We start from the raw sequence: 115343 nt of genomic DNA, 5'->3' as shown, positions 1-115343 counted from the left end.
TTTTTAGCAGTCCCAATGTGTGTTTTAATTGAGATAAATTTTTTGCCATATTTGAAATGACAGGAAAAGCAAAGGTAACTCCTATTCCAATAATAGCTGCCAATACATGAATTAAGACTAAAATAGAATAAAACAAATGAACAACACCTCCTATTGTAAACACATTAATGTATGCTCTAAGCGAAATAGATATGATATTTTAAATATACATAAATTTAAATAAATGGATTCCTATACTAAAGTAAACCAAAAGCAGCAACTAAGTTCTTATTTCCTTATTAACGGTAACCAGGATTGGTTTACAAGGAAAGGCTGTGCGAGTCTAAATGATTATATGAGGATAGAAGAACAGAGATAATAGGAATGATAGAATAAAAAATAGCTGATTTAAGTGAATAGTAATTTTCAAAAAGGAGTTTACTATGGAATTAGAGTTAAAAGGGAAAGTCGCAATCATTACAGGTTCAAGCAGGGGGATTGGCTTAGAAACAGCACTATATATAGTAAAAGAAGGGGCAGAGGTAACTATATTGTGCAAGAAATAAAAAGCATTTAGAAGAAGCGGCTGCTTATATTCTTGAACAAACAGGGAAAGACGTATTATATGTAGAAACAGATGTGACAAAAGAAGAAGAGTGTCAAAGGATAGTTTCTGCTACAGTCGAAAAATATGGGCGGTTAGATATATTAGTTAATAACGCTGGAACGTCCCAACCTTTTGCGTTTGAAGAGGTGGGAACAGAGGTTTTGCAGCAAGATCTTGATTTGGTTGGATTCGAAGTGAGCAGATTGAAAAAATGTGGAAAGACGTGTACCCAGAACAATCATGGGAAGAATTTTCTCAACAGGATTGCCAAATTCCACTAGGACGGATTGGAAATACCGATGAAGCAGCTAAAGTGATTACCTTCCTTGTTTCAGATGCTGCTTCATATGTTTCAGGCACAGCGGTTAATATTAATGGCGGTTTAGCGGGAACATTATAACAAAAAGCGCTTGGGAGCTTCAATTAAATAGTTCCGATAACGTGGAGAAAATCTAAAATTGCAGCACAAATAACATAAGATTTCGTTGCATGAATAACAGATAAATAACAATATAACTAGCGCATAAAAAAGCTTGAGACTTTTCCTAAACTTTTGTCTTTAATATGTTTTTCTTGTTTAATTAAAGGAGAAGTTGTACAAGTTTATTAGACGCTTAAGCGAGTTTGATAGGTAAGCGGAGAAATTTCTCTTAATTAGAAAATAGCACTGAAAATAGCTTAAATAGACGGAAGGATTCCGACTATTGACTCGAAAAACGTAAAAATGGGTCATCTTGCTTTGCTTAATCGGAAAACCTTCGCTTATATCCCCCGAATCGAGCTCTATTATGCAGTCTAACCGACAAATCTCCGCTTATTTTAATTACCTTTGGATACCTACTTAAGTAAAAAAACAACATAGCAAATTGCAGACGAATTAACATACTAATTAGCACATTGACAACAACTATTGTCAATATGTTTTTTAGGTTCGATTTTTCTCTCTAATTAAAGTGGAAATATCACATATTTGTTGATATATAAGAGGAAAATAAGAGACCAAATCATATGTGATTTGGTCTGATAATTAACATACTATTTGGTATGTTTCTCCACCGAAGCGGAACTTTCTTAAGCTTCAATCCCAAGCGTTTTAGTTTTATATTAGACATTTGCATTTTCCGCTTTGTTAGCCTGCCTTGCGTGGAGTTTTTTCATTGCCTGTGAAATTTCGCAAAAAATTTCTTCATTGAAATGAATGTGGAGAATCATTGTCATTCCGATGATAGATTAGTTGCACAACGCCAGAGGAGAAGGTCCTTGTCTGAACTAATTTCAAATTTATCCGTTGTTTTATATCAATAAAAAGCGGTTTTCCTTCTCCTAAAATAACAGGGTGAACGGATAATCGAAATTCATCAACAAGTCCTAAATTCATAAAAGTAGTAATAAGACTTGCCCCGCCATATAGCCAGATATCCTTGCCAGGCTTATTCTTTAATTTCATCATTTCTTCATATATGTGATTATTGATAAATATGGCATGAGAATCACTCTCTTTTTGCGTTTTAGAAAACACATATTTCTCTTTACTATGAATTAATTCAAACATTTCTTTTTCAGCTGTATCAGTAGGTCCTGGTTTAAACTGCCCCCATAAATCGTAGCTTTTTCTCCCATATAAAATCGTATCAATTTGATTTAAGAATTGAATAAAATCCATCTCAGCATCCATGATACACCAATCAATTTCTCCATTTTTCCCTTCAATAAAACTATCTAAACTAACGGCTAAATCTAAAAGGATTCTTCTTTGTTTTCCGTTTATTGACACAGTTTTTCCTCCCTCCATCACGCTTTTGCCCCGTTGAATAAGGACTATACACGGGATTTTTGATAATCGTAAGCTATTATAAGTCTCTGTCATGTTAAATACAAATGATGTTCGTAGGAGTTTGAACCGAAAAAAGAGATATTTAATGGGACACCATGCTCATTATTATATTAGGGATGAAACCATTGCAGAAGCTATGAATAAAAGAGGACGGGGTGATTTTTTTATTACAGATAAATATGATTTATTCAGCAACCATGACAAAAAAACGAATCGTTGATTAAGTAGTTCAGTTTTGTGGAGAAACATCGTATATAGATTACTAATTAGGAGACTTAATCACAGATTAACACAATCTGTTCTAATTACCATTGTTTCAACATTTATTCGCTTTTGACATACAAAATAACATAGCAAATATTACACCAAATAATAGTGCGCAAATAACTATTGTTACCTTGCTATTTAGGTTGTTAATTTAAGGGTTAATTGACTTTTAACTTGAAAGAATAAAAGGAAAATGGCAAGGATATGTTGAAATAGGTATATAGATTGTGAAAAAGAAGAAACGGAGCAGTTTAGCATGAATTTGATTTAAGAGGAGATTTAATAATGAAAAGAACTTGTAATCAATGCCAAACTGAAATGATAACAGATTGTAAAGTAACTGTTGAAGGTGATTTGTCTGGAATTAAGATTAGTCAAAAGGGTACAGGACTTTTCAATAGTGTTTCTGCAAAGGCTAAAGGATCTGTATGTCCAAATTGTGGTTTTGTCGCTCTCTATATTGATGAGTACGAAAAATTTAATAAATAATTACATCTTCAGCGAATAGGAGTTTTAATAGAATAGGTGAAACAAATAAATACGCTCAGGACTCTGAGCGTATTTATTGTTAATTGATGTGCGATTTCCACTGTCAATTAGGGAGTTATTTGTTATGGTTTTTCAGTTTTTCTCCGCATTAATGGAACTATATAGTCGTTGATTTGGTTCCGTATTGTCATGAGCTTGCAAAGCTTGTTAGGGCACAGCGATCTTTTCGTATTTATACTTGTTAGACCGTTTTTCCTTTAATCGCCCATGTTTTTTTCCATGAGTACTGTGCAACCAGTAAGATAATAAGAGCGGCCACTCCAACAAGCGCATAAACCATGAATCCGGATGCATAGGTTCCTGTCGTTTGTTTTAAGGTACCAAGTAAGTTAGGAACGAAAAACCCTCCAACCCCTCCAGCGGCCCCAACGATTCCTGTCATTACGCCAATTTCATGTTGGAATCGTTGAGGAACTAATTGAAATACCGCTCCATTTCCCATTCCAAGACACATCATGCCCAGAAATAAGAGAATGGTTACATATGTTAGGGAAGGCAGTGTACTGACGCCAAGCATAAAGATAGCTAGAAAAATAAATAAAAAGGTTAACATTCTTGCTCCGCCTATTTTATCAGATATATATCCTCCAATTGGACGGACGCAGCTTCCTGCAATGACACATAATGTGACAAAATCACCTGCTTGAACATTACTTAATCCGTACTGATCGACAAAGAAAATACTTAAATAGCTTGTTAATCCGATAAATCCCCCAAAGGTTACACCATAAAGAAGGCAGAAGTACCAAGTGTCTTTTTGCTTAAAAACCTTAAAATAATTAATAATGGGCGATGGTTTAGGCTGTCTAGGCGGGTTTTTGGCTAGTAGGATATAAGTAATGAAAACCATTGCTAGTGGAATAAGCGCTACCCCCATAACCCCATGCCAGCCGATATGTTCGGCGATACGAGGACCAAATAAGGTTGCTAGTACGGTTCCACTATTACCTGCCCCTGCAATTCCCATTGCGACTCCTTGTAAGTGCAGTGGATACCATCTGCTTGCCATAGGAAGGGCTACAGAAAAACTAGCACCAGCTACTCCAAGTAATATCCCAATAAAATAAAGCTCTGACATCGTATGGCCAAACAACCATCCCCAGACTAGCGGAACCATGGTAACAAGCATTCCGCCAATAGCTGTTTGACGAGGACCAATTCGGTCAGTTAGTAATCCCATGATTAAACGGAAGAAAGAACCAGCAAGAGTGGGAATAGCCACAACCATCCCTTTTTCAGCAGGAGATAGATTAAAATCCTGTGTAATATATACTCCAAGTGCCCCTAGCAACACCCAAATCATAAAGCTTACATCGAAGTATAAAAACGAAGCCAATAACGAGGGTGCATGACCATTTTGCCGTAAATTAGTAAATACATTCATTTTCTTCTCTCCTTTACATAAATCCATTTAATTAATAAACGAAGTATATAATGCAAAGGATATGATTTCTATAATCATGTTAGGAAACCTTACAGTGTTTCTATGTAAAACGGAGAAAATCAATTGACTTTCTTTTTTTGTTTCATTATCGTGTTAAGTAACATAACATCAAATAAAAAAACCAAATCATTAATTAAGATTAAGAACTTACTAGGATTCGTTCTTTATTTACCAATTGAAAACTAGAAGGGCAGGAATGTTTGATGGGTAAGAGGAGATTAGTTGTGGTTGGCAATGGAATGGCAGGAGTGCGGTGTGTGGAGGAAATCTTAAAGATTAATCGGGATGCTTTTCAAATCACGATTTTTGGAAAAGAGCCTTACCCGAATTATAACCGGATTATGTTATCAAAGGTCCTTCAAGGAGGTACAACCGTTGAAAGTATCATGTTAAATGATTGGAAGTGGTACGAAGAAAATTGCATAACTTTATATACGGATGAATCTGTTATTGAATTAAATACGAAAGAAAAATGGGTGATGTCATCAAAGAGGAGAAAGGTCAACTATGATGAATTAATCTTAGCTACAGGATCTAATCCTTTCATGCTTCCGCTTCCGGGTGCAGATAAGTTAGGGGTAATGGCCTTTCGAACTATTCAAGATTGTGAAAAGATGGTTAGAATCGCAAAAAAGCATAAGAAAGCGATTGTTATTGGCGGTGGATTGTTGGGACTTGAAGCAGCGAGGGGACTGTTAAATCTTGGAATGAAGGTAGATGTTGTCCATATTGGTGATTATATTATGAATCGTCAATTAGATGTTACCGCCGCCAACATGCTTCAAAAAGAGCTAGAGAAGCAAGGCATGAACTTTCTTCTAAAAAAATATTCCGTCGAAATTACAGGTCATCAGCGAGTAAAAGGTCTCCGGTTTTCAGACGGCACGTGGCGGGAAGCAGATTTAGTTGTCATGGCAGTAGGTGTGACCCCAAATATAAAACTAGCGGAAAGAACGTCGATTAACATCAACCGTGCGATTGTGGTGGATGATTTTATGCGCACAAATGTGGCAAACGTCTATGCCGTTGGAGAATGCGCGGAACATCGGGGGATTGTATATGGACTTGTTGCTCCACTGTATGAACAAGGGAAAGTACTGGCTGCCTATGTATGTGGCACCAACCCAGTTGGTTATCAAGGAACTATTTTATCGACACAATTAAAAATCTCAGGTGTGGATGTTTTTTCTACAGGAGAAATGATGGAAACGAATGAGAATACCTCCCTCAAATGGTACGACGGAATAAAAAACACATATAAAAAACTGGTATTTCATCAGAATAAACTGGTTGGGGCTGTCTTATTTGGCGATATTCAAGAAGGCGGCAGATTCTTGCGATTGATTGAAAAGCAAACAGACTATAGAGAGTTAGTAAATGAGACGAATGGCAGGGAAGAACAGAATACCTATGTGGCGAAAATGGCAGATTATGAGAAGGTTTGTGAGTGTAATGGGGTTTCAAAAGGGGAGATTGTGGAGGCAATTGTTGGTCACAGTTTAAAAAGTGTAGAGGAAATTAAAGTCTGCACAAAAGCATCAAGCTCCTGCGGCGGTTGCCGTTCAACTGTTGCTAGTCTTTTGGATTATGTGCAACAAAACGGCGCATCCCAAAGGAAAGAAAAAGAATCTATTTGCGCTTGTACCCAAGCGAATCATCAGGAGGTAATTGAGTCTATTAGGAAATTTCCTCACGATTCAAAGGAGCAAATCATGCAGCATCTTGATTGGGAAAATCCGTCAGGTTGTGCCTATTGTCAGTCAGCTCTTCGTTATTATTTAGGTGTTCATAGTCAAGGGAATATGGAGATGACAGAATCAAAACAAGCGGATGGAACCTTTGTGATAGCCCCGAGAATGTACGGGGGTGTTACAGGAGCAGAGCAATTAAGATTAATAGCCGATGTGGTGGAGGAATTTAAGATTCCGTTAGTCAAACTCGCCAAAGGTCCAAGAATGGAGTTATATGGCGTTCAAGAAAAGGATGTCAAAATGATACGCAAGATGCTACAAACACCTGTACCAGTATATGGAGGATCACTTAGAGCGGTTGCGACATGTGCGGGCATTGGTTATGCAAAGGATGCTATGCAGGATTCTATACAGCTTGGAATAAATCTCGAACAACTTCTAGAATCTGTTCAATTACCGACAGATGTCACTTTGGCTGTATCAGCCAGCCCTCGTGATGAGATTAACGTCATACAAGAGGATGTGGGTTTAATTGGAGCGCCAGGAGGCTGGGAACTGTTTGTTAAACAGGAGCGGATCTTCTCTGGACTTATGGAATACGAAGCCGTTATGATGACATCGGCACTTTTACACATGTATCGGGAGCAGGCTTACTTTTTAGAACCCCTTCCGGAGTGGGTAAGGAGAATAGGGGTGATCGCGGTAAGGGAAGAAATATTTCAAAGGAAAATGAGGGTTTTTGAAGAAAAGCAGTTGGAACTTTTCGCAGGGCAGGTGAATGGATGATGGAAACCGCAACAATAAAAGTAATGGATACACAATGTCCGTTCTGTAGTGTTCAATGCAAAATGAGAATGGTAGAAAAAGAGGAAGATGGAAAAACAACTTATTCGGTTGAGCCGAAACAAAATGCAGCCTCTGAAGGCAGACTTTGTGTAAAAGGGATGAATGCGTATCAGCATGCTTTGAGTAAAGAACGAGTGACTGAACCATTGATGAAAAAGAATGGAATATTTACACCTGTCTCATGGGAAGAAGCATATGAGTTTATCGCAAGAAAGTTTTGCGATTTACAGGGACGATATGGGAAAGATGTCATTGGCGTTTATGGCGGAGGCTCGTTAACAAATGAAACTTCTTATCTGCTTGGGAAATTTGCCCGAATTGGTTTGCAAACAAAATACATTGATTACAATGGGCGGTTTTGTATGTCTGCTGCTGCAACAGCAGGCAATCAGGCATTTGGGATCGACAGAGGGTTAACAAATCCTCTATCAGAGGTGCGAAATACAAAGTGTCTTATTCTAGCAGGAACGAATATAGCGGAATGCCAACCAACGCTTATGCCTTACTTAGTTGATGCTAAGGAAAATGGAGCCTATTTAATTGTGATTGATCCGCGTGATACGGCGACAGCGGACTTGGCTGACTTACATTTGAAAGTGAAGCCGGGGGAGGATGTTGCATTAAGCAGCGCCATGATAAAGATTTTAATAGAGGAGGGTTACGTAGATAACGCCTTTGTACAACAACGGACAACGGGTTTTCATGAGGTAAAAAAGTATATCGAATCACTTGATCTTGATGTACTCGCAAACGAAGCGGGTGTTTCGGCAGATGATATAAAAGAGGCGGCTAGACATTTTGGAAGGGCCCCATCAGGAATGATTATGACAGCAAGAGGCGTTGAACAGCAAACAGATGGATATTTGGCTGTTCGTCATTTTATTAATATGCTTCTTGTTACAGGTAAAATAGGTAAACCCGGCAGCGGTTATGGTGCTATTACCGGCCAGGCCAATGGTCAGGGCGGCCGTGAACATGGGCAAAAAGCTGACCAGCTTCCTGGCTACCGCTCAATTGAGAACGAAACAGACCGAGCTTATATAGCGGGCGTATGGGGAGTTCATCCCTCGGAGATTCCTCGTAAAGGAGTATCCGCCTATGAAATGATGGAAAAAGTGCATGCACAAGAAATTCGCGCCTTGTTTCTAATGGGGTCCAATCCGATTTTATCCAACCCCAATGCCAATTTTGTAGAGGAAGGAATTCGAAAGTTAGATTTTCTTGTTGCAGCAGATTTATTTATTTCTGAAACCGCCCAGCTGGCTGATGTGATATTACCTGCCGCATCCTTTCTTGAAAATGAAGGGACGATAACAAATCTGGAGGGGCGGGTACTCCTAAGAGAGGCCTCTCGTCCGGCAACCGGTATGGCAAAACAAGATTGGGAGATTCTGAGTGATATAGCCAAAAGGATGGGGAAGGGATTTTACTTTCCATACAGGAGTGCTGAAGAGATTTTTGAAGAGTTACGAGTCGCAAGCAAAGGAGGAGTGGCGGATTATTACGGGATTACGTACGATCGTCTGCGGAAGGAGGAAGGAATCTACTGGCCTTGTCCTTCACTTGAGCACCCAGGAGAACAGCGTCTCTTTGATGTGTCTTTTGCTCATCCAGATGGAAAGGCAAAGTTTATTTCTGTTGATCATCATTATCCGAAAGAACGAACGGATGAAAAGTATCCTCTTATTCTCACAACAGGCCGTGTTTTAGGGCATTATTTAACAGGAGTACAAACAAGAAAGAGTTATACGTTGGCCTCTCGACAAATTGAGTCTTTTGTTGAAATCCACCCGGAGACAGCGCAAAAGTGGAACATAAAGGATGATACCTTAGTAAAAGTAACCTCAAGGAGAGGACAAATAGTTGTACGCAGTAAACTGACCAATTCCATTCGAGAAGATACGGTGTTTGTTCCGATGCACTGGGGAGGTATTCAAAACATTAATAAGCTAACCTGCGAAGAGTTAGACCCTGTATGTAAAATGCCTGGTTTTAAAGTGTGTGCGGTATTAGTAGAACCCCTATTAACTTAATAAAAGGAGGTTTTCTCTAAGGTAAATTAGACATCAAGAGAGCGGCGAATGTCTAAGTCCTTTGAGAAGCCTCCTTTTACACTGTATTTCAATAAAAGAATAACGGTAAGGATCATTATTTGACTGTTTGATTGACTGGTGAAGAGACTAATTTTTCCTAATACCAAACCGGGCATTTAATTGACCTTGAATCATTTTCTTGCGCAATTCCTCTTGTTCTACTTTCTTCTGTTCCTTCAACTTTTCGCGTCGGATTTCAAGTGTTTGAAAACCATCTTCAATTTTATTAGCGATATCCATTAGTGCTTCTACATCGGAAAATGAATATTTACGATTTCTTCCTTTTGAACGGTCTGGAAAAATCAACTTTCGTTCTTCATAATAACGAATTTGTCTTTCTGACAGTCCTGTTAATTCACTCACAACTCCTATGGAAATGACTTTTTTCTCTTTATAAGAAGGATTTTGACGAACGATGATTATTCACCTCGCTAAGTAATAAAGTAATGAATATTTTCATTATATCTCACTTATCTGAAAATTTGAATTCATTTTTCAATAATATGTAAATAAAAGTTACAAAAACATGTAAGGAAATATTACATAAATGTTGTAGGTATACGAGAAGGATACTATAATCAATACATACTACTCTTCGAAAAAGGATGGAAAACAAACAAACGAAGAACGTTTAGGGAAAAAACAAGAGCTATAGAACGTATAACTTAAGGTTTTCATCATGCAGAAAAGCTAGGCTCACTTTTTCACAAAGAGTGACGGGAGGACATATGACATGGAGAGAAAAAAACTAGTGCTAGTTGGAAATGGGATGGCAGGTATTCGGTGTATTGAGGAGATTTTAACGCTTCAACCAGATCGTTTTGATATTACTGTTTTCGGAAGTGAACCACATCCAAACTATAATCGCATTCAACTTTCGAACGTATTACAGGGAGATACAACGATTGAAGATATAACTATAAATGATTGGAACTGGTACAGTGAAAATCGAATCACATTATATACGGGTGAAACCGTCACAAAGATTGATACCGAGGAGAAAGTCGTTTATTCAGATCAACATCGAGCAATTAAATTTGACCAATTAATATTAGCAACAGGTTCCATTCCGTTTATAATCCCAATTCCTGGGTCGGATAAGAAAGGGGTTACCGCGTTTAGAAACATTGAAGATTGTGAAAAAATGATTGAATATTCAAAATTATATAAAAAGGCAGCCGTTATCGGCGGTGGATTATTGGGTCTTGAGGCGGCAAGGGGCTTGTTGAATTTAGGAATGAAAGTCCATGTCGTTCACATTGCAGACTATGTTATGGAGAAGCAATTAGATTCAACGGCTGGTCATATGCTCATAAAGGAACTAAAAGAGCAGGGAATGAATTTTTTGCTTGGAAAACAAACAACTGAAATCTTTGGTGAGCAGGATGTGGAAGGACTCATGTTTAGTGACGGCGAGGCCATTCAGGCTGACTTAGTAGTGATGGCTGCTGGAATAAGGCCGAATGTGCAGCTGGCTCGAGAAAGCGGCATTACTGTTAACCGGGGAATTGTTGTTAATGATTATTTAGAAACGAATATCCCTCATATTTATGCCGTTGGAGAATGTGCGGAGCATCGTGAAATTGTGTATGGCCTAGTGGCGCCGCTATATGACCAAGGGAAGGTTTTAGCTAAGCGAATTTGCGGTTTAGAGGGTCATGCTTATGAAGGATCTATTGTATCTACAAAATTAAAAGTCTCTGGTGTAGATGTATTTTCAGCAGGTGAAATTTTTGAAGATGACAAGGCGAAGTCCATTAAAGAATATAATGAATGGGAAAATACGTATAAAAAAGTACTTATTCGTGATGGGAAAATCTCAGGTGCTGTCTTATTTGGTGATACATCTGAAGGAAATCGGTTGTTAAGTATGATTAACAAGGGAGCAGAAGTCACAGAGTATTTTAAAAAGGAGAAAGAAGAATCATCAAGTGTAAGTTTTGTTGGCATGATGTCGGATGAAGAAATGGTTTGTGGCTGTAATGGAGTCACAAAAGGAGAAATTGTTTCTGCTATTCAAACACAAGGCTTAACAACTATTGATGAAGTGAAAGCCTGTACAAATGCTTCCCGTTCGTGTGGAGGCTGTAAGGGATTAGTTGGAGACCTTTTACAGTTGACGCTAGGAGACAAATTTAGCCAAGCAAATCAAAAGGAACCCATTTGCAGTTGTACTACCTTATCGAGAGATGAAGTGATTGCTGAAATCCGAGACAAAAACTTGACTTACACGAGAGAAGTTATGAATGTTCTTGGCTGGAAAACCGATGGCGGCTGCTCGAAGTGTAGACCTGCATTGAACTACTATTTAGGCATGATTGATCCGGTTCAATATAAAGATGAAAAGGAATCCCGTTTTGTAAATGAACGTCTTCACGCAAATATCCAGAAGGATGGTACATTCTCTGTCGTGCCAAGAATGTATGGCGGAGTTACAAGTCCAGAGCAATTAAGGAAAATTGCAGATGTAGCCGAAAAATATCATGCGAAGCTTGTAAAGGTAACAGGAGGGCAACGGATTGACCTATTCGGAATTGAGAAGGAACATCTTCCGAGTGTATGGGCGGAGTTGGATATGCCATCAGGGTATGCTTATGGAAAAACACTTCGAACGGTTAAAACCTGTGTGGGTGAGAGCTTTTGTCGTTTTGGGACACAAGATTCAATGGGCCTGGGTATTGCTTTGGAAAAGAAACTAGAGCGTGTAAGCACCCCGCATAAAGTGAAAATGGCCGTGTCCGCTTGTCCTCGTAACTGTGCTGAGTCTGGAATTAAAGACGTTGGTATTGTTGGTGTTGACGGGGGATGGGAGATTTATGTAGGTGGTAACGGAGGTACTCACTTGAGGGCTGCTGATTTACTTTGCAAAGTAAAAACGAGTGAAGAAGTAATGGAGATAACAGGCGCTTATTTTCAATATTATCGGGAAACAGCACATTATCTAGAAAGAACCTCAGTCTGGGTGGAAAGAATGGGATTAGAAGCCATAAAATCCGTACTCAAGGATAAAGAGAAAGTAAGTGAGTTGAATAATCGTTTAGATGAGGCATTAGCGGTATTAAGTGATCCATGGAAAGAGGTCATTAACGATGAAACGATTCAAAAGGAATACTACAACAAAGTGAATATTCCTGTCACGATAAATTAACTATGAATAGGAGGAATCCAAATGGGAACAACTCTTCAAAGGGTTAAGGTGGCAAAAGTGAGTGAAATGCCTAAAAACATTGGGAAAACGATAAAAATAGGTGTAAATGAAATAGCTCTCTTTCATTTAGAGAGCGGAGAATTTCGTGCAATAGAAAATCGCTGTCCGCACAAAGGCGGCGTTTTAGTAGAAGGGATTGTTAGTGGTGACTATGTTTTTTGTCCCATGCATGACTGGAAAATTAGTGTCGTGGATGGCTTGGTGCAGAAACCTGATAATGGTTGTGTGAAAACCTTCCAAGTTGAAGTAGATCATGAAGATGTGTACATTTTATTATCTTAGCGAATGAAATAAAACAGAGGGTCAGGAACATCAACCCATTAGATCTCATGGGGTTTACGTTTCCTGACCCTCCGTACTGCATTTATTTAAAAATCACTTTCCATTAGTTTCCTTCCATAGGCAAATTCATAGGTATTATCAAGTGAATGATCGCTCATCTTTTCTAATTGAAAACGATTCCCTCCAAAATAATTTACTAAAAATTGGATTATGTTATCACGTTCTTGATTTGAAAGCATTTTCATCATCCTCCTTTTAATACATAACACATATGATTAACTTAAATCTATTATATAACAGATAATCGATAAAGAATACATTTTTATTTTAAAATTTTCCGACTATTTATGCGGTTGTTATTCGACAAATATTGATTTTCGGAGGCATAAAGAAAAACAAGGAGATATAAGAGAAGGAGGGAGGATGAGATAACATCATTTCTATTTAGATAACAAACAAGGTAAAAAGGAGCAAGGTTGATTATAAACTCTTGTTCCTTTTTTTGACAGATTATTCATTCTTTGAAATGATTTTTATAAAAAGCTCCCTAAATTTTTCCTTATCTTCTGATGTAAATGGTTTTGGTCCTTTTGTGCGTTTTCCACCTTTTCTAGCCATTGCACTTAAATAACGTGTTTGTAATAATTGGTCAATGTTTTCGCTTGTATAGATAAACCCTTTATGGTGAAGAACGGTACAGCCTTTTGCTAATCCGAGGGAAGCAAGTCCATAATCTTGCGTAACAATTAGGTCTCCTCTTTGTGCTAACTTCATAATTCGATAATCCGCAGCATCTGCTCCAGAATCAACATAAATCGTTTCCACTCCAGATGGTTGTTCTGCATTCGAAAAATGAGAAAAGCTAGTAACCATGACAACGGGGATTTCTGCTTTTGTACCTTCTGAAATAATAATATCTTTTACCGGACAAGCATCTGCATCAATATAAATTTTCATCATTCTCTCTCCTAAAAATACAATTAAATGGATGATAAAGCCAGGTTTTAAATGTTTGCTTGTACTTGTCTAGACTTGGACAAATTTCAATCCTCAATCAATGACACACGGTTGATGAATATTCGGCCATTTTTCTTGCTATTGTAAACGAAAATAGACTAACACCTTACATATTTTCGTTTGAAGCCAAGCCTTCCTTTATCCATTTCCTTTTGAATATTTTCAGATGCATGCAAGATAGTACTTTTTTTCTTGTCTCGCTTAATTTCGATTGGACCTATTTTTTGGGCTATTTCAACAGCCTTTTCATGGAGCGGTACATAGGAGATTCCTACAGTATAGACAAAATTATTCATCGCTGACTTTGTTCGATCTGGAGCGTGATGAATCGTATCTTTAACCTGATCAAGCATGTTGACAAGCTTACTAGAGCTAAATTCACTATCTTTTCGGTTTCCCAATAGCCAGCAGTAACAACTCCAGCCTGCCGACATTTTCAAATCTTCACCGCTAGTCATCCATTTATCAGCAACATCTTGAGCGATTGAAGTTTCCGCTAAAGTGACGGCAACCACATAATCGGACAACATATAAAAATACGCAGCATCTATCCAACGCTCAAAATCAGCCTCATTCATTAACGTGGGGTCTGCAATAATGCCAGCAAAATACATGGCATCATAGTTCCCGGTAGCGTACAGCCGCTCGGCTAAAGGTTGGTTTTTCTTGATTTTCTTTGCAAGTGGCTTCATTGCTCCGGTAGCCACACCAAAAAGCGGCTCGTGTGCACCATTGCTTATGTACGTTTTTTTCGTACGTTCTTTACCGAGCGCTTCTAGTTCCTGCATGAGCATTTCAAAATCCATCGTTTTGCACTTCCTTTCCCTGTAAATGATTTCTTTCTATTGTAACATCTAATATATAGACGGGACATGATACTACATAATTAGATTCTTAGTATAATGGAACACAGAGTATCGCTTTCGATTACTCCTTCACATAGACAGTCCTGCGCAAGGACAAGTAATTATTTCCATAATAATACTAGATTTACTTTTTTATGAAACTAATAATATATTTGAACGTATAGATATATTGATTAATTGTCAGTCCATTACATATACGAACGGGGCGATTGGTATGATTACTAAGGAGACCGAAGTATTGATAAAAAGAGATTTAGATCACGCTAAGAAAGCAAGTATCGTTGCTGGAGCAGTAACAAAAAATGAGAAATGGATAAAGGGAAATATTTATGATGGTCACGGGAATGCAGAATTAGGGAATTGTGTATTTGAAATAGGTTCCACAACCAAAACCTTTACGAGTTTACTATTATCAAAGTTAATTTTAAATCAAACGATATCTTTAGATGAACCAATATCCTCATACAAACCAGAGTATAAACAAGCATTGTCTGCTAATGGAAAGGAAGTAACCTTTCGACATCTATCCACCCATCGTTCCGGTCTGCCAAGAGAAGATATGAAGAAAATCCGCCAACGTATGAAGGAGCATAAAGACGAAAAAGATAATCCATATAAATATTTTTCACATGATGATGTCCACCAATTTTTTGTTGATTTTGACTTAAAAAAAGAGATTGATAAAAAATGGGGCTATTCTAATATAGGTGTAGGGTTATTAGGGAACGTATTAGCGGAAATCATAGGATCCACTTATGAAGAAGCGGTCATAACAGAAATTTTGGATCCATTAGGGATGAAGGATACTTTTATCAACGGGACTCCGGAACAATATCAACGTTATGTAAAAGCCTATAATAAAAAAGGGGTTCGAATCCCTCCAATTGAATTGCCATCGATAAATGCAGCTGGTGCATTGAAAAGCACCATGAATGATATGCTTCTATATTTAGAGCATCAAATGGGACTGAAGGAAAGTCCGTTGAAAGATGAAATAGAACTTTGCCACCAAATCCATGGGAAAACAGGATCGAAAAAAATGAATATGGGACTTGGATGGTTTATTGAGAAAAAAGATTGGAGTGACAATCCTATTATTCATCATGGCGGGACAACGATGGGATTTCATACGTATTGCGGATTTATTAAGGAAGAACAAGTGGGTGTTGTCATTTATTCAACGATTCAATTAAAACCGCTGAGAATCATTAAAATGCTATTGAATCTTACAGGAATGATTAATGAAGATATCGCAGAATCTATTTTTAAAAGTACGATTCATAGCAGAGCTGAGGACCGACCTATTCAAGAAATTTGATTACACTACAGAATGATGAAGAGCGGTTCTTGCGTTACTTATTCTGAAGAAAATAGTGGTTGAAACGCAAGAACTTCTCCCGGATTACAGTTTACCACAATGAATCACAAATAGTAGGATAGGGTACTTGTTCCATTCTAAATGGATGATTTAATATCTTTTTCATCCGTCCTAAAGGTTTTTGGCATGACCACAGCTACGACTTCACCCGTAACTACAAGTTTGTCTCCGGCAAATACTTCTGTGTAGACTTTATATTTCTTGGGATGGATTTCTTCGACTGTTCCAAGGGCTTTCAGTGTTTCTCCATCCGGAGTGGGATGTTTATAATCAACTTTTAGAGAAGCGGTGACAAATCTTGGCGGTGTCACACCATCACCTATTTCATTTCCATTTTTACGGTGAAGAAACAATGCTGCTGACCCGGTCCCATGACAATCCATTAACGATGCTAACAAACCGCCATAAACAAAACCCGGAATACTTTTATGCTCGGGTCGTGGTTTATAATAAGTTACCGTTTTTTCACCAGACCAGCCTGTTCGCAGCTGATAGCCTTTTTCGTTTAATCGGCCGCATCCATAACACCAAGCATAATCATCAGGATAGATGTCTTGGATGGCATTCAATATTTTTTCCTCCATCTAAATACCTCCTAAATTCAACTGTCTAAACATCATCATTTATTATTTTTATTAACAGAATAGCAAGAAAATAATGAAAGACCCGCATATTTTTTTCTTACTCATATGTATTATCTCAAGAGAGGAGAGCAATGTTTAACAGGCAACTAAATAGTTGCTTATTCTTGACATGCAACTATTTAGTTGCCTATAATCATATAGTATGAATTGGGATAAAGACGCAATATTCAAGGCACTTAGCGACTCGACACGAAGGCTTATATTAGATGAATTATCCGAACGCAGCGAGATGACGTTGTTTGAACTTACGGCACGTCTCATTATGAAGCACGAACTTTCCATTTCGAGACAGGCGATTGCTAAGCATCTTACTATATTAGAAGATGCCGGGCTTGTACTATCAAAACGAAAGGGAAAATACCGAGTACTTATGTTTAACAATGAACCACTTAAAGACTTGCTGAAAGGATGGGTAGAGTAATACGTTAAAATTGTAACAGGACAATCTAACGAAAAAGCAGGTTGTCTTGCATACAACAGGATGATTGGCACAGCATCATACAAAATAAAGAATAATGGAGGAATCACAGGATGAAAATCATCGTTACCAGTATATTTGTAGAAGATCAAGACAAGGCATTGAAGTTTTATTCGGAAACGCTAGGCTTTATAAAAAAGCATGACGTTCCCGCAGGAGAATTTAGGTGGATAACGCTTGTCTCTCCTGAGGATCAGAAAGGGACTGAGCTTTTGCTCGAACCCAATAATCATCCAGCCGCTAAGGAGTATCAAAAGAAACTATTTGCCGACGGTATCCCAGTAACCATGTTTGGGGTTGAGGATGTTCTAAAAGAATATGAACGTTTACTGAATCTTGGCGTGAGGTTTACAATGAAGCCGACAGAAATGGGGCCGGTTACACTAGCTGTTTTCGATGATACATGCGGGAACCTTATTCAGATTGCTCAGAATAACTCTATCACGGAATAAGCGTAAATTTTCTAAACCACTTAGTTCATTCATATTTTTAAGCTCGAGGAGATGTTTTTTTTCAATAATTAATCAACTTAGAATAACCAAGTCCTAAATACAGGACTTGGTTATTCTTGCAGAGGATTGAAAATTCACTTTTAAAAAACTCTCAATCTAACCCAGATGCCATACTTCAGAGGGAAGTGTGGTTTTTTTATTAAATAAGGAACGAGTAATAAGCCAAAATCTTTGAGAGAGTATTAATTAAGAAAGGAGTAAAAGTTATGCGTGTAAAAAAGAGTTTTATTTTTCTACTAATGATTAATCTTCTCCTAACATTATGCTCTGTCCCATTATCAGCCCATTCTGCTGAAGCATTCGATACAGAAGATGTTGATGAGTATGTAATGAATTATCTCGAAAAAAACGGATTGCCTGGTGCAGCAATTGTCATTGTTAAGGACGGGAACGTACTCTATGAAAAAGGATTTGGTCATGATTCTGACGGAAAACCACTTACGGCAAAGTCTAAAATTGGTATTGCTTCTGGTTCAAAGCCATTTACTGCATTTGCTGTTTTACAATTGGTGGATGAGGGAAAAGTTCAACTAGATGACCCCGTTATTTATTATCTTTCGGAACTAACACTTGATGATGAAAGGTGGAAACAGGTGACAGTGCGCCAACTGTTAAGCCACACGTCCGGACTGCCGAATCCTACGATTGTGGCCCCAGCGAATACGTTAAAAAAAGGTGTAGAACGTCTTCAGGATTGGGAACTGCAATCTGAACCTGGAGAAAAATATTTGTATAGTAATGCAAACTACTGGACTCTTGCCTATTTGGTCGAGCAAATGAGCGGGATGTCGTTTAATGACTATCTAACACAAAAGGTATTTTTACCGCTCGGAATGACCGACTCCATCTCTTTGGTTAACTCGGGGGAGATTGAAAAAGAGAAAGGAATCTCTCGCGGATATGTCACATTATATGGTACAGCAGTGCCTTGGACAGAGCTTGAAAAAATGTTCAGTGGTTCAGGTAGTATCTTTACTACAGCTAGTGATATGGGAAAATGGCTGTCTTTACATACGAACGAGGGGAAAAATGACAAAGGAAAATCATTATTGTCTCAGGAGCTGCTTACAGAATCATATTCACCACAACCTGGAAGTGATAAATATGGACTTGGATGGTCGTTTAGCTCTCCGAATATCCAACCTCCACGTATTTCACATAGCGGGTCAATATCCACTTTCCAATCCCAACAAGACATTGTTCCAACGAGCGGCTATGCTGTTGCTGTATTACTAAATAGCTTCACTGCTACACTCGAACATCCATACGAAATGAGTTCAGGAATCATACAATTGACTGAGGGACATGATCCTGAATGGAAAGCATCAACACCTAAAATCATTGATTTATCACTTGGTGCTCTCACATTGGTTTACTTTATTTTAGGAATCAGAGGCATACGAAGGAGTAAAACGTGGTCGGATAAACGTAAACAACATCCCGTTTGGAGATTCTCTCTGCGTTTAATCCCGCAATTAATACCTGTTATGGGAATCGGCTGGTTATTATTCATTGTTCCTACTCTAAAGGATAATAGTTCAACGATGATGGATGCGTTTGGCCTTTATCCAGCGGCAATGATCTTTTTAGCAATCGTATTTATCTTTGGATTGGTTCTTACATTTTTAAGAGTTTATTATCGAATAAGCTTAAGCAGGGATTCATTATTATGAAAGACTTCACTTAAAGGGGAAATGGTCATAGATAATACTCTAGATGGGAGTTCTATTTTGATAAATGGAGATAAAGAATCTAATTAGGCACATCATTTATGTGAGTACAAGTTGATAGGCTAATAGCATCTGAATAGGATGATATTGACATATGAAAGGATGTGCCCATGATGTATCCAAATGATCAATCATTTTATTATGATCCATATAATCAATTAGATTATGACCAATCAACACCGTTTTCAACTGAAGATTTTTATTATGATGAGAGACTATTTGGTCCTTTGTTTCCTTCACCAGGAGGACGCGTCGGACCGCCGCCAGGACCTCCTGGATTTCAAGGCCCTGGTCAAGGCCCTCAATCCGCACCACCTAGCGCACCGCCTCCATCCTTCGTTCCAGCTCAAACACAAGTTGGAGCTTTTGCAGTGGATCCAGGAAGCATTAGAGGCTGTTTATTCAGATATACGTATGTATGGCTAAATAATCGACAGCAATTTTGGTTTTATCCCACATTTGTTGGTCGAACATCTGTCTCTGGATGGCGTTGGACTGGTTTTAATTGGATGTTCTTTGGAATCAGTCTGAGACAAATTCAATCGTTTACTTGTGTGTAATAGCAATACAAGGAGGTGTTGGGACGAATCATCTGTTTTATACTTGTAATATATTAGGAGTGAGAATGATGTGCTATCCATACATGTATCCCAATTACTATGTGAATGCACCAATGCCTTATATTCGACAGCATCCTGTATATTGGGGATATCCGCAAGCAATAGAAAATCGAAACCAGTATCCCTTCATACAAATGGAAGCTGGAGAAGAAGATAGGGTGTTTAAAGATCAAGGAAAACAGCCATATGTAATAAATATAGAAGAGGCTGCCAAGCGAAACCGTACCTTTCGCAATGCTATATGGACTGGAAATCACTTACAAGTTACATTGATGAGTATTGGCGTTGGGGAAGATATTGGTTTAGAAGTTCATCCACATGTTGATCAATTTCTACGTATTGAAAGAGGTCAGGGACTTGTTCAAATGGGTGACACAAAAAATAATCTGAATTATGAAAAAAGAGTTTCTGATAATTATGCCATAATGGTTCCCGCTGGAAAATGGCATAATTTGATTAATACTGGAAGTGCTCCATTAAAGTTATATACGATTTATGCTCCTCCAGAACATCCATTTGGCACTGTTCATGAAACAAAAGCGGATGCAATGAAGGCGGAAGAAGGCCACCGTTAAGGTAATTGGGCTATTTTGGGATAATATCAGATTAAAATATGCCTATTCACATTATAAGAAAGCCAAGACTACTCACGGTTCAATCATGAGTAGTCTTGGCTTTCTTTCCATTAAACTCATGTTTATTTAAATGTAATCCTTCACAATTGAACTGTATTCATGCGAAAAAACAACATGATTAACAGATTGTCTATTAAATTTTGACAAAACAATGAATAAACGCCAGATTGTGACAATTGTGTCATAGTAAATTTTGTATACTCAAGTAAATCGAATGGAAAGGTGAATGATAGAAATGGAAAGTGTATACCGCGTGTTTGTGTACGGCACATTACGGAAACATGAGTCAAATCATTATTTAATAGAAAAGGCTAAGTGTGTGAGCAGTCAATGCTGGACAAATGGAATTCTGTATGACACAGGCAATGGATACCCAGGAATGGCCGCAAGTACAAGTAAAAGAGTGTATGGTGAAGTGTACGAAGTAACTGCCAAACAGCTTAAGCAGCTTGATGTGCTGGAAGGATATGAAGGAGAAGGTATGGACAATCTATATGATCGAATCACACAAGTGGTACATACGGATTTTGGCACAATCGAAGCATATGTATATGTCTATACCTCTGAAACCATTTATGAATTAGATGAAATAAGGTTCGGTGATTGGAAGTGCCATCGTTATTTACAGCAGGACGAGCTTCTATATTTTGCCTATGGGTCATGTATGGATGATGAGCGGTTTAAGAGAGATAACGTGAAACACCAGTTTGAAAGAGTGCTAGGTTGTGGGATTGTGAAGAATTATTCCGTCGCCTATACCCGAAAAGCTCGTGATGGCGGACGAGCGGACCTTATCGAATCAGCTGAGCATGCAGAAGGGAAAGTGTATCATATTTCTCATGAAACTTTAGATTACTTATATCGAAGAGAGGGAGTGGCAGCTCAGATTTATCGTCCGGCTTTTATCACTGTAATAATTGATGGAATAATATATAAGAATGTTTTAACGTTTTTAGTCGTTGATAAAGAGGAGGAAGTTGCCCCGCCTCTACACTATGTAACAGAAATTCTACGAGGGGCAAAAGGCTTCGTCAGTGATAACTACTATCAAATGCTCGTAGATGATATGCATCATAAATTTGGAATGAATCTACAATGACAGCTTAGGTGATTGTTGGTATGGTGGAGGAAAAGAGGAGTTTTTTCTTTTCAACTATAGTACCTGTAGATAATTAAACATGCTGTTTATGGCAGTATATTTTTTAATAGGAACAAGCCGAAAATAATCAAGGAAATAACTATAACTTGTTTATTTTCGGCTTGTTATTATTTTACATATTAAACAAGCATCTATTCGTTTAGATGGATCTTCATATATCTTTTCCATTATTTCTACACATAGAGTTTATATTGTACATGCAGTTAAAGTGAAAAAAATTATTAGCCAAGGTTTTCGTTCATTTTTTTCTTTACGGGCATCCAAATTTCACTATATACATTTTCTGACGGACCATTGTACTTTGTAAAAGAAATTCCAGGTAAATCTGCTGCTTCATATTCTGAAGAAGGCAGCCATTCAGAATAAATTTTTGCGTGAGTTTCTTGAAGCGTAGCAGGAAATGGTCCTTGATTAGGGAAAACGGCCCATAAACTTTCATCGATTGAAATTTGCTCTAAATCGTCGAATGGATTTTCTTTTGTTGTTGTAAAACCAATCATATGTGTTAAATATCCTTTTTCTTCCAAGTAACCATCATCAAAATCATAAGATACATTCAGGACTTGGTGAGGATATAAATCAGCTAATTGATGCATTTCATTTCTTTGTTGTTCGGTAATTGTCTGGGCTAGTTCTACGATAGCATTGTTTTCACCTTCAAATTGAATGGGCACTCTTTTAGATACACCAACTATATTGAACTTATCTTTTTTTTCTATTTTGAATTCCATAGATTTTCCTCCTCTTATATCTATAAAAAATGTAAATTTGGGAAATGATTTTTGAATTTTGTTTTTCGTTACTTCTGAAGGTAAAAAGCCGCTCCAATCGCGAAAGGCTCTTGAAAATCCTTCTACCGATTGATAGCCATATTTATAGGCAATTTCTGTCACTTTTGCTCCGTTTATTAATTCAACATTTGCTAAGGATAATCTCCTATTTTTGATATACTCATTCAATGACATTCCAGCCATATACGAAAACATTCTTTTAAAGTGATAATCAGATAGTCCTACAATTCTTGATATATCTTTTCCAGTGATTTCTTCCGTTAAATGTGTTTCAATGTAATCCATTAAATGATTCAATTCTTGTAACATTTATTCCCTCCTCACATCTGCATAGTATCATCAAAAATAATCTTTCACTCGATATTTTTTATACGGAAATAATCGGTACCTTTTCTAACATAGTTGAGACACGTGAATAAAGCTACTTTTGATCGAAATGTATATGTGATAAGTTGGCTCTTCATTATGGTGCCTTAATCATGGTAAGCCATGACCGATATGTATTAATTCAGATTGTGACGAAAATTTGGAAAGTGAAGGATGGGAAGGTAACTGAATATATATGAAGGAACGGTTATTCTTATATCACATGATCGGACCTTTATAGACCGTGTTGCTGATTGTGAATACGTTATAGAACAACAGAAACTAAAACTCAGAAGAGATTAAATAGAATTAATTTAGAAAAGGACCCTGCTGATTTATCTAGGGTCATTTTCTGATGTTTCACTTTATGTGAAGGTATGGAACTCTTCCTAGTTTAATTATAGCATGGAGAAAATGGTGATTATAGACTTTTTATTCACATGGACTCCTGCTAAAATCAGTAGAACATGAATGGTTAGGAGAGATGTGGAATGAGTTCTTTCGTTCTCGGTTTTCAAAAAATAGAAAAAACACAGCTTTTGCTTGTTGGTGGAAAAGGGTTACATTTAGGGGAATTATCAAAAATGGAAGGCATACAAGTACCAGAAGGATTTTGTGTGACAACAGCGGGATTTCAAAAAGCCATCGAACAAAACGAAATGTATCATACTTTGTTAGATCAATTAACAAGACTAAAGGTAGAAGATCGAGATTTAATTGGTAAAATCAGCAGGAAAATTCGGGAAATTCTTATGGAAGGAGAAATTTCTTCTGATGTTGTCAAAGCAGTTACTCACTATCTCTCCAAGCTTGGTGATGAGCATGCTTATGCCGTGCGTTCTAGTGCGACAGCCGAAGATTTGCCAAATGCCTCTTTTGCTGGTCAACAGGACACCTATTTAAATATCATAGGTAAAGAAGCCATCCTGCAGCATATCAAAAAATGTTGGGCTTCCCTATTTACAGATCGCGCAGTCATCTACCGTATGCAAAATGGATTTGAACACAGACAAGTTTATTTATCTGTTATCGTTCAAAGAATGGTGTTCCCACAGGCTTCAGGGATTTTATTTACGGCTGATCCGATATCCTCTAACCGCAAGCTGCTATCCATCGATGCCAGCTTCGGGCTTGGTGAGGCACTGGTTTCTGGTTTGGTATCTGCTGATTGCTACAAAGTAAAGGAGGATAAAATTGTTGATCAGATGATAGCAACTAAAAAATTGGCTATCTATGGACGAAAAGAAGGCGGGACAGAGACACGCGAGATCTCTCCTAATCAGCAAAAGACGCAAACACTTACTGCCCCGCAAATTTTACAATTGGCACGTATCGGAAGAAGGATTGAAGCTTATTTTGGCTGTCCTCAAGATATCGAATGGTGTTTGGTTGATGACACCTTTTATATTGTCCAAAGCCGTCCAATCACGACTCTTTTCCCGATCCCTGAAGTGAATGATCAAGAAAACCATGTCTATGTATCTGTCGGTCATCAACAAATGATGACGGACCCCATGAAACCTTTGGGATTGTCTTTTCACCTGTTAATTACTCCTGCACCTATGCGTAAAGCTGGCGGAAGGTTGTTTGTAGATGTCACACCTATGCTAGCTTCACCTGACCGCAGAAACATGTTATTAAATACCATGGGACAACACGATCCGCTCATGAAAGACGCGCTTATGACGGTTGTAGAGCGAGGCGATTTTATAAAATCGTTACCAAATAATCAAAACTCACCGAGTCCGGGCAGAAATAATGCAGATATACTGGCAGAAATCGAAACCAATCCAACCATTGTTCATGAGTTGATTAAGCGCAGTCAAACGTCGATAGATGAGTTAAAACAAAACATTCAAACGAAATCAGGATTGGATTTATTTGATTTTATTTTGGAAGATATCAAAGAGTTAAAGAGGCTTTTATTTGACCCGCAAAGTTCAGCTGTCTTTATGGCTGCTATAAATGCTTCATCATGGGTCAATGAAAAAATGAACGAGTGGTTAGGTGAAAAAAACGCAGCAGACACGCTTTCTCAATCTGTACCAAACAATATTACATCGGAAATGGGTCTAGCGCTATTGGATGTCGCAGATGTAATCCGTCCATATCCAGAAGTAATTAAATATTTACAACATGCAAAAGATGATAACTTTTTGGATGAACTAGTTCAGTTTGATGGTGGACAGGAAGCCCGGGACGCTATCTATGATTATCTCAACAAATATGGAATGCGGTGCAGCGGAGAAATCGACATTACGAAAACTCGTTGGCGCGAAAAACCACTTACACTTGTCCCCATGATTCTCAGTAATATCAAAAACTTTGAGCCTGATGCCGGCAAGTGGAAATTTGAGCAAGGGAAACAGGAGGCTTTGGAAAAAGAACAAGAGTTATTAGTTCGATTGAAGCAATTACCTGATGGTGAACAAAAGGTAAAAGAAACAAAACGAATGATTGATTGTATTCGGAATTTCATCGGCTATCGTGAGTATCCAAAATACGGCATGATTAATCGCTATTTTGTTTATAAGAAGGCTTTACTGAAAGAAGCCGAACAACTCGTACAAGCGGGCGTTATTCGTGAAAAAGAAGATATATACTACCTCACTTTTGATGAACTTCGCGAAGCTGTACGTACAAATAAACTGAATTACGAGATTATCAACAAGCGAAAAGACGAGTACAGATTTTATGAAAAACTAACTCCGCCGCGTGTGATCACGTCCGACGGTGAAATCATTGCAGGTAAGTACAAACGAGAAAATTTACTAGACGAAGTGATTGTAGGTTTGCCTGTTTCCTCCGGAGTGATTGAGGGACGCGCACGTGTCATTTTAAACATGGAAGGGGCAGATTTAGAAGATGGAGATATATTAGTCACCGCTTTTACTGATCCTAGTTGGACACCACTGTTTGTATCTATAAAAGGCCTAGTCACCGAAGTTGGTGGATTGATGACCCATGGAGCTGTTATCGCACGTGAATATGGCTTACCGGCAGTGGTCGGAGTAGAAAACGCTACCAAACAGATAAAAGATGGGCAACGAATTCGTGTCAACGGAACAGAAGGATATATTGAAATCTTATAATGTCTGAATAGGTCTAGATTTTTCGTGCTTTATCGAATGAAGCAAAATTCAAAAACATGGTTCAATTGATTCAAAGCTTACCGAAGCGATTAAGCGGAAAATAGTTTTTCGGGAATCTTTCTTTCGTTCATTGGAATTTTATTATTTTGTATATGGCACACTATTTAATTAAGAAAGGATGCAAGAGAACCTAGCCGCTCTGCTTCCTTTCTTAATTTAGCTTGGTTTATTAACATGATTCGTTAACATAGCCTTTTATTTAAAGATACACAGTACAGTATATTTAAGGTGCATTTAATATTTTCATTTATCTTATTGACGATATACCTATTGGGGTATATAATTAAGCCTGTAAATAATATTTCTTCCGTTGAAGGAGGATGAAGAGAAATTTAAAGAAGGTTTATTTTTTTAATCAAACATATACCCGCATAGGTATAAAATAAGATTGAATTTGGGAGGTTGCCAAATGGAATATGTAAATGTTCTCGTTATTGCCTTTTTTTTCTACTTTATGCTTAAGAGATTCTTACCAACAAAGGGTGTTAACCTTATTTCAACAACAGAATTAAAAGCCGAATTACATGACAAAAACAAACAATTCGTTGATGTCCGCACACCCGGAGAATTTCAGGGAAATCATATTAGAGGTTTTAAAAATATTCCTCTTCATCAACTAGCCCAAAAAGCAGAGAAAGAACTGTCGAAAGAAAAAGAGGTCATTGTGATTTGTCAAAGTGGAATGAGAAGTGGGCAGGCTAGTAAGACTTTAAAGAAATTAGGATTTTCAAAGGTAACAAATGTCAAAGGAGGTATGAGTGCTTGGTCGTAAATAGATAGCAGGAGGAATTTTAAAATGAAACAAATCACAGCAACACAAGTTAATAGGTTATTAAACGAAGGAAAGCTATTAACTATTATTGATGTTCGTGAAGTTAATGAAGTGGCAGCCGGGAAAATTCCAGGTGCTGTAAACATTCCATTACGATTAATCGAGTTTCGAATGCATGAGCTAGATAAATCAAAAGAGTATATCCTCGTTTGCCATTCAGGCGGCAGGAGCGGTCGAGCCATGCCATTCCTTGAAAGCCATGGATTTAACGTGATGAACTTAACAGGCGGAATGCTTGCTTGGGAAGGAATGGTTGAATAATTTTTTTTACAATCATAATACCCCAATAGGTAATTTGAGGGATATAGTGATACATTTAGTTAGAATCATAGTCTTTTATTTTATATGTAAACAGGAGGAATAATAATGAGTGAAAAAGTAGCAATTATTGCAAGCAATGGTGGATTATTCGATGCATACAAGGTTTTTAATATTGCAACAGCAGCGGCTTCAATGGATCAAGAGGTGGCTATTTTCTTTACCTTTGAAGGATTAAACTTAATTCATAAAGAAGCCAATCATCAGCTGCCAATGCCAGAAGGTAAAGAACATTTTGCCGAAGGTTTTGCAAAGGCCAATGTACCTTCTATTCCCGATATGGTTACCATGGCAATTGAACTCGGAGTTAAATTAATTGGCTGTCAAATGACAATGGATGTCATGGGACTGGAGAAAGAAGTATTTGTTGATGGGATTGAAGTCGGCGGTGCTGTAACCTTCCTGCAATTTGCGAAAGATGCGGATGTCACACTGACTTTCTAATTTATATGTAAGAGTATGACGCTTGCAAGCCGAATTCAGCATAATCTGTTTTACTTGCAAGCGTTTGAACAAAATCTGTTATATATTTCTTTAATTTCATTAATACCATACAGGGTATAATAAGTGATTGGTATAAAAAATTACGCATAAAAATTAGGAGGATTTTCCATGACACAAAAAGTAATTATCGTAGGCGGAGTTGCAGGCGGAGCCACAGCAGCAGCAAAGTTAAGAAGACTAAGTGAAGAAGTAGAGATTATTCTTGTAGAACGCGGAGAATATATTTCCTTTGCTAACTGTGGTTTACCCTATTATATTGGTGAAACCATCACAGACAGAAGTAAATTATTAGTCCAAACAGTTGAAGGTATGTCGGAACGATTCCAAATGGATATTCGAAACTTAAGTGAAGTAGTGAGCATTGATCCGGAACATCATATGGTAACCATTAAAAATTTACGAACCGATGAAGAATACACAGAAACCTATGACAAATTACTGTTATCGCCTGGGGCAAGCCCGATTGTACCTCCAATCCCTGGTCTAAAAGAAAGTGAAGCATTATTTACTTTACGAAATATTCCCGATACGGATAAAATCAAAAATTATGTCGATCAACAAAAACCGAAAAAAGCAGTTGTTGTCGGCGGTGGATTTATCGGGATTGAAATGGCAGAAAACCTAGTTGATCGCGGGATTGAAGTAACAATTATTGAAATGTCAAACCAAGTCATGGCACCTATTGATTATGAAATGGCAAGTATTTTACATGCACATATTAAAGAAAAAGGTGCTCGATTAATAGTAGAAAATGGTGTGCAATCTTTTGCAGATAATGGCAAGAAAATCATTTTATCTGATGGAACAGAAGTAGAAACAGATATGACGATTCTTTCAATAGGAGTAAGACCGGAAAATGAATTAGCGAAAAAAGCCGGACTTGAATTAGGGGCAAGAGGCCACATTATAGTCAATGAATATCTTCAGACATCTAATAAGGATATATATGCTGTAGGAGACGCAATTGAAGTAGTAGATTATATTAATGGCAGTCAAACCGCGATTCCTCTTGCTGGTCCGGCAAATAGACAAGGTCGTATTGCAGCGAAAAATATGATCGGACAAAAAGAGAAATATCAAGGAACACTGGGTACATCAGTGGTCAAAGTATTCGATTTAACGGTGGCTTCAACTGGAAACAATGAAAAAACATTAAAACGGATGGGAATTCCTTATGAGGTCCTTCATATCCATCCGAGTTCACATGCCGGCTATTATCCGGGTGCTGCGCAAATTTCATTAAAACTTATTTTTGATAAAGAAACAGGTAAAATATATGGTGCACAAGCTGTAGGAGCAGATGGAGTTGAAAAACGTATTGATGTTATTGCAACAGCGATTAAAGGCAGATTAACAGTAGAAGATTTAACCAATCTGGAACTATCTTATGCACCGCCATATTCTTCCGCAAAAGATCCAGTGAACATGGCTGGTTATGTAGCAACGAACTTACTCGAAGGAGAGTTAGAACATGTTCAGTGGCATGAAGTAGATCAAATAATCGAAGATGGCGGACTGTTAATTGATGTCCGTGAACCGATGGAACGAGAATTTGGTTATATTAAAGGGTCTATCAATATTCCATTAAACGACCTTAGAAAGAGATTACATGAAATTCCAAAGGATCAAACAGTTTATGTCAGCTGTCAAGTTGGTTTAAGGGGGTATTTAGCGGCCCGTATTTTGAAAAATAACGGATATCATGTGAAAAATGTGGATGGCGGCTGGAAAACCTATTCCTCTGTCTATGGCAGTAATATTCCTGTTGAGGTGGAGACAACAACGAATGATTTAGGTGAAACCATGATTCCAGATGAAAAGGATATAAAAGTGCACGAAGTGGTTGATGTAACGGGATTAACTTGTCCTATGCCGATTGTTAAATTAAAAAAAGGGATAGAGACCATTGAAAGCAATCAAATTTTAGAACTTCATGCAACAGACCGAGGAACATTAAGCGACTTACCTGCATGGTCGAAAAATGCTGGACACAGCATCTTAAAAACAGAACAAGAAGGCCCAGTCATTAAATTTTGGATTAAAAAGAAATAGAAACATAAGAAACGAGTATTCAGAAGAGAGTAAGATCTTAAGCTTTGAATACTAACATAGAAAAAGCATGAAAGCAGCGCCTTTAGAATAAAGGTTAGCTGCTTTTTTTAAACAACAAAAGAAGCCCTAAAAAAAGGCTTCACACTTGTTCTTTTTTACATATTAAGTTTTTTGGCCCCTAAATAACGGGCTTTCCAGTAGGGATTATTAATATCAGTAATGGTTACACCGGTAGATGATCCAGCATGAATGAATTGGTTGTCACCCATATAGATGCCCGCATGGGATGGACCTGGTTGATAAGTTGTAAAAAATACAAAATCACCCTTTTGTGGAGCTGAAACAGGGGTTGTGCCATTCCAAAGAGTTTCAACCGTACGAGGGATGGAGACTCCTTGATTATTGTAAACATAGTTTAAGAAACCAGAGCAATCAAAGCCAGAGGGCGTGTTTCCTCCCCATACATAGGGAACACCCATGTACTTCTTCGCTTCTTCGATGATCGCATCCACATGGAGTGTTTTTTCTGCTGCAGGAGCAGGTTCCGATGTACTATCTGATGTTAATTTCAACACTTGTCCAACATAGATGGTATCACTTGTTAGATTATTATATGACTTCAATTGTGACAAGGTTAATCCATAAGATTTAGAGATAAGAGATAAAGAATCACCAGACTTTACTGTATAAGTTTTACCATTCTGTTCGACAACGGGAGACTGCTCGACTGGAGTACCCGAAACCTTTAACACCTGACCAACTGTAATCATGTCTGAGGTAAGAGCATTTAAAGTTTTTAAGGATGTCACTGTTGTGCCATATTTTTTTGCGATTAAGGAGAGACTATCCCCTGATACAACCGTATACGTTCCAGTTTCCTGAGGAGCAGGCGGTGTAGATTCTGCTGCACCAACCTTCGGCACATTCAATATTTGTCCGATATTGATCATGTCAGAAGTTAAGTGATTAATAGATTTTAATTCAGATATTGTTATATTGTGATTTTTTGCAACGAGAAACAGAGTATCACCTGACTTGACTATGTAAGTGCCATAGATAGTGGGTGATGGTGGAGCAATTAATACCAGTTCTTGACCAACATAGATGGTATTTGAAGTGAGTTGATTCCAATAGAGTAAATCCTGAATCGAAATATTATTGGTTGAAGCGATTTTCCAAAGGGTATCACCTGATTGGACTTTATAAATCAATTCATCTGCAGATACTTGAGGAGAATACGCCGTAACCAATATTCCAACAGAAGTAGCTGCCATAAATAGTTGTTTTTTCAAACCATTGCCTCCGTTAATTATCAAAGTTGTTTTGTTGTGAAAACTGTAACAAGAGAATTGTAACTTGATAACTAGGGAACTTATACCCTAAAAATATTGGAAACAATAAAGTCAACACAACTGCTTGATGAAATACCATTTGGATGGACTATTTCATCAAGCTGAGTCTTTTTACTTTCCAATTTCAGAGGACGTCAATCTACTATAATTGAACGCGTGAATCGTTCCCGCGTTTCTGTTTCCTGTATTTCCAATTTCGAATGGGATAATCTATACAAGATGAGAAATGGGCCAAAGAGGTTTTAGAAAGAATGTACGCTGTTAGATACTTTTCTTACGTAGTTATTATAGGCGATTCTATACAAGGAGGGATGGTACATATGAAATCTGCACAACCATATCGGATGGAGAATGATCCATTAGGTGAAGTGAAGGTTCCTGTATCCGCATATTATGGGGCTCAAACCCAGAGGGCTGTTGATAATTTTCAAATTAGCGGAACAAAACTACCGAGATCATTTATAAAAGCACAAGGAATCATTAAAGCATCAGCGGCAATAGCAAACATCGAAACAGGAAAACTTTCCAATGAGATGGGGAGGGCGATTCTGCAAGTCTCCGAGGAAGTCATCATAGGTAAATGGGACGAATATTTTGTTGTTGATGTGTATCAAGCAGGTGCTGGTACCTCTCAAAATATGAATGCAAATGAAGTGATTGCGAACCGTGCTTCCGAATTATTAGGGGGGACATTGGAATCAAAGCTAGTACATGCGAACGATCATGTGAATATGTCGCAATCGACAAACGACACGTTCCATGCTGCAATCAATGTGGCAGCGGCAGATAACGTTGTTCACAAGCTGATTCCTGCTATTTCACAATTAATAGAAGATCTTCAAAAGAAATCAGTAGAGTTCATGCCCATTAATAAGTCTGGTCGAACCCATTTACATGACGCTGTACCAATAAGATTAGGCCAAGAATTTTCTGGATATGCAGGAACCATTCAAGCGGTTTTAAATCAAATAGAGAACAGTCTTGATCGATTGTATGAAATTGGGCTTGGCGGCAATGCCATTGGGACAAAAATTCATTTGCACGAACAATATATTCCGATTGTAATGAAAGAAGTGTGCAATCGAACCAAATTACCTTTTAGAGAACCAAGTGATATGTTCCAGTTTATGCAAAATCCTAGCAGTGCCATTGGGATGATGCTAAGTCTCAAAGAATTATCGATACATCTAATTAAAATAACAAGTGATTTAAGACTGCTAAGTTCAGGTCCTAGAACAGGTCTAGCAGAAATTACACTTCCATCCGTTCAACCAGGTTCGAGCATTATGCCAGGAAAAGTGAATCCTGCGATTTTAGAGATGGTCCATATGGTATGTTGCCAAGTGATTGGCTATGAAGCGGCCATTGCTGCAGCTGGAATGGCCGGTCAGCTAGAAATCAATGTCATGATGCCTCTCATTGCATATACTTTACTTCAATCGATTGAAATCATGTCAAATGCGATACAAACTCTTGCGACAAAATGTATCCAAGGAATTCAAGCAGATAAGGATAAATGTAAACAATGGATGGAATCCAGTCTGGCGTTAGTTACCGGTTTAAATCCTTCCCTGGGATTTGATTTAGCCTCACAAATTGGTTTGCAAGCGGACGAAGATAATAAAACAATCGAACAGGTTCTTAGTGAGAAGGGGTTGCTAACAGATGAAACAAAAGCAGCCATTGATCCCAATGGAATGTTGTGACTGAAAGGTAAAGAATGTTGGTGTCTGACCCCATGACTGTCTGCGGGTCAGGCATTATTTATTTAGAGTGGTTCTGGGGAGGATTGTGGCACATGTCATCATGTCGTCGGTTCGTCTAATAAATTCGTTATTCTTATCATAACTTTATTTTTGCTACCTTTTTATCCAAGTGATATTCTTTAAAAAAAGGAAAAGGAGACGATTTTGTGGCAGAAGAAATCATATTAAATAATACTAAAATCAATGTACATAGGTTTGAACATCGAAAAGTAGATCATTTACATGAAATCTCAGTTGGTTTTGAAGTGACAAGTGAGCAGTATCATGATATAGCAACGCTATTATACGAAGGGACATTTGATGTGCAGGTACCTGAGGAAGCCTTAACGTTTAGAGGTACCATTAGGCAATATTCTACTTCCATTTCAAATTTGTATGAAGAAGGGCAGGTTGGTGATTATTCATTAACTTTGCTTGAAGTGAAGCATTAAGAAAGTAGGGCAGATGTGATGAAATTAAGTATTTTGGACCAGGCGCCGATTTCTTCTAATCAAACAGCCAAAGAGGCATTAGGGGAATCTATGAAACTGGCACAAGCTGGTGAAACATTAGGATACATTCGCTATTGGATTGCCGAACATCATGATTTACCGGGACTTGCATGCTCAGCCCCCGAAGTGATGTTAAGTTATATTGGAGCGAACACAAATAACATACGGATCGGTTCAGGAGCAGTATTATTGCCGTATTATAAACCGTATAAAGTGGCAGAAGTTTATCATATGCTGGCAACCTTGTTCCCTAACCGGATTGACGTTGGGATAGGACGAGCTCCTGGCGGGTCAGCTGAAGCGACCAATGCATTATCTGATAACTTTTTGCAGCAAGTGTGGAGCATGCCGGATTTAGTGAAAGATTTGCTTCATTTTTTAGATAACTCTCTCCCTGAAAATCACAAGTACTCGAAAGTGACAGCTTCTCCGCTCCCAGAAGTTTCACCAGTACCTTGGATTTTAGGCACAAGTAAAAAAAGTGCGATATTAGCAGCACAAAATGGTTTGCCTTATGCTTTTGGACAGTTCATGAGTGATAAGGACGGGGCATCAATTATTCAAACATATAAGGATTCTTTTACACCGAGAAAACAAGGCGACCGTCCGAAGGTCATCCTGACGGTTTCAGCTATATGTGCAGAAACGAATGACAGAGCAGAAGAAATAGCTCTAAGTCCTCTTATTTGGTCCTTGTTAAAAGAAAAGGGAGAAGGCCATCATGGCATTCCATCTATTCAAGAAGCAAAGGAATATGTACTAAATGAAACAGAAAAAAATACATTGCAAAAGATGAAACAGAACATGATTATTGGGAACCCTCATGTAGTGAAAGAGAGACTGAATGAGCTGCAAATTCTCTATCAAGCAGATGAAATAATGATTGTGACGATTACCCATTCCCCGGAGGATCGGATACATTCTTATCAATTGATTGCAAAAGAATCGCTATAAAAGAGCTATCGTATTTACTTAAGTTATCAGATGATGGCTCTTAAACATGGGGATGTGTGCTTAAGAATAGAGCTGTGATATTTTTTATAAGCGCACTAGATGATTATTTTGATAGGAGGCAGCATGAATCGCACATCGATTATTTACAGTATCCTAATTGCAGCACTTCTTATGACCATTGGTTTCTCTTTTTATTTTTATCAACAAGTACAGATAAATGATAAGAAAGTAGCAGATTCAATCACTTCTGAAACATCCCTGCCGGCCTATCATTTTGCTTTAATCGGTGAGGAAATGAACCATGATTATTGGCGTTTAGTTGGAGAAGGCGCCAAGAAGTCTGAATCGGAGTTTGATGTCATGGTTGAATATGAGGGACCAAAGCGTTCCAATCCCGAAGAGCAGCTTAAGCTGTTTGATATGGCGATTAAGTCAAAAGTTGACGGAATTATTGTGCAAGCCCTTAACGAAAGTTTTACGCCATTGATTAATCAAGCTGTAAATGAAGGGATTCCGGTCATCACGATTGATACGGATTCGTCCGGGAGCTTGCGTGATACCTATATCGGGACTGATAATTATTTAGCCGGTCAATTAGCGGGAAAGGCGCTAGCGGAAGATACTGGAGGGAAGGCTGCCGTTGGAATCATCACCGGCAGTTTTGATAATGCCCATCATATGCAGCGCGTTCAAGGATTTAAAGATGTTGTAGAGCCGTTTGAGGGAATCGAGATTGTAGCTATTGAAGAATCAAACATCACAAGAGTGGATACAGAGGAAAAAGCTTATGAAATGTTAGCAAAGTATGAAAACATTACCGCCTTTTATGGAACAAGTTCATATAACGGGATGGGGATTGCAGCTGCAGCAAAATCTCTAAAAAGAAAGGATGATATGTATGTGATTACCTTTGATCGGATTGATGAAAATCTTCAATTGCTGGAAAAAGGAGAAATTGATGCAATTGTAGAACAACAGCCGTTTGAAATGGGCTATAGAAGTGTGAAGACCATGATAGACCTTCTTGAAAACAGACCGGTCCAGGATGTTTATCATACAGATTTATCCATTCTTCGAAGCTCAGACCTCACTGTTGAAAAGAGCCAAAGAGGCAGAGCCTCATGATGAAAATACGCACAAAGCTGCTCATTTATTTTGCTGTAATTCTATTGTTAATTGTTATTCTATTTTTTGTTCATGAACAAGGTAACCAAAAAGTCATGGAGCTGCATGATGAGAATGTGGAACATTTATTTCTTTTAAATGAAATGACTCAAAAGACAAATGAAGCCTTTCAATCACTGCAAATATACGTTTATGAACCTTTACCTGGAAATTTAGCTTCCTACCAACAGAATAAGCAGCAGCTTCTCCAGCTGCAGCAAATGTTTGAGGAGAGTGAAGAACAAGGGATCCCGAAAAATAACTTCTTAAATATGATGACTAGTTTCCTTGAACAAGCAGATCAGACAGTCGAAGATGTTAGGAAACAGGATATTCAGAAATATTCCTTATCTTTGCATGAAGCGGAGAAAATATCAGGTTATATTCATGAGAAAACACTTAGTTTAATTAATAAGGAACTGACAAACTATCAAGCATTATCACTCCTCGTAGACGAAAAGATACAAAATACGAAAAAGATGGGGACTGCCATCCTTATTGCGATGATTATCTTAAGCATCCTATTTGCGCTTTGGTTTTCGAATGGAATCACAAGAACCATTCGACGTCTAACTTTTGCGGCAGAAGAAATTTCAACTGGATGCTATACCGGGGAGGATATCGTTGTATCGAGAAAGGATGAGCTTTGGTTTTTAACGAAGACTTTTAATGAAATGAAAAGGAATATTTTAGAATCGGTTAGTGAAATTGAGGAAAAGGCAAGGATGGCTCAGCTATTAAAAGAAATGGAATTAAAAAGCTTACAAAATCAAATTAATCCTCATTTTCTTTTTAATACGTTAAATACGATTTCAAAAATATCCTATATCGAAGGAGCAGAACGTACGAGTGACTTGATTTCTTCTGTTTCGGCTTTGCTTCGTTATAATATCGGCAATCTTAATCGTGAGACCCTGTTAAAGGATGAAGTGAACATCGTAAAGGAATATTTTTTTATCCAAAAAACGCGTTTCGGTGATCGAGTCGAGTTTATCCAAAACGTTGATCCAACATGCCTTTCAACTCCGCTCCCTTGCCTGACACTTCAGCCTATTATTGAAAATGCCTTTATACATGGGATTGAAGGGATGACTGAAGGGGCGAAAATTGAATTGCATATTTATGAAGAACATGAAAGGGTCTGTATTGATGTGAAGGACAATGGGGTTGGAATGGATCCGCAAACGATTGATCGATTACTTGGTGCAGGGAGTAAGGAAGAAATATCTTTATCCAAAAAAGGGTCAGGCCATTCCACGGGAATCGGCATGAGAAATGTGATGGATCGGCTTAAATTATTTAATAAGGATTGTAAAATTAATATCTCTTCAACCGTTGGAAAGGGTACAACAGTGAGTATTCAATTAACAAAATAGAGGAAAGGGGGATTCTTGTGATTAAAGTCATGTTGGTGGACGACGAATCCATTGAAAGAGAAGGACTCAAGCTTATGCTTGCGAGAAATCGTTCCGATTTTGAGGTCATTGCGGAGGCTCGAAATGGCAAACAAGCAGTGGAATTAGCGTTAAACCATCAGCCGGATTTAATTTTCATGGATATCAAAATGCCGGAAATAGATGGTCTTGAAGCGATACGGCAAATACTTCCGAAGCTTCCGAACACAAAAGTGATTATGGTGTCGGCTTTTGATACGTTTGAATATGCCCGTGAAGCAATGAAATATGGAATTAAAGAGTATTTGTTAAAACCGAGTAAAGTGTCTGAAGTCCTGGAAGCCTTTGATCGAATGATTAATGAAATCGAAGGTGAAAAACGAGCATTAATGGATAAAAAGCAAATGAATCACAGGCTGGAAAGAGCTAGTTCCGTCATCGAAATGGAATTCATTGTTTCTCTCATCATGGACCATATTCATGAATTTAATCAAGAGGACTGGGAGGAATGGGTGGACCTTGAACATAAGAAAGGGTTTATGACAGTCTTTTCGTTTGAATCAGATCATCTGCAGCCTGACCGGGAGGAAAAAAACGGTTGGTATAGAAACCTAAAACAGGCGCTGCATGAACAACCTCTTCATTGTCTGATAGGACCGTTAACAGGGTTTCAAGTTCCAGTACTGGTGTTATTGGGTGATAATGAAAAAAATGATGAGATTAGACATGACTTTGCACGCACCATCATTCATCATGTTCAAAGTCATTCGACCCATTCCCGTCTATTTGCAGGAGTTGGGATGGTTGTATCAGACGTCAAACAGTATGCTGATTCCTATATGGAGGCGGTCTATGCGCTAGAGTTAGTCCACAGTCATCCAAGTGCCGTCTATTTGGTTTATAATGAACGGCTAAAGCAAAAGCGTAATGAGATCATTCCTTTTGAAGTGGAGAAAGAGTTAGTTGAAGCCATTAAGAAAGGCGATATACAAAAAACGCTGCAAATGTTTGAATCCTATTATCAATCCATTCAACAGGCTTCAGACTATCAGGTCAGGCTTGTTCAGAAGGCGTTAGAGGATTTCTTTATCGTCTTAAATCGGTCAATGAAAGAGCTTGGATTTGATGGAGATCCTCAGGTAAGCTTAGGCCAATTGGAAACAGTGATGCAAATCAAAGAAGCAGCCAAAGCACATCTGATACATGTGACGGAGCGTATTGGAGAGTGGCGCATGAACGGGATGCGCGCGTTACTTCTGCAAGCAAAGGAATATGTTGATACGAATTATCATAAATCCATTTCTCTTGAAGAGGTTGCTGAGCTGATTGGAATTAGCAGCTATTATTTAAGTAAGTTATTTAAAGATCGGTTTCATGTGACGTTTTCCGACTATTTGAAGAATCTTCGAATAGAAAAGGCAAAAGAGTATTTACAAGATGGTACAATGGCGTTTAAAGAAATCGCACTAAATATTGGGTATAAGGATCCCAATTATTTTAGCAGGGCTTTTAAAAAAGAAACAGGAATGAGCCCGCGGGAATATCGAAATCATTTTCAAAAGTAATACAGGGTGTTGCTGGAAAATTCATATAAAAAAGGATTAGGGTATAGGCCCTAATCCTTTTTTATGTGGATTCTTTCATAGATATAAAGGTAATTAGCAAGAAAGTCTAGATAATAACAAGAAAGTGAAGATGAAAGCGCTATTAGGAATGCGCTTTCATGATAATCTAAATGTGTGTTAAGAGAGCTTTCAAATGAAGAATAAAATGAATATAAATCGAATCTATTAAAAATGGTGTTGGAGTTGAGGAGGTAAGAGCTGCGTTTATCAATCAATTATGCTTTTTAGAAATGAAGACGAGGTTAGCCAATTTTGAAGGGTAAATAAGATTGTATAGATAGAAGGGAGGAAAAGAGAGAATTGCTCTCTCTTGACAAAAATGAAAAATCATCGTATGTACATTGTTTTAATTACCTTGGTCGCGACTCTTGGCGGGCTGTTATTTGGATATGATACGGCCGTTATTTCTGGTGCGGAGGCGTCGCTTCAAACCTATTTTACCGATAGTCTTGGTCTTAGTCCTCTGATTCACGGGATTACTGTATCCAGTGCATTGATTGGATGTATTATCGGGGGAATCATTTCTGGTTATCTTTCAAGCACATTAGGAAGAAAATATTCACTAGTTGTAGCAGCGGTATTATTTTTAGTATCAGCACTAGGTTCTGCGTATCCTGAGTTTTTATTTTTCACAAAAGGAGAGCCTTCGATTGCTCTATTAATTGTATTTAATATTTACCGTGTGATCGGGGGAATCGGTGTTGGTTTAGCATCAGCGGTTTCACCAATGTATATTGGAGAAATTGCTCCTTCACGCATTAGAGGTACATTAGTTTCTCTTAACCAATTTGCGATCATCTTTGGTATGTTAGTTGTTTACTTTGTTAACTTTGGAATTGCGAGAGGACAATCAATCGAATGGATTAATGATATTGGTTGGCGATATATGTTTGCATCAGAAGCCATCCCTGCATTACTATTTCTAGTTCTATTGTTTACAGTTCCGGAAACACCTAGATATTTAATTTCGAAGAATCAGGATCAGAAGGCGATGGCTGTGCTTTCAAGATTATATGATCAAGCCGTGGCAAAAGCAACGATGCTTGAAATAAAGAAATCCTTTCATGATGTTAATAAAGCAAAGCTATTTGCCTATGGTAAAGCAATTATTGTAATCGGTATTTTACTTTCTGTATTCCAGCAATTTGTTGGTATTAATGTGGCCCTTTATTATGCACCACGTATATTCGAAAGCATGGGTGCTGGAAGAGATGCTTCCATGTTTCAAACGATTGTCATGGGCCTTGTGAATGTAGTCTTTACCTTGATTGCTATTTTTACAGTTGATAAATTTGGCAGAAAACCATTATTAATCATTGGTTCAATTGGTATGACCATTGGTATGTTTGGAGTAGCCGGTATGGCCTTTTCAAATGTGATTGGAATCGGTACACTCATTTTTATCATTATCTATACAGCATCCTTTATGATGTCATGGGGACCAGTGGTTTGGGTACTTATTTCAGAAATTTTCCCTAATAAAATTAGAGGACAAGCTGTGGCGATTGCTGTTGCCGCACAATGGGCAGCAAACTATTTCATCTCCTCCACATACCCAGCGATGATGGAATTTAGCGGCGGCTTAACTTATTCCTTCTATGGTATTATGAGTTTACTTTCGGCTATATTTATTTGGAAATTTATCCCTGAAACAAAAGGCAGATCATTAGAGGAATTAGAGGATATTTTAACCAACAAAAAAGGTGCGTAAGAAGAAGGATAGAATCATCCTTAAAATGCTTGTAGAATAAGTGTATAACAATAAGGATGCCTGATAGATTCTAATAAGAAAAGTGCTAGGAACCATCCAGTAAATGGATAGATCCTGGCACTTTTCTTTTGGAAAAAGTATGATAAGACATAGAGAAGTAATTTGGGAGAGTGGGATAAGAATGCCATTAGAGATTGTACGCAATGATATTACAAAAATGAAGGCAGATGCCATTGTGAATGCAGCAAATCCTGCACTGCAAATGGGCGGTGGTGTATGCGGAGCGATTTTCCGCGCAGCAGGAAAGAGTGAGCTGCAAGAAGCCTGCAATAAAATCGGAGGCTGTAAGACAGGGGAAGCGGTTATTACCCCGGGGTTTAATCTCGCTGCCAAATGGGTAATTCATACACCAGGGCCTGTTTGGCAGGGCGGTTCCAAACAAGAAGATGTTCTGCTAAAAGCTTCTTATCAGAATTCTTTAGAGCTTGCGAAGGATTATCAATGCCAGTCCATCGCGTTTCCATTGATTTCAACAGGCATTTACGGTTATCCAAAAGAGGAAGCCTTACAAATTGCTGTTGCTGCTATTAGCTCCTTTTTAATTCACCATGAAATGAATGTGTATCTAGTGGTTTTTGATAAAAATTCATTCGGATTAAGCGAAAAGTTATTTTCTTCGATCCATCAATATATAGATGAGCATTATGTAGAGGAAACGGAGAGCAAGTTTCAACGCAATCGATTGGAGGATTTTGATATTCTAGACACCTGCCAGGAAGTCGAAATGAACCTGCAGGAAATGCAAGCAGAGGAGGACGCATCATTAGCCGCCTTGCTCAACCAACTGGAGGAACCCTTTTCCAATCAGCTGCTTCGGGTAATTGATGAAAAAGGACTGACGGACGTAGAAGTGTATAAACGAGCAAATATGGACCGGCGGTTATTTTCGAAAATCCGAAATGGAGTCAATTCACCCAAAAAGAAAACAGTTCTCGCTTTAGTCATTGCTTTACAACTAAATTTGGAAGAAACGATTGAATTATTAGAGACCGCTGGATATGCCTTGTCACATAGCCATAAATTTGATGTCATTATTGAATTTTTTATCAAACAAGAGAATTATGATATTCATGAAATCAATGAAGCTCTATTTGCCTTTGATCAACCGCTGCTCGGTTCTTAAAATGTCGCTTTCTAGGCGACCTTTTCTTTTTTGAATCTTGTTATCCTAAATGTAACAAAGAAACGGAGGATGATAAGAATGAAAAGAAGCCGAACGGAAATAGTGTTTATTTTAGATAAAAGCGGTTCAATGGCAGGATTGGAAGAGGATACAATCGGCGGTTTCAATGCGATGTTAAAGAAACAGAAAAAGGCAGAGGGAGAAGCTTTTGTAACGACGGTATTATTTGATCACCGTTATGAATTATTGCACGACCGCATTCATGTGAAAAAAGTATCTCCGCTCACCGAAAAGGAATACGAGGCAGGGGGAACAACTGCGCTATTAGATGCAATAGGATTTTCGATTCAAAAGATGATTCTTGTGCAAAAAAGAGCGTGTGTGCAGGAACGAGCAGAAAAGGTTCTCTTTGTAATCACAACAGATGGAATGGAAAATGCCAGTAAGGAATATACAGCAGACAAAATCAAAAAAATGGTTCAGTATCAAAAACAGGAATATGGCTGGGAGTTCTTGTTCCTCGGGGCCAATATTGATGCCATCTCAACAGCTGAAACCTATGGAATTAACGAGGAGTTCGCTGTTAATTATCATGCTGATGAAGAAGGAACTCAGCTAAATTTTGAAGCGGTCAATGAAGCCGTCATGGATCTTCGAAGTGGAAAAGGCATTGATCGAAAATGGAAGGATGTAATTGAAAAGGACTATAGGAATCGTTCAAGCCATTAATTACATGCGACATCGACAAGTATCTAGTTATTAAAAGACCCAATGAACGAATTGATTGCTCATTGGGTCTTTTTGTGTTCTGCCACAGGGTATGCAAGTTTTTTTGTTTGTCCTCTAGAAGAAGCACCGTATGTTATTCGTCTATTTCTAGAATTTCTTCAGTTATGGCGTCAATTTTGATTTCTATGTCAGAGTTATTTTTATCGTATTCAATCGTATACTTTTGTTTTCCATCGTCTGCTTCAAGTGACCATCCTGTTGGAGAAAGACCTTCTACTTCGGCTTTTGCAGAAGCGATTTCAATAGCTTTTGCTGGGTCAATGATGGATGAAAAATCTAATGATTCATCCTTATCTCTTTCGGTTTCCACTTCATTTTCCTTTATTTCTTTTGTCGTTGCATCAATTTCTGTTTCATATTCTTTTGATGAATCAAAACCATCAAAATCATAATGCAATCGACCAGAGTCCGTATCTAAGTCAACAGATTCGATTTTTGCGTCTGGATGAGCTTCTTTAAAGACATTCACAGCCTCTGTCAAAGAGACAGCTGGATTTGTGATGTCAACAGTAGTAAACGTATTTTGTGTGCCAGCATTGCTAGAATCTTTAACAGCGTTTGATTCGTTAGTTGCCGTTGTACTGTTTGTTGTGTTGGATTCGCTCGTCGTATTTGGCTGATTGGTCGAACCCTCATTTTCATTTGTTGTATCTGTACCACATGCTGTTAACAAAAGTAGGGTGCATCCTGTTACGATTAATTTTTTGAACATACTCATTCTCTCTCCTCATCTATTTTATGAAATGTTGATTGCTTGTCCTTTATTAAGGCTACACTTTAATCTTAAAGAATAAACATTAGAAAACGATGAGAAACAGATTAAATTTACATAAGATTAATAATAGATAGGAGTGAGTAGTTGTAGAAGAAATGCTTATGATTAAAGTGATTATGGTTGACTTTAAACGGGTGGTTTTCTTGTATAAAACAGGGGAGATACATACGATATTTGAGGGGTATTTTTATCGGATTGTTTTAGGATCCTTTATCCGTACAAAACTTCTACTTGTCTTCTCGAAGAAGCGTCACTGTGTTTTATTGTCATTAAGCAGAGAGAAACCCCCAATGTGATAATGGTTTCTCTGCCATTCTATTATCACATTGGGGGTTTTCTTTTATGATTAAATGAAATGATTACCCATTCATTCGAAACGTTTTTTCGGTTGTCTCTACTGTTCTCGTGTCCCAGAGTACAGTTGTTCCTTATATAATTAAAAAAATAACATACTGAAAGAAGGCTAGGATGATTAAAAACGCGATATTATACATACTAAATGTAAGCAGGTATTTCTTTGATTCCAGCGGTTTTGCCTGAATAAATATCTTATAAGAAATGACACTAGCAAGCGACGCGATGATGGTTCCAAGTCCGCCAATATTTACGCCTAGCAATAGCGGCTGCCAGTCGGCTGTAAAGTTTGCCAGAAGAATAGCAGCCGGAACATTGCTGACGAATTGGCTAAGAATAATCGAACTAAAAAAGACAGACGTGCTATCCTGAAATCCTGTGTTCGCTATCGTTTGGATTGCTTCTGTATTCGAAATATTTCCGATAAAAACAAAAAAGCTAATAAACGTAATCAGCAGCAAATAATCAATTTTTACCAATAAATTTCGATTTAAAATCACTGCAGCCATAACGGTTATCAAAAATGAGATGGTTTGACTAATGAAGCCAAAGATCGAAGCAATAATCACCGCTAATACCATGCCCCATATCCATGCTTCATATCGATTAGCAATAGGAATAGAAGGCAGTTCTACCTTTAATTGTTTTTTTGGCAGTCTCATTGTAAAAATAAATAACAAACCGATGCCAACAGCCGCAACGACAAGAACGGCCGCAAAAAAGTCAAAAGGCTTAATGTCATAATGGGAAAAGAGAAACAGATTTTGCGGGTTTCCCATAGGTGTTAAGCTGCTGCCAATATTGGCAGCAATTGTCTGAAGAACAATGGTCTCGCTCACAGGCATGCCCGTCTTTTGACTAATAATGACCGTCAGAGGCACAAAGGTAAGTAAGGCCACATCGTTTGTCACGAACATGGAGCTAACAAAGCAAAGGGCGATGAGAATGGATGACACGGTTCGGCTGTTATGGCTTTTATTTAAGATCGTAATGGCGAATTTATCCAGCACCTTCAGTTCTTCAAGCGCCTTAATGGCAATCATCAGGTTAAATAAACTAACCATCACATGGAAATTAATGTACTCCAACTTTGGCATTTGCACAAAACAACTCGCGACAGCCAAGATAAAGGAGAAGGTGAACACTAAGTCCTTTTTCAAAAAGCCAAGGGGAATATTTATTCTTTGTTTTCTTCGGATGTCTACATTTTGTTCCACTCTATATCACCAGCAATCTCATATTTATCATGTAAATAAAATCAATGAATACATTAAATTCAAAGATTGCGATTGTCAATGGAAATTTGGTGGGAATGTAGCATGTGTCACAAGGACCATATGAATAATCAAGAATTTTGGTATCTAGACTTTTGTCTCCGTAATTTTTCCCACTCTTCACAAGCAGTAAAACCCCTACTTCAAGATTATGTGTATACAATAGAAGATAGGTGAGGTTCAACCGATTCGTGAGAGAAGGATTTTCTTCAAGATTCATTCAGCTATTAGAAAATCCAATCAGACTCTGAGTGACTAACCATTAGTGTGGATGAAGAAATCCCCCACTGATGGACGTTTCACTTTAGGATTATAGGTTTAATTGAAAATAGCGTTGAACGGCTTCATTCATTTCATGTTCTGCTAATTTCACTTTTGTTTTTTCTCTGCCTTTGACAATAATTAAGGTGTCTCCTAACAAGGTGATCCGTCCTTCTTCTGTTACTCTGGACAAGAAATACATCTTATTAAACTTAGATTCAGGAGATGTTTCAGTCAGCACGCATAAAGGATAGATATTGTCTAAATTCCAGATATTTGAAGGGGTTTCAAATCGATATTGTGTTTCCCACTCGCTGTCGGTCTTTTTTTGCAAATAGAACAGTGATAACGTTTCGTCTTTTTTTACTCGGTACATTCCATCACTATCTCTAACTTCCTCCCCGTTTAATGGAACAGGCAGTCTCGGGCAATTCCCTCCAAATCCAACATCTACCAAATATTCTTTATTTTCAATTGGTACGATGATAAACAAATGGCCATTCTCAAGCGCCCAAATTCCATTTCCCGCATATACAGTACCGGCCATTAACGAAGGATTAAAACCAAGCTCTTTTAACAGATGATAAAATAAACCGTTTAACTCATAACACACACCGCCGTGTTGATTGAGTATTATTTTTTTATAAAGACTATCTTTACTCAATGAAAGAGGCTTTTTATTCAAAATATCCAAATTCTCAAAGTGTATATTGAGAACATGCTGTTTTTGAAGATGTGACAAATAATCGAGATTCCTTTCAGCTTGCTTTACCGCTTGAATACGATCTAAATAGTTTCTTATATTCATGTTTTATCTCCTAACTTTGTTAAGAATACATTCGGTCAACCAAAGACTGCATTTTTACTAAAGCATATAACGATAGTGATAAAAATGAAAGATTAAAGGGTATTGGTGTACGATACACGGAATGGTACATCTTTTTTTAGTATGTTTAATTTTCAATGAGGTTTCACTTCATGCAATTAACTCAATCGAATTAAAGAACCGTCCCTCATGTATCCTGGCTCCTACGTTAGCAATTTTATTACCTTTTTATAAGTTTGAATCAAAAATAGCCAATTGCGCCAGAATGGATATCCATTCTGGCGCAATTAATATCAATTGTCCCGGAATTTGACCATTTTGCGGACCAATTTGAGTTTTTCAACATTGTACAAGCTTTTTTTATTTTTATACATTGGGCTAGAGGGAAAATGAAGCACCTTCCATGGGAGGGGTTTTTTAGCAAAACAGCATGAAATTCAAGAGGAATGGACAGATGGCTAAGCTGAACTATAACACAATCAAAAACTATCAATCTTTTGCGGCAATCGAGGACATGGATGGCAGTGCGCGGGTTTTTATATAAATGTAAATCCTCTCTATCAGATGGGGCGGTGAAGGTTTTACTGCCCATTACGAGTGGGATAAATCAAATCATACACAATTTAAACAACTTGGTACCTTCCATAGGTTAAAATGAGGCGAAGAATGAGTCAAATTGACCTGTGGAAAAGGACATCCTGAACTAAGCAATACCAGAGAGTACTTCATAGATTACAACAGAGAATAAAAATAGATTAGTTTTATATAATTTCTCCCACTAATTTGGTAATCTAGCATTAAGAGGTGAGAGGAATGCGAGAAGCTTTTCATGTCATTGATAGAGTGATAGAAAGGTTACCTACACATTTAACAAAAGATGAAGTGGAGTCTTATAGACAACTTGCACGAAAAGGCATTTTCCAATGTCCCTTTTGCCATGCGGAAGTAGTGATTAAGTATGGAGAAGTAAAAGAAATCCATTTCTCACATAAGCACTCAGAGGCTTGTGCGGAATCAATCGCTGCAGATAAAGCAGAAAAAAAGTATAAGAAACAAATTGAAAGAGAAACATCTCAGCATAAGACACTCATAGATATTTTTATGGATGAATTGAAAATGACTTCAAAAATGAATTCTAGTATGTCTGTGGATTACGGTTACAAGGCAAAAACGGATTTAAAATATTATCCAGACATTTGGTTGAAACTGGATAAAAATGAAGTCGCTCTATCGATTGTTACAAATGTTAACCCTGCATCAGATCAAACACTTGCAAAAGAAATGAAAAAACGGCACATCTATTTTCTTGAACAAGGCATGCATCCTGTTTGGTTTATAGAAAATAAAGAAATAGCGATTGAAAAAGAAAAACATGCGATTGTTTTATGGGAGGCAGAGGATTCAATTGCCCTTTATACTACGGAAGATAGAAAATGGGAAAATATGCTAAATTTAACAGCTAAAGATTTATCATTCTTTCACCTTTATGATTATTTACCATCAATGACTGAATTGAATATTGAGGTTAGAAGTTTATATTATATACGTTCAAATGACAATGGAATTTCTGTGCTCATCCATCGCTTTGTGAAGGATCGGGATACGAAGCCATGTAGAGCCTTTATTTTGGGAGAAGGTTATGATATCCCTTTTTCCAAAGCGCTGGCTCTAAATAATGGCAGGTTAAATCTAAGTGATAGCTATATTGAAGCGCATAATCGAGAACAATTTATAGAGAAGCATCAAAATCTGATAAGCCAAAAAGCAGAAGAAGAGAAAGTAAGGCAAGAATATGAGGAACAGTTAAGAAAAGAACGGGAAAAGCAAAAGGATTTATTACGTGAGCAGATGGTAGAAGAAAGAAAAAAGCAGCATGAAGCAAATAATCGAAAAAAAGAAATGAACTATAATGACTTGAAAATTTTACTGAAGCAGAGAATACATCTTACCCAACAGGAACAGATAGAGCTCTGGTCAACATACATGCTCCCAAAAATAGGAGCGAAAAATGCTCAAAAGGTTTGGGATATTGTTGAAAAGAATAATATTCATTCGTTTGCTGAATTAAGAAAATTTTTGTAGTTTGATGTATTCCACAGATTCAGTGGGATGCTTGTATACTTACTAGAAGCACTACATAGCTTTATTTTAATTAGAAGGAAGTCTTTGTTTAATCTTCTGTTTTAGGAGTCTTTATCCATACAAAACTTCTAATTGTTTTTTAAAGAATCGTCACTGCGTTTCATTGTCTTTAAGTATAGGAAAACCCTCAATATGGTAATCGTTTCTCGACAATTAATAAGAGAGGGGAAATGAAATGAGAATTTTTGATGCGCATTTTCATATTATTGATTTTAATTTTCCAATTATCGAAAATCAAGGCTATTTGCCACCCCACTATGTTGTAGAAGATTATCAGAATGAAACCGCTGATTTGAATATATTAGGTGGAGCGCTTGTATCTGGTTCATTCCAAGGTTTTGACCAAGAATATTTATTACACGCACTTAAACAAATGGGTTCAACATTTTGTGGCGTAACGCAATTGCCTTTTACTGTAACAGATGCAGAAATTATAAACTTAAATGAAAAAGGGATAAAAGCATTACGTTTTAATATAAAACGAGGCGGTTCAGAAGATTTATCAAAGCTCGATTACTTTGCAAGAAGAGTTTATGATTTAGTTGGCTGGTCTAGCGAACTTTATATTGATGCAAAAGAGTTACCTGAAATGGCATCGACGATTGAAAAGTTACCTGCTATTTCAATTGACCACTTAGGATTGTCAGAAGAAGGATTATCGCATGTATTAAAATTAGTTGATAAAGGGATACACGTAAAAGCAACAGGTTTTGGGCGTGTGGAACTGAACGTTAAAAATGCTTTAAAATCCATATATGGGATAAATCCTGATGCACTTATGTTTGGTACAGATTTGCCATCTACAAGAGCCAAAAGACCTTTTAAGTATGGGGATATTGAATTGATTCAGAACCTATTTGATGAACAGGCTGTCGATAAAATCTTGTACACGAATGCGTTAAAATGGTATTTCAACTGACAACTTTCACTTCTAAAGCAGTGCGCTTCTAAGGTATAGCGGAGAACTGTTACTTTAACAGACAGTACCTAGCACTTTTAATGAAACAAAATACCTAAATGTCAATCGGAGGGATTTAATAATGGATTATGATGTTCTAAAAACAATAGCCATTGATATTACTTATTCCATTTTTGAAGGTGAAAAATTAGCCATTCTGTATATAACGAATGATTCTGATAGTCTCAGTTATATTGTCGCAGTGCCAACCATTCATTTGGTAAAGCAAATATGGGATGGAAACGAAGAGAGCGGTTATGATTCGCTGCTGCAATCTGAAATAGGAATAAATCATCCAGCACAAAAAGAAAAACTTGTTGAAATTATTAAACAAGCCATCGAAAGCTTCGATTAAAGAGTTTTTTTAGTGGAAACAAGTTATGAATCCGATGCTTATGGAAATTCATTTTTTACTAATAAATAAGGCCAAATCTTATTTCAAAAGGAGAGATTGTGTTGTCTGGAGGGATCTATCTTTTACAGGATAACGGGGAGCTGCTGGAAATGAATGAACAAGAGTATGATTCTGAGGATTTATTACAGAGTTTAATCGCAAAGTATCCCAATTTGCTTGCTGGTGACCAGATGGACAAGGAATCTCCTCGAAAGTGGCTACTTGTTTCACGAGAGGTTTCCATTGCTTCTAGTCAGGATGGGACTGGACGTTGGTCTGTTGATCATCTGTTTATCGACCAGGATGGGATTCCAACATTAGTTGAAGTAAAAAGGAGCAGTGATACGAGAATCCGAAGAGAAGTCGTTGGACAATTGTTGGAGTACGCTGCTAATGCAACGGTGTATTGGCCCATAAGCTTTATCCAAGAGAGATTTGAGAAAAATTGTGAACAAGAAGAAATGAATCCGGACGAAAAAATTACAGAATTAACGGACGGCGAGGAGCCGGAAGAGTTTTGGGGAAAAGTCGAGACCAACTTAAAGATGGGAAAAGTCAGGCTAGTATTCCTGGCAGATGAAATACCTTCTGAACTAAAGCGAATTGTTGAATTTTTAAATGAACAGATGAACCCGGCGGAAGTATTAGCTATTGAAGTGAAACAATATGTTGGAAATAATCTAAAGACTTTAGTGCCCCGAGTAATAGGACAAACATCAGAAGCGCAGCAAAAGAAAATGACAAGCCAAGGGAAACAATGGGACTTTGACTCATTCATGGGTGATTTATCAAATAATACAAACGAAAACACTGTTGAGGCAGCAAAGTCAGTATATGAGTGGGCAAAAACCAAAATGGATTATATTTGGTGGGGAAAAGGGAAAGTAGAAGGCTCGTTTGTACCGGTGTTTATTCATAATGAAAAGAAATATCAGCTTTTTGCAGTGAGGTCAAAGGGGCATGTAGAAATATATTTTAATACCTATCAAAGCCGGCCTCCATTTGATGAGGAACAAAAGCGGCGGGAGCTTCTGGATAAACTTAACAGCCTTTTGCAAATACCTATACCAGATGAAGCCATTTCAAAATTTCCTAAAATAACGTTGTCGTCCATAAGTGGGCAGGAAAAATTGGAGAGGTTTTTGGGTATTTACGATTGGTTTATCGAAGAAGTAAAAAGAGTCAATTAATTTTTTGAAAATAAATGCACTGCTGCTTGTTCGACTCAGCCCACTAGAATCTGTAGGTTAAAACAAGAAAATTTAAGTTACAATCAACCACTCACAAATATGATATATCCATGTTTGTAAGTGGTTTTATTTTTAGTGTAAATATGCGAATAGGGCTTGGCGCTGTTCGCCAAAGAGGAAGTAATAGAATAAAGGAAAATATCTCCATTAAGTGTCTGATATATTTCAGGCACTTTTTCTGTGATAAATTTTCACTACATTCACTGCCAGAGAAGGAAAGAAATATATTGGATGTTTATGTTTCCTATCACCTTTTATTGTTGTTTCACTCAAACTTTCTTTATATGCATGAAAGAGCGTTTTAATAGATAGATTTCATGATTAAACACATAATGATTTTCGGGGATATTCTTATATTCCGTCCCTTGAAACACTGCCTGTCTCCAGTCCTTATTAATTAGTTTGAAAAATAAAATAATACAAAAATTAATATTATCTATAACAAAAATATATCAATCATTTTGGTAATACTATGGATGTAAAAATTAGATTGCGCGTAACATATAATCAATATTGTTAAGTTTGTAATAGAAAGAGGGAAAAGAATGAAAAAAGCTATTTATATAGTCGTTGCCCTTTTAATACTTAACCTGTTTGTTCCAATATCAGGACTAGCTGTTAGCAGTTTTACCGATGTGTCAAATGACTACACATTTTTTGATGAAGTAGGTTACCTTTCATCTAAGGGAATCATTTCTGGTTATCCAGATGGAAGTTTTAGAGCTAATAATACAGTTACACGAGCACAAGCAGCTATTATGATTGGGCGGGCATTGGGGTTGGATGGCGGGCCAAGAGACACTCAGTTTATCGATGTTAAATCAAATGTAACTGGTTCAGGTTATATTGCATCAGCAGTTGATAGAGGTATCATTAGTGGTTTTCCAGATGGAAGCTATCGCCCCTATGAGCCTGTAAATCGTGGACAAATGGCAATATTCATAAATAGAGCATATACATTAACTACGGGTCAAACAAGTATTTATTTTAGTGATGTTTCATTAAATATGTCAGCATATCAATCAATTCTAAATGTGGCTACTAATGGCATCGCAAGTGGATATCCAGATAGTACATATCGTCCGAATCAATCTGTTTCTCGTGGACAATTTTCAGCGTTTATGGCACGCACACTAGAACCATCTTATAGAGGTTTACCAAATGAGCCACAACAACCAAATCCTGAACCAGTTAATCCGAATCCTGAACCAGTAAATCCAGAACCTGAACCAGTAAATCCAAATCCCGAACCAGTTAATCCAGAGCCAACAACTACAGATAATTCTCGAAGCAGCCCAGCCAGGATTGGTGAAACAGTTAATTTAGAAAAAAATGACTGGTTAGATGGACATCAAAAATATGAAATTGAATTAAAAGAGGTCATTTCTGGTGATAAAGCTTGGCAGATAGTTAAAAATGCAAATATGTTTAATGATCCACCAGATACAGGTATGAAATATGTATTAGCCAAATTTAGAATTAAGATTTGGGAATTGGAAGAAGAACCGTATGACATTAACCATGCAAAATTTGATGCAGTAAGTAAAGAGGGAGTTTTATATGATCAATATGCATTTATTGCAGGACTAAAACCAAGTCTAAGTACTGACCTATATGAGGGAGCAGAATATGAAGGTTGGACTTATTTCATGGTTAACGAAAATGATGAACCTCTTGCAGTGTTTAATCAAGGTTGGGATGATGAAACTTGGTTTGATATAAGTGAATAAGTATCTTATTGCAATTAAGAGTTCAACGATACTTTAGAAATATTTCACTTATTTTATTGGGATTTTTTCGTATTGGATTAATAAAGAGTGCCAATAGGTGCTCTTTCTTGTTTGAAAACATAGTGGAGAAGTTCTAACTCCATGTAGAAAGTATTTCTCGTAATTTTGAATTTGAATTGACAACAGAGGATTGGGCTGCATTAACGAAGCTTGCCATTACGCCAAACACAATCTGGGCGTGTCTAATCCGGCGATTGCTCTGGTGGTGTAGGCATTTAATAAGAATAAGCATTCAAGGTATCCAAAGAGGTGAGAAATAGTGGAAGGAAAATCCTTTTTGTCTGGAAGTACAAGCAGCATTTATCGGTTCATTTTAGTTGGATGTAGAGTCGAGTAAGTACTGCACTCTTTGTCTTGAACACCTGTAGGAGAATTATTTCTGAATTTTCTACCAGTCATGTACAGGCCAAGTAGGTAAAACGAATGACCTATAAAGAATTCGTAAATGATACAGTGAGTAGAACATGATTAAATAAAAATCGTGTTATCTACACATTTGAAATGTGATGAATAAAAAGAGGGATTCAATATGTATATATTTACGGCGCGGTATACATATGTGATGAAGAAGATTCGTTGTACGTAAACTTGAAAAAAATGTGTAAGAGAAATTAGTCGGTCAAAATTATCTGATTCAGCATAGCGCAGGAAGCGGGAAAACAAACTCCATCTCTTGGTTAGCGCATCGTTTAGCAAAGCTCTATGATGAGGAAAATAAGCCGTATTTAGCAGTGTGACTCTCTTTTTTAATGCAAAATCATCGATACAGACTCTTTTTACATGGAATTTATCAATTTCGATTGTTTTTTTAAAATAGATTACAAATGGTGCTTTTTTTCAGTTATAAAGAGATTTGTCCTTGCAGAAAATTATGGCTACATGAGCAGTATGGATACGTGTTTTGACATTGGCATTACAACAAGAGAAGCATTAGAAAGCTTTCAACGTACAGGAATCCTTATAGCGGATCCGAAGTTGTATATTCTGCTGGAAATGAGAGTATCATGCGTCTCATCCCCGTTCCTCTTTTTTATGTAAATAATCCAAAACAAGCCATTGAAATGTCGGTACAAAGCTCACGCACCACTCATGGAACGAAAGAAATCTTAGATACTTGCCGGTACTTTGCGGGGTTACTGATTGGAGCGGTTCAAGGGGTGAAGAAAGAGGTGTTACTTAGCCCTTTATATTCACCTGTAGAGGGAGCTTGGAATGAAAGTAGTCTGTCACCTAAGATAAGCGAAGTGGCTAAAGGATCATTTAAAAAATTAAATCCTCCTGATATTAAAGGAACCGGTTATGTTGTTAAGTCTCTGGAAGCTGCGCTTTGGGCATTTTTTCATAGTGATAATTTTGAAGACGGTTTATTGCTTGCTTTTAATCTGAGTGATGATACTGATACAATAGGGCTGTATTTGGACAATAGCGGGAGCTTACTATGGAATAGAGTCTATACCGAATAAGTGGATATTTAAAATGAAGCAGTTAGACTTAATTGTGGATTTAGCTGAGAAATTGTATGAAAAAAGAATTCTTGTTTCAAATAGAGATAAGGATGATATGTAAGAGAAAACTTACAGATATTTAACAAACCGATTGAATGTTGCATTTTAATCCATAGAATGTGGGTAACATAGACATGCTGCACTCTCTATGAAAAAGAATGCTGCATGTTTAGCTTTATTTGTCAATGACTTCTAGTAATCCTCATCTGTTCTTTCTATAAATTCAGTATAAAAAATGATAGTCTAAATCAATCCACTCAGGGTAATCAATTTCGTGATAATGGCAGGATTTTTTTTTCGGATATAAAAATGCCAGTTCGATTTCTTTAAGGGCTCTTGAAGTTCGAGTCTTTCATCAATCAGTCCCATTTCTTTTTGAAGTTCTTCCGCTGAAAAAAATCCAAGATAGTAGGATTTTTCGCAGGAATTACAAAAAAACCATCCATCTTGATAATTGATATTACTGATAGCTTCAATATCAGCGCATTGACCTTCACATCTATAAGTTTCATCATCATAAATATCAATCTCATCGTGAAAGGTTTGTTCTAGTTTTTCAATGATTCTAACTAGTTCTTCTCGTGTTTCAAAATAAAAAGCTAAAGTATCATAAGGGTGAATATGTTCTTTTAGTAACTCATATATTTCGATTGCTTCAATTTGACAAAGGTACTTAGCAAAAGCTTCCCCATCCTCAACTTTTTCCTCGATATTGAACTGAAGCGACAAATAACAAAAGACTTCACGCTGCGGTCTCCAACACAAAACCTCTTTTTGAAGATTGTGAAATTTAAGTAAGTATAAATAAATCTCTCGTGCAAATACGCCATCGTCTCCTTCTGTATATAAAAAGTCACCCTAGGCTTCATATATTTCATCGATTTTATCAAGAATGTCGTCTGCGAGATGTTGAAGGTTGCAGCATTCTGGATCTACATTTAAATCATTTTCCCAGTTCTCCAGCCAATCGATATAATTGTTGCGAATGGATTCATAATCATCCATATATGGATGACTGATTTCTTTACATTCATGAGACTGGTAAAATCGGCATAACAAGCATCTTGAAGAAATACATCCTCATCCTCGTTCACTCGGTATTTTTCATCTGCTTCATTGCTGCAGAATAAACAAGTTTGATTCATCTTCTTTCCTCCTTAATCTACGCTCATTTTCACTATACATCGGTTAATGATTTTCTGTTATGGCATGTTGAAAGAGGGGGAATGGAGTAGGTTTTAATCAACACCTGAATCGTGGTTAAGTCATGTCATGGGTTTTGTTCTTCGGGCAGCTCTGTAAATGGGAGATAAATGTCGGTTGGCCATAGCCAAAATCTACCTCCTATGGTAAAATAAGAACAAACGTTTGGTTATGATAATGTTTAAAGATTCCTATAAAGAAGGGTGATGTCGTATGAACGTGAGTCAAATGAGTAGAGTAGAAATAAAGGATCAACTCAGGGCAATTGCCGTATATTATGCCAGTGATGAAGTAGCCTTGGCTATTAAAAATGCACAAATTTTAGGGAAACCCATTTTAGTAGAAGGTCCTCCGGGTGTAGGTAAAACGGAATTAGCCAAAGCAGTCGCAAAGCTTATGGATACAGATATGATTCGTTTACAATGTAGCCCTGAAATGAGTGAAAGAAAAGCACTGTACGAATTTAATTACACGAAACAATTGTTATTTATCCAAATGTTGAAGGATCAAATGCATTTTAATCCTAATGAAAGCATTTCGCAAATGATTGAAAGACTGGATGCGGACAATCCATTCTACTCAGAACATTTCTTGTTAAAAAGACCGATTCTTCAAGCCTTTTGTCCGGAAGATGGGAAGCAAAAAGTGCTATTAATAGATGAGCTGGATAAAGCAGATGAAGCATTTGAGTATGGGCTGTTAGAAGCCTTTTCGGACTTTACCATCAGCATACCTGAGCTTGGCACTATTGAAGCAACAGTGAAGCCTATTACAATTGTCACTTCAAATCGTACGCGCCGATTAACTGATACATTCTTGCGCAGATGTATTTACCTGTACATTGATTATCCGTCTGTAAAAGAAGAAACAGACATCTTAACGACTAAAACGAATGCAAACCCACATCTCGCTCAACAGATTGCTGGTATTATGAAAAAACTTCGAGAACATAATTTGAAACAAAAACCTTCCATTGCAGAAAGCATTGAATGGGCAACGATTCTTTCGATTCATTTTGAAAATGACGAGGCCACTGTTGAAGCTATGAAAGAAACGATATCCATCATTGCAAAGCAGCCGTCAGACCGTGAAAAAATTGTAGACATGTTAGTCGGTTAAAGGGGAGGGGAACTCGTGTGAAGTTAGAAAAGAATAAAGCTTATCCACTTTCTGTTCAATCGAATCTAATCTTGTATCCTCTCTTTAAAATAAAGAAAAAGAAACAGACGAACTTTAAGAAGCCCGCTACCGAAAAGGTGTCCCAATTATATAAGGAAATAGACCTTGCTATTAATGAACTTTCATTAAAAGAAAAACGGATGTTAAACCAACTGATATGGGGTTTAACGAACGATTATTTTCAGTTTCCAGTGCCCTTTAGCAGAAATGGCGAGATTCAATCTCCCCTAATTCCTAATCAATTCACGAAACAGGGGGAACCAGAGGCAATCTATCCATCCAATATAGAACTCACAGCACAAATCGTCACTGCCTATTTGAAAGAGTCCGAGTACGAGGAACGAATGCTCCGTTTTAAAAAATGTGTTAACAATCAGTTATCTGTTCAACCTGATACAGAGACTTTACAGCAGGCTATAATAGATACGATTCAACAGATAACGGAACTCCAGCAAACCAATTCATATATACTTATGGCTCCTCCTGTTCCGGATAGGCTAGATTATATAGAAGCATTCAACAAATACGTACACCAAGTCGATGAACAAAAAAAGTGTCATCATTATAACCTGACACTCACTACTCTTAATGAGGAGCAGGTTCTTTATGTTTGTAAAAAATGCGGGATTCGAGCTCTTTCTTTAAATGAACAGAATTGGATAGGTATGCAGGATGGTTTCATCATCAATGAAATCAATTATAAAAAAGTGAAAGAGTATAAAAAACAGATTGAACAGACTATCAACCAAATGGACGAGATGGAAGGTTTAAAAAAATATCTTGCTTTCTATCAAATGATTTGCCATTCAAATGATATCGTTTCTATTAGTGAAAACTTTGGTACTTTAAGGCGATTCAATGTGACAATTGACTTGCCTGAATTTTTACAGTTTTATCACCGGTCACCAGTGAAAATGATAAAGAAAACAGCCAAAAATCTTGTTGCAGCGTTTAATAATCAACCGTTGAACAAGCATACATTATCCATTGTTCGAGATGAAATCAATAAATTTCAGGAAAGTTCTTTATACGAGAAAAAATTATCTTTCCTTGAGGAAGAATTGCATGCATTCGCTATTGAACTCCACAAAAAATGTGAAGACATGATTAAAGACAGTATGCCAGTTACCTTTACGTTTGGCAGTGTCGTATTAACAAGAAAACAACTTTACCATGTGTTAAAGTTTGTTATTATATTGGACGGCGATTTCGGGATCAATACCTGTGCAGACGTATTGGCAGGTTCGAAAAGTAAAAAAATGAAGGAATACAGGTTACTAGAAAACCCTTATCACGGATACCTTTCTACATTTTCAAGAGCAAAAGTATTAGAGGTATTAGAACGGTTGATGTACGAAGAGTACACCTATCGAACCCATTCAGATTATCCAAAATATAAGCCGGAGAAAAAGGCCCATGAAATGTTGCGTCTGCTTGAAGTTTTATCTCATCAAGACACCGACCGCCAGAAGGAAAAGATTCTTGTTGACCTTTCGTTCGAGTCATTTATAGAAATGATAGATAGCACTCAATTGAATGAGGATATGATTTCTGGTTATATGAATAAGCATTTCAAGGAGTCGCCTGCTCTCTTTTATAAAAAATGTTTGGATTATATTCGAGATTCAGGGACATCTAAACCAAACGAAGTACTTATACCTTATTTAGTTTTACATTATGACGATAAATATAAGCCGATATTCGACCTCATTGTCAAATCAAGAAAAGGTTCCACCTATGGTCAATTTATTTCAGATTTATATAAGCGAATTGAGCGCAAGGATGTGGTATCATGCTTGAAAATTTAATGGCACGTTTTGCAGACTACTTAAGACATAACGAATTTAGTATTTCACCCGCTGCTGTTCATGAGGCCATCCAACTAGCGCCGCATCTCGATATGAAAGATCGTTTTGAATTTCAATCTTCTCTCAGTCAATTATGGGTCAAGCATCCATATGAGCAAGAAAAGTTTAACGAGTGCTTCAAAGAGTTTTTCTTTTATCAAATTCAAGATAAAATGCAAGAGGTTGAACAATCTGTTAAAGCTAAACAAAAAATGGTATGGACAGAAAAAGAAATACAAAAGGCGGAAAAACGTCGTGATAAACAGAAATCAAATAAAAACAATCAAGACAAAAAAGGGGAAGATAAACATAACTTATTATCTGATAGTGAAAAACAATGGATGAAAGATACCATGGTTCAAATAAACCCAACATTTAACAAGTTGTACGAGCAGGCGATGAAAGGACAGTTTAAAGCATTGCTACAAGAAGATAAGCTCTCCAAGTATAGTCCTGGAGATATTTCGAAATTTGCAGAGGAATTATCTTGGCAAGCAGTTCTGTCAGAAAAAACGTCCATCGTCTTTGATTCAATCCAAGAAACAACTACTTTTCTTTTGAGTATGAGAAAAGACATAATAAAATTTAAAAACCAAATAAAAGAATCAATAAGCGGGATTGAAAAGTCTGAGCTGCGTGGCATGAGAAAGGTCGTTCAAACAGAGATTGACCGTTTGAAAACTAGAGACATCAAAGGCTTATCTAAAAAAGAAGTACAGCTATTGCGGGAACATATTCAAGCCACATCCGATTATTTCTTAACACGTGTATCAAAAGTGCTGAGAAAAACAAGAAAAGAAGCGGATATTGATGCTGCAAGAACAGTTCGCAAAAGCATTGAAACTATGGGTGTACCGATTAATCTTTATTATCATAGGCCGAAAGTAGATAAAACTAAGATTGATATTATTTTGGATGTTTCAGGTTCCGTTATAAAGTCAGCAGAATTCCTTTCCCATTTTGCTTATTTAATTCATGAACGGTTTCCTTCCCAGGTTAGGGTCTTTGTATTTGTAGGACTCCTAGACGAAGTGACAGATTACTATAAAAACGAAGAAATGGAGGTAGCAGTTAAACAGTCTCTTAAAAATGCTAACATCGACTATCGTGGTTACTCTAATTATGATACAGCTCTTCGTATGTATTATGAAGAATACGGAAGTGAACTGGATCAAGACACTTTATTATTTTTCCTTGCTGACGGAAGAAATAACAGAAACAGTCCAAGGATTGATTTAATGAAAGAATTCCGTGGGAGAGCGAAGCATATCTTTTGGTTTAATCCCGACATAAAAATGAAGTGGAATCAAGGTGATTCAGTAATTGGAAAATATGCACCTTACTGCGATGCTGTCTTCGAGACATTAAATGTAAAGCAATTAGAAGAAGCATTATATTCTTCCGTTGAATATATCGAAGAATCACATATGGTTATGGAAGTTTGATTAACTTTAAACAAAAGTAGATTTTTCTGATGCTTTTAATGAAAGCATTCTTCACTGTTTCTCCATTTATCTTTTAAGCTATTAATATTAGATGCTCATTAATAATTCCCATTCTTTCTATATATAAATGAACTAGGAAAATATTCTAATAAAAAATTATGTGAAAATTGAAACATATCAGTCATTCAATCGTAAATAGTAACAGGACTATAAATAGTAAGGAAAGAGGGGGATTTATAATGTTTAAAGCTATTTTATTTATTTTACCATTTTTAGTGTTATTAGGAATAGCGGCAGGGATCGGTTTTCTAACCTACAAATTTAGGTACCGGGCGGCTAAGTCGAATCAGGCTTTAATTATTACAGGACCAAAGCTAGGTGATCCGTCTAAAGAGCCAAATATTTTCACCGATGAAGAAGGTCGTGCGATTAAAATAATTCGTGGTGGCGGACATTTACTAAAAATGAATCAAACTTCTACTCCTGTTGATTTAACATCGTTTCAATTGAAGATGACTACGCCGAAAGTGTATACAAACGGCGGAGTGCCAATTATTGCAGATGCAGTAGCAACGGTTACCGTAGCAGGGACCTTGAGAGGAATCGCTATCTATGCGGAACAGTTTTTGGGAAAAAAACAAGAGGAGATAGAAGAAGAAATTTCTGAGGTATTGGGTGCCAATCTTCGAGCCATCTTATCTAAAATGTCTGTGGAGGCGATTAATGCAGACCGAGAAGCGTTTAATAATCAAGTAACCGAGGTTGCTCAAAAGCAGCTAGATGAGATGGGATTTAAAATCACTTCATTAGGGTTAACGGATTTACGCGATGCGGATCCGAAAAACGGGTATTTAGAAAACTTAGGCCGCCCTCTGATTGCTGAAGCACGGAAAACTGCTGAAACCGCTGAAGCCAATAGTGACAAAGAAATTCGTATTTATAAAGCTAATGCGAATAAAGAGGCTCAAGAGGAAGAAATTAAGCGTCAAACAGAAATCGCAGAATCGAGTAAAATCAAGGATCTGAAAGAAGCGGCAATCAAAGAAGAGACAGAAAGGGCCCGAGCAAAAGCAGAGCAATCCTATGAATTAGAAAAGACCCGCTTATCCAAAGAGGTACAAGAAGAAAACCTAAAATTATTAGCGCAAAAGAAGGAAGAAGAATTACGTATTCAACAGCTTGAACGTGAACGCCAAGTAAAATTAGAAGAAGAACAGGCGAAAATTCGTAAAGCAAAAGCAGATGCTGATTATTACGAAACGACGAAAAGGGCCGAAGCAGAAGCAAGAAAAGCAGAGATTGATGGTCAAGCACAGGCAAAGATTAAGGAAGAGCAAGGGTTAGCAGAGGCAAAAATTAAACGAGAGCAAGGTCTGTCTGAAGCAGAAGTTATTAGACAAAAAGGGTTAGCTGAAGCAGAAGCAAAACGTCTATTAGCAGAAGCCATTGCTCAGCACGGAGAAGTAGTCATTATTGAAAAATTAATTGATATGTTACCGCAATATGCAAGAGAAGTAGCGAGCCCATTGAAAAATATTGAGTCGGTTAAAATTGTGGATACAGGCAGCGGAGACGGACTCGCTTCTTACGGAAAAAGCATCGGAGCGACCATGTTGAACATTAAGGAACCACTGAAGGAATTAACCGGTATTGATATCTCAAAACTTCTAACTGATTTAGTCAATCGAGGCAATACACACACGACAGTTGTTATCCCTGAAAAAGAAAGCAGAGCAGTTGAACCAATTGTCAGTCATGTAGAAGATAATAAGCTTAATGAGCAAAATACCAGTCATATAGAAGAAAAACAATAAAAAGTGATGGGAATTTCTTAACTATATTCTGAAAACAAGAATGGCGACAGCCCGAATACTTGAATCGGGCTGTCGTTTTTTCTGCTAGGGATGCGGCTTACAACTTACCATCTTGTTGCAGAACAATATTTATTAGTTAAGCAAAGAGGATAAGAAAGTCTAGGCTGAAAAGAGGTGAATCTTTAGCTGCAAGACCGGAACAAGAACACCTTAATAGGCCGAATCATGAAATGCAAACGAGGGGGACGATAATGGATTTTTTATTAGCTGTTTGGGAGTATATTCTTGTTTTTCTTTTGGCCGCCATTCCTTGGATTGAAATAGCGGCAATCATTCCACTGAGTATTATTGCTGGCTTAAATCCGGTATTAGTCGGATTATTGGCTTTTGTTGGTAATTTATCAACGGTTTATTTGTTAATCATTTTTATTGAAAAATATCAACAATGGCGCAACCGAAAAAAGAAGAATCAGAAGGAAAAACCAAAAAGGCAAGAGCGGGCAATCAAAGTATGGAATAAATATGGTTTACCAGGACTTGCCTTATTAGGACCGTTTCTGATTGGATCACATGTATCCGTTATTGTAGGCTTAGCTTTAGGTGCAAAAAAACAAACGACGCTTCTTTGGATAACAATTAGTCTCGTATTATGGAGTATTGTGTTCACTGTTTTATCTTATTATGGTATAGAGTTTTTAGTAGGTATATAAAATTTTTGATTGTTATTCTTACATACATGGAAGACGTACCCCTAACCTGTAGATTCTTGGAAATGGATAGTTTTATGGGAGGGCGATTGAATGAAAAGGAATAAGGAAGAAATAAAGAACCCAACCTATTTTTTGATTTTAGGGTTCGAATCTATATTATCAGGTATAGGAAATATCAGGTATTTAATAAATCCAGACAGCATCTATGATCTGATCATTGGCATCGCTGGTGCAGGAGCTATTATAGGATCTATTATTCTATGGAAAGAATATCAACGTTTGGCTTGATTTATCTTTTAAAAACAAAATGGCAGCAACTAGATCGATAGCGTTGAGTAGGTATTTGCTAACTAGGATGTGAATGACCTAATGGATGTGGTGCCAAAGGTCAGTCGTCTCTGCTTATCGTAAACCAGGCCAGTTAGGGAAAACTTTATGTTAGAAACTACTATTAAAATGATTTAGTCAATCCTTGTACATTTGGGATTGGCTATTTTTTAAACCTTTTTTAGACGGAGCAGCAAAAGGACATGTTTTAAATACTAACACCTTGCTTCAAACTTCTACGAAATGGACCTTTATCCATTTGAATTACCTTTGCTATACAATTCCCTCAAAGTGTTAAGCCGCACTAAGGCAGTAGACCATCCCCATTTATTGACTTATGTTATCATAGTCTATGCATCTAACATTTTAAAATAAGGAGTGTTTCGTTTTGCCGCAGCACGATTTTACAAAGGGCTCGGTTCGAAGGCAATTAATAGCCTTCGCAGGTCCAATTATGTTAACCAATCTCCTGCAGGTATCCTACCAATTTATTGATAGCTTGTGGGTAGGGAATTTGTTAGGTGCCAATGCACTTGGAGCCGTAACCATTTCCTCTACCGTTGTGGTAACGATTCTGGCATTTATCCTTGGAATCAACAACGCAACGTTGACCATATTATCGCAGCAAAAAGGAATGAACAGTGATAACGGGCTGAAAAAATATGTAAATGCATTTGTCGTATTGCTTACGACTCTTTCTTTTGTACTTGGAATGTTTGGATTCTTTTTTTCTGAGAAGCTTTTAAGGTTTCTCAATACCCCAACCGAAATGCTGCAGGAAGCAACTATATATCTGCAAATCAACTTCCTTGGCATTCTCTTTATTATGGGCTACAACTTTATTGGGACAGTATTAAGGGCATTAGGAGATAGTAAAACTCCATTGAAGTTTGTGTTTGTGGCGGTTGTATTAAATGCGGTATTAGATCCGCTGTTCATTGCTGTTTTTCATTGGGGAATTCAAGGAGCTGCGTATGCAACTGTCCTGGCACAAGGCATATCGTTCCTCATGGCTTTGATTTACACTTTTCGCAACAAGCTTGTTCCGTTCTCTCGTCCTAGGCTGCCAAGCAGGGAAGAGATATGGCTTATCCTAACATTGGGTATTCCTTCCGGGCTGCAAATGATGGTGATTTATGCTGGAATCACGGCCATTCTTACCGTGGTCAATTCGTTTGATGGGGCAGTGGTTGCCGGATTTGGTGCATCGCAGAGGATTGATAGTCTGATTACCATACCCGCTATGACATTAGGAACAGCGGTCAATAGTATGGCTGGACAAAATATCGGGGCTAATCAATGGGACCGTGTACGTCAAATCGCTATATATGGAGCCATTTATAATGTGGTCATTATGCTGGTGATTGCTTCTATTGTTTTCTTGTTTGCAGAAGTCCTTATGAGACTATTTGTACAAGAAACAGAAACGGTTGTATTTGGATCTGACTATTTGAAAATCATTGCCTTCTTTTATCCATTCATCGGCCTGAATTTTATCTTAAATGGCATTGTCAGAGCCGCAGGAGCCATGTATTCTGTGTTGATCTTGAACGTCCTGTCATTTTGGCTGCTTCGTTATCCTCTGACATATCTTTGCTCCCATCTAATAGGCCAGAATGGCATTGCATTTGGGATGGGAATTAGTTTCATTATTAGCAGTATCTTCTCGTTTTCCTATTATAGGTGGGGAGGTTGGCGGAAGAAGGAATTATTTGCTGCATAATGTTGCTTTTTCCTTTGTCCTTTTAACAAAAACAATCATTTCTAAAGCAGTTGAAAAGAGACTGCTTCTTTTTTATATTTTTAAAAATTAATATTAATAAAATTGCAATAAATACTACTAACATTATGTGCTAATTACACAATTATTATTTTCTAAAACCCTAAAAAAGCAATTAGGGAGAATTTAATAAATGAACTTGCAATGTATGGGTGTTATTTCATTAAATTGGTGACTGCAAAAAAATTAATTAAGCTATACGTTGTATCTAGTTGAATGGCATCACTTGATAAGAGGGATGCTGAACCTATCTAGATTTAATTTTAAGATATAGCTTCTCAATTAGTTATATGTGCTTATTATTTAAATAACTATGACAAAATAAATAGTGATATTTTACTATTATTAATGTGGTGAATGAATTGCAAATAGATAGAATTTTTTATCCTGTTAAAACATTAGGATATGGCTCAAGGATTGCTATATGGACAATTGGTTGTCATCATGCTTGTTACAATTGCTCCAATCCAGAGTTATGGAAAAAACAACCAGAGAAAGACATATCACTAAAAAAGCTGTTTGAAACGTTTGAATTAATAAAGGGAGCTGTAGATGGATTAACCATTAGTGGCGGTGAACCATTTGAGCAACCAGAAGAACTTTATGAATTAGTGAGGGAATTTAGCGAAAATTATAGTCAGGATATACTTATTTATTCCGGTTATACAATGGAACAACTGCAGAATAAGAACAATCCAGTAATTGATGGAATATTAAGCACCATCGCCGTTTTAATTGATGGCAAATACATAGAGAAGTTAAATGATAACTTACCATTACGAGGATCATCCAATCAACGAATACATTTGTTAAAACATTCTTATCGTGATCGTTATCTCCCACTTTTAGAAGGCAATCGAACCGTTCAAACCATCATCAATCAGGATGAACTTTTTACGATTGGTATTCCCGTTAAAGGGTATAGAGATTATTTAGAAGTAAATTTAAATAAGCAGTACGGTATACAGATGTCGGGTACTGATGAACGGTAATAAGGAAAGGAGAATTCGATGGAATCCAATAAACTGGCCGTTTGGCATCAAGAATTAGATCGGTTTCGTTCTTTTAAGACAACATTTATTTTAGAAGGAAATATCCATGACTTACATCCATATCCCTCTGCTACTAGAGAAGAAGTCCAATGGAATTTACTGGGCTTTGATCACTATCTTTATAAATATTTAGTAGAAAAGGGTTATGAAATCATTGTTTTTTACGATCATATTGATGGTTTTTACAATCCTTTTGCAGAGGATCAGCTACAAGAATTCCTTCATGTAGCTGCGGTGCAAGAGGGAAGAATTTCAAATGATGGACGACCATCTTATCAAGCGACAATCGATAGGGCAACAGAAATGATTAGACAAGCACGAGAAAATCGTGAACGTTCAGTAGCAGTCATTTTAAATTTTGCATCTCGTTATATTTCATCACCTGACCAACTAAGTGATCAAGAAAGACATTATTATTCTCGATTATTTATCAATTCTTTAAAACCAAAACAAGTCAAATCAGCCACTACAGGTCAGCTTATTTATCAGTTATTGTTTTTTATTACAAATAAAGTAAATGATATTCCGGCTTGGTTTTATCTTGATAATCCGTATGTCAAAACTCTTCATATTAATAAACCAGATCGCTCAACTAGAATGCGCTTCATTGATAGTCAGATTCGTTTTTTTGTCGCTAGTGATCAGTTCGACAACGATGAATTAAAAAAATACAAAGATAAGTTTGTTGATTTAACGGACGGTTTTACCAACATAGAATTAAATGGCTTAAAAGTTTTATGTAAACAAGAGAACATTCCTATCAATCGAGTAGCAGAAGCTGTCTCACTCTATAAGTATGGAATTAAAGAAAATCCTTGGAATGAAATCAGTGCTGAAAAGTTGAAACATGCTGAACAATTTATTACTAGGAGAGTGAAAGGGCAAAAACCTGCTATCATGCAGGCCCTTGATATCGTTAAACGAGCCACAACAGGTTTAGCGGGATTGCAGCATTCTTCCAGTTCGAATAAACCAAAGGGGATATTATTTTTTGCGGGACCTACTGGAACAGGGAAAACAGAATTAGCTAAAACATTAGCACAGCTCCTATTTGGAGATGAACAGGCTTGTATTCGTTTTGATATGAGTGAATATCAACAAAGTCATTCAGATCAAAAACTTCTTGGGGCTCCGCCTGGATATGTTGGCTATGAAGCGGGTGGACAATTAACGAACAAAATAAAGGAACATCCTTTTTCTATTCTTCTTTTTGATGAAATTGAAAAAGCTCATCCTTCTATATTAGATAAGTTTTTACAAATTCTAGAAGATGGACGAATGACAGATGGGCAAGGGGAGACTGTTTATTTTTCAGAATCGATTATTATTTTCACGAGTAACCTTGGCATTTATGTTCAAGATGAACAGGGGAATCGAATTCCGAATGTCACTCCTGATTTAAGTTATCAAGAAATCAATGGACGTGTTTTAAAGGGGATAAAGGATTACTTTATCCTTGAATTAGGAAGACCGGAAATATTAAATCGTATTGGTAATAATTTCGTTGTGTTTGATTACATTCGTGATGATATCGCTAGTCAAATTATTGAAAGTCAATTGAATAAGATAAAAGAAAATCTAATGCAAACAAAAGGCATTTCTATCCAATTTGATGATGAAGCGATGGAGTTTATTACGGATAAGTCACTACAAAATCTAGAGAACGGCGGCAGAGGAATCGGAAATATTATTGAAAAATATTTTATCAATCCGTTATCTCGTTATTTGTTTGATAACGAAATAAACGAGTCATGCGAGTTAACAGTCAGAACCATTAAGGAAGAAAATGAAGTAGTTGAGTTAGAGTCCGAGGTGAGTAAAGATGTATGAAATATATGGACTCACTGATGTTGGATGTGTCAGAGAGCATAATGAGGATGGTTTTCTCATACAAAAGGCTCGTAAAAATCAGGGAGAACTTCACTTGGAAAACGTGGAAGGGACGTGGATTGCAGCTGTAGCAGACGGAATGGGAGGACAAGCGGCTGGTGAAGTGGCATCCGAACTGGCTTTAAAGCATTTAGAAAAACTTGAGCTTCCTATATCAAGCGAAGAGCTAATGAGTTACCTAAATCAAATAAATGATGAAATTCTGGCTTATGGTAGTAAGAATAAAGAAGCAAAAGGTCTTGGTACAACACTAACGGGGATGATTTGTAACGATCATCAGTTAACACTTTTTCATATTGGTGATAGCCGCCTTTATCGTTTCCGTGATGGCTTTTTAAAGCAAATAAGTCAAGATCATTCCCTTGTTGAAGCACTGTTTCAGCAAGGGGAAATATCAAGAGAGGAAAAAAGTCGTCATCCTAAAAGGCATATTTTATTACGTTCATTAGGAACAACTACTAACGGAGTAAAAGCCGATGTTGAAAGCGTACGTGGACGGTTTGAATCAGGAGATCTTTTTTTGTTGTGTTCAGATGGATTGAATGATTCCTTAACAGATGAAGAAATAGAAAGAGTTCTTGGGCAAGATCAATCTCTAGAGAATACGGCCCACGCTCTCATCCAATCCGCTAAACAAGCAGGTGGAGAAGACAATATTACGGTCGTTATGGTGAGAAGACATCCGTAACAAAACGTGATGTAAATACAATTAAAAGCAAACTAGAACGTAGGTGTGTAGAAATGATAGATGATTACTATCAATATAAGTCCGATTCTGTACAAAAGGTAGTTCAATCCTTAGCAAATGTAGGCCCCAAAAGGTTAGCTACAGTACTATCTATAATAGCTATGATGAAAGATTATAAAGAAAATGGATATAGAAATATAAATCACCCGGTTGTTCAATTGGAGCATACAAGGCGATTGTTCACACTTTTACAGCCTATGACAAAAAAACAAACAAGAATGACGCAGATCATTAGATTTCATGTCGAGAAAAACTCGTTTACAAAGGAATTACAGAAGGAATTAAACAATGTCTCTCATGATTGCAAAACGATTATTGATACTGCTACAAAACTTAGAGAACACATTCAGCAGTTACCTTCAAATGAGGATTTGAGCTGGAGTGAAGTATTAAAGAGTGATCATGACAAATTGCAAATCCTTTTACAAAATGCTCAGAAGACTTTAACGGAAATAAGCAATCATGCTTTATCAAGAAATGCAAATATTAACACTGTTTTTCACACAGAAAGAGAACGACAAAGGTATATTCGTAAAGTTGTTGGAAAGGAAAGAAATTCGTTTAAAATTTTAAGTAATAGTGAAGCGATTAAGCTTTTTGAGTTTCTAATAAAAGATGAGTTTGAAACTCATGAGGAATATATTAATAGGGTAAGACCGACTGTGGAAAGCTTAGACTCGTTTCGAATTGGAAAAGTAAAAATAAGAAAAAGCGATTATGATATAGATACAAAAACAATCCGTTTAAAGTCATATAATAAATATTTGCAAAATATTTATTTCGATGAATGGACAAATAGAGTTCCTTTATGGAAATTAGATTTATTTCCAGATGATTATTTTGGCGAATTACCAAGTTCTTTAGATATCCCAAATATAGATCGTGATACTGCTAAAATTCTATATGAAAATCAAGGTAATAATGGTTATTCGTTAGTAGTGAAAATAGAAATAGACGAAAATAAATATTCTCTTGTTGTGAATAGGATACACCTTAATACAGAATGGAAAAACTACGATGTAAAAAGTTAAACTGATATATTTGATCAGTAAGTGAAAGTAAGAAGGGAACGTAGATAAAATATTGCTACAAGTATAGCCACACTGATATTTTGTAAAACAAAGTATGTTTTTCCTTAAGAATAATAAAATGAATAGAATTTTTTAGGATGAAGTAGAGGACATGGAATATTTAAAGTACATAACAAACTGTAATGATTAATAACTTGAAAAGAAGGGAGAAGTATGAGTACTTATCGATCCTTTAATTCAGCCAAGGAGGAAAATATGAAAGAGCTCTACAGAAAAATACGCACGAAAATTATGCCAAAACAAACCATGATTTTACCTGAAGATAATAAAACAATGATCATGCCAGAGAATGAGATGGAAGAATCTGTGAATGATGTAGAGGAAGTACAACAGCAAAGTACGTATATTCATGTTGGCACGATTTTAAATGATACCTATACGCTAATAGATGTTATTGCTGAAAATACAGGGGAAGCGGCTCTTTTTGTTTGTGAAGCAGACAGGCAAAAATTTGTTGCGAAGGTGTATCATCAAAACAAGAAGCCAAAACAGGAAATTATAGAGAGAATACGTGAAATCCAGTCTCCTCATATTATTCCCATTATTGATCATGGTGAATTTTCAAATCGCTATTACACCATTTTACCATACTATCAAAAAGGTGACTTATTAAAAATGGCTCCACTTGAGCTCCATGCAATCGTCGATGTTGTGGTCCCTGCTGTTAATGAAGGATTACATACTTTACATAACTATGGAATCGTCCATCGTGATATCAAGCCAGATAATATCTTTATTACAGATGATGAAGAAGGCGTTGTAATCGGAGATTTTGGAATTAGTTCTCGTATGGAAGAGAGAATCACCGTACGGAAAACGAGTGCATCTCGAACATTAGGCTATTCTGCACCTGAAGCAACACAAGGATATGTGTCAAAAGAATCAGATTATTACTCGTTCGGCATTACACTTCTCTATTTAGCTACAGGATTCGATCCATTCTCTGGTATGACGGATGAACAAATTATCAAAATGACAATCACCGATAAACTTCATATACCAGAAAATACGGATCAACATCTGGCACATCTCATAAAAGGCTTAACGGTGAAAGAACGGAAAGACCGTTGGGGTTATGAAGAAGTACAAAGATGGAGCAAAGGCGAATTTATAACGATTAATGAATCTGCTAAAGGTTTTACACATCATCAGCCATACCATTTTAAGGATCAAGAGTTTTACAATCTAGAGGGTTTAGCACTGGCCCTTGCTCAATCTTGGGATGAAGGCATTAAACATTTAAAGAGAGGCTTTATTAGTGCCTATATAAAGCCAGTAAGGCAAGACTTAGCATCCGAAATCATGGATTACGAAGAAGAAAGAGATAATGACACTGCTTTATTTAAAACGATTTACTCCTTATCTCCCGATGCTCCTCTGTGCTGGAAAGGTGAGGTATTTCAAGAACTTTCACAGCTAGGCGAAGCGATGAAAAAGCAAATGCCAGACTTAAATGAATATTATGCTGAATTATTACAAAAAGGAATGCTTTTATTTTTCCTGCAAAAACGTCAGGCATCAGCAGAACTGATAAAGGAAGTGGAATCATTACAGTCTCTTGCAGGGACAGATCCTTCCAAGGCTTATTATAAACTGTATTATTTATTAAGTAATAGTACAGAATTCCAATTGGAAGAAGATGTGTTTCAGTCAGTTGATGAACTTGTTGAGTATTTATATGAGCATCGCCAACGAGTGGAGGAAATCGCTAAAGGGTTACTAGAACAGCCATACTTTTTTGCTTGGTTAGAAAAGCTCGGATATGAAGAATTTATTAAAGAGTGGAAAAAGATTCAATATGATTAATCGTTAAGGGAGATGTGGTCATGAGTGGTCCCAAATATAGTCGTCCTCGCTTAACCGCAGCACAGAGGCGGAGACAAGAAGAAGAGAGAAAAAGAAGAATGGAAGAGGAACGTCGCCGACAGGAAGAAAGAAAGCTAAAAGAAATGGATCAAAAGATTGAGAAGCTATATCCAAAATTAAATAATATGAAACAAACCATCGAAGGGTTTGGAGTGAGTGCGATTGATGAAGCTCGGCATGTGTTAGGGGAACACCCTGTTATTGATTCATTTTTGACTAAAAAACAACAGTCACTCTCAAAAATCAATCGTTTTCCTAGCAAATATGAAAAGCGAACGCTGCCTGCGGTGCAAGCATACCAGAAAAATCTCGAGCAATTAATTTCTACATCACGTCAATATTTTGAGAATGAATTAGCATTAACATGCGAGGAATTGCAAAGTATCATAAAAGAAAAGAAGGTCATTGATGCAGAGAAAAGTTTCATTAATCGTAGTCGTCATTTAGAGATTAAATCACAAACCAATATAGACTTATCATTAAGCCATTCTAAAGATGACGAAAGTGAAACCCTATTATTGCAACAACAGTGGGATCTTTTTAACGAGTTGATTTTACCATACATAGAAAGCAACTATTTACAAAAGAAAAATATAGAAGAAATTAAAGCTTTGTATTCTAGGACAGAATCCATCTTTAAGGATGAAAAATGGGATAAAAAATATAGATATGCTCAAATTGATCAGAGATTAAAAGCCTTTTTAACGACAAAGTCTAAATATGATAGAGAAATCGGAGTATTTAATCAGTTGGAACAAGAGTTCGAATTTCTTCTTATCTCTTATCAAACATTATGTGAGATGTTGGATAAGGAAACTGTAAAACATCCATTTTCCATTCAGGATGGACCATCACAAGTGGAAGCGTTAAAAGAAGATATTTCAACTCTTGAAAAGCAGTTGCGCGAAAAAGAGGAGACAGAATACATTGCGAATAGTGTGAACGAAATTATGACCTCTTTAGGGTACGAGGTGGTTTCTTCAGATATTATGCAAACGCCTAAACGTCGAGTGGTTCAGCAGCTATATGATTTTGGAGAAGATTCAGTGATTAATGTTTCAGCATCAGATGACGGCAGTTTACTTTTTCAAGTAGCTGGGATTAGTGAAGGTCCAAAACGAGAAGCATCTTCGCTTGAAAAAGTAAGAATGATGGAGAACATGGAGAAGTTTTGTGAGAAATATCCTGTGATTAGAGAAAAACTCCTTACAAAAGGAATTGAATTAACAAATGAAGATTTAAAACCAACATGTGAAGAATATGTCAGCTTTATTGATTTATCAAAAAGAAAAAATGTCAGACGTGCCAATCAGAAAAAGCAAGTCAATCAAAAGGGCGACCTGCATAAAAAGATGTTTGAATAGTAAGTCATACGATAAGGGGGAAAGGAATGGAATGTCGGATCTGTGAATATTGTGAGCATCAGAATGATACTAGTTTTTTAGAATGTGAAAAATGTGGAGCGGATATATCCTTTGTCCATCCCACGATCATTAAAGAAGAAAAGAAGGATGATCATGAATTTATTGATGATTCAGAAGGTGAAAAAGAAAAGCGAGCGGTAAACGAAACACAAGAGAAAAAAGAAAAACAACCAATGAGAACGATGCGTTTAGCACAACTGAAGTTAGTGAGCATGAAAGATGGTTTTGTTGTAGATATTCCTTTTGAAGGGGGAATAATAGGAAGGGATGGTACCATAGCTTCACATTATTTTGAAGATAATTTGTATGTGAGTAGTGAGCACGCAGAAATACTCTTAAAAAATGATGGCTATGTAATCATTGATCAACATAGTACAAATGGTACGAAAATTAACGGCAAAAAGGTAGAAAAAAGTATTGAATACAGCATTAAACCTGGAGACCACATTACATTTGCCAATATGAATTTTAAATTAGAAGAATAAAATAAATCCATTTCATGATTGCGTAGTTGGAAAGGAGGGAGATACTGTATTGGACACTAATAGTACAAGAAGACTGTTAACGCTGCTTTCCTCTTGTTCCAAACAGGAGCAGAAATTAATCGAAGTGGCTCAAGAACAACTGAATAGAAGTATTGAGCAGCAAATTATTCGTCGTTTAGATTCTTATTCGTTTGATTCCACTCGAGCTCAAAGAAGTAAACGAAAGCTAGAGAAGTTTACATATAAGAAGGATTCTCTTGGTCACCTTTTTGAATCACATAAAGAGTTAAGAGAAATCATTCAAGATTCAGGGGTATCCTTTTTAGAGTTAGCCATTGGGAAGTATGTGACATTTGGAAAATATAATGGGGTACCGATTACATGGATGATTATAGATGTCGATCATTCAGGGAAACTCTTCCTCTTATCCTATCATGTTTTGTCTTTAAAATGCTACAACGTCATTGATCGCCATTCTCAAATAGGCTTATTTACAAATCAATGGGAGAGCTCGCCGCTTCAGCAATGGTTAAACTCCGATAAATTAAGAGTCAAGTATTCATCTACTCCCCCTAGTAAGTCTCATGTGTGGAATGAAATAAATCCCTATTCAACAGAAAAGGGATTTCTAGCCTCTGGAAACTTTACTGAATGGGAAAGGGAGTTATTAACAAGCTATCAAAATAAAAAAGAGCTTGTTTCATTATTACGGATGCAGGAAGCGCAAACGTATTTGATGGGCAGAGGGTATGATTTACGATCGAATCCAACCGAAGAAGCTATGAAAGAAGCGGATCCTACATTTGATTTTATTTCTCCTAATCAAAGTTGGTGTTACTTTTTACAGGACCCACATCCAGATTCACCCCATTTAGTGTATATAGTGAATGCGGAAGGAAAAATGACAAATGGTTATTCCTATGATGGCAGCATAGGAGTTCGTCCTGTTATTGCATTAAAATCAAGGATTCGTTTAGAAGGAAAAGGAACGCTGACCAATCCGTTTGAAGTCAAGGAATGAGTATGGAGGTGAGAATCATGGAGCAATCACTATTAGATCAGAAGTTAGAGAAGTGGAGATCTCAACTAATTGATTTAACCAAACGAAATAAGCTCTTATCTTATAAAAGCACTGCCAAAACGGTTCGTATACCGGCTTCTTTAAATCAATTATACAAGGATCTATTGAATGAAAAATCCATTCCTTTTCAACGATATTTTGATTTTAGAAAGGATTTAACGAAAGATCGGCTTTTTTTGCTCGATGATTCGCATGAATTCGAAATTCCAGATTACTTACATAAATATATGGTGGAATTTTTAGCGAAACTGATAAGAAGCCATGGTCTAGGGATTGTGGCAGATCCAGAAAGGGTAGGAATACTCCTGCATAAACGGTTTGAAGATTTTCCAGATATGGTTAACAGTATCGTTCAATTATCTAGAATAGGAATGCTCGACCGGTTAATAAAGGCTGAGAAAGAAATCGATGTAGTAGACATTGATCAATGGATGAAGGAACAAAAAAATCAGTCCGCAGCACAATCCTTTTATATGCGGTGGTCTCTTACCTGTTGGATGGATGTGTTAGGGAAAAAGCTATTAGAAGGGGAAGAATCTAGAGCAGCAAAAGAAATAGAAAGTAAGGTTCAACAAGAAGTTGAAAAATTTGAAAAGGATTTAAATAAAATTCGATTAGATGCATTAAATGTAATGAAAGAACAAGGGGTGAATGTTCTTTATATCGCTTTTGGTTTCTTAAAATGGCATGAACCTGGGAAAAAACAAGAAGTATGGAAATCTCCATTATTATTATTACCTGTCGAATTAAAAAAAGAAAGAGGAAACACTTTTCATTCCATTAGAGCGTTAGAAGAAGATCTTATTTTCAATCCTGTATTATTACAAAAATTAAAAGTAACCTTTGACCTTCATTTAGCGGACTTTACCGAAACGGAAGGGTTAAAAGAAGGGTCTTCAGTTACGAACATTATTGAATTCTATAAAGAGGCGTTGAAAGGTCGGCCATCATGGGGAATGGAAGAAAGTGCCTATCTTGATTTATTTTCGTTTAATAAAATTTCTATGTATAAAGAATTTGAAACGTATCGTTCTTTGTATTATCAACATCCTATTATTAAGCAAATTGGTGGAGCAGCAGTTGAGAATGAAGAGGATCGTGAAAAAACTATTTCTATCGAAGAGTTTGATCGAAAAGAACCACCTGAACATTCCTATCAAATTGTAGATGCGGATTCAAGTCAGCAACAAGCCATTCTTGCAGCGAGAAAAGAACAAAGTTTTATTATGCAGGGCCCGCCTGGTACAGGTAAAAGTCAAACGATTACAAATATTATAGCTGAATTGCTTGGGGAAGGAAAAACGGTTCTTTTTGTTAGTGAAAAAGCAGCAGCTCTTGAAGTGGTTAAGTCACGTTTGGAAGAAAAGAATATTGGCGATTTTTGCTTAGAATTACATAGCAATAAAACAAATAAGAAAGCAATCATTGAAGAGTTAGGAAGGGTATTACGACTTTCTAAAACGAGAAAAGCGGAGGAAATTTCCTATAAAACTTATGGTGACATCAAACATACACTTGATGAGTATGTGAGTGAATTGCACGAAACACGAGGAACGATTAGGATGTCATTGTTTGAAGCTTATGGTATGCTTTCAAGCTTAAATCATCTTCCAAATCTTACGTTTTCTGTACCTGATATTAATCATCAATATAGTACCAGTGATTTCGAGGAGACAAAGCTATTTTTAAACCATTTAAATACAGTTAAAAGTTTGTTTACAAAGCAGCATTATATTAAGCTCTGGAGAGATCATCAGTTAAAAGAATTAACCTATCGGATGGAAGAAAATATTATCTTGCATTTTTCACAGTTAAAAGAACAGCTAAGTGAAATCATTCGTTTTTTGAAGGAAAGTGATTATTTATTATCGTTTAATGAAAAAATGACACCCATGCAGTTAAGAAAGCTTTTTGATCTATTGGAACATTTAAAAACTAAACCTTATCTGGTTGAGAATTGGTTCTACGAGGATTACAGCGGGATTTCTTTAGAAGCAAAGCAGAAGTCGAATGATTATCAAAAACTAAAGGATATCGTACAACTAAAGTACGACTCTTCGATATTTACGTTAGATGTCAAACAGTTGGAAGAAGATTTATTGGATAAATATGTAACAAGCTTACAGTCATTTGGATTATCAGTCAGAGAATTTGGCTCGGTTTTCTTTCAAAATGATGAACAAATGCTTCATCTTATTAAACGAATAACCTCTTCCATTAAGGAATTGCTAGCAGGTTATCAATGGGCTGAAGAAAATTTAGGGATAGTAGAAGCCAATCCTGATTTGAACCATATGAAGTTTATCGCAGAGTTTTTAAGCGAGTTAAAAGAAGTAAAGTTTCAACCAACTTTACACTGGTTTCAATCTGAAAATAGGAATACTGTATTACAACAATTTGAAGCTGCTTTTAAAATGACTACTAGGTACAAGGAGGCGAAAAGCAAATTAACTGAAGTTTATGATTCATCTGTTATTCATTTGGAATTAAAAGAATTAGATGAGCGCTTTAACATAAAATATCCTCAATATTTTAGGAGTTTAGACGCTTTAAAGGAATTCTGGGAAAATGATGAACGAGCAATGGAGATTATTCATAAAATGTCTTCGTCCCTTAGTGATTTATATGATTTTATTCAAGAATTTAGCAGGCATTTCAATCTGCCTAGACCTTTATTTACTATAGATCAATTGAAATTTCTTGTTGAACTTTACGAGACCATTCTTCAAATAAAATGTGAACCGACTCAAGAATGGTTTGATAGGGGAATGAAAAGGAAGCTTGAATCTGACTTACACCATGCGAGACAGATTCATGAAGAATATCAAAAACAGAAAGAAGAGCTAACAAATCATTATGGTGAATCCATTATTAATCTTGAAGTAGAACCGATTGAGGAGCGTTTAAATAAGGAATATCCAACTTATTTTAAAAACATTGAGAGCTTGGAGCATGTCTGGAATTCAAATAGTGAGGTTATCGAGAGTATCATACAGGCGGTTGACCTAATAGAAGAGCTGCAAACTTACGAAAAAGAGGCAAACGAAACATTAGGTATGGGAAGTCTCATTTTCACGCCAAAAAAGGTGAAAGAGATTGCACAGCTTTATGAAGCGATGAACAAGGTGAAATGCTGGCCTACCGCACATTGGTTTGATCCGTTAGAACGTTCAAAAATACTGCAGTATATGACGACGGGAAAAGAAAAATCAACATCTTATAAAGATAGAATGGTAAAGCTGCAAGAAAGATATGACGCAGCGGTGTTGCAGCTTGAAGTGATGGAAATGCAAAAAAGGTTTATTGCAGAGTATCATTCCCTTTCGAGTATTTTTAAAAAGCAGTATCGAAATGATGTCAAACTGTTAAAGGCTCATCAAAAAGAAGGAGTCAAAACAAATTTTAATGAGTATGTTCGTGATATTACATTAATGACGGAAATCAATAAAGATAAAGAATGGCTTAACCAAGATATATTGCAGGAATGGCTTGGTCTGGATTTTCGGGGCGAACAAACAGGTTGGGAGGAAATCAAAGAAAGTGTTGAGGCAGTTATAGAGATATGTGGGCTACTAGCAAGTTTAGGTGTACACACTAACGAAATTCAACATTTTTATTCCCATTTATTAATGCAAGGTACAGTACTTCAAACGTTTAATCAATCTGTTCGGAATAAACACAACAGAATGATACAAGCTCTTGAAATACTGGAACAAATCATAGGGAACGTTTCCAATGATTTACACCTAAGTCCGTTAGTGGAATACACAAATCTTGATGATGTATTACAATGGCTGAATCACTTTCTTTCTGTCACTGATCAATATCGAGCGGATGTAACCGTATTTCAAAAACAAGGGTCTTTTGTTCATCAGCCATATGCTCAGTATCTAAAAGAGATCAGCTTAATTAAGCAAGTGCAGCATCATAGAATATGGTTGGATAAAGAAAAAGAACACCTTCTTCGAGTTTTTGGAAATGGTTATCAAGAACTGAATACGGATTGGGAGATGCTCTATAACAGTATGCAATCTGTATTTACAGTATGCGAGCGTTTAAGTGACGAAGGAATTCCCATCAGGAGAATGAGTGAAAAGGTTATGTTTGAAAGAGATAAACTTTCATCCTATTCTTTAAAAAATATGAAAGATTATTTAAGTCATGTGCTCGAGCACTTTGATAGGGTTCAAGAAAAACTATCCCTTCCATCCATTACGGAAACCGATGATCTAATCGTATTATTAGAGGGGTTAAATCAAGTGATTGCTGCAACAAAGCAATATAAGACCGATCAAACCTATTTTCAGCAATTTAGTAAAAGCATTAGAAATTACGATCAAGTCATCTCAGACCTGAACCTAATAAAAACCGTTCAATACTTACAAGAAATGATACAGAGTAAGAAGGAGGATTGGAAAGACACTTTAGGAGTAGACATCGACAGTGTTTCAATTAATTGGGATTTATTAAAGGGAAGTCTCGAATCCTTTTTCAAACTTTATGATGCTCTCCAAGAAAAAGGGCTATCGACACATTCACTGTATACATTCCTTTGCCTTGAACCTTTTCAGCCGATAAAAATAGCAGAGAAAGAAAGTCATCTTGTCAAAGCGTTAAATCAATTAGAAGTCAATCTGGCGTTATTTGATCATTATGTTATGCAGATGAAGGGGCATTTTGATAAGCAGCAGCTGATTAATATTCATGAGTGGTCTACAAAAATAGAAAATATCATGATGGAATGGCTGGATATAAGAAGTAGTATCATGCAGTATTCAATCTCGGATGGATCATCCTGTACATTTAATCAATTAATAGAAGTGATTGACAAAGTGAAGCAAGTAAAAGAAATAGAAGCGTTCATAGAACAAAATGATCCCTTTTATCAAACGGTATTTGGGGAAATGTATCATGGTGTAAATACAAATTGGGAAGCCGTAACAGAATCCATTAAATGGGTAGAAATGTTGAAGGACTATGTTGAAGGTGAACTTTCTGAGAAACTGATTGATTCCCTTATGAACGAATCGAATGACTATGAATACTTATTGAATAACCTGTTTAGAGTGAAGCAAACTTGGGATGAAAGTAAAGAGGCTAGAGAATTTCTTGGATATGTGTTCCCAATCAATAAACGGTTGTTTTCAGGAGAACAATTTAATCACGCACCGCTAGAGGAGATTATTGCTCAGTTACACCAATGGGCAAAGCGTATCGATGAATTAAAACGTTTATTCGAATTGAATCAGCTGCAACAAAAAGCAAAATCATTGGGCTTGAGTTCTTTTGTAGATCAATTGTTAGAGGCCCCTGCTTCGTCATACCATCAATATTCATATGTTGATTTATTTCTTAAGCAGTTTTACATTCGATTGATTGAGTACATTCATAAGGAAACGCCTTATTTAGCTCATTTTAGTTTGAAAAATCATCAAAATACGATAGAGAATTTTCGTTCTCTAGATATCAATTATATTCATTCTAATCAAGATCGTTTGTATAATGTGTTGAAAAAAAGAAAGTCTACTTTTGTTGCAATGAAACAGGCTTTACCTGAGAGACAAGTATTAGAACGGGAACTTCAAAAAAATCGAAGTCATAAACCCATTCGCTTGTTATTTTCGGAGATACCAAACTTAGTTCAGCACTTAAAGCCATGTATGATGATGAGTCCATTATCTGTAAGTGAATTTATTGATGTGGAGCGAATGCAATTTGATGTAGTTATTTTTGATGAAGCGTCACAGGTGCGTTCGGAAGATGCGATTGGCTCTATTCTTCGTGGAAAGCAATTGATTGTCGCTGGTGACCGGAAACAGTTACCGCCATCTAGCTTTTTTAGTGGGATTGGACAGAAAGATGATCATGCTGGAGGAGATGATGAAATATATGAAAGCATTCTTGATGAATGTTCCATGTTTTTAAAATCGGAACCGTTGCAATGGCATTATCGTAGCCGGCATGAATCATTAATTGCTTTTTCCAATCATTATATCTATAACGATGAGCTGATTACCTTTCCAAGTGCTTTTCATGATAAGAGAAATGGTGTTTCACTTGTATATGTTGAAGATGGTATTTATGATCGGGGAAGAAGCGGTACAAATAAGCGGGAAGCTGAAACAGTGGTGGAGCTAGTTTTAGAACATGCCAAACATTCACCTGAAAGATCTTTAGGTGTGATCGCTTTTAATGTCAAGCAAGAGGAAGCCATTCGAGCTGAATTGGAAAGACAAATGAAAAACAATAGGCAATATGGGGAATTTTTCGATGAAGAAAAGGAAGAAGCCTTTTTTATTAAGAACTTAGAAAATTCTCAAGGAGAAGAAAGGGATACCATTATCTTTAGTATAGGATTTGGTAAAGCTGCGGATGGAAGTATTCATTATAACTTTGGACCACTTACTCAGGCAGGGGGAGAACGCAGATTGAACGTGGCTATTACCCGTGCAAAATACGAAATTAAAGTAGTATCAAGTATTTTAGATAAGGATCTTGAAGACAAAAAGTTAAAGAGTCAAGGACCAATATTATTAAAAAAATATTTATCTTATGCAGAAAGTAAAGGGCAATTAGTTAGAGCTTCGAATCATAATGGTTCATCTAGTAGGGAAGATAGGTTATCAAGTTTAGAGCAGGATATTCTAGCTGAGTTAGAAGGAAAAGGATATAAAGTAATCAAAAAAATCGGAAACTCTGAATTTAAAGTGGATTTGGCTATTGTTGACCCTCATGATGATCAAAGAATACTGTTAGGGATTATGACAGATGGAGAAATATATAGACGCGGAAAAACGGTAAGGGATCGCGAACGACTCCGACCGAATGTACTTGAAAATTTGGGTTGGAACATCTACAGGGTCTTTGCACCAGCTTGGCAGCGTAATAAAGGGGAAGAGTTGCAGAAAATGATGAACCTTATAAAAGAAAGTGGCAAAAAAAAACCCCAAAAAGTACCAGTCAGTTAAAGGCTTTAGATCATAGCAGAATTTTTGAAATGAAATAGATGGATTGTTTCGAAGTAGTGAGGATCTTACATCAACTTGACGATGAAGGAGCTTAAAATGGAATGCACCATGGTGATGAAGTCTATATAACGAGAACAGGTAAATACTATCACTATTTTGATGATGATTGCCCAACGACAGCCCGGATCCTAAAGGGGACAACTGCAGCTAGAAAAGTGAAAGAAGAAGAGGCTAAAAGGATGGGTTACACTCTATGTAGACATTGCTCAAAAGAATATGCAGAGGACCTAGCTGAACGCCAAGGGTGCGGGGGTGTGGCTATGCTCCTCTTAGCCGCAGGTATCGGTGCAAGTTCTATTTTTAAATTTTTCACTTAAAAAACTCAACTTTGGCAGGGGGATATCGTAACAACTGCATTTAGAATAGATGGTACGGTATTTTGGAGACTAATGTCCTGGGTAAAAAACAACAGTAATGTTAATGTTTGACCTAGGTTTTTATAAAATATAAGGAAAAAGAAGAAAAGTATCAATATTTTTATCTATTAACTAGTACCTAGTTGGAGAGGCTGTCCAAAAAGACCGTATTCTTGACATTTGGACAGCCTTTTGTACTTTTCTACTTTGCATAAAAAAAGTGGTTATTTTGATTTATGCTCAATCTGCAAATTGTAACAAATCCCCCTTAACAGCGGGACATTTTACGTCTCTCTTACTGTAGGAGGTTATCGGGGAGATGATAAATCTTATAAAAGAAAGACCCTTCATGGATTTTTCTGATGTACCTTATTACATCAAATTAATATGGTTTTCTCTGCAATCCTTAACTATTTGATCATTCCATACAGAAGCTTGAACTTCACCAATATGTGCTTTCTTTAGTAAGAACATGCACAATCTAGACTGACCTATTCCTCCGCCTATGGTATAAGGAAGGCTGCCATTTAGTATGGATTGATGATACTCTAATACTCTTCAATCCTCATTGTGAGCAAGAGCTAGTTGTTTTAACAGTGTTTTTTCATCTACTCTAATACCCATTGAAGAAATTTCAATCGCTCTTTCTAAAATAGGATTCCAAAATAGAATATCTCCATTTAGCGTCCAATCATCATAATCCGGTGAACGTCCATCGTGCTTTTTTCCAGAACGTAATAGCCCTTCAATTTGCATGATAAATACTGCACCATATTTTTGGGTGACTCTATCTTCCCTTTGCTTTGGAGTGAGATCAGGGTACAAGTCCTCAAGTTCCTGGGTTGTCGTAAAGTAAATTTCATCCGGTAATACAGGCTTAAGTTCAGGATGAAATTGATACAAGTAGCTTTCGGTTGATTTTATAGCTTTATAGATTTTTTGTACTTCAGTTATTAATGTAGTTAGGTTGCGCTGCTCCTTAGAGATGACTTTCTCCTAGTCCCATTGATCAACATACACGGAGTGCAGATTATCTAACTGTTCATCTCTCCTTATGACAATCATATTTGTGTAAAGTCCTTCACCAAGGACAAAGCCGTATCTAGCAAGGGCCATTCTTTTCCACTTTGCCAATGATTGAACGATTTCAATTTGTTTATTATTAATATCTAAAGCTTCAAAAGAAACCATTCGCTCAACGCCATTCAAGTTATCATTTATTCCCCGATCCTCAATGACTAGTAATGGTGCCGATACCTTTAGTAAATTTAGCGAGCTTGAAAGTTCACCTTCAAAATGATTTTTTATCTGATTAATCGCCATTTCTGTATGTCTTAAATCAAGCTTAGATTTGTATCCATTGGGTATAACTAATGTTTTATTGATTGTAACCATCCCCAAGTTAATTAATCTGGTCTTATGAACCATATTAATTTATGGATAATCTCCAGTCCTGTTACACTCATTCTCTTTATCTCAACCATACTTTCACATACGGTTATTGATGAGCAGGGGGGAATCTTACTACCATAAAGGAAGAATGGACAAACAGAAACATGAAATTAAACAAAATTTAGGAATGATACTGTCGTTCATTTTTTCGTATCATCTTGTCCATGTAAGATGTCCTATATTAGTGGATTTAGACGGGTACCACCTGACTACTCCATTATAAAGGACTTATAAAGTCAGTCATATATTGCCGGTTGAACTTTTTTTCTATATGGTTCTATAATTAATTACAGAAGCCGAAGATAAAACAACTCCTTCTTGTGACTCAATGTCTTTCAACAATCATACCAATGAAATGAACAAAAGCCTGTAGGAAATTTAATATTTTGCAAAATATTAAATTGAAATTCCGATCCTGCGAACCTTTTTTTCCGCAATTAACTATCAATGTCAGCAGCGATTTCTTCTACTATTAACTACGCTCTTTCAACACATACTTTAAAAACAGAGAGAATCATTGTTGTTAAGCTAATCAATAAGCTGAGCCTTTTGATTTCATATGATTGTATCACTACAAAACTCGGAGTCAATCATTCAATTATTGAATATAAAAACTCAAAGTTCTAGAAAAGAAGATGACATAAATGAATACAAAGGCTATATAAATATGTTAAGTTATTATAATATAATAGTAAATATTTCCTATAAACCGCAAAAAACAGATAAAAAAATTTGGTTACCATTTTAACTATGATTTAACTGTATTTAAAAGGGCATGTACATTTAATCATTCCATATAATTAAGCAATAAAATATTTAGGAATAATATTTTGTCGTTCATTTAATTTATAAAAGAAACCATTTTACAACCATAAATTTATTACTTTAGCATAATTACTGACTTGAACATCCCCAAAGGAGAACATAGTATAATGAGTCAAATAGTAAACAACCTAGTAATTGCTTCTATACATACGTCGCATATTCCAATCAAGATTATTTTTGATTTATTAACTAGTCTTGCTTATTTCACCATACCTATCGCCATTTTAGTTTTTGTTAGGAAACGGAAGCAGCTTAAATTTAAATGGATTTATATCTGTTTTACTCTGTTTATTCTATTATGCGGGATTACTCATTTATTGCACGTTCTACCCTATATAGTCTCATTTAAACATTTGAATCCTCTTACAACTATCGCAGCAGCACTAACATCAACCATATCTATAATAACAGCCATATTGATTTGGTTGCTTATGCCTAAGCTTCTTAGTATTCCCAGCACGGAAGAATTAGAGAAAGCAAACAAAGAGATCCTCTATCTAGCTCAATATGATACGCTGACAGGGTTGACCAATCGAAATTATTTCAACATTCAAATGGAGCAGGCCATTACAGAAGCAAAGGAGAACAGACAACAGTTAGCTGTTATGTTTATTGATCTTGACCGCTTTAAAATGATCAATGATACTTATGGTCATAGAATCGGGGATCTTCTTCTAGAGGAAGCATCTAGACGAATTGTCAGTGCAGTAGAAGATAAGGACATTGTCTCTCGACAAGGGGGCGATGAGTTTATTCTTTTGCTGAAGGATGTATCTCCTGATGGGGCAGAGGTAACTGTGAAAAAAATCCTTCAATACCTGTCATCCCCGTTTAATTTGGATGGAAAAGAGATTCACTGTACCCTTAGCATGGGAATTAGTTGTTTTCCAGGGGATGGAATGGATGCTGAAACATTAATTAAGTATGCCGATTTGGCCATGTACAAAGTAAAAGAAACAGGACGCAATAATTACAAATTCTTCAACAAAGCGATGAATGAGGAAATTTCAACTAAATTGCTGTTAGAAAATGACCTAAGAAAAGCTTTATTAAAGAATGAATTAGAAGTATACTATCAGCCGCAGCTTGATTTACAAACAAACCGAATCGTCGCGGTAGAAGCATTGTTGCGCTGGCATCATCCTGATAAAGGATTTATGTCTCCTGCTGAATTTATCCCGATAGCCGAAGAAACAGGTTTAATCGTTCCCATTGGTGAATGGGTGTTAAAGGAAGCATGTAAACAAACGAAACTGTGGAGAGATCAGGGACATGATCTTTCTATCTCAGTCAATTTATCGAACCAGCAACTGATAAGCAATACTATTGTGGAAGTGATTAAAGAAATAACGTCTCAAACGGAGCTGAATCCGCAATATTTAACATTAGAGATTACAGAAAGCATGGCCATTACAAATTTGACAGATACACTTAATAAACTAAAAGAGTTACAAGATTTCGGTGTTAACATATCATTAGATGATTTTGGAACGGGCTATTCTTCGCTTAGCTACTTGAGTACTCTTCCAATCGACTCTGTCAAGATTGATAAATCGTTTATTAACGATATTACCAATAAAACTAAAAAAGAGATTGTAAAATCCGTTAGTAGTATTGCACACAGCAGAGGTTTAACGGTAGTTGCTGAAGGGGTGGAAGAAGAAGAACAATTAAATATCGTCCGTTCTCTTGGAATAGGAATGATACAAGGCTATTATTTAAGTAAGCCAATACCTAGTGAAGAGATGCAATCTAGATTCTTATTAAGTAGTTTTGTATAGTCTAGTTTTTGAAATCTCTTTGTTTATTTTTGACATTGCAATGGAACAGAATCATAAAAAGACTGAAGGGAAAGTAAAATCCCTTCAGTCTTTTTGTTTTTATATGAAGGAAGTAAATTAACCCGTTCCTACTTTCTTAAATAGCCATCTCAGTCAAGTTTTAGGTGAAATTCAGCTATTTGGTCTAACGCTTTTTTCTCTTTTACTGATTAAAATAGGGTTAACCTTACATCAAACAAGGCAGGTTAATCTTGAATGTAAGGGTTTACATCGATTGGGTTTATTTCCTGAAATGGACACAATCCAATAAAGGAGGCTTCATAGGGTTGACTCAAAAAATAGTCCACAATTCACCAAGTCACCAAATAGAAAAAATGAAAAATCAACATAAATTCAACTTAAATACAGCATGGAAGTTTATAAAAGAGGATGTAAATGAAGCAAGTAATCCCCATTTTGACGATTCAAATTGGGAAACGGTTAGTCTTCCTCACACCTTTAACGATAAGGATACGTTCGATAATTTTATGGAAGGCGGCCATAACGGCGAACGCAGCATGTACACGGGGAAAACCTGGTATCGAAAAACTTTTCAATTAGAAGAGATAGACAAGGGTAAGAAGGTTTTCATTGAATTTGAAGGGGCTCGTCAAGCAGCTGATGTGTATATCAACGGGAAAAAACTAGAAGGAAAAAGCGAAAATGGCTTTATTCCCTTTGGGTATGATTTAACCCCGTATATACATTTTGGAACCGACAAAGAAAACGTACTAGCCGTGATGGTCGATAATACTTTCCCTTATAAAGCGGAAGGAACGGACGATGTTTTAAGCTGGCACGATTCTCACTGGCATCCGACCCATGGCGGTCTGTGGCGAAATGTATATCTTCATCTAAAAGATAAATTGCATATCACACTGCCTTTATATAGTTTCTTAAAGACACAGGGAACGTATGTGTATGCCTCAGATATAACGGATAATACGGCAACGATAACAGTAGAAGCAGAAGTTGCCAATGAGTATGACACGGCCAAACAGGTGGATTGTGTATCAGACGTTTTTGACCGAGACGGAAACATCGTCCTGTCAATGAAAGATACGAGGATTGTCGAAGCAGGAAAAAAGATTCTCTTCCGTTCAGACGCACAGATGAAGCACCCGCACCGATGGTCTCCTCAATATCCTTATGTTTATACAGTTAAAACGAAGCTGTACACAGAAGGGGAATTAACCGATGATACGGAAACTCCGCTTGGCATTCGAACATTTGAGTTCACCAGTGACCAAGGATTTTTCATCAATGGCCAGCCTCTAAAATTGAAAGGTTGGGGGCAAAGACCAACAAATGAATGGGCTGGACTCGGAGCGGCTTATCCAAACTGGATGCATGGCTTTATGTTTGACTTAATGAAAGACGCCGGTGGAAACTTCATTCGCTGGGGACACTCAGCTGGCGCACCGGTAGATATCGAACTTGCGGATAAGTACGGTCTTATCACGATTCAGCCTGGAGTGGACGGCGAAGGAAGCACGGTTGGCGGTGTTTACAGTGATGTCGCGTACAAAATTCGTGCACAAGCCTTCCGTGATATGATTATTTATTTTCGAAACCATCCCTCGATTTTAATCTGGGAGGGTGGAAACCAAAGTGTTCCAGAGCCGGAAGCGAAGACGTTAAGAGCCATTGCCGATACGTGGGATCCAAACGGAATGCGCGCCTATGCTCATAGGAGAAGCAACCTGACGATGGCGGATTATATTGATGTCTCCATTGGTACAGAAGGAAGCTGGGAATTAAAAAGCAAAGGAAAGCCGATTGTGGAAGGCGAATATAACCGCGAAGAAGCAGCAAGGCGAGTGTGGGACAGGTATACTCCAGGATATGAAAATTATGAAACATCACCTGGTTCAGCGTATAACCTGACTTCAGAGGAATTTGCTAAAAATCAGGCAAAACATTTTGAGAAAATTAGCCACCCAGCTCACTGCGGCGGAGCCAATTGGATTTTTTCTGATTCCACATCACATGGACGTGTGTATTCCGAGGTTTCTCGAGTAAGCGGTCAAGTCGATGGCGTCATGCTCCCAAAGGAGGCTTTTTTTACAACAAAAACAATCTATCGGGAAGACCCGCAAGTCCACATCATTGGGCACTGGAACTACAAGGAAGGAACAGTTAAAGACATCTACGTCATGTCCAATGCTGACGAAGTGGAACTGTTTGTGAACGGTGTCTCGCAAGGCTTCGGTTCGAAGAGCCATTCGTATCTATTTACTTTTGAAAAAATTCACTGGGAATCCGGAACCATTAAAGCCCTAGCCTATAATCAAAATAAAGAAGGAATCGCAGTACAGGAAAAGAAAACGACCGGAGAGGCAGCAGCCGTTAAGCTTACACCTATCACTGGTCCGGAAGGGTTTAAAGCGAACGGTTCAGATATTGTTTTACTTGATGCCGAAGTGGTAGATGCAGACGGAAATCGTGTTCCTATCTTTGAAGGCCACATTGATTTCACTATCGAAGGACCAGCCATTTGGCGGGGCGGCTATAATAGCGGAAAAGAAGGTAGCACAAATCACACGTACTTGGATATTGAAGCAGGAATTAATCGCGTGGCTATCCGCTCCACCCTCACTGTTGGAGTAATCCAGATAACAGCTGTGGTAGACGGGCTTAAAACAGACTCGATTAGTGTTGAATCTATCCCTGTTCCAATCGAACATGGTTTATCAACGGAACTACCTAGTCTTCAAGAAGGGAAACTTGGAGAAGAGCCGCCGATTGGAAATGGTCCTAGTGAATCCTCGCCGCTTGCGGAAACCGAGGCAGAGGAATCCCAGCTCATTACAGATTTTTCTTACTCAGGAATCGAAGAAGTGGGCGGGGTAAAAGGAACTGTTAATATTGGTGACCGCATTTTCATTGACCGGGAATATGAATTTCAATTTCTAATGGAACCAATCCTTGGCAGTGACTACATCCAGTTAGCCAATAATGAAAAGAACTATAAAGCCTTGGATCTTATTCACTTTACCGTAACTAAAGAGGCGGATGTCTATATTGCCCATGATGACCGTCTAAGCCGTCCAGAATGGTTACTAGAAGATTTTAATGAAACGAAACGGAAAGTCATTGTGGATGAAACACTTCACACTGTGTTTCAACAAACCGTACAGGCTGGGACAACTCTCACCCTTGGCGGAAATCAGGATGAAACAAACGAAACAAACTGTAATATGTATGTTGTTTTTGTGAAAGAAACGGTAAGTTAGAATATCCCCTTCCTCTTTTCTGGGAGGGGGAATAAAAAAAGTGTTTTCACCATAAAGGCCGAACAAATTGAAAGCACTTTCATATGGGGAGGGAAAGAAATGACGGTACAAACAGCTGTAAAAGAAACTCAAGGGGTAACAGAAACAAATGGAAGAACGAAGTCAACCACCTATGATACCTCAAAGCGTCCTTTTGGAAAACGTGATATTTTCGGTTATTTTATGGGGGATTTAGGCGGAAACTTCAGTTTTGACTTAGTCAATATGTATATGTTTATCTTTTTCACTCAGTTTATTGGAATTGAATTAACTCATTATGCACTTATAATTTTAATCGCTAAAATTTTAGATGGAGTGAATGATCCGCTGATTGGGATGCTCATTGACCGCTTCCGCTTAAAAACAAATGATAAATTTAAACCATGGATTATTCGGATGGCTCCATTCCTAGCCTTTACCATGTCAATTATGTTTATCGATGCCTCTGATTGGTCTTACAGTGCCAAGCTTGTATTATTTGCCGGAAGCTATATCTTATGGGATCTTCTTTACACATTTGTCAATGTTCCTTATGGCGCGTTAAGTTCTGTTATGACTTCTAAACCATCACAGCGGACAGCTCTTTCAACAGCTAGAAGTATTGGCGGTTTCGTTCCGAACATTCTGTACGGAATTTTCATTCCAATGGTGATTTATGCAGATATGGTGGTTGACGGCGAATCAAAAAGCATTTTCCAAGGGGACATGATGTTCCCCATCACGATTGTCACTGGATTTTTAGCTATCATCTGTTATATCGCGCTTTATAAGAATACCGAAGAACGAATCATTCATGTAAATAAAGAAAACAGTAAGGAAGAAAAATACAGCTTCATTGAAACGATTCTTCATTTCTTTAAAAATCGAGCCATGCTAGGTCTTACATTAGTTGCATTGGCGCAAATTTTATTTGTAAATGGTGCCATGCAGTTAAATTCATTAACGTTCCAAATGTATTTCAATGATGGAAGCTTGAATTCCTATACGATTATCCTTACTTTAATTCCAATGGTTTTGGGAGCGACAGTTGGTAATAAACTTGTCTCTCGTTTTGGTAAGAAAGAGATCATTGTTTATCCGATGATTGTTTCCATTGCCATTTATCTGGTGATGCTCATTGCACCTATTTCTAATCCGTTTGTTTGGCTTGGATTACAAGGACTTGCAAGTGTCTTCTCGTTCGGTTTAGTTATGTACACATGGGCAATGGTTTCCGATGCGATTGATTATCAAGAATGGAAAACAGGAAAGCGAAATGAAGGTTCCGTGTATTCCATGTATTCTATGGTCCGTAAAGTAGGTCAAGGTCTAGGTTCTTCCGTTGTTCCAGCTACGATTGCCTTTTTACTGCCAACGTTAAAATTAAACGATGCTGCTACTTGGACAGCTGAATCTGCAACAGGGATTAAAAATTTATCTGTAGGTTTCCCAATTGTTGGATTTATTTTAATTATTTTAGCGTTATTATTTGTCTACAATTTAGATAAAAAGACCCTTAACAAGGTACAAAAAGATTTAGGTCATGAATCAGAATAATTTTTTGCAAGGATGAAGGATAGAGTTCCTTCATCTTTTTTTGTATCCGTTAGTAAAGTTTGGGTAATCTAAAACATGAAATGACCAAGAAAATGAGGAGAACTTTAGAAAAATGGACAAACGGATTGACCCCCCAAACCCTCGCAAATACACATTATTTTCTATTGCACACCAAAAAGGGATCTCTCGGGATCCAGGCTTTCACACTCATGTTCATTATGAAGTGTTTATTTTCCATCAAGGAAAATGCACCTATTTAATTGATAATAAAATTTATGAGCTATTGCCAGGGGATATGATTGTGATGGATGGGAGTAAATTACATAAGCCCTCGGTTCTAGGGGACAAAAACCTTTACGACCGGAGTATTGTTCAGTTTTCCCCGGAATGGATTGAGCCGCTTTTGAACTTTCTTCAAAGTGACTATCTTTTAGATCCATTCAAGAAGAATCACTATACCATCTATCGAACCAATAATGGGGAACCGACAGAGGATCTCATTAATCTCGTTGTGAAAATAGAGGATTTGCTTAAGCTCCCTGTTTCATTAGAAAAAGAGAATGAATTAAAAGTGGTGGTAGTGGAGCTGCTTCTTTCGATCCATAAATTGCATAAGTATATCATCACGGATGCAGCGATCATATTAGATGAAAAAAATATTTATATTCAACAAATTGCTACGTATATACAAAATCATTATAATAAAAAAATCCAGTTAGAGGACATCGAAAAGGAAGTCAATATTAGTAAATCTTATTTGGTCCATTTGTTTAAAGAACAAACCGGCTATACAATTATGGAGTACTTAATGCAATATCGATTAACCCAGGTTCTCCATCTGATGAAAATGTATCCAAACGTAAGCATCAAGGATTTATCTAATCAATGCGGTTTCGAAAGTGAAGCCCATTTCAGCCGATTCTTCAAGAAAAACCTTGGACAATCGCCTAGTGTTTTTCGAAAAAAACTAAGCGAAGGGGAAGGGATTAGCTAGGGGAGTATTCTCTATAAAACTAAGAATAATATTTAAAACACTGAAAGGTTTCTAGGTTTACTGATTGGATAAGTTTCGTTTATTACTTTTTTGCGGTACCTGATATAATAATCAAAGTTTCTTTATTAGGAACGTCTCCCATCATGTATATCTGCCCCAACAGATATACATGATGGGAGACGTCTTTTTCTTTTTCTTATCATACGCATGTCTAGCTATTTAAAATGCCGACTAAAACGATATGTTTTATAACAAAAAGTAGTAGAATAGTTATATAAAAAATGACATAATTACAGTTCGTTCGATAAGGGCCAATTAGGGGGATAAAATTAATGGTATTTTAAATAATTGGCTAAACTATGTACGATTATATGAAATTTTATTGGAGGAATTATGAAACAGAGTAAATACTCCATTTTTGATTATTGGAGAACAAAAATTAGTCAGAATGAAACATTTTGGAGCGGATTATTTGAGAATCAACCAATTAGTCGGGATTCCGTTATTATCAGTCCCGTTATTTTAAATTCTTATAGTAATCAGGCAGAAGTGGCTTGGGCTGTTTATCCTAATGTAAAGAGTGTGATTGGCTTTTTAAAGTTTATCTATTTGCCGACTGCATTTATCGGCCTCATTCAACAGGAAACTGAGTATCTGTACTACTTCCAAGAGGATTTAGATGATGTTCTAGATGAATATAAAGAAAAGTACCCAGAAAAGATGGATCTTATTACGAAAATGGAACATTTTTATTATAATTTAGAGGAACTATGGGAGAAAGATGATGCTGCATGCCTTGAGGAGCTGAAGCAATGGACAACTGGTTTTAATGAGAATTGGGAAGAGTCCATTGGGGTGTCCTTGACCTTTCATATCTTCCGTTCACCAAAGGAAGCAGCTGACTTTATTGTAAAGACTTATGAAGAAGACTTAGGGATTGAATCATTAGAAGATGATATTGGCTTGACGAAAAATGAATTTCTGCAATTAGCTTCAAATGACATCTATCAAAATGATTTCTTAAAGAGAAAATTCACAGATATTTTAACAAACCGATTGAAAGTCGCCTTTTAATATCAGAAGACAAGGCTTTATATCAATTATATAGAACTGCATTAAACCACTCGTCTAAAATAATTAAAAAACTGATTTCAAATTTGAAATCAGTTTTTTAATACTACACAACGTGCTAATTACACAATAATCAAAATTTTCGGAAAAGTAGTTAGGGAATATTTTAATCTGAAATTTATAGTGGTCTATTAGATTATAAAATAGAACGACGATAAGAGGAGAGGATGACAGATAGAGTAAAAACACTCAAGAATGAACAATTTAATTCACTCTCTCCTAGATTGCCTGTAAAATTGACAAACCTTTGAAAAAAACAAAGGGCATTATTGATTTTTTGCTCACTAGTTTATCAACATAACTACTATTCAAACTATTTTAAAAGTGCTTTTTTTATAAATAGCATAATGGTACTATGAATGAGAAACAAAGGAGTGAGAAAGATTGAAAAATATTAGATTCATAATGTCCCTTTTGCTCTCCACAATAGTATTGTTTGGATGCGGAAATGGAAGTGAAGACTTAAATGTCGTGAAAAAAGAAGAAACAAATACGGAAATGGAACCACAAGAGGAATCCGTACCAGATAGAACCGCTAAGGAACCTATTAAAGAAGAAGAAATAATGACAGAAACAGAACAGCCTTCCGATATTCATACATTTGATGCAGAAGTAGTATCTGTCACTGATGGTGATACGATTAAGGTAAGAATAAATGACCAAGTCGAAGCGGTCCGTTTTTTACTAGTAGACACCCCTGAAACCAACCATCCTCGCCTTGGTGAACAACCCTTTGGACAAGAAGCGAAAGCTTTTACGAAGAAAATGTTAGAAGGAAAGACGGTTCAACTTGAAAAAGATGTCAGTGACCGGGATAAGTATGGCCGGCTGCTGTATTACCTATATATTGATGGAAAGAGCGTACAGGAAGAATTACTGCGAAATGGCTTAGCAAGAGTAGCGTATGTCTATGTACCAAACACCAAATATGTAGACCAATATTATGCGATACAGAAAGAAGCTCAAGAAAAGGGGATTGGGATTTGGAGTGTGGAGAATTACGCCCAGGAAGACGGATTTCATAAGGAAATCATTGAAGGAAATCAAAGCGAAACGAATAACCAAAATCAATCAGCTGTACTGCCATCAGGGGATTGTAAGATTAAAGGCAATATTTCTTCTAGAGGGGACAAAATTTATCACATGCCAGGTCAGCAATACTATGAAGTAACACAAATTGATCCTTCTCAAGGCGAGAAATATTTTTGCAGCCGAGAAGAAGCAGAACAAGCTGGTTTTCGATCCAGTCAGAGATAGTCGATTAGAAAAAGCTAAATGAAAGAGCCTAAGTAGACAGGAAGTCACAAACACTTGTCTATTTTAGGCTCTTTCATTTTTCATCATTGGTCCTTGTTTGCATGAACAGAGCAGGTTAGTGAAATATATATGTATGGACAGATGATATGACTAATATAAATCTAAAAAAACGGAAGTGGATTTTTTGAAACTGAATCGACAGCAACATAAATACCCTTTTATTATTTTAGGAATGATTCATATCCTACTTTTAATCTTGTCAATGTATAAAAGTAAAGATAGGAAGAAACATACTGTTTTATTATTAAATTACGCTGGTTTCGCTTATACATTTGAGTATATTGTTGTTGCACTATTAGATGGGTATGTTTATAAACCAAATTTCTTTAAAAATAAGAATTTAGATAAAATATTTGGATCTATTTGGTCTCAACTTTTTTACGTTCCAGTAACAGCCTTATTTATTACCGTTTATCAATTAGGATGGAAAATAAAGTTGTTATTCGGTTTATATTTTGTTCTAATTGAAAAGCTATTTATATTTTTGGGTATATTTAAAAATAACTGGTGGAGAACAGGGTATACATTTCTTACGATTTTATTATCCTTTTTTATCAATGATAAGTGGTACGAACAACTTAATAAAAGAAATCCTTTCATTTTATTTATATCTTTCTTTCATTTAATTCAACTAACATGGATGAATACGATATTCGCTTTTGCAGTATTTAGGAAAATCCGATTGGGGTTCCCTCCATTTTTGACGTGGAAGGAGCACTTTAAATTAGCACCATTAGTGGGACTTTTCATTTCTTTATTTTCTGCATGGAAGATGAAGGAAAGAAGCTATGTTTCCCAATGTCAAGTTCTTATTCTCATGTTTGTTATAGATATAACGTTGTTGAAAAAACGAATGCTAAAAGTAAAAGAGATACCTGTTTTACTTACCATCTATGCAATGGTTCTAAGGACTGCTGAATTTTATAGAAAATTAGTTTATGAATCATCGAGTAACAAAAGCGAATAAAAGTAAATGCAAACGATACAGAATGTGAAAAGGATACCTACACAAACGAGTACTTTCTTTTACGAAGGAACAGCACTCGTTTTTTTTAAATCTACCCTTTACTTACATTGACAATAAAGTATTCCAAAATTTAGTAATCATCTTATTTGAACTTAAATCAATAGTTTGTCATAATGATAATGTTTGAATATATACCAAAATAAAAGTACTGTTATAAAATATACAGTGTTTCAATAGGAAGAATCAGACCTAGCTGACAAAATAGTATAATGATATCTTTATTGCGAAATTTGTAGATATATCATTCTATTTGTAGATAGATAAAAAACTAATGGGGGGATAGAACGTGCGTAGGCGCAGGAGACTAAACAGGAGGGGAAAAATTGCCGTTTCCATACTTTTAACCATTATCATAGTCCTGTTATCTGGACTGGTTGGCAATAAGGAAATGAAGGCAGAAAAGGGAAATGCTACTAACATTGAGAACACGATAGAAATGATATCATTTTCCACAGAGCCCGTAGCGGCTTTTTCAGATTCAACATTAAGCCAATCAATCGTGGAAAAGGAAGCGGAAAAAAGAGAAGAGGCTAGAAAGAAAGAAACCGCTAAGCAAAATAAGCTGGATCAACAGAATCATGCCATCTATCTTACATTTGATGATGGGCCAACCAATGTTTCAGACGAATTATTGGACATCTTAAATGATTATCAGATGAAAGCAACATTTTTCATGATTGGTCCAAAAATACAAGAATATCCAGAAGTTGTGAAACGTATGGAAAAGGAAGGCTCTGCACTAGGACTGCATGGTATGACGCATGATGTAAAGAAAATTTATAACAGCCACTCTGCTCCATCAGAAGAAATGATAGAAACGCAGGAGATACTAGAAGATATAACGGGAGTACGTTCTGAACTTGTTCGTCTTCCTTATGGAAGTTTCCCTTATTTAACAGAAGGTATGCGTTATGTACTAGACCAAAATGACTTTAAGGTTTGGGATTGGAATGTAGATAGCTTCGACTGGAAGTTCAGTGATTCACAATATGTCCAACATACAATCCAAGGAATACAAAAAATAGAAGAATCAGGGATAACCCCAGTGGTCCTGCTACATGACACAAAAGAAACAGTCAAACACTTGCCCAAACTACTTTCCTATATAAAGGAACAAGGCTATGAAACGAAAATACTGACTGACGATATGCCGCCATTGACCTTTTCCTGTGATGGGCAATGTCGTTCTGTTAACTAATTCCATTTTAGCAGCAGGGGGTAAAGATGTTTGAAGAAGCAGTTACTAATAGCATTTGCGATTATTATCAGTATGATAGTTATTCTTAATGGATGTCAGTCTGATCAAAAACAGGCAGCTAACATCCAAAAAACGTTAGAGAAAGCTGTAGAGTATGAAAAGGATTTCGCTGCAAATCAGACAGAACTAAATGAAATGAGAAAAAATGCGCAGTTATTATATAATGATTTGATTAATCTTGACATCAATGATAAAGACAAGATTAACCAAATCATTGAAGAAGGCTTTACATACACGAAAAAACAACAACAGGAAGTAGAGGAAGCAAAGGAAAACTTCCAAAAGGCTTATCAAACGTCGTCAAAGATTGAGAAACATATCAAAAAGATTAAACATGATGATCAAAAGAATCAAGCAACAAAGCTGCTAACGGTTATGAAGGAACGAAAGAAATTGATAGATAGCTTTTTTGAAAACTACCTTGAAAACTTAAAAATACAAAATACATTTTATCAACAGTTTAAAGAGGAAAACATAAACCTAGAAAGTCTTAATGAACAGATTACAGAAATTAATCAACGCACCCAAGACATGGGAGAGACTATCCAAAAATTTAATCAATATACCAAACAGTATATGGAAGCAGAAAAGGCCTATTTTCAAATGAATTAGCTGGAGTACAAACAAGAAAATCTCCTAGTTGGGGTGGAGAATCTATGAAGCTGGTCAAGAATGGACAAGGGAATAAGATGAATGGAGCAGAAGAATATCATAGAAATACTATGATTCATCACTTGGTAAATGGGTGGAAGCAAGTGGTGAATTTTATGGCAATCATGGAGTAAAAATATGACATCTGTTGGAAATTCCCTTTAGTAATGTCAAAGAAAAGATAACAGTCCCAGATATAGACAACAACCGAAATTTGTCTATATCTGGGACTCTTTTTTAACATTAAATTGGAGAATTCTGAGGGTGTGGAATGGAATAAAGCCCTATTATGTAAATAAAAAAGCTTGCATCGTTCCTTATAAAGGAAAAAATACCTTTCATGAATATGATCAAAACTTCGCGTATATCTCTTAGAGTATACCTTTAATTCTGAGAACTTAGTGAGATTTTAAAAATGAAGGACTTATCACAGTGACCACTCGAAAAATATTGTTTCACAGAGTGTGCGAATATTTTATATAGATAGAACCGTTCGGTAAGACAAATATAATTATTTCTTTATGACTACCAAAGGGTTTGCATGGATTGAAAATATCATATTGAAAAATAAAACCTTTGGTTATGACAACGGTAGTTATAGTATTGAGGACGTATAATAATCCTAAATCCTATTTAAAGCATAAAGGAATAATACCTATAAAAAATTGGTGAGAGTATGATATAAGTCAAATTTATTATGAGTGACCTTGCGTTTTAGACTTAATATTAAAGGTATATCATTTTGCACAATATTATGAAGAAGAAAAAGACCTATCTTATTTACTGCCAGTTGTTAATAATAAAGGGGATCCAACTGAGGAATTTATAAATAGTCCAGCTCCAAATGATATTTACTTTGGAGATTTTAATATGCATGCAGAAAGTATGATGGAGTTTGATAAAAGAAGTGGATTACCTTGTTGGTGGAAGAAAGGCAAAGAAAAGTTTGAAGAAAAATTCTTGGATTACTATGAGGAATTTGATATTTTTCATACGAAAGATGAACTAGTTGAAAATTATAAAATGTTTCCGGACAGTAGTTTAGGCCATGCATTTTTAACTCTTTCAACTCTTTATTTTAATAATTTTTAAAATAAGCCTCATTTCTCAATTACAATATCAAGAAATGAGGCTTTTTATATTTAAATTTTGATAACAACTTGTCACAGTGAAGACCCGACATGCTTGCCTGTTTTTAATAAAACATACGAGTGTGCTTTCTCTCATAAATATAGAGTGATTCTAATTTATCATTCTAATTAAGAGAGGAACCGTTTTTATGATTCCTGATAAAGATACATGCATGGTTTATCATGCAACTAATTTATTTCATGCAAATATCATCCAATATAAGGGGATAAGGTTGGATGTACAAAGGCAGCTTACCGATTTCGGAAAAGGTTTTTACGTTACGTTTAATCTTGTTCAAGCAAAAAAATGGGCACGAATTAGAGCTGCATATCCACAGATATCTCCTGAAATATTGAACCAATTGGGCATCAGTAAAGTCCAGTATTTTAATCATCCAGACACAAAGGTTCCTGCTTATATAGCATATGCCCTTAATTTAAAGCAGTTACGCCAATTAAAGGGGAAAGCATTTCCTTTACCACATGAAACGGATTGGCCAGATTATCAACAATCGTGGAAGAGCTTTGTTCAAGATTGCCGTAAAGGAAAACAGCATCATTATGAATATGTGTATGGACCGGTCGGGGGAGGGCATTTAACCAACCCTAATGAAGTGAAGGCTTCCGATACAAAAGACCAACTATCTTTAAACACTCCAAAGGCCACAAGATGCTTATTAAAATTACAGGTAGTTGTCCTCAAATCTGAAGAAGAGACCTCTAAAAAATCTAAGATTAAGCAACTGTATAACCATGTAAGAAGCTTGAAAAATGCACGTAATAACGAGAACCTATTTTTGCTAGAAATACGTGATGAATTAATGAAAATTGGGAACTTAACCTACCAACAAGCAGGAAAAATCCTTCAATCCTCTTCGGTAGCCTTGCAATTCGATTCGACCCTCATGCATGAGCCACCGGCTTATTGGGCCTTTTCTATTTTATATGGAACCCATAAGTTGTGGCACAAGGAATATGAAAGGTATATAACGGGGAAGGGGAGGTGATTGTATATAAGTGTAACTGCTATAATGTGAATTTATTTGAGGTTTTTCTTACCTTCATTCCCCTTTTTTTAAAAATTCATCATATAACCCGGGTTCGATGTAATCGTTAGAAGCAATCAGTACCAATCCATTTCGATTATCATACACATAATATCTATCGACCCGATTTTTAATGACTTCAACAGTATGAGGCACTAGCTTATGAGTGTTTTCGATAATGTGTGGCGGTATCTCTCTCCCGGAAATTTTGGCCCTTTCAGCCACCCGTTGTTTGGCTAATTCAAGCGGAATATCCACTATGTAGGCATGAATTTCATACCCGGCCTTTTTAAATTTTTTAATGAGTTTTTTGTATTTTTGTGTTCTTGCCATCGTTCCTTCATGCATGAAGTGTTTTCGATGACGAATGAGCCTCTTCACTAACAACTCGCTAATATCAAGAGATTCTTTATGGACAAGACGAGCAGCATCATTCGGATGTTTCTTTTTCAATAATTCATATTCAGGAATATAATCTTTTATTTCATCAGGATCCACGGTTACGGTGCATATGCTTCTTTCAATCAGCTTTTTCTTGATAACGGTTTGCCTTATTGTCGTCTTCCCTGAAGCTGTTCCACCACCAATTAGAACGACGATTGGTTTTTCACCATTTTTAGGTGAAGAAGCTTGCTTCATGAACTCATTGACAATGTTTATATGCATGGCATGTCGCTTTTTGCTATATTTATTGCCTGCAAATGAATATACTGTCTTTGTCTCTTTTAGCTTAGGGCTATGTCTCTTAAATTTTTTTCCTAACGTACGATGAAAATAATGCTTCTCCATACTAGTCCTACAATAAGAGATAATTTTTCTGAAATGATACAATGTCTTCATAATCTTCATTTTATAGATCACCTTTACCAACCTATGCATGAAAGAGGGATTGGTGCTAGAAAATGAACCGTCCTAGTTTTTCCACAACTGGAAATAAAAATCCATCACGATATATATGTTAGATATTTCATTTGTGTTACCATAGAACCAGTTCTTTTTAACTATAAAATATAACGGACATATAATAAATGACATAAATTAAAAGGGTGGTTCTAGATTGTATCCTTTATTTGAAAGTATTTTTACAACGATTCAAGACATGGGGACAAATCGTTTTACAAATATTTATCTTTTAATTCAGTTTGCCGTGTTTTTAGGGTTGGCTGTTGTTTTCTCTCTCTTTATTTCGAGGGAAATTCGGACAATGAATAAAGTGAAGACTGCCATTGATTCTTTAACAGGCAGCGATGGGGTCGACAAACAAATAAATACCATTTTTAAGGATATTAAAGGGTCAAGATATAAAAAGCTATGGGAGCGTTACTATAATCGGGTCAAGACGAAAGACGAAGAGGAAAAGATCAACATTGATTCATTTTTTAGCGAGGATGTTCTATTCCACCAAATGGGCTTTCGTCCGTGGATGGATATGGGAGCCGGTTTATTTGTTAGTATTGGTGTTCTTGGAACCTTTATTGGACTTTCAGCAGGTCTATCTAATTTGAACGTAGGAGATACGGAATCATTACGCACAGGGATTGGGTCTCTTTTAGATGGAATGAAAGTAGCCTTTTACACTTCTGTATTTGGTGTCTTTCTTTCTTTAGTATGGACATTTTTCGATCGATACCTCGGTCATCAGCTTGAGAGTCAAATTGATTGGCATGCGGAAAAATTGGATTATCTATTAAGTACAGAAGATGAGGAACTCTTTTTGAACCGCCTGGAGAAAATCTCTAGAAATCAAGCAGACCATTTAAAAACATTATTAACCGATGCGATGGAAAAAGCGATGCAGCCGATGGTCGCGCAAATTCAACAATCGCAAACACAGGTTCAAGGTGCGTTCCAGCAATTGAGCCATCAATTTGAGAATTTAAATCATGGGATGGAATCACAATCGAGATTATTGGAATCGCAAATTGAATTGACACAAAAAAATAGTGTCGATATGACGGATCGTCTCGTAGACCAAATTACAGGCGGTACAGAAGCATCGATTACCCAATTTAGTCAATTAATCAATGATACACAGACGATGCAGCAAAATATGATGGGAACCATTAATCAAGTGGTAGACAGTTTCTCCATCATGCATCAACAGCAAAATGAGACAAGTGAAAAAACAGAAAGAATGTTCTCACGTTTTGATAAGCTCTCACAAGAGTTAGAAATGATGGGCGGAAGCTATCAACAGGCCTCTTCATATATGACGAACTTAAGTGAACAAATTCAAGCAGTTCAAAACTTAACACGTGAACAGTTGCCAGTACAGCAGGATGTGTTGAAAAGCAATCAGCTGCTTGCTGAGAAATATGAAAAAGTAACGCAAGGGTTTAGCGAGTTTAACGATAAAGCGGAATCGAAGCACGAAGAGCTGCTTACAAAACTAATCACCATCTCAACCGAAATGTCGACGAATTATCAAGGAATTTCTTCTGGATTTAAGGATTCATTAGAGGTTCAAAAACAAGCATTGGTTGATTCGAATCAATTATTAACAAATGCTCAAACCATAGTCGATTCGATTGTGACCGTAACACCGCAGCTAAGCAATATTATTAATCACATCGATACACTTTCAGATAAATTAAACGAAGCCCAAAATATTCAAAATCAGCTGCTTCCAGTGCAACATGATATAGCAAAAAGCAGCAATCAATTAGCCCATAAATACGATAATCTGACCAACGGTTTTAAAGAGTTTAATGAAAAAATTGAAAGAAAGCATGTAGAGTTAATTGATCAAGTAACAACTGTATCCAAAACGATGACTGAAACGTATAAAGACATGACAGATAGCTTTAAACAAGCCTTAGCGACACAAGAACATTCATTACATGAATCAGATAACCTCCTTCAAAGCGTGAAAGAGGCTGTTTCGAATTTAGTCCCAGTGGCACCTGAGCTAAGAGAAGTCGTTGGCCATATTGATGTGTTAAGAACACAATTAGAAAATGCACAACAAATGCAAGCAGACTTATTGCCAGAATTAGTCCATATGAGGAAAGATACAAATACAGTCATTCAGGAGGCCATTGTTTCAACTGGGGGATTTGTAAATGAAATAACAAACCAGATTCAAGCGCTGCAATCTCATTGGAATACAACAAAGGATCATTTCGTTGCCACGAGAGAAACGTTGGATTCTTCCGTTAAGGACTTTGGTGAAAATATTGATCATGGCTTAAGCAAAACCTTTGAACATGTGGATCGGACTCTTACGAAAGCTGTCTCAGAAGTTAGCAATCTCGTGAATCAATTTAGCGATGTACAAGGTGATTTACTTGATGGCTTGGAAGAACTAAGTGACGTGATTGTCAAAACTAGACCAAAAGAAGTGGTATCCGGATGAAACGTCGTAACAAAACGGAAGTCAATTACTGGCAGTCCTATGCAGATTTAATGAGTGCCATGTTAATGGTGTTTGCTCTTCTTTTAACATTGGTCATCTTGGATATTCGCGAATTACAAGAGCAGCAAGAAGAGAAAATTGAGGAAGTCGTCAGTGTGAAGAGTGAAATCATTAAGGCGCTAACCGAAGCTTTTTCCGAGTCTGATGTTTCTATCGACATTGACCAGCAAACAGGTGCCATCCGTTTTCCTGGAAGTGTCCTGTACGAATATGATTCCACCGCCTTATCTCCGGTGGGGAAGGATTTCTTAAAACAATTTGTTCCACAATATCTAGATATCCTCCTGCAGGATCGCTTTAAAGATGAAATCTCTTCGATTATTATTGAAGGTCATACCGATAATAGTGGGACGTACTTGTATAATATGAAGCTATCACAGGAGAGGGCTTACTCTGTACTTGACTATATCTATAATCAGGAAATGCCGAATTTTCACGTTCGTGAGCTTTCAAAGGAATATGTCACTGCGAATGGTCGAGGGCCTACCAGTCCTTTAGAGGATAAGGATGGACACTACAGTCCTGAATTATCAAGAAGAGTCGAATTTCTGTTTCGTTTAAAAGATGATGAAGCGATTCAAGCCATTGATAAGTTGGTGAATCAATGAAATATGAGTTTCATATGTTTAGCTTAGAATCCTGGTTAAAAGAGAATAAGCAGCAAAAACTCACCTTCAAAGACACTCATGTAACGACAGACTATGTAGGAAAGCTTGAACAGCTTGAAAATGAATTTACTCAATTACCTATGGAAGAATTCGACCAATGGGTTGAATCAAAAACGAGAAAATTAAAAAGATACATTCCCTATTTATATAAGAATGATCTAGATGAACAGCAAAAAGCAAAGCTGCTTCATTTTATTCATCATCAGGTTCAAAACGATCATCGGTATTTTCGTGTAGTGGTAGATGTACTTTATCAAACCTTAGATCATGACCATTTATGGCCTTTAGTGAAGAAGGCCTACCACTTTAATGAGGTTCAGGTTAGCCGTAGGATGGAAGAAGAGCAAGCAGAAAAGTGGCAAGCTTTCACTCGTGAAGAGGATCCCATTCTTTTTCTTGCAAAGGAAGCCGCGAATAGTGAATTAGGCTTTATCGAAGAATTGAAGACATTTTTTTTAACGGAAAATCTACCATCATATAAAGCTGTATTCTTGGAAGGATTAAAAAGGGCAGATGAGGCTTTCTATATTCGAGAAAAAGCGTTGTTTAAAAGGTTCTTCGCTAGCTCGTCGGCCACAGAGCAACAACAAATGGCTGAAGCCCTTATCCAAAGATGCAAACTAAATCACGTTAAGCCACTGGGTTTATTGGTATATGAAAAATTAAAAATCTATCGACGAAAACCAATGCTCTGGAAACATGTGGGGGAGGAAGAAAAGAAACGTTTTGCTAAGTGGGCCCTTACGTTAGAGATTAAGGAATTCTTTAACCAAGTCAACAAAAATCACGAACGCTTCCAGTATTGGAAAAAATTCATTGTGAAATTAGAAGATGCGGTAGTCATTGATAAAAAGAAGACCTTGATTCTTTATTTTGAAGATGTCGTGATTATGGAAGTACTCGCGACTGGAGCGGTATATGTGTACGAAACGAGTGTCTTTAATCATTACTTCCAGCCTAAGGTGGATAAGCTGTTAGCTGATCGAGAGAAACCAAGAGCAGCTTTGGCAAAAGAACCGGATTTAAGCAGGGAAGATGTTAGGAATCAAGCTTTGGTTTATAAAAATGGCCGTTTGACGCACCGAGGCGGCTGGCAATTTGATTTTGACCATTGGTTGAAAAGTCACTTAGGATGGGAGGTAAAAACAGATGTTCTTCAAAAGGAAGCAGATCGAGATGAAGGTTATTACGACGCCTACGAATGATGGAATTCAGGTTGAATTTGTTCAAAAGAATGGTCGGAAGGAAACCACGCTTTCCTTGCCGCTTTCCAAAGAGCAAATTGAACAATCTTACCGATTACCCGGCTTTATGGCCTATGTTTCTTGGGAGGAATTAGTGGATTCCGGATATATGGAAAATGGCATTCTTTCTTATGATTCTTATTATGGTCTTCTTCAGTATGATGAAGGACGTGCTGCCTTACATTCCCTTCTTCTTCCCGTTGAACCTACAGAGGTTACAGGAGAATTACGATTAGCTTCCACTCCTGATCAAGCAGAACTAACACTAAAATTAATGACCAAAGACGGCAGTAATTTAGATAGAGTGGGTACAGCATTTGGTGCCATGTATCGAATAGATGACCAGCTGCTGCTTCTCCCTCCAAAGGTGTATGAGTTAAAAAAAGCCCTCAATCGTGAAGAACTGATAGGCTATCAAAAAATAGGGATATGCCAGCAGCTCGCTCTTGATGCCGGCATAGCGTTAGAAAATTTTCTCGAGAATGAAACCTATAACGTAATTGAATCCTATGAATTGGATATAAAGGTCCATGCACCAGATCATATTGAAGTGATCCCAACAGGTGAGAGTGAGGAAGAAACCTATGCTCTTAATAACCTTAGCCAGCCTGTGACAAGTTTTAAAAATGGGATGAAACGAAATCGTTTTGTTCGTTCTGAGAATATAAGTGAAGATATCACAAAGCTGGCTGCAAAACGCCATATCACGGGGGAAGAGGTTCCGTTATTTTTTGAAAATCCATCTGCTGTTTTGCCTGAGCATGATTATCACATTGATTTGGAGTTATTTTCAAAGCGGGTAACAGGCATTATTCCGATTCAACATATTCGACCGGTTTATAATCAAGAATCAAAAATCAACTGGTTTGGATCCGATGAAAATGGGCCAGATGAGACAAAAGCGTACAATCCCGAATTTTTAAAAGACCTAATGGAGCAGCATCCAACTGAGCAATATGTCTACCATGCTGGTGAATGGTTTTACTTAGACCCGATTATGCGAAAAGCATTATTGGATCTCCCTGAAGACGAGGAAGCAGGATTAAGTAAAACGTTCACTTTGGATATTCGTGATAATGAAAATGAACTAGAATACCAATTAGCTGAAAAGGGCAGTAAGGAATACCAGCCATTTCCCGTTCCCAATGGACTGCATGCCACGTTATTTGACCATCAATTTCAAGGCTATCAATGGCTTTGTCATCTTAAGGAGCAGGGAAAAGGCGGCTTGCTTGCTGATGACATGGGTCTTGGAAAAACGATTCAAGTGATTGCGTTTTTACTTAGGGAAAAGGAAAAGAACAGGTTGAAACCAACCCTGATTGTCCTTCCCATTGCCTTAATTGAAAATTGGTTGGATGAGATCCAGAAGTTTGCACCAGCGCTAAAGGAAAGCATCTATGTTCATAAAGGCACGAGTAGACATAAAGCGGCTGAACAGATTGCCCAATACGAGATTATTTTAACAAGTTACGATACGTTAAAAATCGATCAATTGATACTAGGCAAGATTGACTTTCAATCAATCATTTGTGATGAAGCGCAAAATATGAAATCACATTCAAGTCAACGTTCACGAGCATTAAGAGCGATGAAATATGAATTTCGTCTTGCTATGACAGGAACACCAGTTGAAAATAGTTTAGAAGAACTATGGTCGATTATGGACTTTGTTCAACCTGGCGCTTTAGGTTCGTTGCGAGAATTTAGAAGGAATTATATTGAAACCGTTGATTATGAAGGCTTATTGAAAAAGATTAAACCCTATTATCTAAGAAGAACCAAAGCGGAAGTACTAGATGACAGGCTTCCAAAGAAATACATTCACGATCCGTTTTATATAGAGGCTGCCGATGTTCAAAAACAAATTTCTCAAACGATGTTGCAAACGAAGGAAACCGGTCAAATAGCCATTTTAAATATGTTGACAAAGTTAAGGCAATTATACGGACATCCTGGAGTTTTGATCAAAGACTATGAAAATCTTTCCTATAAAGATATTCCTAAAGTTCAGGCTTTAATTGAATTGGTTAATGATATTAAAGCTAAAAATGAAAAAGTGTTAATCTTTACCGAGTTTCGAGGTCTTCATTCCATCTTGAAAAGATTATTTATGAGCATGTATGGAATATCCGTACCTGTTATTGACGGCAATACAAAGAATAGGCAATGGGTTGTTAAACAATTTAATAGTGAGCCTGGATTCGGAATCATGTTATTATCTCCAAAAGCTGCGGGAGTTGGGTTGACCATTACCAGCGCTAATCATGTTATTCATTATACAAGATGGTGGAATCCTGCTGTGGAAAATCAAGCAACAGACCGAGCGTATCGCATTGGGCAAACAAAAGATGTTTCCGTCTACCATTTGATTACTAGAGACAAGCATAACTTCCCACAGGGAACGGTAGAAGAACTCATGCATGTGCTGTTAGAAAGTAAACGGGAACTAGCCGAAAACGTCATCATTCCCTTTGACTTTTCAGAGATTCAAAGTATGGTAATGGAAAAGATGGGGATGACAAAGGAACAATAATTGAGGATTGTCTTATTATAAATTCAAATGAAAACGCATGGATTCATGCGTTTTTTAAATAGTGCGTAATCATTTAGTTTCTAACTAATCATCTAGCATCAACCTATTGCATCCTTCAAAAGGAGGAATATAAATGAATAAATCAACTTATTTCTATCAATTTCTAGAACCGATTTCAAAGGAGCTTGCATTTGTTGCACGCGAACTCGAAAACAGTATTTATTCAAGTCCGCGAACGATATTGACACATGCAAGGGTTTTTGTTGAAAATATTTTACAGCAAGTGATTCAAGCAGAAAAGATAGCGGAAGAACCTTGGTCCAATTTGAAAGATCGAATTGATTTGCTTAATTCAAATGGTTATTTAACTGTTGAAATCCGTGATGCTTTACATTATGTCCGTCAAATTGGAAATCAGGCTTCCCATGATATTCGTATGTTTCGATATTCTGAAGCACTTTTATCTTGGGAAGCTGTGTATAAAATCGTCAAGTGGTATGTGGAAGTGTATGGTCCGGTCGATTTCACCGTCCCTTCTTATCAGGACCCGTCTCCAAGGAATGAGCAATTCTATGACATAACAGAACTTGAAGCAAGATTAAAAACATTAGAAAAGCTTCTTAAAGAATCACTCGAACAAGGTGGCAATAAGCCTGGAGGAAATGAGCCAGCACCTGCATCCTATGATATTTCCATTAAAGAAGAACCACCAGGCTTTACAACCATTCGTACACTAATATATAAAGGTCAAGCACTTGAAGTTCCCCACTTTTTGCGAGATGCTTTTCTTTTACCGCAACGTTTTGCTAAGTCTGTAACTTATCTGATTAGACTTGGTGCCGAGCAGCAAGCGCGTATTATGAGTGAACTGCCCAACAATCTTGAAGGCTTACATCAGCATGTGAAGCGATATAGTGATAAAAATAATGAACTCTTTTTTGAAGAATTAGCATTGTTTATAAAAGAGGAAAAAACACGCAGACAGCTTACATTAGAGCGGCCGGGGGAACTCTTTTTATTTTTCAAAGCTGATTATATTGTTGTCACCGAGGAATTAGCAAAGCTGCCTCTTACTTCTGAAGAATTTGCAGGGATTCCGAATCTCCTTAGACAGCTTCAAGAAGACCAGATTGAAACAGTAGGACAATTACCAAAGGAACTCGTCATTTTAGCAAAATATGAAAATGTCGGTGTAGGCACCGTCGAGAAATTATTTGACCAATTGAAAGCAAAGCAAGTAATGAGGAAGGAGTCGGCACCGATTAATATGTAAGAATATTTATTTGGTACAAACAAAATAACGGAAATTAATTACTATTTAAGCAGAAGAACCTACTTCTGCTTATTTTTATACCACTATGAACTAGTAAAATATAAGTAACTCGGAATCATTAGTTATTTATACGATTCCTAATGCTTGGCTTATTAGATTGCGATTAGTTGCATATAAATAAAGAGCAGCATCATAATAAAGTTTATTTTGGCTGAAAGTCGTTCAAGAAAAATATAAGAGAGGGGAAATTAATGGAAATAGTAAGAGCTACTGATAAAGAAATTACTACGATTGTCAGGCTTGCCTTAAAGCTATGGCCTGAAGCGGATTCAGATGAACATACACAAGAGTATAAGGAATTAATGCAACATTCAGAGGCAGTTGTATTTTTATCGAGAGACGCGGATACATTCGTGGGCTTTGCTCAGTGCCAGCTTCGGACGGATTATGTGGAAGGTACGGAAAATAGTCCTGTAGGTTATTTGGAAGGAATTTTTGTCGAAGATACATATAGAAGAAAAGGGATAGCCAAACAACTTTTGGCTGCTTGCGAGGATTGGGCACGGCAACAAGGCTGTACTGAATTTGGAAGTGATGTTGAAATACAAAATCTCGACAGCCTTAGATTTCATTTAAAAAATGGTTTTCACGAGGCCAACCGAATTATTTGTCTTGCCAAAAAACTGTAAAATGGTAAAGAAGCAGAATGACAATCTTGAGGACAGTGCGCTCCTTTTGCTATAAAAAACCAATACTACGAGCGAACCGTCCCTATGTAGCAATGTCAAAAACGTTCAGATTATTTAATTGTCTTTTCTGCTAATATCTTTTTTAGTTCTTCTTGGCTTTCTTGCAATGCTTTCATCTCTTGTTCCATTTTTTCTAATTTATCAATCATTGGTTTTAATGCTTCCTGAAGCATGTCATGTAATCGCATCGCTTTTTCATCTCTAGTTGGTTCCATAATTGTGTTACCTCCCAATATGTAAGATTGAACATCTTAATCATACTTTATAAAAAATATAAAAACACTAAATAATATAGAAATGTCAAAAAGTAGTCATAATTTAGATAGGGAACTGTCTATTTTAGTCTTCTTTTACTAGATAAAAAGCATCTATACCGATTAAACTAAGATCCAAAAAAGATATTCTAGGAAAACGCTTGAACATACTGCTTGCGAGAATTGGGCAAGGGAACAAGGCCTAATTTATGTCATCTCATAAGAAGTTCTTTATAGGAGTAGATTGTGAAGAGAATTCAATCGAGTTTAAAAAACTTACAGTGATGACCTATTATTTAGGTAGGTTTGAGTAGGAAAATCTGAGCGGGTTTCAAGAATATACGGTAGACAGGAAGCGTGTGTTAATATATTATAAAGAAAATTATATACTTATTTTAAACAGGTGTTATGCATGTAAGATTGTATAGCTTAATAGGGAAGTTCGGTGAAAGTCCGACACGGTACCCGCCACTGTAATTCGGAGCGACCTGCACAATGTCACTGCTTTATTTTAAAGTGGGAAGACGCAAGGAGCATCGATGGTAAGTCAGGAGACCTGCCTGTTTAGATAACACGAATTGACCTACGGGCTATAGGGGAGGTGTTTACGGAGACGAAAGTATGCTTTTTTCTGTTTAAAGCAGAACATACCCTTGTTTTTTGTGAGCATTTAAACCAACCAAGTTTAAATGCTCTTTTTAGTTTGGTCACTATTTCATACGATGGAGGTAATTTAAAATGAGAAAAAGATCATTATGGGTTTCATTTGTTGTACTGTTAGGGTTAACAAGCTATTTTTGGACGAACTCTTATCGTCCAGCCTATGCTATGCATATAATGGAAGGCTTTCTACCATTTGGTTGGGCTATTTTTTGGTGGGCGATTACCATTCCATTTATTGCCGTTGGAATACGGTCGATAACGATTAAATTAAAAGAAAATCCTGAATTAAAATCTATGCTAGGTCTGTCTGGTGCATTCGCATTCGTTTTATCTGCGTTGAAAATTCCTTCAGTGACAGGTAGTTGTTCCCATCCAACGGGTGTAGGATTGGGGGCCATTTTATTTGGTCCAACGACGATGAGTGTTTTAGGAACAATCGTCCTTTTATTTCAATCACTATTGTTAGCACATGGTGGAATAACTACGTTAGGGGCGAATGCCTTTTCGATGGCTGTCGTCGGACCTTTCCTTTCTTATGGTATATACAAGTTTGGTAGAAAAATGAATTTATCCCTCGCTGTTTCAGTTTTTTTAGCTGCAATGATAGGGGATTTAGGTACATATTTAGTGACATCTTTTCAATTAGCGTTAGCCTTCCCGGCTCAAGTAGGTGGATTTGTGCCTTCATTTGTAAAGTTTGCTAGTATCTTTGGTATTACACAAGTACCTTTAGCGATTAGCGAAGGCCTACTTACGGTTATTGTGATGAACGTACTTCAAAAATATAATATGACAGAGTTAAATCAATTACCGCTGATGAAGGAGGCACGCTAACATGAGAAATGGAATATTATTTTTATTCGTTATTCTATTAGCCATTTTTCCTTTACTTTTTTTAAAAAATGCTGAATTTGGTGGAGCTGATGGGCAAGCAGAGGAAGCGATTATCGAAGTGGCACCTGACTATGAGCCCTGGTTTCATGCGATATGGGAACCACCAAGCGGAGAAATTGAAAGTTTACTATTCTCGTTACAAGCGGCTATCGGAGCCATAATCATCGGCTATGTCATAGGATATGGAAAAGCTAGAAAAAAATATTCTTCATCTAAAGAATAGCGGAATGAAGTAAATCCTATGATAAAAATTGATGATTATGCTTATACCAGCGGATTAAAAGATGTTCATCCCATTGAGAAGGTCAGCTTTGCGCTAACTTTCCTCTTTTTTACTATTCTTTCAAAAAATAATTTGGTAGCTGGTTTTACTTTTACTGTAATGAGTATAGGGGTGTTATTCAAGGCGAAAATCCCATTTATAGTCTATTTGAAACTGCTTTTCGTTCCTTTTCTATTCTTAATGACAAGCTTGGTTGCCATTTTATTTTCCATTGCACCTATTAATCAAGAAGAGCTAGGGGTGGTTTGGAGGGCTGAAATAGGTTTATGGCAAATCTATATTAGTTCATATAGTTTCCAACAGTCATACGAACTAGCTTCAACGATTTTAGCAAGTGTGAGCTGTTTATATTTTCTTGTATTATCAACTCCTCTTTATCAAATTATGTGGGTATTAAAAAAAGGAAAACTCCCCACTGTTTTTGTAGAATTAATGGGGATTACGTATCGATTCATCTTTGTTTTATTGGAAAAGGTGAATGAAATATATATTGCACAATCTAGCAGGCTTGGCTACCAAAATTATAGAAGCTGGTTTTCCAGTGTTGCACAGCTTATTGTCAGCCTTTTCATTAAATCAATGCGCTCAGCAAATGAACTTCAAATCGCAATGGATAGTCGAGGTGGAGATGAACATTTGTATGATGTGGATTTATCAATGGGCTACAATCGTGGGCATTTTGTCATTATTTTTATTTCGTTTGTAACACTTTTCATGATGTATATTATGACAAAATCATGAAAGACCAATGAAAAGGAAGTATGCCGAGTGAGTGAACAAATGATAACGTTTGAACAAGTTTCCTATCAATATGCAGATGGAACGATGGCATTGAATCAAATAAATCTGTCCATTGAAAAAGGAAAGAAGATAGCCCTGTTAGGGAATAATGGAGCTGGGAAATCGACACTATTTCTGCTGATGAATGGTATTTTAAAGCCAACAAGTGGCAGCATTCTATACAGTGGAAAGAAGTTGACCTATAAACGAAAAGAGATTCAGCAATTAAGGCAGCAAGTTGGTATTGTATTCCAAAATTCTGAAACCCAACTTTTTTCATCTAGTGTCTATGAAGATATTAAGTACGGTCCAAAAAATTTAAATTTACCCATCGAAGAAATAGAGAGGCGCGTAAAGGAAGCCATCACATTAACAGAAACAGAATCGCTCAAAGATAAACCTCCTCACTTTTTAAGTGTCGGACAGAAGAAAAGAGTAGCGATTGCCGGAATTGTTGCTATGGATCCAGAATTGATGGTGTTGGATGAACCAACCGATGGGCTCGATCCTTACTATTCAAATAGAACGATGGAAATTTTAGGGAAAATCCATCACCAAAATCGGACGATTTTATTGTCAACGCATAATGTAGATTTAGCTTATGAGTGGGCAGATGAGGTCATCATTTTAAACAATGGGCATATATTAGCTCAAGGAACAGCCGTTGAGGTTTTTAATAAAAGAGACATTCTCGAAAAAAGCCATTTACAAAAACCTTGGATTATGGAAGTGTTTGAAAGATTACAAAGAACGAATGTATCCAATAAAAAGTATCCGAGGTCGAAAGCAGAGCTGTTTGAAATGATGGAATGATTATTTAAATTGGATAAATACCCATGAAGGAGTTATCCTGCATAAGCCGTTATTAATGTTTCAAAAAAAATAGTATGTTAACTTTCGAGATTATGTGATATATTTATAAACAATTTAATAATTAATTTAAATAAGTGCTCACATTTGTGAGGTAAAAGGGAAACTAGTGAAAGTCTAGTACAGCCCCCGCTACTGTAAGAGCTGATGAAATTACAATACCACTGAGAAATCGGGAAGGTGTAAGAGTAAAAAGAAGCTTAAGTCAGGAAACCTGCTTATTTAAACGACACTTGCTTTTCGGAGGGAGAAGTATAGGCGGGACAATTTTACCTATTGTTCTTGTGTTTCAGTATGCTTTTTTTATACTGTCATTTCACATGCCTGTATTCCTTTTAAAAGGAGTGCAGGCATTTTTTATTTGGAGGTAAGTCTATGAAAAAGGGAAAAATTTTTGTTGTTGGCTTCGGTCCCGGTGATCGTGAGCATATTACCAATCGAGCTGTAGTTGCCTTGCAGGAAAGTGATTGTATTATTGGCTATAAAACATACGTGGAGCTAATTGAATCTTTCGTAACAGCAAAATCCATTGTTAGTACGGGTATGACAGAAGAAGTGTCACGTGCACAGGATGCAGTAAAGAAGGCGGAAGCAGGCCATATTGTCTCGGTGATTTCTAGTGGAGATTCAGGCGTTTATGGTATGGCTGGATTAGTGTATGAAGTGCTAATTGAGAAGGGGTGGACTGAAAAAGATGGAATTGAGGTAGAGATTGTTCCTGGTATTTCAGCTATTAATTCTTGTGCAAGTTTATTGGGTGCGCCTGTCATGCACGATTCCTGCACGATTAGCTTAAGTGATCATTTGACGCCTTGGACTGTAATAGAAAAACGCATTGAAGCGGCTGCGATGGCGGATTTCGTTATCGCTTTATATAATCCGAAAAGCGGTCGACGGACACGCCAAATTGTAGAGGCCCAAAATATTCTATTAAAATATCGTTCTCCCGAAACACCTGTAGGACTTGTGAAAAGTGCTTATCGAGAAAATCAAAATGTTGTGCTGACAACACTGGCTGAAATGCTAGAACATGATATCGGAATGCTGACAACGGTTATCATTGGGAACTCTTCTACTTTCTTTTATGATAATAAAATTATTACCCCTCGAGGTTATCAGCGTAAATATACGTTAGGTGAAGAGAAGCAAAGCTTAAAACCGCATCAACGTTTGAAAAAGGAAGCTGAACCATGGGCATTAAATCAAGAAACAGGGGAAGCGAAAGCTGGTTATGAGCAAAGTGTAAAAGAAAAACAAGAGGTTAGTTCATTAGATATGGCTTTAAAGGCATTATCTATGGTGACTAAAACTGAAATAGTCAATCCATTGTTCGTACAACAGGCGGTCGAAGATATATTTGAATTTGCTGTTTCACCTGGTGTTGCCAATAAATTTATTACGCCAAAGCAAATGCGCATATTGGCAGAAACCATTGGCGAAACAGGCACCATGGAATATACACCGGATCATCGTTTTATTGTAAAGATTCCAACAAATCAGCCTGAATCAATTGTTGAAAGACTCAAACAAAATGATTTAATTGTCATGCCTGTGAGCGATGTATTAAATGTAAAAGCTTGTGATTTTTGCTACGGTGAAAAAGCTGAATCGATTCCATATGCAGAAGAAATAGCAGCAAGTTTGGGGGGCTTAAAGCTTCCAAAAGAATTACATATTGGTTTCAACGGCTGCGGTATGGCCTGTTACCGGGCAGTATTCGATGATATCGGGATTGTTTACCGCAAGAAGAAATTTGATTTATTTATTGGCGCAAAGCCTGTTGGCCGTACAGCCCATGCTGCACAGCCTGTAGCAGAAGGAATTGAACCAGATGAACTACTGCCGTTATTAACGAAAATTATAGAAGAGTACAAACAAAATGCCCATCCAAATGAACGCCTTTTTAAATATTTTAAACGTGTGAAAAAAATTCAGTATTTTAACTACCAGGATATGAGCTCCAAAATTGAAGTCGAGCCGGCACCATGTGGAGATTAGGAGGAACCTATGATTTTATTTTTAGCAGGCACAAGTGATGCGAGAGCATTAGCCATTCAATTGCAAAGTCAAGGCTATCCTTTATTAGCAACAGTAGTCACAGAATCTGCAGCCGAAAGTTTAAAAGAACACCATATTCCTTATCAAGTGGGACGATTATCAGTTGATGATATGATGGCGCTTATTCAGAAGCAAAAGATGAATGGTGTCATTGATGCCAGCCATCCATATGCGGAAGAAGCGTCGAAAACCGCAATGGCAGCAGCACAAGCATGTGAGATTCCCTATATTCGTTATGAAAGGCCAGAAGAACAGTTTATTTCCCCACTAATTACAGAGGTTGAAAGTTATGAGGAGGCAGCTAAATTAGCTCAATCTCATAAAGGAACAATCATGCTGACAACGGGCAGCAAAACGTTAGAAATATTTACGAAATATTTAATGTGTGATGAAATTCGGCTTATATGCAGAATGCTTCCGAATATAGGGAACATGGAAAAGTGCCATAGGTTAGGGATTAAACAAAAGGACATCATTGCGATCCAGGGTCCCTTTTCGGAATCATTAAACAAAGCGCTATGCGAGCAATACAATGTAACTTTAATGATTACAAAAGAAAGCGGCAAAGTGGGATCTGTAGATGAAAAAATGACAGCTGCTCTGCAATTAGGGATTCCTGTCATTTTAATTAAGCGTCCAGCGATGGAATATCAAAATTTTTGTACTTCTTTCGAAGAAGTAAAACAATTATTGGGAGGTTTGATTCATGGCAAACATGAACTTTAATACAAAATTTATTCCTGTAACGGTAGATCCAGACAAGATTTATGATTACAGTTTCGCCATTATCAAAGAAGAGATGGGGGAGCATTCATTTACAGATGAGCAATGGCTGGTTGTTCGGCGGGTGATTCACGCTTCAGCAGATTTTGAGTTAGGCCGCAGCATGATTTTTACACCTGATGCTATTGAGGCAGGGATTCAATCCATATTAGCTGGCCGTCATGTAGTGGCGGATGTACAAATGATTGAAAGTGGTTCTGGCCGCAAGCGATTCCAAAAGCATGGAGGGGACTTGCATTGTTATATTGCAGATGAAGATGTCGCAAAGGAAGC

Annotated in this window: 90 protein-coding genes, 3 pseudogenes and 2 riboswitches (2 of these 95 cut by a window edge); of the genes and pseudogenes, 75 read left to right on the top strand and 18 right to left on the bottom strand. The window is 36.9% G+C overall.

The window, feature by feature from the left end; all coding sequences use genetic code 11:
* On the bottom strand, positions 1-136 hold the beginning of the coding sequence (locus tag F4V44_RS12600; RefSeq protein WP_191090656.1) for a DUF2269 family protein. The gene continues 314 nt to the left of window position 1, outside the view; the window shows 136 of its 450 coding nt (coding positions 1-136); the start codon lies at positions 134-136; the stop codon falls past the left edge of the window.
* Positions 137-422: 286 nt separating this feature from the next.
* Between F4V44_RS12600 and F4V44_RS12595 the strand changes: the two are divergent.
* Positions 423-986 (top strand): annotated as a pseudogene (locus tag F4V44_RS12595) (SDR family NAD(P)-dependent oxidoreductase).
* Between the two features lie 786 nt (positions 987-1772).
* Here F4V44_RS12595 and F4V44_RS12590 read toward each other — a convergent pair.
* Positions 1773-2360: a dihydrofolate reductase family protein gene (locus tag F4V44_RS12590; RefSeq protein WP_150440366.1), complete on the bottom strand. Its 588-nt coding sequence runs from the start codon at positions 2358-2360 to the stop codon at positions 1773-1775.
* A gap of 612 nt (positions 2361-2972) precedes the next feature.
* Between F4V44_RS12590 and F4V44_RS12585 the strand changes: the two genes are divergently transcribed.
* Complete coding sequence (locus F4V44_RS12585; protein WP_150440365.1) at positions 2973-3176, top strand: hypothetical protein; 204 nt, start codon at positions 2973-2975, stop codon at positions 3174-3176.
* Between the two features lie 241 nt (positions 3177-3417).
* On the opposite strand, the gene F4V44_RS12580 is transcribed toward F4V44_RS12585, so the two are convergent.
* Positions 3418-4620 carry a nitrate/nitrite transporter gene (locus tag F4V44_RS12580; RefSeq protein WP_150440364.1) on the bottom strand — a complete coding sequence of 401 codons (1203 nt, stop codon included), beginning with the start codon at positions 4618-4620 and terminating at the stop codon, positions 3418-3420.
* Between the two features lie 263 nt (positions 4621-4883).
* Here F4V44_RS12580 and nirB (F4V44_RS12575) point away from each other — a divergent pair, with 263 nt between their 5' ends.
* On the top strand, positions 4884-7157 hold the full coding sequence (nirB, locus tag F4V44_RS12575; protein ID WP_150440363.1) for a nitrite reductase large subunit NirB: 2274 nt from the start codon (positions 4884-4886) through the stop codon (positions 7155-7157).
* A complete protein-coding gene (gene nasC / locus F4V44_RS12570; RefSeq protein ID WP_396897497.1) occupies positions 7154-9250 on the top strand; it encodes an assimilatory nitrate reductase catalytic subunit NasC in 2097 nt (698 codons plus the stop codon). Before nirB (F4V44_RS12575) ends, nasC begins: the two co-directional genes overlap by 4 nt.
* Positions 9251-9397: 147 nt before the next feature.
* Here nasC and F4V44_RS12565 read toward each other — a convergent pair whose 3' ends face one another.
* Positions 9398-9673: a MerR family transcriptional regulator gene (locus F4V44_RS12565; protein WP_317978318.1), complete on the bottom strand. Its 276-nt coding sequence runs from the start codon at positions 9671-9673 to the stop codon at positions 9398-9400.
* Between the two features lie 370 nt (positions 9674-10043).
* On the opposite strand from F4V44_RS12565, the gene nirB (F4V44_RS12560) reads away from it, so the two are divergent.
* Entirely contained in the window at positions 10044-12458 is a 2415-nt protein-coding gene (gene nirB / locus F4V44_RS12560; protein WP_150440361.1) for a nitrite reductase large subunit NirB, read from the top strand.
* Between the two features lie 21 nt (positions 12459-12479).
* The gene (gene nirD / locus F4V44_RS12555) at positions 12480-12800 is read left to right on the top strand and encodes a nitrite reductase small subunit NirD (RefSeq protein WP_150440360.1); all 321 of its coding nucleotides are present in this window, start codon (positions 12480-12482) and stop codon (positions 12798-12800) included.
* Between the two features lie 86 nt (positions 12801-12886).
* On the opposite strand, the gene F4V44_RS27350 is transcribed toward nirD, so the two are convergent.
* From F4V44_RS27350 to F4V44_RS12545, 3 genes are all read right to left on the bottom strand, one after another.
* Positions 12887-13039, bottom strand: a complete 153-nt coding sequence (locus F4V44_RS27350; RefSeq protein WP_191090655.1) for a hypothetical protein — start codon at positions 13037-13039, stop codon at positions 12887-12889.
* Between the two features lie 271 nt (positions 13040-13310).
* The gene (locus tag F4V44_RS12550; RefSeq protein ID WP_150440418.1) at positions 13311-13757 is read right to left on the bottom strand and encodes a YaiI/YqxD family protein; all 447 of its coding nucleotides are present in this window, start codon (positions 13755-13757) and stop codon (positions 13311-13313) included.
* Between the two features lie 158 nt (positions 13758-13915).
* Positions 13916-14623: a DNA alkylation repair protein gene (locus tag F4V44_RS12545; protein WP_150440359.1), complete on the bottom strand. Its 708-nt coding sequence runs from the start codon at positions 14621-14623 to the stop codon at positions 13916-13918.
* A 298-nt stretch (positions 14624-14921) separates the two neighbouring features.
* Between F4V44_RS12545 and F4V44_RS12540 the strand changes: the two genes are divergently transcribed.
* A complete protein-coding gene (locus F4V44_RS12540) occupies positions 14922-16001 on the top strand; it encodes a serine hydrolase domain-containing protein (protein WP_191090654.1) in 1080 nt (359 codons plus the stop codon).
* 137 nt (positions 16002-16138) lie between these two features.
* Here the strand turns inward: F4V44_RS12540 and F4V44_RS12535 are convergent, their stop codons facing one another.
* Complete coding sequence (locus F4V44_RS12535) at positions 16139-16645, bottom strand: PaaI family thioesterase (RefSeq protein ID WP_150440357.1); 507 nt, start codon at positions 16643-16645, stop codon at positions 16139-16141.
* Positions 16646-16847: 202 nt separating this feature from the next.
* Between F4V44_RS12535 and F4V44_RS12530 the strand changes: the two genes are divergently transcribed.
* The 6 genes from F4V44_RS12530 to F4V44_RS12505 all read left to right on the top strand — a co-directional run bounded on the left by F4V44_RS12530 (position 16848) and on the right by F4V44_RS12505 (position 21779).
* Positions 16848-17126: an ArsR/SmtB family transcription factor gene (locus F4V44_RS12530; protein WP_150440356.1), complete on the top strand. Its 279-nt coding sequence runs from the start codon at positions 16848-16850 to the stop codon at positions 17124-17126.
* Between the two features lie 110 nt (positions 17127-17236).
* On the top strand, positions 17237-17635 hold the full coding sequence (locus F4V44_RS12525) for a VOC family protein (RefSeq protein ID WP_150440355.1): 399 nt from the start codon (positions 17237-17239) through the stop codon (positions 17633-17635).
* A gap of 266 nt (positions 17636-17901) precedes the next feature.
* Positions 17902-19368 (top strand): serine hydrolase domain-containing protein, encoded by a 1467-nt coding sequence (locus F4V44_RS12520; RefSeq protein WP_150440354.1) that lies wholly within the window; start codon positions 17902-17904, stop codon positions 19366-19368.
* Between the two features lie 170 nt (positions 19369-19538).
* A complete protein-coding gene (locus F4V44_RS12515) occupies positions 19539-19985 on the top strand; it encodes a hypothetical protein (RefSeq protein ID WP_150440417.1) in 447 nt (148 codons plus the stop codon).
* Between the two features lie 65 nt (positions 19986-20050).
* A complete protein-coding gene (locus tag F4V44_RS12510) occupies positions 20051-20620 on the top strand; it encodes a cupin domain-containing protein (protein WP_150440353.1) in 570 nt (189 codons plus the stop codon).
* A 295-nt stretch (positions 20621-20915) separates the two neighbouring features.
* Positions 20916-21779: a gamma-glutamylcyclotransferase gene (locus tag F4V44_RS12505; protein WP_191090653.1), complete on the top strand. Its 864-nt coding sequence runs from the start codon at positions 20916-20918 to the stop codon at positions 21777-21779.
* 281 nt (positions 21780-22060) lie between these two features.
* Here F4V44_RS12505 and F4V44_RS12500 read toward each other — a convergent pair whose 3' ends face one another.
* Positions 22061-22939 carry an AraC family transcriptional regulator gene (locus tag F4V44_RS12500; RefSeq protein WP_150440351.1) on the bottom strand — a complete coding sequence of 293 codons (879 nt, stop codon included), beginning with the start codon at positions 22937-22939 and terminating at the stop codon, positions 22061-22063.
* Between the two features lie 548 nt (positions 22940-23487).
* Here F4V44_RS12500 and ppsA point away from each other — a divergent pair.
* The 5 genes from ppsA (at position 23488) to F4V44_RS12475 (ending at position 29854) form a co-directional block, all read left to right on the top strand.
* A complete protein-coding gene (gene ppsA / locus F4V44_RS12495) occupies positions 23488-26088 on the top strand; it encodes a phosphoenolpyruvate synthase (RefSeq protein ID WP_150440350.1) in 2601 nt (866 codons plus the stop codon).
* Between the two features lie 469 nt (positions 26089-26557).
* Positions 26558-26920, top strand: a complete 363-nt coding sequence (locus F4V44_RS12490) for a rhodanese-like domain-containing protein (RefSeq protein WP_150440349.1) — start codon at positions 26558-26560, stop codon at positions 26918-26920.
* Positions 26921-26944: 24 nt separating this feature from the next.
* On the top strand, positions 26945-27241 hold the full coding sequence (locus tag F4V44_RS12485; protein ID WP_150440348.1) for a rhodanese-like domain-containing protein: 297 nt from the start codon (positions 26945-26947) through the stop codon (positions 27239-27241).
* A gap of 105 nt (positions 27242-27346) precedes the next feature.
* Entirely contained in the window at positions 27347-27742 is a 396-nt protein-coding gene (locus tag F4V44_RS12480; protein ID WP_150440347.1) for a DsrE/DsrF/DrsH-like family protein, read from the top strand.
* 168 nt (positions 27743-27910) lie between these two features.
* Positions 27911-29854: a CoA-disulfide reductase gene (locus tag F4V44_RS12475; RefSeq protein WP_150440346.1), complete on the top strand. Its 1944-nt coding sequence runs from the start codon at positions 27911-27913 to the stop codon at positions 29852-29854.
* 155 nt (positions 29855-30009) lie between these two features.
* Here F4V44_RS12475 and F4V44_RS12470 read toward each other — a convergent pair whose 3' ends face one another.
* Positions 30010-31146, bottom strand: coding sequence for a C40 family peptidase (locus F4V44_RS12470; RefSeq protein WP_150440345.1), 1137 nt, complete (start codon positions 31144-31146; stop codon positions 30010-30012).
* Between the two features lie 380 nt (positions 31147-31526).
* Here F4V44_RS12470 and F4V44_RS12465 point away from each other — a divergent pair, with 380 nt between their 5' ends.
* The 9 genes from F4V44_RS12465 (at position 31527) to F4V44_RS12425 (ending at position 42223) form a co-directional block, all read left to right on the top strand.
* Positions 31527-32912 (top strand): class II fumarate hydratase, encoded by a 1386-nt coding sequence (locus F4V44_RS12465; RefSeq protein ID WP_150440344.1) that lies wholly within the window; start codon positions 31527-31529, stop codon positions 32910-32912.
* 206 nt (positions 32913-33118) lie between these two features.
* The gene (locus F4V44_RS12460) at positions 33119-33403 is read left to right on the top strand and encodes a DUF3219 family protein (RefSeq protein ID WP_150440343.1); all 285 of its coding nucleotides are present in this window, start codon (positions 33119-33121) and stop codon (positions 33401-33403) included.
* An 18-nt stretch (positions 33404-33421) separates the two neighbouring features.
* On the top strand, positions 33422-34417 hold the full coding sequence (locus F4V44_RS12455; protein WP_150440342.1) for an LLM class flavin-dependent oxidoreductase: 996 nt from the start codon (positions 33422-33424) through the stop codon (positions 34415-34417).
* A 123-nt stretch (positions 34418-34540) separates the two neighbouring features.
* The gene (locus F4V44_RS12450; protein ID WP_150440341.1) at positions 34541-35542 is read left to right on the top strand and encodes a sugar-binding protein; all 1002 of its coding nucleotides are present in this window, start codon (positions 34541-34543) and stop codon (positions 35540-35542) included.
* Positions 35539-36957: a sensor histidine kinase gene (locus F4V44_RS12445; RefSeq protein WP_150440340.1), complete on the top strand. Its 1419-nt coding sequence runs from the start codon at positions 35539-35541 to the stop codon at positions 36955-36957. The genes F4V44_RS12450 and F4V44_RS12445 overlap by 4 nt, the downstream gene beginning before the upstream one ends.
* Before the next feature lie 17 nt (positions 36958-36974).
* Positions 36975-38540, top strand: a complete 1566-nt coding sequence (locus F4V44_RS12440) for a response regulator transcription factor (RefSeq protein WP_150440339.1) — start codon at positions 36975-36977, stop codon at positions 38538-38540.
* A 379-nt stretch (positions 38541-38919) separates the two neighbouring features.
* Positions 38920-40311, top strand: a complete 1392-nt coding sequence (xylE, locus tag F4V44_RS12435; protein ID WP_150440416.1) for a D-xylose transporter XylE — start codon at positions 38920-38922, stop codon at positions 40309-40311.
* 181 nt (positions 40312-40492) lie between these two features.
* Positions 40493-41494 (top strand): macro domain-containing protein, encoded by a 1002-nt coding sequence (locus F4V44_RS12430; protein WP_150440338.1) that lies wholly within the window; start codon positions 40493-40495, stop codon positions 41492-41494.
* A gap of 78 nt (positions 41495-41572) precedes the next feature.
* On the top strand, positions 41573-42223 hold the full coding sequence (locus tag F4V44_RS12425; protein WP_150440337.1) for a vWA domain-containing protein: 651 nt from the start codon (positions 41573-41575) through the stop codon (positions 42221-42223).
* A 133-nt stretch (positions 42224-42356) separates the two neighbouring features.
* Here the strand turns inward: F4V44_RS12425 and F4V44_RS12420 are convergent, their stop codons facing one another.
* The 3 genes from F4V44_RS12420 to F4V44_RS12410 form a co-directional block, all read right to left on the bottom strand.
* Entirely contained in the window at positions 42357-43001 is a 645-nt protein-coding gene (locus F4V44_RS12420; RefSeq protein ID WP_150440336.1) for a PepSY domain-containing protein, read from the bottom strand.
* 485 nt (positions 43002-43486) lie between these two features.
* Entirely contained in the window at positions 43487-44629 is a 1143-nt protein-coding gene (locus F4V44_RS12415) for an SLC13 family permease (RefSeq protein WP_150440335.1), read from the bottom strand.
* A gap of 367 nt (positions 44630-44996) precedes the next feature.
* Complete coding sequence (locus F4V44_RS12410) at positions 44997-45755, bottom strand: arylamine N-acetyltransferase family protein (protein WP_150440334.1); 759 nt, start codon at positions 45753-45755, stop codon at positions 44997-44999.
* 831 nt (positions 45756-46586) lie between these two features.
* Between F4V44_RS12410 and F4V44_RS12405 the strand changes: the two genes are divergently transcribed.
* From F4V44_RS12405 to F4V44_RS12380, 6 genes and pseudogenes are all read left to right on the top strand, one after another.
* The gene (locus F4V44_RS12405) at positions 46587-47855 is read left to right on the top strand and encodes a competence protein CoiA family protein (RefSeq protein WP_150440333.1); all 1269 of its coding nucleotides are present in this window, start codon (positions 46587-46589) and stop codon (positions 47853-47855) included.
* 235 nt (positions 47856-48090) lie between these two features.
* Positions 48091-48834, top strand: coding sequence for an amidohydrolase family protein (locus F4V44_RS12400; protein ID WP_150440332.1), 744 nt, complete (start codon positions 48091-48093; stop codon positions 48832-48834).
* A gap of 121 nt (positions 48835-48955) precedes the next feature.
* The gene (locus F4V44_RS12395; protein WP_150440331.1) at positions 48956-49228 is read left to right on the top strand and encodes a hypothetical protein; all 273 of its coding nucleotides are present in this window, start codon (positions 48956-48958) and stop codon (positions 49226-49228) included.
* 101 nt (positions 49229-49329) lie between these two features.
* Positions 49330-50457: a PDDEXK family nuclease gene (locus F4V44_RS12390; protein ID WP_150440330.1), complete on the top strand. Its 1128-nt coding sequence runs from the start codon at positions 49330-49332 to the stop codon at positions 50455-50457.
* Positions 50458-51062: 605 nt separating this feature from the next.
* Positions 51063-52247, top strand: coding sequence for an S-layer homology domain-containing protein (locus F4V44_RS12385; protein ID WP_150440329.1), 1185 nt, complete (start codon positions 51063-51065; stop codon positions 52245-52247).
* Positions 52248-53233: 986 nt separating this feature from the next.
* Positions 53234-53770, top strand: a pseudogene (locus tag F4V44_RS12380) (ADP-ribosylglycohydrolase family protein); the annotation flags it as partial.
* A 285-nt stretch (positions 53771-54055) separates the two neighbouring features.
* Here the strand turns inward: F4V44_RS12380 and F4V44_RS12375 are convergent.
* Both F4V44_RS12375 and F4V44_RS12370 read right to left on the bottom strand, forming a co-directional pair.
* On the bottom strand, positions 54056-54577 hold the full coding sequence (locus F4V44_RS12375; RefSeq protein WP_150440327.1) for a hypothetical protein: 522 nt from the start codon (positions 54575-54577) through the stop codon (positions 54056-54058).
* 173 nt (positions 54578-54750) lie between these two features.
* Positions 54751-54957 (bottom strand): hypothetical protein, encoded by a 207-nt coding sequence (locus tag F4V44_RS12370; protein ID WP_150440326.1) that lies wholly within the window; start codon positions 54955-54957, stop codon positions 54751-54753.
* Between the two features lie 271 nt (positions 54958-55228).
* Here F4V44_RS12370 and F4V44_RS12365 point away from each other — a divergent pair, with 271 nt between their 5' ends.
* From F4V44_RS12365 to F4V44_RS12285, 17 genes are all read left to right on the top strand, one after another.
* Positions 55229-56134, top strand: a complete 906-nt coding sequence (locus F4V44_RS12365; protein WP_150440325.1) for an AAA family ATPase — start codon at positions 55229-55231, stop codon at positions 56132-56134.
* A gap of 17 nt (positions 56135-56151) precedes the next feature.
* The gene (locus F4V44_RS12360; protein WP_150440324.1) at positions 56152-58002 is read left to right on the top strand and encodes an RQC domain-containing protein; all 1851 of its coding nucleotides are present in this window, start codon (positions 56152-56154) and stop codon (positions 58000-58002) included.
* The gene (locus F4V44_RS12355) at positions 57987-59486 is read left to right on the top strand and encodes a VWA domain-containing protein (protein ID WP_150440323.1); all 1500 of its coding nucleotides are present in this window, start codon (positions 57987-57989) and stop codon (positions 59484-59486) included. The genes F4V44_RS12360 and F4V44_RS12355 overlap by 16 nt, the downstream gene beginning before the upstream one ends.
* 239 nt (positions 59487-59725) lie before the next feature.
* The gene (locus F4V44_RS12350) at positions 59726-61300 is read left to right on the top strand and encodes a flotillin family protein (RefSeq protein ID WP_150440322.1); all 1575 of its coding nucleotides are present in this window, start codon (positions 59726-59728) and stop codon (positions 61298-61300) included.
* A gap of 251 nt (positions 61301-61551) precedes the next feature.
* On the top strand, positions 61552-62010 hold the full coding sequence (locus F4V44_RS12345) for a small multi-drug export protein (protein WP_150440321.1): 459 nt from the start codon (positions 61552-61554) through the stop codon (positions 62008-62010).
* A 90-nt stretch (positions 62011-62100) separates the two neighbouring features.
* Positions 62101-62298, top strand: a complete 198-nt coding sequence (locus F4V44_RS12340) for a hypothetical protein (RefSeq protein WP_150440320.1) — start codon at positions 62101-62103, stop codon at positions 62296-62298.
* A gap of 427 nt (positions 62299-62725) precedes the next feature.
* Complete coding sequence (locus tag F4V44_RS12335) at positions 62726-64060, top strand: MATE family efflux transporter (protein ID WP_150440319.1); 1335 nt, start codon at positions 62726-62728, stop codon at positions 64058-64060.
* 419 nt (positions 64061-64479) lie between these two features.
* Positions 64480-65109, top strand: coding sequence for a 4Fe-4S single cluster domain-containing protein (locus F4V44_RS12330; protein WP_191090652.1), 630 nt, complete (start codon positions 64480-64482; stop codon positions 65107-65109).
* Between the two features lie 18 nt (positions 65110-65127).
* A complete protein-coding gene (locus F4V44_RS12325) occupies positions 65128-66999 on the top strand; it encodes an AAA family ATPase (RefSeq protein ID WP_150440317.1) in 1872 nt (623 codons plus the stop codon).
* On the top strand, positions 66992-67747 hold the full coding sequence (locus F4V44_RS12320) for a Stp1/IreP family PP2C-type Ser/Thr phosphatase (protein ID WP_150440316.1): 756 nt from the start codon (positions 66992-66994) through the stop codon (positions 67745-67747). The genes F4V44_RS12325 and F4V44_RS12320 overlap by 8 nt, the downstream gene beginning before the upstream one ends.
* 53 nt (positions 67748-67800) lie before the next feature.
* Entirely contained in the window at positions 67801-68838 is a 1038-nt protein-coding gene (locus F4V44_RS12315) for a hypothetical protein (protein ID WP_150440315.1), read from the top strand.
* A 255-nt stretch (positions 68839-69093) separates the two neighbouring features.
* Positions 69094-70704 carry a serine/threonine protein kinase gene (locus tag F4V44_RS12310; protein WP_191090651.1) on the top strand — a complete coding sequence of 537 codons (1611 nt, stop codon included), beginning with the start codon at positions 69094-69096 and terminating at the stop codon, positions 70702-70704.
* A 20-nt stretch (positions 70705-70724) separates the two neighbouring features.
* Positions 70725-72128, top strand: a complete 1404-nt coding sequence (locus tag F4V44_RS12305; RefSeq protein WP_150440313.1) for a hypothetical protein — start codon at positions 70725-70727, stop codon at positions 72126-72128.
* 26 nt (positions 72129-72154) lie between these two features.
* Complete coding sequence (locus F4V44_RS12300; RefSeq protein ID WP_150440312.1) at positions 72155-72673, top strand: FHA domain-containing protein; 519 nt, start codon at positions 72155-72157, stop codon at positions 72671-72673.
* Positions 72674-72722: 49 nt separating this feature from the next.
* Complete coding sequence (locus tag F4V44_RS12295; protein ID WP_150440311.1) at positions 72723-73694, top strand: DUF6273 domain-containing protein; 972 nt, start codon at positions 72723-72725, stop codon at positions 73692-73694.
* 17 nt (positions 73695-73711) lie between these two features.
* Entirely contained in the window at positions 73712-80722 is a 7011-nt protein-coding gene (locus tag F4V44_RS12290; protein ID WP_191090650.1) for a DUF4011 domain-containing protein, read from the top strand.
* 101 nt (positions 80723-80823) lie between these two features.
* On the top strand, positions 80824-81099 hold the full coding sequence (locus F4V44_RS12285) for a MutS N-terminal domain-containing protein (RefSeq protein WP_150440309.1): 276 nt from the start codon (positions 80824-80826) through the stop codon (positions 81097-81099).
* A 411-nt stretch (positions 81100-81510) separates the two neighbouring features.
* On the opposite strand, the pseudogene asnA reads toward F4V44_RS12285, so the two are convergent.
* A pseudogene (asnA, locus tag F4V44_RS12280) lies at positions 81511-82533 on the bottom strand (aspartate--ammonia ligase).
* A 989-nt stretch (positions 82534-83522) separates the two neighbouring features.
* On the opposite strand from asnA, the gene F4V44_RS12275 reads away from it, so the two are divergent.
* From F4V44_RS12275 to F4V44_RS12225, 12 genes are all read left to right on the top strand, one after another.
* Complete coding sequence (locus F4V44_RS12275; RefSeq protein ID WP_150440308.1) at positions 83523-85196, top strand: putative bifunctional diguanylate cyclase/phosphodiesterase; 1674 nt, start codon at positions 83523-83525, stop codon at positions 85194-85196.
* 326 nt (positions 85197-85522) lie between these two features.
* Positions 85523-88471, top strand: a complete 2949-nt coding sequence (locus F4V44_RS12270; protein WP_150440307.1) for a glycoside hydrolase family 2 protein — start codon at positions 85523-85525, stop codon at positions 88469-88471.
* 99 nt (positions 88472-88570) lie between these two features.
* Positions 88571-90046 carry an MFS transporter gene (locus F4V44_RS12265; RefSeq protein WP_150440306.1) on the top strand — a complete coding sequence of 492 codons (1476 nt, stop codon included), beginning with the start codon at positions 88571-88573 and terminating at the stop codon, positions 90044-90046.
* Between the two features lie 112 nt (positions 90047-90158).
* Complete coding sequence (locus F4V44_RS12260; RefSeq protein WP_150440305.1) at positions 90159-91040, top strand: AraC family transcriptional regulator; 882 nt, start codon at positions 90159-90161, stop codon at positions 91038-91040.
* A 393-nt stretch (positions 91041-91433) separates the two neighbouring features.
* Positions 91434-92114: a hypothetical protein gene (locus F4V44_RS12255; RefSeq protein ID WP_150440304.1), complete on the top strand. Its 681-nt coding sequence runs from the start codon at positions 91434-91436 to the stop codon at positions 92112-92114.
* Positions 92115-92555: 441 nt separating this feature from the next.
* On the top strand, positions 92556-93428 hold the full coding sequence (locus tag F4V44_RS12250; protein WP_150440303.1) for a thermonuclease family protein: 873 nt from the start codon (positions 92556-92558) through the stop codon (positions 93426-93428).
* Between the two features lie 184 nt (positions 93429-93612).
* The gene (locus tag F4V44_RS12245; RefSeq protein WP_150440302.1) at positions 93613-94455 is read left to right on the top strand and encodes a hypothetical protein; all 843 of its coding nucleotides are present in this window, start codon (positions 93613-93615) and stop codon (positions 94453-94455) included.
* Positions 94456-94801: 346 nt separating this feature from the next.
* The gene (locus F4V44_RS12240) at positions 94802-95713 is read left to right on the top strand and encodes a polysaccharide deacetylase family protein (protein WP_150440301.1); all 912 of its coding nucleotides are present in this window, start codon (positions 94802-94804) and stop codon (positions 95711-95713) included.
* 30 nt (positions 95714-95743) lie between these two features.
* On the top strand, positions 95744-96385 hold the full coding sequence (locus F4V44_RS12235; RefSeq protein ID WP_150440300.1) for a YkyA family protein: 642 nt from the start codon (positions 95744-95746) through the stop codon (positions 96383-96385).
* 44 nt (positions 96386-96429) lie between these two features.
* On the top strand, positions 96430-96558 hold the full coding sequence (locus F4V44_RS28135) for a hypothetical protein (protein WP_263406660.1): 129 nt from the start codon (positions 96430-96432) through the stop codon (positions 96556-96558).
* A gap of 736 nt (positions 96559-97294) precedes the next feature.
* Entirely contained in the window at positions 97295-97516 is a 222-nt protein-coding gene (locus F4V44_RS12230) for a hypothetical protein (RefSeq protein WP_150440299.1), read from the top strand.
* 187 nt (positions 97517-97703) lie between these two features.
* On the top strand, positions 97704-98561 hold the full coding sequence (locus F4V44_RS12225; protein ID WP_150440298.1) for a DUF3990 domain-containing protein: 858 nt from the start codon (positions 97704-97706) through the stop codon (positions 98559-98561).
* A 54-nt stretch (positions 98562-98615) separates the two neighbouring features.
* Here the strand turns inward: F4V44_RS12225 and F4V44_RS12220 are convergent, their stop codons facing one another.
* Positions 98616-99449 carry a zeta toxin family protein gene (locus F4V44_RS12220; RefSeq protein WP_191090649.1) on the bottom strand — a complete coding sequence of 278 codons (834 nt, stop codon included), beginning with the start codon at positions 99447-99449 and terminating at the stop codon, positions 98616-98618.
* A 208-nt stretch (positions 99450-99657) separates the two neighbouring features.
* Here F4V44_RS12220 and F4V44_RS12215 point away from each other — a divergent pair, with 208 nt between their 5' ends.
* The 6 genes from F4V44_RS12215 (at position 99658) to aac(6') (ending at position 108425) form a co-directional block, all read left to right on the top strand.
* A complete protein-coding gene (locus F4V44_RS12215) occupies positions 99658-101955 on the top strand; it encodes a MotA/TolQ/ExbB proton channel family protein (RefSeq protein WP_150440296.1) in 2298 nt (765 codons plus the stop codon).
* Positions 101952-102623, top strand: coding sequence for an OmpA/MotB family protein (locus tag F4V44_RS12210; RefSeq protein ID WP_150440295.1), 672 nt, complete (start codon positions 101952-101954; stop codon positions 102621-102623). The genes F4V44_RS12215 and F4V44_RS12210 overlap by 4 nt, the downstream gene beginning before the upstream one ends.
* A gap of 14 nt (positions 102624-102637) precedes the next feature.
* On the top strand, positions 102638-103888 hold the full coding sequence (locus F4V44_RS12205; protein WP_223881873.1) for a hypothetical protein: 1251 nt from the start codon (positions 102638-102640) through the stop codon (positions 103886-103888).
* Positions 103860-106463, top strand: coding sequence for a DEAD/DEAH box helicase (locus tag F4V44_RS12200; RefSeq protein WP_223881872.1), 2604 nt, complete (start codon positions 103860-103862; stop codon positions 106461-106463). Before F4V44_RS12205 ends, F4V44_RS12200 begins: the two co-directional genes overlap by 29 nt.
* 133 nt (positions 106464-106596) lie before the next feature.
* Entirely contained in the window at positions 106597-107736 is a 1140-nt protein-coding gene (locus F4V44_RS12195) for a DUF4145 domain-containing protein (RefSeq protein ID WP_150440292.1), read from the top strand.
* 251 nt (positions 107737-107987) lie between these two features.
* The gene (gene aac(6'), locus F4V44_RS12190; RefSeq protein WP_150440291.1) at positions 107988-108425 is read left to right on the top strand and encodes an aminoglycoside 6'-N-acetyltransferase; all 438 of its coding nucleotides are present in this window, start codon (positions 107988-107990) and stop codon (positions 108423-108425) included.
* 110 nt (positions 108426-108535) lie between these two features.
* Here aac(6') and F4V44_RS27345 read toward each other — a convergent pair whose 3' ends face one another.
* Positions 108536-108700 (bottom strand): hypothetical protein, encoded by a 165-nt coding sequence (locus F4V44_RS27345; protein ID WP_191090648.1) that lies wholly within the window; start codon positions 108698-108700, stop codon positions 108536-108538.
* Between the two features lie 423 nt (positions 108701-109123).
* Positions 109124-109317, top strand: a riboswitch (cobalamin riboswitch).
* Between the two features lie 160 nt (positions 109318-109477).
* On the opposite strand from F4V44_RS27345, the gene F4V44_RS12185 reads away from it, so the two are divergent.
* The 7 genes from F4V44_RS12185 to F4V44_RS12155 form a co-directional block, all read left to right on the top strand.
* Complete coding sequence (locus F4V44_RS12185; RefSeq protein WP_150440290.1) at positions 109478-110236, top strand: energy-coupling factor ABC transporter permease; 759 nt, start codon at positions 109478-109480, stop codon at positions 110234-110236.
* A gap of 1 nt (position 110237) precedes the next feature.
* A complete protein-coding gene (locus F4V44_RS12180) occupies positions 110238-110519 on the top strand; it encodes an energy-coupling factor ABC transporter substrate-binding protein (protein ID WP_150440289.1) in 282 nt (93 codons plus the stop codon).
* 18 nt (positions 110520-110537) lie between these two features.
* A complete protein-coding gene (gene cbiQ, locus F4V44_RS12175) occupies positions 110538-111320 on the top strand; it encodes a cobalt ECF transporter T component CbiQ (protein ID WP_150440288.1) in 783 nt (260 codons plus the stop codon).
* Positions 111321-111347: 27 nt separating this feature from the next.
* The gene (locus F4V44_RS12170) at positions 111348-112172 is read left to right on the top strand and encodes an energy-coupling factor ABC transporter ATP-binding protein (protein WP_223881871.1); all 825 of its coding nucleotides are present in this window, start codon (positions 111348-111350) and stop codon (positions 112170-112172) included.
* Between the two features lie 115 nt (positions 112173-112287).
* Positions 112288-112465, top strand: a riboswitch (cobalamin riboswitch).
* A gap of 139 nt (positions 112466-112604) precedes the next feature.
* Complete coding sequence (cobJ, locus tag F4V44_RS12165) at positions 112605-114227, top strand: precorrin-3B C(17)-methyltransferase (RefSeq protein WP_150440287.1); 1623 nt, start codon at positions 112605-112607, stop codon at positions 114225-114227.
* A gap of 9 nt (positions 114228-114236) precedes the next feature.
* Positions 114237-115013, top strand: a complete 777-nt coding sequence (gene cobK, locus F4V44_RS12160; RefSeq protein WP_150440286.1) for a precorrin-6A reductase — start codon at positions 114237-114239, stop codon at positions 115011-115013.
* Positions 114994-115343, top strand: the 5' portion of a protein-coding gene (locus tag F4V44_RS12155) for a precorrin-8X methylmutase (RefSeq protein ID WP_150440285.1). Its footprint extends 325 nt past the window's final position; the window shows 350 of its 675 coding nt (coding positions 1-350); its start codon is at positions 114994-114996; the stop codon falls past the right edge of the window. The genes cobK and F4V44_RS12155 overlap by 20 nt, the downstream gene beginning before the upstream one ends.

The organism is Niallia endozanthoxylica (genome assembly GCF_008710145.1).
GTDB lineage: Bacteria > Bacillota > Bacilli > Bacillales > Cytobacillaceae > Bacillus_BD > Bacillus_BD endozanthoxylica.
This window is presented reverse-complemented; position numbering and strand designations above follow the sequence as displayed.

Coding starts and splice junctions, on each gene's coding strand:
- F4V44_RS12585 (WP_150440365.1), top strand. CDS start 2,973: ATGAAAAGAACTTGTAATCAATGCCAAACTGAAATGATAACAGATTGT.
- F4V44_RS12580 (WP_150440364.1), bottom strand. CDS start 4,620: ATGAATGTATTTACTAATTTACGGCAAAATGGTCATGCACCCTCGTTA.
- nirB (WP_150440363.1), top strand. CDS start 4,884: ATGGGTAAGAGGAGATTAGTTGTGGTTGGCAATGGAATGGCAGGAGTG.
- nasC (WP_396897497.1), top strand. CDS start 7,154: ATGATGGAAACCGCAACAATAAAAGTAATGGATACACAATGTCCGTTC.
- nirB (WP_150440361.1), top strand. CDS start 10,044: ATGGAGAGAAAAAAACTAGTGCTAGTTGGAAATGGGATGGCAGGTATT.
- nirD (WP_150440360.1), top strand. CDS start 12,480: ATGGGAACAACTCTTCAAAGGGTTAAGGTGGCAAAAGTGAGTGAAATG.
- F4V44_RS27350 (WP_191090655.1), bottom strand. CDS start 13,039: ATGCTTTCAAATCAAGAACGTGATAACATAATCCAATTTTTAGTAAAT.
- F4V44_RS12550 (WP_150440418.1), bottom strand. CDS start 13,757: ATGAAAATTTATATTGATGCAGATGCTTGTCCGGTAAAAGATATTATT.
- F4V44_RS12545 (WP_150440359.1), bottom strand. CDS start 14,623: ATGGATTTTGAAATGCTCATGCAGGAACTAGAAGCGCTCGGTAAAGAA.
- F4V44_RS12535 (WP_150440357.1), bottom strand. CDS start 16,645: ATGGAGGAAAAAATATTGAATGCCATCCAAGACATCTATCCTGATGAT.
- F4V44_RS12530 (WP_150440356.1), top strand. CDS start 16,848: ATGAATTGGGATAAAGACGCAATATTCAAGGCACTTAGCGACTCGACA.
- F4V44_RS12525 (WP_150440355.1), top strand. CDS start 17,237: ATGAAAATCATCGTTACCAGTATATTTGTAGAAGATCAAGACAAGGCA.
- F4V44_RS12520 (WP_150440354.1), top strand. CDS start 17,902: ATGCGTGTAAAAAAGAGTTTTATTTTTCTACTAATGATTAATCTTCTC.
- F4V44_RS12515 (WP_150440417.1), top strand. CDS start 19,539: ATGTATCCAAATGATCAATCATTTTATTATGATCCATATAATCAATTA.
- F4V44_RS12510 (WP_150440353.1), top strand. CDS start 20,051: ATGATGTGCTATCCATACATGTATCCCAATTACTATGTGAATGCACCA.
- F4V44_RS12505 (WP_191090653.1), top strand. CDS start 20,916: ATGGAAAGTGTATACCGCGTGTTTGTGTACGGCACATTACGGAAACAT.
- F4V44_RS12500 (WP_150440351.1), bottom strand. CDS start 22,939: ATGTTACAAGAATTGAATCATTTAATGGATTACATTGAAACACATTTA.
- ppsA (WP_150440350.1), top strand. CDS start 23,488: ATGAGTTCTTTCGTTCTCGGTTTTCAAAAAATAGAAAAAACACAGCTT.
- F4V44_RS12490 (WP_150440349.1), top strand. CDS start 26,558: ATGGAATATGTAAATGTTCTCGTTATTGCCTTTTTTTTCTACTTTATG.
- F4V44_RS12485 (WP_150440348.1), top strand. CDS start 26,945: ATGAAACAAATCACAGCAACACAAGTTAATAGGTTATTAAACGAAGGA.
- F4V44_RS12480 (WP_150440347.1), top strand. CDS start 27,347: ATGAGTGAAAAAGTAGCAATTATTGCAAGCAATGGTGGATTATTCGAT.
- F4V44_RS12475 (WP_150440346.1), top strand. CDS start 27,911: ATGACACAAAAAGTAATTATCGTAGGCGGAGTTGCAGGCGGAGCCACA.
- F4V44_RS12465 (WP_150440344.1), top strand. CDS start 31,527: ATGAAATCTGCACAACCATATCGGATGGAGAATGATCCATTAGGTGAA.
- F4V44_RS12455 (WP_150440342.1), top strand. CDS start 33,422: ATGAAATTAAGTATTTTGGACCAGGCGCCGATTTCTTCTAATCAAACA.
- F4V44_RS12450 (WP_150440341.1), top strand. CDS start 34,541: ATGAATCGCACATCGATTATTTACAGTATCCTAATTGCAGCACTTCTT.
- F4V44_RS12445 (WP_150440340.1), top strand. CDS start 35,539: ATGATGAAAATACGCACAAAGCTGCTCATTTATTTTGCTGTAATTCTA.
- xylE (WP_150440416.1), top strand. CDS start 38,920: ATGAAAAATCATCGTATGTACATTGTTTTAATTACCTTGGTCGCGACT.
- F4V44_RS12430 (WP_150440338.1), top strand. CDS start 40,493: ATGCCATTAGAGATTGTACGCAATGATATTACAAAAATGAAGGCAGAT.
- F4V44_RS12425 (WP_150440337.1), top strand. CDS start 41,573: ATGAAAAGAAGCCGAACGGAAATAGTGTTTATTTTAGATAAAAGCGGT.
- F4V44_RS12420 (WP_150440336.1), bottom strand. CDS start 43,001: ATGAGTATGTTCAAAAAATTAATCGTAACAGGATGCACCCTACTTTTG.
- F4V44_RS12410 (WP_150440334.1), bottom strand. CDS start 45,755: ATGAATATAAGAAACTATTTAGATCGTATTCAAGCGGTAAAGCAAGCT.
- F4V44_RS12405 (WP_150440333.1), top strand. CDS start 46,587: ATGCGAGAAGCTTTTCATGTCATTGATAGAGTGATAGAAAGGTTACCT.
- F4V44_RS12400 (WP_150440332.1), top strand. CDS start 48,091: ATGAGAATTTTTGATGCGCATTTTCATATTATTGATTTTAATTTTCCA.
- F4V44_RS12395 (WP_150440331.1), top strand. CDS start 48,956: ATGGATTATGATGTTCTAAAAACAATAGCCATTGATATTACTTATTCC.
- F4V44_RS12385 (WP_150440329.1), top strand. CDS start 51,063: ATGAAAAAAGCTATTTATATAGTCGTTGCCCTTTTAATACTTAACCTG.
- F4V44_RS12370 (WP_150440326.1), bottom strand. CDS start 54,957: ATGAATCAAACTTGTTTATTCTGCAGCAATGAAGCAGATGAAAAATAC.
- F4V44_RS12365 (WP_150440325.1), top strand. CDS start 55,229: ATGAACGTGAGTCAAATGAGTAGAGTAGAAATAAAGGATCAACTCAGG.
- F4V44_RS12355 (WP_150440323.1), top strand. CDS start 57,987: ATGCTTGAAAATTTAATGGCACGTTTTGCAGACTACTTAAGACATAAC.
- F4V44_RS12350 (WP_150440322.1), top strand. CDS start 59,726: ATGTTTAAAGCTATTTTATTTATTTTACCATTTTTAGTGTTATTAGGA.
- F4V44_RS12345 (WP_150440321.1), top strand. CDS start 61,552: ATGGATTTTTTATTAGCTGTTTGGGAGTATATTCTTGTTTTTCTTTTG.
- F4V44_RS12340 (WP_150440320.1), top strand. CDS start 62,101: ATGAAAAGGAATAAGGAAGAAATAAAGAACCCAACCTATTTTTTGATT.
- F4V44_RS12325 (WP_150440317.1), top strand. CDS start 65,128: ATGGAATCCAATAAACTGGCCGTTTGGCATCAAGAATTAGATCGGTTT.
- F4V44_RS12320 (WP_150440316.1), top strand. CDS start 66,992: ATGTATGAAATATATGGACTCACTGATGTTGGATGTGTCAGAGAGCAT.
- F4V44_RS12315 (WP_150440315.1), top strand. CDS start 67,801: ATGATAGATGATTACTATCAATATAAGTCCGATTCTGTACAAAAGGTA.
- F4V44_RS12310 (WP_191090651.1), top strand. CDS start 69,094: ATGAAAGAGCTCTACAGAAAAATACGCACGAAAATTATGCCAAAACAA.
- F4V44_RS12305 (WP_150440313.1), top strand. CDS start 70,725: ATGAGTGGTCCCAAATATAGTCGTCCTCGCTTAACCGCAGCACAGAGG.
- F4V44_RS12300 (WP_150440312.1), top strand. CDS start 72,155: ATGGAATGTCGGATCTGTGAATATTGTGAGCATCAGAATGATACTAGT.
- F4V44_RS12290 (WP_191090650.1), top strand. CDS start 73,712: ATGGAGCAATCACTATTAGATCAGAAGTTAGAGAAGTGGAGATCTCAA.
- F4V44_RS12285 (WP_150440309.1), top strand. CDS start 80,824: ATGCACCATGGTGATGAAGTCTATATAACGAGAACAGGTAAATACTAT.
- F4V44_RS12275 (WP_150440308.1), top strand. CDS start 83,523: ATGAGTCAAATAGTAAACAACCTAGTAATTGCTTCTATACATACGTCG.
- F4V44_RS12265 (WP_150440306.1), top strand. CDS start 88,571: ATGACGGTACAAACAGCTGTAAAAGAAACTCAAGGGGTAACAGAAACA.
- F4V44_RS12260 (WP_150440305.1), top strand. CDS start 90,159: ATGGACAAACGGATTGACCCCCCAAACCCTCGCAAATACACATTATTT.
- F4V44_RS12255 (WP_150440304.1), top strand. CDS start 91,434: ATGAAACAGAGTAAATACTCCATTTTTGATTATTGGAGAACAAAAATT.
- F4V44_RS28135 (WP_263406660.1), top strand. CDS start 96,430: ATGAAGCTGGTCAAGAATGGACAAGGGAATAAGATGAATGGAGCAGAA.
- F4V44_RS12230 (WP_150440299.1), top strand. CDS start 97,295: ATGCATGCAGAAAGTATGATGGAGTTTGATAAAAGAAGTGGATTACCT.
- F4V44_RS12225 (WP_150440298.1), top strand. CDS start 97,704: ATGATTCCTGATAAAGATACATGCATGGTTTATCATGCAACTAATTTA.
- F4V44_RS12220 (WP_191090649.1), bottom strand. CDS start 99,449: ATGAAGATTATGAAGACATTGTATCATTTCAGAAAAATTATCTCTTAT.
- F4V44_RS12210 (WP_150440295.1), top strand. CDS start 101,952: ATGAAACGTCGTAACAAAACGGAAGTCAATTACTGGCAGTCCTATGCA.
- F4V44_RS12205 (WP_223881873.1), top strand. CDS start 102,638: ATGTTTAGCTTAGAATCCTGGTTAAAAGAGAATAAGCAGCAAAAACTC.
- F4V44_RS12200 (WP_223881872.1), top strand. CDS start 103,860: ATGAAGGTTATTACGACGCCTACGAATGATGGAATTCAGGTTGAATTT.
- F4V44_RS12195 (WP_150440292.1), top strand. CDS start 106,597: ATGAATAAATCAACTTATTTCTATCAATTTCTAGAACCGATTTCAAAG.
- F4V44_RS27345 (WP_191090648.1), bottom strand. CDS start 108,700: ATGGAACCAACTAGAGATGAAAAAGCGATGCGATTACATGACATGCTT.
- F4V44_RS12185 (WP_150440290.1), top strand. CDS start 109,478: ATGAGAAAAAGATCATTATGGGTTTCATTTGTTGTACTGTTAGGGTTA.
- F4V44_RS12180 (WP_150440289.1), top strand. CDS start 110,238: ATGAGAAATGGAATATTATTTTTATTCGTTATTCTATTAGCCATTTTT.
- cbiQ (WP_150440288.1), top strand. CDS start 110,538: ATGATAAAAATTGATGATTATGCTTATACCAGCGGATTAAAAGATGTT.
- cobJ (WP_150440287.1), top strand. CDS start 112,605: ATGAAAAAGGGAAAAATTTTTGTTGTTGGCTTCGGTCCCGGTGATCGT.
- cobK (WP_150440286.1), top strand. CDS start 114,237: ATGATTTTATTTTTAGCAGGCACAAGTGATGCGAGAGCATTAGCCATT.